The following is a 95,024-nucleotide window of genomic DNA, read 5'->3' on the forward strand; positions in this document are numbered from 1 at the left end:
GTTCTTAGCCAGTAGACCCATGATTGCGAATACGGTCTGTGATTTACCTGAACCAGACTCACCTACGATACCTAAGGTTTCGCCTTGGTTCAGAGAGAAGTTCAAATCGTTTACTGCGGTTACAATACCGTCTTGAGTAGTAAATTCGACGCGCAGATCTTTGACATCTAATAAGCTCATCGTTGCTTCCTTAATCTATCTGTAGTTATCTGTCTTTAGGATCCAGCGCATCGCGCAGACCGTCACCAACGTAGTTGAAACAGAATAGAGTCACAATCATGAACGCGGCTGGGAACGCCAGCTGCCAGATTGCCACTTCCATTGTCTGTGCACCTTCTTGTAGAAGAGCGCCCCAACTTGTCATTGGTTCCTGAACACCAAGACCAAGGAACGATAGGAATGATTCAGTCAGAATCATACTCGGGATAAGCAGCGTTGAGTAAACCGCTACGATACCCAATACGTTCGGTATGATATGGCGAGTAATGATCTTCCAGTTACTTACACCACAAACGTGCGCCGCTTCGATGAACTCTTTACTACGTAGGCTTAGTGTCTGGCCACGTACAATACGCGCCATATCCAGCCATGCTATTGCACCAATCGCAACGAAGATAAGAACAATGTTACGGCCGAAGAAGGTGACTAGTACGATAACTAGGAACATAAACGGTACCGCGTATAGGATCTCAAGAATACGCATCATGATACGGTCAACTCTGCCGCCAATGAAGCCAGATGCTGCGCCGTAAAGCGTACCAATCAGTACTGCTACGAATGCGCCCATCACACCAACCATTAGCGAGATACGACCACCGATTAGTGTACGGACGTACAAGTCACGACCTAAGCTGTCAGTACCAAACCAGTGGTCTGCGTTTGGCGCAACGTGCATTGCGTACCAATCTGTATCATCAAATGCATATGGTGCGATCATTGGCAGAACAATTACCGCCAACGTCATTAGAGCTAGGATAAATAAACTCACCATCGCCGCTTTGTTACGCATAAAGCGAATACGAGCATCCTGCCAAAGACTGCGACCTTCAATCTCTAAGTTCTCAGAGAATTTTTCAATCGCTTCTAGGTTTTCTTTTTTCGTTAACATAACCAAACTTCCCTGTTAGTAGCGAATTTTCGGGTCAATCATTGCTAGTAGGATATCGACAATCGCGTTGAATAAGATAAATAGGAAACCAATCAGAATGGTGACACCCATTACAAGCGAGTAGTCACGGTTAAATGCAGCGTTAACGAACAGCTTACCAATACCAGGTAAGCCAAAGATGGTTTCGATAACAACAGAACCGGTAATGATACCTACGAATGCAGGCCCCATGTAAGAAACGACAGGGAGTAGTGCTGGCTTAAGTGCGTGCTTAAGAATAATGTAACGATAGCTTAGACCCTTCGCTCGTGCGGTACGGATAAAGTTACTGTTTAAAGTCTCAATCATTGAGCCACGAGTAATACGTGCGAATGTCGCCACGTATAGAAGTGACATACCAATCACTGGAAGTACCAAGTACTTAAATCCGCCATCATGCCAACCACCAGCAGGGAAGAGGTTCCAGTGAAGGGAAAATAGGTAGATCAGTGCCGGAGCCAATACGAATGAAGGCATTACAACGCCTAACATTGCCGTTGACATAATGGTGTAATCGACCCAGGTATTCTGTTTTAAAGCGGCTATTGTACCAACCGTCACCCCCATAATCAGGGTGAAGATAAAGGCAATGAAACCGACTTTTGCAGATACCGGTAACGCAACAGAAATCAGTTCGTTAACTGAGTAGTCCAGGTACTTAAATGAAGGTCCAAAGTCGCCTTGGACAACGTTAAACAAGTAAGTCGTGTATTGCTCGAATACAGGCTTATCTAGGCCATATTTAGCTTCGATGTTAGCCATAACTTCTGGTGGTAATGGACGTTCTGTCGAGAATGGATTTCCCGGAGCAAAACGCATGAGAAAGAAAGATACGGTGATCAAAACCAACATTGTTGGGATCGCCTCAAATATCCTTTTTGCGATGAATTTAAGCATAAACTCACTCTTTCAGTCTGTGACAGTGTAAATGAAAACCAAATGTCCACATTTTGGACACAACATAGACGCTGCATGCGATCTCTCACATGCAGTGTCTAATTTTTTATAATTCTATCTGATTAAGGTTTACTCAGTGATGTATAGGTCTTTTGAGTAGATCTTTTCTTCTGCGTTGTTAGCTGGGAAGCCACCAACTTTAGGAGACAGTAGACGTGATTTCACGTACTGGTAGATAGGTGCAATAGGCATATCCTTCGCCATCGTTTTCTCAGCTTCCGCGTATAGTGCTTGGCGCTCTTCGTCTGATGTAGAAGCGAATGCTTTGTTCATAATCTCGTCGTATTCTTTACTGTCGTAGTGAATACCACCAGTGGTGTTGTTACTCATCATTAGTGTTAGGAATGATGAAGCTTCGTTGTAGTCACCACACCAACCCGCACGAGCAACTTCGAAGTCACCAGAATCTTTAGTTGATAGATAAGTTTTCCACTCTTGGTTTTCTAGAGTTACGTCTAGACCCAGTGTTTTCTTCCACATAGAACCTAGAGCAACCGCCACTTTCTTGTGGTTTTCGTTGGTATTGTATAGAAGGTTAAATTTCAGTGGGTTGTCTTTACCGTAACCTGCTGCTTCTAGAAGACGTGCTGCTTCCGCGTTACGTTCTTTCTGAGTCATCTTGCCGTAGGCTGGCATTTCTGGGTTAAAGCCCGCTGTGATTTCAGGCGTTAGGAAGTAAGCTGGTTTTTGGCCTTGGCCCATGATCGCATCACTTACGATGTCACGGTCGATCGCGTAAGAAATTGCTTTACGTACGCGTACATCATCAAATGGTGCTTTCTTAGTGTTGAAGAGGTAGTAGTAAGAACATAGATTACCAGTAACAGAAACTTCTTCTGGGTGCTCTTTTTGTAGACGCTTGAAGTGCGCTATTGGTAGGTCATTGGTGAAGTCGATTTCACCCGACAGGAAACGATTCATTTCCGCTACCTGGTCTTCGATAGGTAGAAACGTAACTTTGTTCAAAGTGGTGTGCTCGTCGTCCCAGTATTGCTCGTTACGTTTTAATGCCAAACGTTCGTTTACAACCCAGTTATCCACAACATAAGCGCCGTTGCCTACGAAGTTTTCTGGTTTGGTCCACTGTTCACCGAACTTTTCAACCGTTGCTTGGTGTACAGGTTTCACTGTCGTGTGACCCATCATCATAACGAAGTACGGTACGGCAGTATCCAGCTCAACAACCAACGTGTGGTCGTCAACTGCTTTCACACCTAGCTCGCTTTTATCTTTTTTACCAGCAACGATGTCTTTCGCATTCTTCATCTTGGTGTATTCCATGTACCAAGCGTATGGAGAAGCGGTTGCAGGATCGACTGCACGCTGGAAGCTGTAGACGAAATCGCCAGCAGTCACAGGATCGCCGTTAGACCATTTTGCGTCTTTGCGTAGGTGGAAAGTGAATGTTTTGTTGTCTGCAGTTTCCCAAGATTCAGCAACACCAGGGATGGTATTACCATCTGCATCTTGGTTTACAAGGCCTTCAAGTAGATCGCGAATCACGTGAGATTCAGGAACACCTTGTGATTTGTGTGGGTCGATTGTCGCTACTTCTGTACCGTTACCACGCACTAATTCTTGAACCGCAGCAAGCTTTGGCTCCGAAGAATCAGATTTCGCTTCAGAGGCTGGGGCTGGTGCAGGAGCAGGCTGAGCTGCTTGCTTCTCTTCTGGCTTATCACCACCACAACCAGTAAGAGCTAGAGAAAGACCAGCGCCAATGAATAAAGCGCGCGTGATTTTATTCTTATACATGCGTAAAACTCCAAATTTTTTTGTTAGCATCCATGACCTCTTTGTAGGTTCACTAAAACGGGCAGTGATTTAGATTTTTCATCGCAAAAAAACTATGCAACAAAAACCTAAAACCATACAAAGACTGCGGCATACACTAGCAATCATTGAAGTTATTTACCATAAAAATGTAGTAAAAAGACCGATAATCCTGCATCTGTCGCACACTTCCAGCAAAAAACGCTAATTAAAAACACTAGACCAGTAAAATAGGGAGTCAGACACCTCCTCAATAGATTAAAATTTCGATTACTCTACATTAAATCCATTTAATAGCATCATATACTAGCTTTAAGAACAACATTAACACTTATGATACACCAATCTTCGAAAACGTTTGCTTATATGTTGTTTGAGTGAACCAATATTGTGCAGATAAGTCGGAAATTTAGGCGAGATATTCGTGCTAGATGTGGTTGTTAATCACACAAGTAATTATGTAAAAAGGTATAAACAAAAAAAGCTAAGCATCTGTAATACTTAGCTTTTAATATTTATGTATGCAAGAAAACGTACTACACTACTTTTCCCAGCGTTTTACCGCTTTGTGATCAGTGTCTCTTGATTCTATCCAGCGATTTTCACTCGTTGTGCGTTCTTTTTTCCAAAATGGTGCGTTAGTTTTTAGATAATCCATAATGAATTCGCAAGCTTCAAATGCCGCACCACGATGGGCACTAGTAACACCAACAAAAACAATTTGATCACCGATGTCCAAATCACCGATACGATGGATAACACGCACACCAAGTAATGGCCAACGAGCTTCAGCTTGATTACAAATGTCGATAAGGCTCTTTTCTGTCATACCCGGATAATGTTCGAGATGCAGACCAACAACGTTATCGCCCAAGTTCATATCGCGCACTTTACCGATAAATGTCACTATGGCACCAGAAGACGTTCCTTCGGATAAACTTTGGTATTCTTGGTCGACAGAAAAGTCTTCAGCTTGTACAGAAACACGAGGATCCATCTTAGCCTCCAGTCACTGGCGGGAAAAATGCCACTTCGTCACCCGACTTCACTTCAGTATCTAGTGGCACAATAGACTGGTTAACAGCCGCAAGTAACTTTCCTGGCTCAAGAGCCAAGTCCCACTTACCTTCTTTTTCAGTGCCCTTTTCGACCAAATGAGCACGAACCGCTTCTACCGTTGCAAACTGACCTTCTAAATCAACACTGTCGATTCCCACCAACTCACGCGTCTGAGCGAAGAAAAGTACTTTGATCATGATTCCACCTTAAAGTGTCCAGATTTTCCGCCCGTCTTCTCAAGAAGACGAACCTGACCAATGACCATATCTTTTTGCACCGCTTTACACATGTCATAAATAGTCAACGCTGCGACAGAAGCCGCAGTTAACGCTTCCATCTCTACGCCTGTTTTACCTGCAAGTTTACAAACAGACTCGATACGAACCTTGCTCTCCGATTCAATCGCTTCTAACTGAACTTCAACTTTAGACAGTAAAAGAGGATGACAAAGCGGAATCAAATCCCAGGTTTTTTTCGCGGCTTGAATGCCTGCTATACGTGCGGTAGCAAACACATCGCCTTTATGATGTTGACCAGAAACAATCAATTCAAGTGTCTCAGGTGCCATATGAACAAACGCTTCTGCTCGAGCTTCACGAACCGTTTCTGTTTTTGCCGAAACATCGACCATGTTAGCTTCGCCAGATGCATTAATGTGTGTAAATTGGGTCATTGCTTTTCCTTCACTTATTAGAAAAGGTTATACAGATAGGTGCGGCATAAAGTTACAAGGGCGGTGACTCGCGTCCATCTGCTGCTTGATAATTTTCGTCCATCCAGTACGGCACGCACCTGTAGAACCCGGCATAGCAAAAATAACGGTGTGGTTAGCAAAACCAGCAATAGCACGTGACTGGATTGTCGATGTACCAATTTCTTCATAAGAAACCATTCGGAATAACTCGCCAAAGCCTTCCACTTCTTTATCAAAAAGCGGCTTAAGTGCTTCAGGAGTGCTGTCACGAGAAGTAAAACCTGTACCACCAGTAATCATGACCGCTTGTACGTTTTCGTCAGCAATCCATTGAGAAACAATCGCTCGAATCTTATACATATCATCAATTACGATTTGCTTGTCAACGACATGGTGGCCGGCTTCTTGCGCGTGTTCTACAAGGTAGCGACCTGATGTGTCATTTTCTTCAGTGCGAGTGTCGGATACCGTTAGAACGGCAATATTTGCAGGTTGAAATTTGCTTTCAGCGTGACCCATTAGTTCACCTATTCTCTAAAGTTAGCTTGGATTCGTTAAATCGATTCAGGAAATATCATCGAGAAAGCCCGCGAGCTTCCTCTATAAAATTTGTGTGATGTTAGCCGCCAATGGACGCGAGATGAGGCGTCATCCCTGTGTTGCCATCATGCAAGAAGTGACTGACAGACTTAGTCTGCAGTTGAGCTTGAATACGCTCAATTAACTCTTTCTCTTGATCATCACCTTGCAGAAGGTCACGTAAGTCAATGCCATGCTCACCAAACAAACACAGATGCAGCTTACCCATGGCAGACACACGAAGCCGGTTACAGCTCTCACAAAAGTCTTTCTCATAAGGCATAATTAGCCCAATTTCACCCTTGTAATCCGGGTGAACGAATACCTGAGCAGGGCCATCATTGTGAGAACGGACTTTCAGTAACCATCCATTAGCAATGAGCTGATTACGGATCGCGACACCAGACACGTGATGCTTATTAAACAAGTCATCCATTTCCCCCGTCTGCATCAGTTCAATAAAACGCAATTGAATTGGTCTATCTTTGATCCAGTTGAGAAAAGCAGGCAGCTCTTGATGGTTGAGATCTTTCATCAACACCACGTTCACTTTCACTTGTTCATAGCCGACTTCAAACGCACGCTCGATACCATTCATCACTTCGGTGAACTTATTTTCACCTGTGATTTGATGGAACATCCGAGGGTCCAGACTATCCACACTCACATTGATGTGCGTTAGACCGGCTTCTCGCCAGTCAGCAACCTGTTTGGCCATGCGATAGCCATTCGTCGTTGTCGCGACTTTCTCAATACCAGGTGTCGTTGCGACAGCATGGATGATGTCAGTAAAGTCTTTACGTAAACTTGGCTCACCACCAGTAATGCGGACTTTTGAAGTGCCACAGTCTGCAAATGCGGTGACTACCCGCTTAATTTCAGGTAGTGATAAAAAAGACGAGTTTTTTTTGCCCGAAGGTTTATAACCATCAGGCAGGCAATAGGTACATTTGAAATTACAAACGTCGGTAACAGACAGACGTAAGTAATAGAATTTACGATGAAATTTGTCTTCGAATTGTTGCGCCACGGAACACCTTTCCAAACACGGGAGGCGTGGTCATTTCCAACCAAGCCCTTGTGGCAGTATGCCACTGGCTCAGAACACCTATCCTTAATCGAACTTAGTGTTGTGAGCTCGGAGTTATGGCAACCAGAGAAAATAACACTCTGATAGCTTTGCTGTGTAAAATACTGAATATTTATAAGGGAATCCAGACTTGAGGACTAAAAAATATCTCAAGTCACACAATTTACCGCTAAGTGAGTACCGTTAGTGCACTCATTACGTTAAATTGTAGCCGTTTTTACGAATTTTATTAGAAGAATGTAACGTATGAGTATCTATACGGATAACAAAGTAGTCGCAGTTGGCGGTGGCCATGGTTTAGGTAGAATGCTAGCAGCTCTGAGCGATTTCCGGGGTAATGCAACGGGTATAGTTGCTACCACTGATAATGGCGGCTCCACTGGCCGGATTCGTCATTGTCAGGGTGGTATTGCTTGGGGTGATATGCGCAACTGCATCAATCAGCTGATCACTGAACCGTCAATCAGTTCAATGATGTTCGAATATCGCTTCAAGGGCAGTGGCGAACTTGACGGACATAATTTAGGAAATTTAATGCTCACCGCTCTGGACAACCTTTCGGTCCGTCCATTAGATGCCATCAATCTTATCCGCAATATGCTTAAAGTCGATGTGAATATTCTCCCGATGTCAGAACACCCATCCGATCTGTCAGCCCTATCTGTCGATGGCAAATGGGTCACAGGAGAAACGAATGTCGACCATATGGATACTGACCTTCGCCGTTTAGACCTTTCTCCTGAAGTCCCTGCAACAAAAGAAGCAGTGGCTGCATTGTCAGAGGCGAATGCTATTGTTCTGGGGCCGGGAAGCTTTCTGACCAGCATCATGCCACCACTTTTATTGCCAGAGTTAGGTAAAGCGATCGCTAACAATAAAAACGCCAAAGTCATTTTTGTGGCGAATTTGAGTCCCGAGTATGGCCCTGCGGGTCGTATGACCATGGAGCAAAAATTAGAGTGGTGTGAACGCGCATTACAAGGCAGAAAAATCGATGTCGTTCTTGCGGAAAAAGCAGAACAAGACGTACTCAATAGATGGAATGTTGTCACTGAGTCACTGGCTTCAACTAATCGTGACTGGCGTCATGACCGTAATAAGCTCAAGCAAGCCATCGAAGATCAACTTCTTAGCCAGAGTTAATCTTATCCAGAAACAGTAAAGCCCTTCACTTCAAGTGAGGGGTTTTACTGTTGCTCTTCGCTTTTTGTCGACTATAGGCTCCAGGAGCGGTAAACCTCTTGAGTATCGCGCAGAACACCAATCATTGTGGTGACTTCTTCTCCTTCTACCGCCAACTCTCCCGCTTTAGCTTTCTTATCAATAGATATTGCTAAGTCACATAAACGATCGGCACCAAAACTGGCTGCACTACTTTTTAACGCATGGCTGATTTCTTTCAAATACATTAGCTGCTCTGTGCCATCGTACTTAGACAAATTTTTAATGTAAGTGTCTATTTCACCTAAAAAAATATCAAGCAGCACTGGCACATTGTCGCTGCCAATCTCCATGGACAGATCTTCTATTTTCTTCTGGTTCAGTATATTCATGCTCATACCTTTTGCCGCTCATCCTTGCTGTTCCATGCTTGCAACTTACGGTAAATCGTCGATGGGCTGACATCAAGATACCCTGCCGCTCGAGGAATATTACCGTCACAGGCTTCAATCGCGCGTTCAATAGCCGTTTTTTCCATAATCCATAGAGGCACAATGTCCGATGCTGTCATCACTGGAGACTCAACTGTGGATCTTGATGTCTTACGCTCCAGAGGCAGATTCAATGGTGGCGGAAGCATATCCAAAGTAATTTCTTTACCGTGATTCAACACTACGATATTACGCAGAACGTTTTGTAACTGACGTACGTTGCCGGGCCATTCATAGTTATTGAATCGATCAATCACCTCTTGGGAAAAACGCACAAAGCCTTTCCCCTCTTCATGGGACATGTAGCCCAGCAGCGAGTAGGCAATTTCCACAACGTCTTCACCACGTTCCCGCAAAGGTGGAAGATGCAATGGAATAACGTATAAACGATAGTATAAGTCTTCACGAAAGCGCCCTTCCTGAACCTCTTTCCAAGGGTCTCGGTTGGTGGCACACACGAAGCGCACATCCACGCTTTTCATTTTTGATGAACCTACTTTCTGGAACGTCCCCGTTTGGATAAATCGCAATAACTTGGTCTGCAAGTCCAAATCCATCTCACACAATTCATCGAGGAAAAGCGTACCACCATCCGCCAATTCCGCAGCACCTTGACGATCGTTAGCCGCCCCCGTAAACGCACCTTTTACATGACCAAACAACTCACTTTCAATCAGATCTTTGGGGATTGCCGCACAGTTAATCGCGATAAAAGGTTTGTCACCTCGTTTGCTAGCAGCATGAATAGCTTCGGCACACACCTCTTTACCCGTACCACTTTCACCAGTAATGAAAATACTCGCCTTACTGCTCGCTGCTGAATCAATCGTGCGGTAAACCTGCTGCATGGTTTGGCTACTACCGATGAAACCCTGATAATTCTGGTTTCCGGGATTATCCGCTTCGTTTTTTAACTTGGTTGCTTTTCGTATCGCATTGTTCACCGTGACACGTAAGCGGTCGGCTTCGCACGGTTTAATTAAAAAATCTTGAGAGCCATGACGCATCGCTTCTACCGCAGTATCGATAGAGCCGTGTGCGGTCATAAAGATGATAGGAACGTCTGGATGACTTTGTTTCACTGCATGTAGAACGTCCATACCCGTCATGTCAGGCAGGCGAAGATCAAGCAGAATAAGATCGGGGATACGATGTTTAAGACTTTCGATCGCATCACGCCCAGTACCGACAATATTGATGTCAATACCTAGTGGCGTTAGGTAAGAGCGATACAACGCCGCAACGGACGCCGTATCCTCGACCATTAACAGATAACGAGCCTTTGGATCTTTAGTAGTTTGTTGTTGCATAACCTAGCTAGCTTTTTTGTAATCTTTTAAACAATAATCGCATTCCGCTTTGCATTATGCAAATAACAATACTTAAATCAGGGGCAATTTAGATCAATAAAAATGGAGATCAATAAGTTAAGAATTTGGCATAAATCATGCTCGATTAACTCTGACCCCTCGGGTCACCTAGCCAACTGACGTTGTTAGTGAACATTATGTTCGCAAATAAAGCCAATAGAAACGACTGCCTATTGGCTTCTTTTTTGCCTGACGTATCGGGTTTCGGGTTGGTCAATGAGTAGCGTTAAACTCAGCTATTAGCGATAAACTGAGCACGAAGTTTTTCAATCTCATCACGTTTTTCTGCCGCCAACTCAAACTCAAGATCTTGAGCATGCTGGTACATTGCAGCTTCCAGTCTGCTGATTTCTTTTTCCAACTGTTGTGGTGACATGACTTCATAAGACTGAGACGGCTCAGCGACTTTCGATAATGGAACCTGTTTGCTATTGCGCTGACGCTTGGACTTAGTGATATCACCTAGCTCCATGATGTCTTTGATATTACGTGTCAACGCCTGCGGTACAATCCCCATTTCTTCATTGTACGCTTGTTGCTTCTCACGACGACGGTTGGTTTCATCCATCGCTTTCTTCATCGATTTGGTGATGGAGTCGGCATACAAAATCGCCCTACCTTCGATGTTTCGAGCTGCACGACCAATGGTCTGGATCAGCGAGCGTTCCGAGCGTAAGAAGCCTTCTTTGTCAGCATCTAATATCGCCACCAACGACACTTCCGGCATATCCAAACCTTCTCGTAATAAGTTGATACCAACAAGCACGTCAAATTCGCCCAGACGAAGATCTCGAATAATCTCTACACGCTCTACCGTATCAATATCGGAGTGAAGATAACGTACGCGAACATCGTGTTCATGCAGGTATTCGGTCAAATCTTCTGCCATGCGTTTGGTCAACGTTGTGACGAGGACTCTTTCATCTTTCACCGCACGAATACGAATTTCGGAGAGCAAATCATCGACCTGCGTCGCGACAGGACGAACTTCCAGTACAGGATCAAGTAATCCCGTAGGGCGAACAACTTGATCAGCAATATCGCCATCGGACTTTTCGAGTTCATAGTTGCCCGGGGTCGCAGAAACAAAAATAGTCTGCGGCGCAAGCGACTCAAACTCTTCAAATTTAAGCGGGCGGTTATCCAGTGCTGAAGGTAAACGGAAACCGAATTCAACCAACGTTTCTTTACGAGAACGGTCACCTTTATACATTGCGCCAATTTGCGGGACGGTTACGTGTGACTCGTCAATAATCAATAAACCATCATGTGGTAGATAATCAAAAAGTGTCGGTGGCGGCTCTCCCTCAGCGCGACCACTGAGGTAACGAGAGTAGTTTTCGATTCCCGAGCAGAATCCAAGTTCGTTCATCATCTCGATATCGAACTGTGTGCGCTGACTAATACGTTGTTCTTCCAACAGCTTATTGTTGTCCAATAACTGCTTTTTACGTACTTCGAGTTCCACTTTAATATTCTCAATCGCTTCCAGGACGCGATCGCGAGGCGTAACGTAGTGCGTTTTAGGATAGATGGTGTAACGCGGTAAATCGCGCTGTTTAACCACTCCGGTAAGTGGGTCAAACACGCTGATGCAGTCGACTTCGTCATCAAACATTTCAACTCGCACCGCATCCTGATCGGATTCAGCAGGAAAGATATCAATCACTTCACCACGAACACGAAACTGGCCGCGCTCGAAGGCTACGTCGTTACGTGAATATTGCAGCTCAGCCAAGCGACGAAGCATGTCACGTTGGTCGATGACATCGCCACGACGTAAATGCAACATCATTTGCAGATAAGATTCAGGATCGCCCAAACCGTAAATGGCAGAGACTGACGCGACGATAATGGCATCTTTGCGCTCTAATAACGCTTTGGTCGCGGATAATCGCATCTGTTCAATGTGAGCGTTAACAGAAGCGTCTTTTTCGATAAACGTATCGGTGGTTGGCACATAAGCTTCTGGCTGGTAGTAATCGTAGTAAGAAACGAAATACTCAACCGCATTATTTGGGAAAAATGACCTCATCTCTCCATAAAGCTGCGCAGCGAGCGTTTTATTAGGTGCAAGCAAAATTGCAGGACGTTGCGCTTGAGCGATCACATTCGCTAAGGTGAATGTCTTACCAGAACCTGTCACACCTAACAGTGTCTGATGTGCTAAACCCGAGTCTAAGCCATCAAGTAATTGCTTAATTGCACCGGGTTGATCTCCTGATGGCTGATAACTAGAGACCAGCTCATAAACTTTGCTCATACCGTTCCTTAACTCTACTTCGGACCAACTGTATATATATACACTCTATATATACGCCTTAGTCAATCAAATCTACGTCTATCGGAGTATTATTTACCATTACTAAGAAATTTTTTCCTTTGTACAACTCGCTATAGCCTTACCTGAGATGCTCTGATATAGTACGTCGCCCTAGTCAATGATTATTCTCAAATATCATTTATCATATTTCCACAACTTTTCCCCAAAAAGCAGCACAAAGTAAGCTTATCCCCTAAAGTTTAATTTTTATCCACTCTGACTATTTCTACTCATTCACCAATAAACCTCTGTATTATCTGCCTAATTAGTGCATAATTCTGCTCACAAATGCAAAAAAACAAATCGTGTTGCATATCAAATAATTTTACTCAGATTTCATCAACACACTTATCCACAAATTTAGTGGATAAGTAATGCCACCCCTTTACTGGCAAGCTATACAAAAAAGTAAAGAGCCAACCCTGATATTTTTCCAAAAAAATGTATTTTATTCCTGTTGACAGCAGATTTGGCGGTCGGTAACATTTGCCCCGCTTTCAAGCAAAGCAATTCCCCCTTAGTTCAGTTGGTAGAACGGCGGACTGTTAATCCGTATGTCGCAGGTTCGAGTCCCGCAGGGGGAGCCAAATTCAAGGAAAAAGCTCAGTTGTTTAACTGAGCTTTTTTCGTTTTAAAGCTGCGACAAGTTTGTTCCAAACTTTTGTCTCAGAGCTGGCCGCCCGCGTTGAATCCCGACAAGGGGAGGCAATTTCCAGAAAGGTCCGTGTCATAAAACGCGGCTTTTTCGTTTCCAAGCTACGAATGATTTGTTCTAAGTGAATGTCTCAGAGCGAAGTGTCGGGCCATCAAGCCGCCCGCTTCACTTTCCGACAGAGTGTGTCAAAATCTGCATAACCAAAAAAAACTTCTCCCCGCTTTTGTCTTACAAATCATTCACCAAACCTCTCATTCAGATAAAAATTCATCTATCTGAATCACATAGACGGCTATTTTTCCACCGTGTATATAAAACCACATCGTTCACTGGTTGTTATTGGTGTCACAAAACACGATAATATTGGGATCGGATTTTAAGAACGTAAAAACTATGACCGAATATGTTTTGTTGTTAGTCGGCACTGTGCTGGTAAACAACTTTGTACTGGTAAAATTTTTGGGCCTCTGTCCGTTTATGGGCGTGTCCAAAAAACTGGAAACAGCGATTGGTATGGGCTTAGCAACGACTTTCGTGCTAACGCTCGCGTCTGTGTGTTCGTATTTAGTAGAAAGCTACATCCTTCGCCCATTAGGTATCGAATATCTAAGAACCATGAGTTTTATCTTGGTTATCGCTGTTGTGGTTCAGTTCACAGAGATGGTTGTGCACAAAACCAGCCCGACGCTGTATCGCCTGCTAGGCATCTTCTTACCGCTCATTACCACGAACTGTGCGGTGCTTGGTGTTGCACTACTTAATATCAATGAAAACCATAACTTCATCGAGTCTATCATTTATGGTTTTGGCGCAGCCGTCGGCTTTTCACTGGTATTGATTCTATTTGCCTCTATGCGTGAGAGAATTGCTGCCGCAGACGTCCCGCTTCCTTTCAAAGGAGCATCCATAGCGATGATCACTGCCGGCTTAATGTCGCTTGCCTTTATGGGCTTTACAGGTTTGGTGAAGTAAACGATGAGTACGATTCTAATTGCAATCATCGCACTCGCTGTGCTTGCTGCGATTTTCGGAGCCATCCTTGGTTTTGCATCTATTCGCTTCAAAGTTGAGGCGGACCCTATCGTCGATCAGATCGATGCGATCTTACCCCAAACCCAGTGTGGTCAATGTGGTTACCCAGGCTGTCGCCCTTATGCAGAAGCCATTGCTAATGGTGACCATATCAATAAATGTCCTCCGGGTGGTCAGGCAACAATAGAGAAGTTAGCCGATCTAATGGGCGTAGAGCCAGAAGAGTCTGCACACGATCTTGACAACAAAGTCCCTACGGTCGCGTTCATTCACGAAGACATGTGCATAGGCTGTACCAAGTGCATTCAAGCCTGTCCTGTCGATGCTATTGTTGGCGGAACGAAGGCGCTTCACACCGTAATCAAAGAAGAATGTACCGGTTGTGACTTGTGTGTTGCCCCATGTCCGACTGACTGTATTGAAATGATTCCTGTGGCAACCACCACAGACAGCTGGAAGTGGCAACTTAATACCATTCCAGTCGTGGATATTACGGATGCTGCCCAAGACGCAGCGAACGTGAAAGATTCAATTAATTAAGGTTTCGTATGTTGTCTTTGATTGAACAAATTCGTACTGGGTCGCTTTGGGATTTCCCAGGCGGTGTGCATCCGGCAGAAAATAAAAAACAATCCAATAAAGCAGAATTACTACGCGCAGCGATTCCGGCAGAGATCGTACTGCCATTAAAACAGCATATTGGTAAAGCGGGTAACCTCCTCGTTGCCGTTGGTGACAAGGTGTTGAAAGGTCAAGCTTTAACACATTCCGAGTCGGGTTTTACCGTACCTGTTCATGCGCCGACATCCGGCAAAATCTCCGCGATTGAACCCAGGACGGTCGCTCACCCATCAGGGCTAAGTGAACTGTGTGCTGTTATCACAACTGACGGCAAAGATACTTGGTGTAAAAAAACACCGGTTGCTGATTACACTCAAGAATCCACTGATGCGTTAATCGACGTTATACGCCTTGCTGGTATTTCAGGTATGGGTGGCGCAGGTTTCCCAACCGCGAAGAAGCTCCAATCCGGTGTTGCTCGAACAGAAATTCTGATTGTGAACGCCGCAGAGTGTGAGCCATACATTACCGCCGACGACAAACTCATGCAGGAACATGCCGATGAACTGATTCAGGGCATTGAGATTGTCGAACATATGCTAAAGCCAAAACTGACGATCATTGGTATTGAAGATAACAAACCAGCTGCCATTAAAGCACTGGAGAATGCCGCTTTAAACAAAGATATTGTTATCCGCGTAATCCCGACCAAATACCCGTCAGGCGGCGAGAAGCAACTGATCAAAATTCTGACCAATAAAGAAGTACCTACTGGCGCGATCCCTGCTGATATTGGCATTCTGGTTCAAAACGTGGGCTCTTTGTATTCAATCAAACGTGCCGTCATTGATGGCGAGCCAATGATTGAACGAGTTGTCACTCTGACAGGTAAAACCTTTAAGACGCCACGTAACGTATGGGCGCTGTTGGGCACACCAGTACAAGATTTGCTGGATGAATTCGGCTATAAAGCCGACAAAAAGCTCCAACGTTTGATCATGGGTGGCCCTATGATGGGCTTTACCCTCCCCCACTCTCACGTGCCAATTACTAAGACGGCAAACTGTATTCTTGCTCCAACTCGCTTTGAAATCTCAGCAAGTCAATACGAGATGGAATGTATTCGCTGTGGTCAATGTGCTGAAGCCTGCCCTGCGTCACTGCTTCCTCAGCAACTGCTTTGGCACTCCAAAGCAGAAGAATATGAAAAGCTTGAAGAGTTAAACCTGAAAGACTGTATTGAGTGTGGTGCTTGTGCATTTGTTTGCCCAAGTGAAATTCCACTGGTGCAATACTATCGCCAAGCAAAAGCAGAAATTCGTACCCGAGCGCAAGAAGCAGAGGCTGCTGATCGAGCAAAACAGCGCTTTGAAGAGAAAAAAGCGCGTATGGAACGCGAAAAAGCAGAGCGAGAAAACCGCTTTAAGAAAGCGGCCGATGAACGTCGCAAGGATATGAAATCTAAAGGTGGCGACGATGCGATAGCCGCTGCGATTGCTCGAGTGAAAGCGCAAAAAACTAACGCAGAAGAGAAAGCAGAACCTGCCGTGAAACCAGCGGTTGCTGCTGCAATAGCCAAAGCGAAAGCCAAACAAGCCGCTGCCGCAGAAGCCGGCGCTGCAGAGCCAGACAATACCGAGATGGCCAAACTACGTGAAGAACGTAAGCGTCAGGCTCGTGAACGTAAGGCAGAAAAAGAGCAGAGCGGCGATTCAAGCGATAAAGCTGATGACAAAAAATCAGCGGTTGCCGCTGCGATCGCTCGCGCGAAAGCGCGCAAAGCTGGACAAGAGGCGGAAGCAAAACCTGCTGAAGATAAAGCCTCGACAGAGCAAGCAGACGATCCGAAGAAAGCCGCTGTTGCTGCTGCCATTGCTCGTGCGAAAGCGCGCAAAGCTGGACAAGAGGCAGAAGCGAAACCTGCTGAAGATAAAGCCTCGACTGAGCAAGCGGAAGATCCTAAGAAAGCCGCTGTTGCGGCGGCGATTGCTCGTGCGAAAGCACGCAAAGCTCAGCAAGAATCAGCAGCAAAACCAGCTGAAGATGAAGCCTCGACTGAACAAGCAGACGATCCGAAGAAAGCCGCTGTCGCTGCCGCCATTGCTCGTGCAAAAGCGCGCAAAGCTCAGCAAGAATCAGCAGCAAAACCTGCTGAAGATAAAGCGCCGACTGAGCAAGCAGACGATCCGAAAAAAGCCGCTGTCGCTGCTGCCATTGCTCGTGCGAAAGCGCGTAAAGCTCAGCAAGAATCAGAAGCGAAACCTGCTGAAGATAAAGCGCCGACTGAGCAAGCAGACGATCCGAAGAAAGCCGCTGTTGCTGCCGCCATTGCTCGTGCGAAAGCGCGCAAAGCTCAACAAGAAGCAAATAAAAATAATACCGAGGAGAACGAGTAATGTCGTTTTTTATAGCCAGCTCACCGCATACCCACAGCCGTCGTAGCACGCCTGATTTGATGAAATGGGTGGCACTGTGTGCGCTCCCTGGTTTAGCGGCTCAAACTTACTTCTTTGGCTGGGGAACACTGATCCAGCTTATTTTTGCTATTGCTGTCGCGATATCTCTGGAAGCGTTGGTGATGATCGCCCGTAAGCGATCACCAGTTCGAGCACTTCGTGATAACAGTGCCATCGTTACCGCTTGGCTGCTGGCGGTTGCCATTCCACCTTGGTCCCCTTGGTGGCTTACCGTGATTGGCTTAGTCTTCGCGATTATAATCGCAAAGCATCTCTATGGTGGTCTTGGGCAAAACCTATTTAACCCAGCGATGGTAGCTTATGTTGTGCTGCTTATTTCTTTCCCGGTTCAAATGACTAGCTGGAGCCTGCCAACATCTCTTATTCCGGATCACGTGAATTTCGCAGATGTGTTATCACTGATATTCACTGGATTTGATAGTGATGGTCTATCGCTTCAGCAAGTACGTGCTGGCGTAGACGGCGTGACAATGGCAACGCCACTTGATGCATTTAAAACTGGTCTGCATACTGGCGCAACACCAAGTGAAATACTGTCTCAGCCTATATTTTCTGGCTTAGCGGGCGTTGGCTGGCAATGGGTTAATATTGCTTACTTTATTGGCGGACTGGTGATGATCAAAAAACGCATCATCCAGTGGCACATTCCGGCTGGCTTTTTAGCGAGTCTCACCTTGTTTAGTCTGGTGTTCACGCTGATCACTCCGGGAGAAACAGCATCCCCAATCTTCCACTTGCTATCAGGTGCGACCATGCTGGGGGCTTTCTTCATCGCAACGGATCCAGTCTCGGCTTCAACCACGGTAAAAGGTCGCCTAATTTTTGGCGCTCTAATTGGCGCCCTCGTCTTTATCATTCGCAGTTGGGGTGGTTTTCCTGATGGCGTTGCATTCGCCGTTCTGCTGGCCAATATGTGCGTGCCACTGATTGACTACTACACCAAACCTAGAACTTACGGTCACTGAGGTAAACATGTTAACCGCAATTAGAAAAAATGGTCTGACACTCGCTATCTTTGCTTGTGCCACAACTGGTCTAGTCGCATTGACTCAGTACTTAACCGAAGATCAAATTAAACAACAAGAACGCAAACAGTTGTTGTCCGTTCTTAATCAGGTAATACCTGAGACTATGCATGACAACGCGTTAACGCAGGCGTGTACCATGGTCAACTCACCAGAACTTGGGACATTACACGCCATGCCGGCTTATATTGCGACTAAAAATGGCGAACCGATCGCGATTGCGATTGAGTCTATCGCACCAGACGGTTACAACGGCGAGATAAAAGTCATCACTGGTATTGATAGCCAAGGGAAAATACTGGGTACACGCGTCCTTAGTCATCAAGAAACACCGGGGTTAGGTGATAAAGTCGACCTTCGTGTGACAGATTGGATCCTGAGTTTTGCAGGAAAAGAGGTCACGGAAGAAAATTGGAATTCTTGGCGAGTTCGTAAGGACGGCGGTGATTTTGATCAGTTTACTGGTGCGACGATTACCCCAAGAGCGGTGGTCAAAGTGGTGAGAAACACCGTAAACTATGTCAATAATACCCGTGATGAGATTCTTCGTCAGCCCCTAGACTGCACAGGAGGCAATCAATGAGTGACAACAAACTGCTGATGAAAAACGGCATGTGGAACAACAACCCGGCATTAGTTCAACTGCTAGGTCTTTGTCCTCTTTTAGCCGTGTCATCAACGATCACAAACGCACTTGGCCTCGGCATTGCTACCCTATTGGTGTTGGTTGGTTCAAATGTGACGGTTTCTCTTATCCGTAACTACGTGCCGAAAGAAGTCCGTATTCCAATCTTCGTTATGATCATTGCCTCACTGGTAACCTGTGTACAGCTCTTAATGAATGCTTATGCGTACGGTTTGTTTCTTTCACTCGGTATCTTCATCCCGCTTATCGTAACCAACTGTATTATTATCGGACGCGCAGAAGCTTATGCATCGAAAAACGATGTGCTTCCTTCAGCTTTAGACGGCTTATGGATGGGCTTAGGCATGACCAGCGTATTGGTTGTTTTAGGCGCAATGCGTGAGCTCATTGGTAACGGTACGTTATTTGACGGAGCCGATTTACTATTAGGCGACTGGGCGGCTTCGCTTCGAGTTGAAATATTTCACTTCGATAGCAGCTTCCTTCTGGCTCTGCTACCTCCAGGCGCTTTCATTGGTGTTGGCTTGCTGATCGCGTTGAAAAATATTATCGATAGTGCGATTCAGGCGCGACAGCCAAAAGAAGAAAAACCAACGATTGAGCGTGTCCGCGTCACTAATGCTTAGAACGCATAATAAAAAATAAGGCTCTACCACTTGTAGGGCCTTTTTATACCAATCACAGTAGATAAGTGAGCAGAAATAGCGTAGGAAAAATGCTTGAGAACAAGGCGGAAATTTTTGATAAGTAGTTAATCTACAATCAAAATTGACAACGCAGTTACCGAGTATTTTAACCAGCTAGAATGACCAGCTATCTACTACGATTGGTATTAATAACCGCAAAGACGGTATTGGAAGTCAGCAATGAACAAAGTCAAAAGAATTGAAATTTTAGAACGATTAAGGGAAAACAATCCAAACCCTCAGACCGAGCTAAACTGGAGCTCTCCCTTTGAACTGCTTATCGCTGTATTACTCTCAGCACAGGCGACGGATGTGAGCGTAAACAAAGCCACTGACAAACTGTTCCCTGTTGCAAATACGCCACAAAGCATGTTTGATTTGGGTGTCGATGGCCTAAAAGAGTACATCAAGACCATTGGCCTGTTTAATTCGAAAGCAGAAAATACCATCAAAACCTGTAAAATCTTACTGGAAAAGCACAATGGTGAGGTTCCGGAAGATCGTGCAGCGCTTGAGGCTCTACCAGGCGTTGGAAGAAAAACGGCAAATGTTGTTCTCAACACCGCTTTTGGTTGGCCCACCATTGCCGTCGATACCCATATTTTTCGTGTATCGAATCGCACTAAATTTGCGATGGGTAAAACGGTCGATGACGTAGAGCAAAAACTATTAAAAGTGGTGCCTAAAGAGTTTAAACTCGACGTACACCACTGGCTCATTCTTCATGGCCGTTACACGTGTCTGGCGAGAAAGCCACGCTGTGGTAGCTGCATTATTGAAGATTTGTGCGAGTATAAAGAGAAAGTATACCCAGATAGTTAACACTATTTGAAATGAAAGCTAGGAGTTAAAAATGTCAAACGGTCGAATTCTACACACCATGCTACGCGTAGGTGATCTAGACAAATCCATCAAGTTTTACACTGACGTTATGGGTATGAAGCTGCTTCGTACCAACGAAAACAAAGAGTACGAGTACACACTCGCATTCCTAGGCTACGGCGATGAGTCAGAAGGTGCGGTTATCGAACTGACTTACAACTGGGGTACAACAGAGTATGACCTAGGTAATGCTTATGGCCATATCGCAATCGGTGTGGATGACATCTACACAACCTGCGACGCTATCAAAGCAGTTGGTGGAAACGTAACGCGTGAACCAGGTCCAGTTAAAGGTGGTACGACTCACATCGCTTTCGTAAAAGATCCAGATGGCTACATGATCGAGCTAATCCAAAACAAACAGGCGACTGCTGGTCTAGAAGGTTAATACTTCAATAGTCGTTAGTTGTGTAGAGAAAAAGTTCAAAGGCGGGTCTAAGACCTGCCTTTTTATTTGTAAACAAAACACTTTACTTGATAATGGTTATCGTTTAGATTTAAGACCAACTTCGATATGGTGGATAACGATAATGATCAGTGAATGGGAAAAACACACACTTCTAGCCGATACTGCCCTTCAATTAGATGACCCTATACGTAGTATTCTTCATTACCAGCAAGCGCTTAGGTTAAGTGAAGAGATCAGTGACAGTGTGGAGATTAAAGCGGACGAACGTCTATTAATCTCTGTTATTTCCTGTCACAACCTAGCACAGTTTTGGCGATGGGCAGGTGACACCGAATATGAACTTAGATACCTTCAACTGGCGTCTGAAAAAGTCCTGACTCTCATTCCTCAATGCCCAAATAAAGACTGTGCCAGCTTTATTGAATCCATCGGTTGCTGCACAAAAGCACTGATTGATTTTATGAAACGTCACCCAAACCCAGTGATTGCCAAACAAGTTGAAAAAATCGACACTGCTACTAACTGTGAAATCATCGCCAAGTTTCGTTTAAACTAGAGATAACGGCTCAAATCAGGTCCGATGCTTTGATCTATCGAATTGCTCCCGCAAGCTGAAATGTTTAGAAACGCGAACACTACACTTGCGTTCGTCCTAACGAAATCACAACACGACGGTTTTTATCTTTACCTATTGGTGAATTATTGTCAGCAATTGGTCGACGCTTACCATAGCCTTGCACTTGGATACGATCTTCTGGTAGACCCAAGGATTTGAAGTAGCTTCGTAGCGACTCTGCACGTCTTTCCGACAAATTCTGGCTAGCACTTTTTCCGTCGGTCGAATCGGTGTAAGTAGCCACCAGCACTAAATCAATGTCTTGATTATGGCGGATATAATCAGCGATCTGCGACAATCTCTTCTTAGATGCTTTGGTCAGTTGATCGCCCAGACGTTGGTAATGCAAAATCGTAAACGCAATATCTTCAAAACTGTACTTCAATAAATTGGCAATACAATCGCTGAAGACATCGTATTTACTTTGAAACAACACTGATGACAGTGCGACTTCGATTCTTTGATCGCCACTTTGCCATTCCTGATAACTAAACGTCGGATAACGGCCTTTCTCTAACTCAGACAAAATACCCCACGCTGTTTGACCACCAACGTACCCGTCAAATTGCTTGAAGAATTTTAGGTTAGTAATACGATCTGCATGCTCACCCGGACGCCAAGGTGGGGGCATCGATATCAAGCTAACACTGCGAGTCTCCCCCATTGGACGGCGCATCTTTAACTCAAAATCTAAATTGATTTTTTTACTTGCATGCGACGAAAACACCGCATCACCGAAACTTGGGATAGGATGTACAAGTTGACATTCGAGTGGTGTGTTAACAATCATATCCCATTGAGACTGCTGCGGAGTCGCAACGTAGCGCTTGCTCAACTCGGCGTGACTGTTAGCGCTAAAAAATGAAAATATAACACCGCTGGTTATCAGCCATTTATTCATCTGCGATCTTTCTCTTAAATGGCAGTCTTTTGCCGCCAATCTGCATCAATTCAAAAACAATTACTTCTTAATGCAATAATCCCGCCAATAACTACCCTATTTTATGCATGCTAGCGACCAAAATAAGAGATAATACTAACGCGCGGAGACAAAAATAATATCAGTACTTCAATTGTTGTTACCTGCGTATTTCGCACCACTGTGACTGGTTGACTATCTAAAAAGCATAATTGCCTTTTTATCTGATATTGCGGTTTTTCTCATCGTAAGAATCTGTAATAATGCCGCCCTCGTCACACACAAATAAGCCAACATGACAATAGAAAATGAAGCTCTAACCCTGAAAAAACGTTTTCGAGGTTATTTTCCAGTGGTTGTTGACGTTGAGACTGCGGGTTTCAATGCTCAAACTGATGCACTTTTAGAAATATGCGCCGTTACCCTTCGTATGGATGAAGACGGTGTCCTGCATCCGGCCTCTACCATTCATTTTCATGTTGAGCCGTTTGAAGGTGCGAACTTGGAGAAAGAAGCGCTAGAATTCAATGGTATTCGTGACCCATTTAGTCCGCTGCGCGGTGCTGTGTCTGAACAAGAAGCGCTAAAAGAAATTTATAAGCTCATCCGCAAAGAGCAAAAAGCCGCAGACTGTTCACGAGCGATTATGGTCGCACATAATGCCGCTTTCGACCTAGGTTTTGTGAATGCAGCGAACGAACGTTGCAAATTAAAACGAGTTCCTTTCCATCCGTTTGCCACTTTTGACACTGCGACACTAAGTGGCCTTGCTTACGGCCAAACCGTTCTGGCGAAAGCATGTAAAACGGCGGGTATGGAATTCGACAACCGTGAAGCGCATTCAGCACTTTACGATACACAAAAAACTGCAGAGTTATTCTGTGGCATTGTCAACAAATGGAAGGCCCTTGGCGGTTGGCCGCTTGTTGACGACAACAATAAGTAAACACAATATATTGGAAAAAGTATGAATCCTGTTGTTATTTCTGTTTGCGTCATGCTCGTGTTAGCGTTGATGCGGGTAAACGTGGTGGTCGCCCTTACGTTCAGTGCCATTGTGGGTGGTCTTGTCGCTGGCATGAGCCTAGGCGATACCGTTACAGCTTTTGAAAGTGGCCTTGGTGGTGGTGCAACTATCGCTTTGAGCTATGCGATGCTCGGTACATTTGCCGTTGCGATCTCTAAATCAGGTATCACTGACCTGTTAGCTAAAGACGTTATTAAGCGTATTAACGGTAAAGAAAGCTCTGCCTCGACGACCGGTCTAAAATATGCGGTATTAGTGGCATTGATCTTAGTCACTATGTCTTCTCAGAACATTATTCCTGTCCATATCGCCTTTATTCCAATTTTGATTCCACCTCTTTTGGGCGTATTTGCGAAGCTTAAATTGGATCGCCGTCTGATTGCCTGTGTGCTGACTTTCGGTCTGATCACGCCATACATGATTCTACCTGTAGGTTTTGGTGGCATTTTCTTAAATAACATCCTACTAAAGAACTTACATGACAACGGTCTGGAAAACGTCGTTGCAAGCCAAGTTCCAACTGCGATGTTGCTTCCTGGTGCGGGTATGGTGTTTGGCTTGTTAATCGCGATTTTTGTGAGCTACCGTAAACCTCGTATCTATGAAGAAACCGAGTTAACCGTTGTCCATGAAACAAACCATGTGATCAACAAGCAGCATATCCTTGTCGCTGCAATCGGTATTGTTGCTGCGTTGAGTGTACAGCTATACACGGGTTCAATGATCATTGGTGCACTGGCTGGCTTCATGGTCTTTACCTTTGGTGGTGTGATTGCGTGGAAAGAAACCCACGACGTATTCACTAAAGGTGTTCACATGATGGCTATGATTGGCTTTATCATGATCGCTGCAGCAGGTTTTGCCGCAGTAATGAAGCAAACTGGCGGTGTAGAAACCTTGGTTCAATCGCTTTCGACAAGTATCGGCGACAACAAACCACTGGCTGCACTGCTAATGCTGGTTGTGGGTTTACTAGTGACTATGGGTATTGGCTCATCGTTCTCAACAATCCCAATTATCGCGACCATTTATGTGCCACTTTCATTGGCGTTTGGCTTCTCACCAATGGCAACGATTGCGCTAGTTGGTACCGCAGCTGCACTGGGTGACGCAGGTTCTCCAGCTTCTGATTCAACACTAGGTCCAACATCTGGCCTGAATGCCGATGGCCAACATGAACACATTTGGGAAACCGTAGTACCGACCTTTATCCACTACAATATCCCACTGATCATCTTCGGCTGGATTGCGGCAATGGTGCTTTAGTATCCGCTCTTTACTAGAAATCGTTGATACTATTGGTTACGAAAAAGCCGCTCAATGAGCGGCTTTTTCTTATTTAAACTCTACGTTACTGTGCTGGCATATTATCGATGATGCGTTCACGAATCAGCTTTAGCGTTGTTTCCGTCGAAAAATAGTCCACTTCAATCGGGAAATAGGCATCATTGATTTGCAGAACCAAGCTCGGATAAGAGTTCACTCCAAGGCTTCTTGCTAAACTCAGCTGGTCTTGGAACACGCCCTCTAAAAGGGTGCCATCTAAATCGTTCTTGAACTGCTGGACATTCAAGCCAATCTCTTTGGCTAACTGTAAATGCGTCGCTTCTTCATGAGGTGGCAATGCTCGCAGGTAATAAGCATGCTGAATCGCCTCCAGCATTTGTTCGTAACTGTCTTGGAAGCCTGCAGCAATCACTGCTCTACACGATTGGTAAGTGCTTCTTACTGGTGTACACAGTTTCCAAAAGTCGTAGTTGAACTTAGTTCCTAACTGACGCTCAATCTGCTGCCAAATCCCTTCGAGCTTTTGTTGCATCTCTGGTGGCATTGGTAAATTTGTATCTGGTGCAAGCCCACCCACCACATACTCAAATTGAATGACACCTGGCAGTTGCTGCTTCAGTTTATCGATGGTTGGTTTATATCCCCAACACCAACTGCACATAGGATCATGCACGTAGTAAAGCTTTATATCCACTTTAATAATTAAACCTTTAAAATCATTTAGTTAAATCAAACAAAAACATTAAGTGGCGATGAAGTGGCGACACATTTAAATCTAATTGCTTGGTTTAGACTTCGAAGTTAACGAGCTGTCTGGCAAGGGAGCAGACTCTGGCTTCTCATTCACTCCCGACGAAAACAGCAATTTCTTACCGTAACTTCAAAGTCATTTCAAAATCTCATAGTAATTATACAGTCTCATAAATTGAAAAACTTATTTATCTTGGTGATTCGCCTTCGAGCCAATCTATACAAGGCTTCGTAAGCTTCACAATTGATCGTCTCTTTCTTCTTTTGATCGTCTTCATTTATGACGAAAAACACACTCACCCCATGATTTTCAAACACTTACCACTCACTACCTGATCTTTCCAGATCATTAAAATTGCAATTTCCTGAAATTTTTTTCAACTTTTGAAATTTCTAAAACGGCTCTAGGAGCGATTCTTAGAGGTCTTGGAGATTCTCGAACCCCTCTATAGCTAAGGCTTCGCTTGATATCTACCGTGTTACGTAGGCGGCTGAATTTCGACATTTAAGAATTGCGAAAAAACCAGATCAAAAAGCGCGCAGGTGGGGAGGAGGAGTGCGGATTCCGTCACCTAGAGGTCGCCTTCCGTCACTGGATGGTCCTATTTTTGGTTTAGCCGCATCGAGCGAGTAATAGTTGTAGATGTTCGAGGTAAAAGAAAAGCGCCCAAGATAGGCGCTTACTTTGATAATTGTTATGGGTTGGAAGCTAATGCTTTGATAGCCCGTTGATAATAAGAATAGAGGTATGAATTATTCCTAGGTATATCAGTAAGTCGTTTGGTGAAATGTTCAAGTTTCTTTGCTCCTATAGATGTGTTGATTTATCTATAGGGCAACCTAAAGATGTCTCACACTGTGAGACAAGGTGTTAGGTGACTTGATAAGTCCCAGCTGAGCTACCGCTCGAGACGGGAACCTCAGCATTTTGTGTGATTTCGTCATACACAGCATTGGCGATCGCTTCTGCCATTTTCCCTGCCATGGCGAATTCACCTGTAAGAACGAACCCTTGTGCTTGTAGTTCACTTTCCAACTTTGCTTTCAGAGATGCTTTACTCATTGCCATGTTATTTACCTGCCTTAACTGTCGATGACAAATCAGAGTGAGGTTTGCCTGTGTAAGCACAAATGCAGTCACCTTGCACAACACCTTTACCGCCATTCATTGTGATAAGGTCTGCGACTTCTATGATTTTCTTGGCAGTGGTGGTTTTGTTGTTTGTGATTTCTTCTATTTTGTCTTCCAACACTTTGATGCGTTGGTTTAAACATTCGGTGATGTTGTCTTTGTCGGTCTTGCTTTCAAAGTTACCTTCTCCGTCGACCAATTGGTAAACACCTTGGCGTTGTTGGTAACGGCTTTCGCCTTGCTTAATCGCTGGCAACTTGAATCCCAATGGCAGCACACAACGAATAAAAGGCTTATCCGGTTGGCCGAACATAAAGCCGATTTCTACAATGCTTCCGATTGCCGGTGGCTCAAGTCTGCCGGCGTATTCACCCACCCCTGGTATTGGAAGTGGTACCGCCTGAAGTGGTGATTTGTCTTTGAACTCCACGCCCTTTTCATCAAGCAGCTGAACGTCCACCGCATAATGCGGGTAAAAGCGATCAGACATGTCGCCCTCTTCAGGCAGCTCAGGTAGCGCAACCACCTTCCCCCATCGTGGCAAATGCCAGCGTCCGGTCAGTTCTGGAAACAGTCGAAAGATGATCCGCTTAATTGCATTTACGTCCATGTCAGCTTCACCTCTGTTCCTTGGAAATCAACGCCCACCAAGCGCAGGCCATTTACAATCGCACCCGGTCTTAACTTAGGGCTCGCGGGTATTTTCACGGACTTGGCCGCAGTGTGTTGAGTCATTAGGCTATCAGGAATAGTCACCGGCTTATCAGCCCAGTAAGAGTCTTTCCAAGAGCCCACATAGATTTGGCCGTTACCCTGCTGTTGCCAAAACAGGTCTTCAATACCGAAGGCTTGAGACAGCTCGTCCATCACTCGATAGCCATTACCATCACTGTAAAAGCAAGGGATTGATGTTTTGCTGTAGGCCGCTTCTGGTACCACAAACTGCAGTCCAGTTTTGTTGGTCACATCGCTGAGTAATTGCATTAACGTTGGGTGGCGAAGCGTGATATCGAGCGGCTTAAACAACAATGCCGCCAACTCGCGACAAAACAGTTCTGACCACCCTTTTTCTGATGCTTGAACCCGTTCGATGTAACCAAGAAATACCCGCGAGATGCTGTCACCCCACCCGATGTCCACCGCAATGATGGTGTTTACCTTTGGAGAACCTTCAACGGAAATCGAGCAGCGACCAGGTGTATTAACATCAAAAAGAATGCGATGGTTCTTTGCTTTAACCTTTTGACTACCAAGATAGGCGCGACACACAAATTTGTGGTTTGGCTCCATTACCTCCCCCTATGACAATATTTCGTCTAGTGATTTGAGAAACTTCATGATGCCTGTAAGTTCGACACTGGTATCCGGCGGAACGTCTTCACTTTGACCCGTTTCAACCGGAGTAGTTACCCCTTGCACCTGCTGTTGAGTTGCTGGCTTATCCTCCTGTCGCTGTTCAACACGCTCAGAAACGGACAAGTGCTCAACCAACTCGAAAGCGACGTTCCATTGTCGGTTGCTCTCTTGTTCATCGGCTCGAATAGTGCCTTGGAACTTCACCTGGCGAATCTTGAGCGCAGCGGCAGTATTGTTGCTGATGCGATAAATCTGGCGGGCACTGTTGTCTTGTCCGCCTGCCAAGGTGAAAAGATTGCTTAGGGTTTCACTCTTATTGAATGGGATCACGCCACTAATGGACAACACTTTACCTTTGCTGCCCGTTTCAGCTTGGTCAGTCGACGAGGACTGGCCGGACATATCTTGTCCGGCGAGCTGTTGGCGAACGCTAATGCGCAGGTTCTTGAGTGAGATTTGAGTGCCGTTTAGAGTAAGCATGACTAATAAAATTCTTTCGTAGCTACAAAGGATAAATCCGATAAAACTACTGGCGGAAAATTTTCAGACTGATCGGATAAAATTGGACCATAGTAAACTTTGTTATACGCACCCGCTTTATCGATTCTTAACCCACCATATTGGTTGTGGGTGGTAGTGAATAAAGTCATCTGGCTCGTCACTTTGGTGTTATTGTCTGGATTTAACTGCGTCACCATGTTGTTGTTTCCCAACAACACCTTGCTACTTGGTGATAACGAGACATCCAAGTATCTTGGAAACTCTAAGTGTGTAAACACAGTATCCGTACAGGTCATTGATGTATAAACGTCTGTGCAAAGCACACCCACCTTTCCTTCTGCTAAGTTAATCGACACTAGATTAATGTAGCCCCCATCAAAAAACTGAGTTTCCGCGGAAACATCGTATTCTTTGACGTCTTTCGAATGTAGCTCCGATACTGAAGAAAACATCAAACGTTCTGTTATTTCAAAGTAACCACCTGTATGTTGCTCAAAAACGCCATTGGAGAGGTGTCGTTTCACTGTCTCGTTATGATGACCACCATGATATGAACCAAACCACTTGGCATCTTGGCGTTTGAACGCGAAGTCATTTGCCCCAGCGGCCTCGATGTAAGTAAAGCCAGTATTTCTGATATACGCTGCGGTATCATGAGTCGGCAGCGCTTTACTCATTTCATTTAAGTGCATGATGTTCGCACCATATAGATAGCAGTGTGTTGCCGGCTCTAAGTTTCTAACCCGTATTTTTGAGAGTTTGTTTTTCGACGTTTGTCCCTTGTAAACAAAAGCCGCATCTTTACCACTGTTATTGTGATTATATTTCAAGCTGAGCTCATCAACCTTGTTGAACGAGCCATCAGGTAACTCTTCTTCAATAACGACTTGTCCTGATGAACCAGGTGAACGAGCAAATAACAACGAGTATTCTCCACTAAGAAGATATTGAACATAGTCCCCATCGCGGAAAATATTCCATGGCTTTAATCCATTAAACCTCGTTGCTTCATTGTCTTGGTATATTGAGTAATCAACAGTATCAAGATTCGGCAATCCTAATACGTCACTGTTGAACTGGGTCGTTAGGTCAATAAGTTCCGCTACCGCTGCATCTGTTTTAAGTCTTCCGACAATTGCATGTGATATCTCGTATACGAACGTCGGTCTGTGATGTGAATTACCAAACTCATTACTCGCGTCAGGTGCAGCACTCGTTTTCTGATAAGTCATCATTACATACCCTGAAACATTTCGAGCCTTCTTGGTTATAACCTGATAAGAACCATCACCTTGATGTAACAGAATCTTTTTGCTTTGCTCTCCCAATGTCACTGATGGATGATTTATCATCACGTAATCTGACAGCTTTATCCATTTAACATCGTTATCAGCGATCGTTTTCTTAGCTAAAATATCGCCAACATCCCCACCTTTCGCTCGAATAAACTCTTTTTTGCTCCATTCGATATTTTTATTTTCCGGTCTCAAATCACTCACAGACCCATCTGCCAGAACCTGGGCAATTTTGCACACGAAATGCGGAATATCTTTGCCTGTTGAGGAGTCGATGTAATCGTCTTTCTCTTCGGACGTGATGACAAAGTCGAACAGTGTCACTTGCTCGCCTGTTGGTGTGCCTTCACGGTGTGCATCGATGTAGATGAACGATGGTTTATTCGGTACCTGAACGCTGCGGTCAAACTCCATGCTCACACGGTTGCCCGAGACATAACCGGCACCCGCTTTGATGTTGTAAGCGCTGCCCGATGGGGTGACCAAGAAACCGTCTTCGATAAACCAGTCTTTGCCGTTCTGGTCGATGATGGATTGCGCCACATCGCTGTCCATCTTCTTCATTCGGTCAGTGGCGTTGTATTGCCAGCTCGATGCATCCACCGTGATGTTGGTGATTTCTGCAATGTCTTTGTATTCAAGTACGACCGAACGCACCAAGGTATTACCCGCGACACCCGGTTCATCGGCTGTTTTAGGTGTAAGCGCGTGATGGTCAATCGTCACCAATACGCCATATTCAGAGCAGTAAGCACCCGTCCAGTTAAACTCAAACGGACCAACATCGCTGGTCAAAGTGGTGCTGTAAATCACTGTGTCTGGAGAAAGTCGGCCACGTTGTTCAACCTGCTCTTGGTGAACGATGTCATCCGTCGGTACCACATCATCTGGCTGTGGAAACTCTGGGCGGTTGGGTACATTGGCGAACATCATCTTGTCGATGATTAGTGGTTTTTCTTCAGCATTGAGCTGTGCCAATAGTGCTTTACCTGCGGCGGTTAAAATTGACTTGTCAGTGGTATTTGCCATTTTTAGTAATTCCTTAACCCTTCACTGTGGCTTGGTAATATTCGCAGTCGACATTCAGCACACTTGGAAGCATGCCAACATTGAGCCTGTTCTTAATGTGAGACGTTGCGTATTGCGCTTCGACGTTCTTGCTTCGCGCGGCCAACGGCATTTCGACATAACTGGTGTATTGATAGCGGCGGCAGGTTCTGCCGTATTGTCTGATTACTGTATCTAGCAGCTTGGGAACGTTGGTTAAGTCGCCGTCGCGGATTTTTAGGCTGATCACATCCCAATCCACATTGGCTAAACGCTCATCTTGCCCGATGTGCGGATAGCCCAACTTGGCGAACATATCTTCCCAGCCAGCTATCGTTCCCGCGTCACGCGCAAACCCGTAAGCATGAGCCACACGAATTCGAAATAACTCTTCAGGCTCCTGGCCTAAGCGTTCTATCTCACGTTGCCAGGCAAGAATGTTCACCAATGCCATTGGCGCGGTTAACGGATCGTGCTGCTGCAGTGGCATTTCGAATGCCGCTCTCACATGTTCCCAGTAATTGCGCATGGCTCGGGCGAACTTGGCCAGCTCGCCTCTGCCCATCCAGTAACGCAGGTTAATCTCAGGAATTTTCAATCGTCACCCCCAGAGAGTTAATTCGCGGTACCGTCAGATTGTTAATGATGTCGGCGTTATCAAATTCGAGTGATTCAATCTCAGAGAACTGCGCATGCAGCTCCTGCCCAAGCCTTGAAAAACTGAATCGAAGAACCGGATTGGTGACCGTTGGCGAGTAATCGGTGTTTTCACGGAAAGCCGCACCAATGAACTGCTCCACTTTTACGCTTAGGGCGTCTCGGTCTTCCATCGTTAATGAACGCAGAGGCCACACTCGGCAGACAATATCGTGGGTCGTTTCTGGCATGGCGAGCACTTGCAGATCATCACCATGTCCGTGCTGACCTTCGACACGGATGTATTCATTCAAATCAGCCAACATTTCTGCCGATGGTTCACCCGTGTCTAAAAGGATGAGCGCGTTTGCGGTACCTGGTCCACGCGGGGCGTTATGCTCAAAATAGACATTGTCGTCGTTGACTCCTGCTCGACTGGTGAGCAGTGAACGGTAAGCCGCATCAATGTGCCATCTTGCGACTGCGCTCCACTGATTACGAATACGTAGGCGGAGTTCGTCATTACTCTCTTTGTCTGCTCCGGCTTCATTCAACCATTCGGCAGGGTTGGTCACTGCGCCAATGCCCGGAATGGCTGTTGGCAAAATGTGGTAATACCCTTCACCTAGGTTGTAAGCCGCGCCCTCGTTCTCTGCCTCGACTTCTGCCATCACCATGGTGTCGTTCTCTGGCATCGTGGTATCAGCAAGCACCTTCACCCGGTAAATCGTGCCGTTAATCGGTTCGGTCTGTACCCACGTATCTTTGGGGATCACCAACGCAGGGCCTTTAGCCGCGGAACGTTGAAAGGCGATCATCCCTTTGGCTTTGGTTGCGCCTTTGCGGGTGAGTTTGCATTGCCACGCCAACAAGTCGAGCCATTGGTCCACGGCCGTTGCCACAAACATGTTTGGTAGAACATAGCCAACCAACAGCGTGTTAATCAGCCATAAGGTAACGTTAACCACTGTTGATTCAATGAGGCGCCAAAATGGAGAAAACGGCGAGTCGTTTGAGATGATGGAACCTTCTTTATCCATCTCCTCTTTGAGTACTTTCTTCCACCCTGCTTCATCGGTTGGGATACCCGATTGCTTCACCAGTTCGGAATAATCTGGTTTTGGAATATCAGTCATTAACGCTCTCCGTTATTCACTATCTCTAATTTCAACTCGCCAAAGTCCATGGTGTCGGCAAACACGTAAATCGTGCCCTCAGTCGGTTCATCCAAACGCACGGTACCCGGTACCAATCGAACATCTTCTTCAACAAGCAATTCCAGCTTGGTGCGGATATCGGCTTTCTTGGATGGGCTTCGCTCAGCGATTAAATCCACCGCTAAGTTGCTCTCGATGATGGCGTGTTTGATGTCTTGGGCGATCACCGCTCGGTCTTGAATCAAGATTGGGTTGCGGCCTGCATCGAGCACCACATCCCCGTTCTCAATCAAAATGTCCTGGTATTTGTAATTCGTCATTAGCCTGCCGCCATTTCTATTTCACTGGCCATGTCTTGCGGGCTGTTCATATAGGTTGGATAAATCGCCACACCGCCGTAGTTCGTCGAACTGGTTTGATAATTGGCAATGCTCTTGGCTGCGCCACCTGGCTGGACTTGAAGCCTTGCCTCTGCACCGTTTACGGAGGTCGATTTCACTTTGGTGTCATCATCGCCACCGAACCCTGGTATCCAGTCAGTGACACTTTTCACCATGTCCATGACTTGGTTGTACTTACCAATAATCCAGTTAAATACACTCATGAACGCGTTTCGCATGCTTTCAGCCAAACCCGCAACAGCTTGGAATGCCTCTGTGTTTTGCATCGCAAACAGGAAGTCATTCCAGCCTTGCTTTGCCATGGTGGTAAAAGTAAGGAATGCCGCTTTTAAATCGTCCCAGTAGTAAACCAATGCAGCGACTGCACCGATGAGAGCAACGATACCGATAACGACCCAAGTAATTGGATTGGCAAGTAAGGCAGCCGTGAGTTTGACTACTGACCACATCGCGGCCATTGCGCTCTTAGAGAATGACCACATGGCGAGCGTTGCGCCTTTGATTGCAGTCACACCAAGGCCGAAGGTGGCCCATGCGACTGTCACTGCTCCGGTAAGCACGGTGATCATTCCGCCTACAGCAACCAGACCGAGTAAAGCGACTGCCGCTAAACCAATGTACTTGGTAATGTTTGGAAAGAGTTTCGTCCAAAGCATGATTTCTTTTGCGCCGTTGGCAAACATTTCCACTACAGGGAGGATCACTGGTAACAAGGCTTGCCCAAATGCCGCGCGAACAGCAAACACACCTTGCTCTAGGCGTTCCCATTGGTCGGTCATTGCTCCGGCCATTTTCTCAGCCACATCGAGACCATTGACCTTACCGAGTTCATCAATCGAGTTCGCAAGTCCATCCGTGTTTTGCATCAGTAGTTGAATCATTGCCGTGGCTTCTTGAGTACCAAATGCTTTACTTAACTCTGCCGCTTCCGCTACCGAAATCGTGTCACCGTATCGACCTTTGATTTGATTCAAAATATCGACAATCGGTAACAACTGACCTTGTGCATCGGTAAACGACATATTCAGCGCATCTTGAGCCTTTGCCGCACCTGCAAGGAAAGCACGATATTTGGTACCCGCTTCACTACCACTCATCGTGGCTTGCAACGTACCAAGGATTGCCATCTGTTCAGTCATTCCCACACCAACAGAGGTAGCCGAAGCGCCCACAGAGGTAAACGCAGCCGACATCTGATCACCGGTGGTCTTAAACATCTGAACCGCTCGTGCAGTCTGCCCACCAAGCATGTTCACCCAGTCGGCTTTACCCATTTGGTTCGCGCTATTCTGGAAAATGCCGTACATGGTGCCAACGTAATTGGTAATGGTTGAGGTATCGGCTTTTGTCGCCGCCGCAAGCACACCAGAGGCGCGGGTAAACTCGGAAAGTTCATTACCTGCTAATCCTGAAATTGCCGACTGAATGTCATACGAAGCCGCCACGAATTCCGTTGCCGACTTGCCGTAATCCACCGCAAAATTAAGCGCCGTGTCACTCAGTTGCTGAAGCTGTTCATCAACCACGCCCAATGATTTTACTTCGCCCAGAACACGATCCATTTCAATCGCAGGCATCAATGCATTTTGCAGCGCAAAACCTGCACCCACCATTCCTGCGGTACCCGCCATCATGGTATGTGTACCCTTACGATAGGTATTGGTGACATCATTTAGTTGACGCTGAATGTTACCCAGAGGTTTTGATATCTGGTTTATCAGTCCAACTCTAAATGTGAGTGCTTCTGGTAGCATTGATGCGTCCTATTACCGATGGGTTAACCACTAAATGCCTTTGCCACACCGTTAGCCATGGTGCTTTGCATGTTCTGCCAGTACTTCGTTTCTAACCAAATTGCCCTTGCAAGGTTCTCTTCGCTGTCTGTCTCACCCGGCAACCACTTACGGCGCCAGGTGAGCATTTGTTCGAGCTCGTTGGAGTCCATAGCCCGAACAAGGGCATCTATTTTTTTACTTTGATTTGCAGCTTCGGCGTGTATTCCTTGAGAACTTCACCCACAACCTGAATCGCAGCTCCTGGATTCTCGTTCGTCAGTTCACGGAATACTTCTTTGCTTTCTTCTGTAACGGTGTTCATCAGAAAGTTATGCGCAGAGTTCACGATTTCCCCCTGTGCCAACGCGTTCATGTAGTCGTTGTAATCTGCTTCTGTCGGGACAAACGTGATATCTGCATCACCAACCGTTAGTGCAATTTGTTTGCTCATGCTACATCTCTCTCTTTATCTAACTTGGTTTCTAAACGGTCGAATCGTCCGTTTATAGAATCTTTCAAATCATCTACGGCTTCCCGTAGTTCGTGCTTAGTGGCGTACTTTTCGGCGACATCACCGCGCAGTCGCTCAGTGGCTAGCTCATTGGCATGGATACGACGGTCATGGTCTCGGGCGGTGCTTTGCCCTTTATCCGTTCTGCCGAAAACCACATTGATGATGGCGATAAGCAGCGCTATCGTTGCCACAATCGCCGATATCCATGATGAATCCATCGCTATTCCTTCTGTGGAATTTCTTTTAAGCGTTTGCCTTGTAATGCGTTGATGATGTCGTCCACGGTTTCTTGCATCACATCATTGCTAGTTAAGCCTTTTAGGGTTTCTAAGCCCCACACCACTGAGCGTGTGGCGAAACGTTCAAGGATGATTGACCAACTGATTTGAAAGAACAGACCTTTCAGTACTTCCAACAATGTCTTGCCAACGATTCCAGTTAAGAAATTCATGCTGCTTCTCCGATTAGGGATTGATATGCCTGTAGGTAATCTTCTGCTGTTGCTTTACCTGCGCTTGTGTTCCAGTACTTCTTCGCGTACCGAGCCAAACCTTCTAGGTCATCGGCTTCTGGCAAGGCTTCTGGGAACCGAATTAAATTGAGTCGTGCGGTTGCCACTGCGAACTCGGGTGAAATCACCATGTAACGAGGGTCTAAGTGCTCAACGGGGCAAAACATCGACAGTGCATCCAACAAGTGAGGGCGGCTGTTACCTAACCACTCGACAAGCCAGTTGAAGGTGGCTGGCTCCATTTGGGTAAAGCCCAATGCAGGACCACGTACTTGTTTTGAGTAAGTAAACTTTCCAGACTCATGGGCAATAATCATCAGGATCAGATTAATGGCCGCTTGAGTGTTCATTGTGCCTTTACCACCGGATGCCATATCTAAGTGGTCAAGGACTGGCTTCATGATTTTCTCAACAAAGAGCTTTGCTAAATTCATCGGGTCATTCGCTCCAATTCGCTTTGACACTGGGTGCAGTAGATGCAACCTGGTACTTTTTGGCGGCGTTTTTCTGGGATTGGGTCGCCACATTCGCCGCATTCATGTGCGCTTTCCCGTTCTTCAATTCGCTTAGCCCTTGCCAGTTGGTTGGCAAGCGCCACTTCTGTGAATTGGGTTTCAAGACCGCAGGCATGGTCGATAACATCTGCCATCATGCCTCCTTGTTATTGAACCAAATCTTCGGTTTCATCCGGACGCAGGTACGGCACACCGTTGATGCTGACAAAGTCTGGGCTTGTCACCTCGAACGGCAGCTTGTGAACTAATGCACTACCTCCATTCGAATCGGCATCAAGTAGGTCAGAGATTTTGATACGACATCCGAAGGCTTCAATTTTGAGCTCATCTTTATCAATCTTGCCGTAGAACAGCGCGTCAAAATCAGGCATTCCACGCCAAGAGCCGGCTTGTTTCGCTGCTTTGCTCAACAGGTTGAATTGCTGCGTGGTCAGCTCCATTTCACCACTAGCCTCAACATCTCCGTCGACGTAACCATCTGGCACACCAGAGGTTTTATTAACGGCGGAATTATCGGTAATGGATAACGAGACTTTTTGTGCTTTGAGCTTGTAGTCACCCAAAGAGAAATGCATGTTCTTGCCAGAAATTCTCATGGATTACGCCTCCAAATCTGCTGGGTTAGTAAGATCAAGCGCGATGTTGACCACGATGTGTTTCGGGCAGTTATGAGGACGAACCATCAAACCTATCGACACTTTGGTTTTGGTTACCCACTGAATGGTGACGTCACCATCTTCTGGCGGCATGATTTCGCCAGGGAAGGTAATGCCGCCAACTTCTGTCGTTTTCGACATATCACGCATATCTTTGCGGAAGTAAGTGCGGTTCAGCTCAATGCTTGCAGGCGTTGAGTTAAGAATGCGGTCGGCAATACGTCGAATCGCTTTGATACGCACACGGCGGTTAAGCTTGTGCACCGGGCGAACGTATTCGAGGTACTGATAATCGCCGCCTTTGGCTTCCAATGTGGTTGCGTCCGACCAGTACACCCCTTCTAAATCGGCGTACCATTGCGGCAGTGAGTAACGTGCGTCGGCTAGCGTAGCGATGGTGCTCATCTCTAATGCTTTGCCTGCGCTGTCCGTTGGCATGTCACCCAAACTCAATACTGAGCCTGTTGCGACACGCATTGGGCTGTCTGCTACCGTGACGTTTCGATCACATAGACGACCAGCAAGTACACCCACGTTATTGCCGTTAAGCTGAGGAACGGGTGTCACGAGGTTTGCAGAAACATCTTTCACCAGGTCAAGCATGGCGGTTTCGTACTCTGCCCACGTTTGGCCTGTATCAGGGGTTGAATCAATGCCCGCACAAGCGGCGAGGAAGAACACCCAACGACCAAGTTTGCTAGTCAGCTCGGTTGCTTTCGACTGCATGTCATCAAACTGAGTTTTGACCGTGACTGGGTCACAAATGGCAATGCCTTCGAATGAGTCAGTCCGGTTCGCCAGATCAACAGCATCTTGCCACGTATCATCTACACCTAAGCCGACAATCGCACCCGTCCAGTTTTGCTTACCGTTAAGCTGGGCGGCTTTCACGTTAAGACCAAGCGCATCATCTGCGACAACTTCGTCAAGGTTGGTCATGTTATTAATGCGGGTCACTTTGCTTTGCAGTTCTGCCTTGTCAGTGCGCCCGATGAAAAGCACGTGACGTTCTATCTCAGGGATACCGCCTTGTGCCAAATTGAGATTGTTAACCTCTACCTTTCCGGTTGCCATTGGTTATTTCCTCTGTTTTGCCTGCTCAAATATCTTGATGAGCTGGCGGTTCACTTCACGTTCTTTACTACCGAGAATCTGACGCTCTGCTAATGGAATATCCCAACTGGTGATATTTGGCTGATTAGAGAGTTCTCGAATGAGCTGTCCTGCTTGTCCATGGGTGATGGTTGTCATCAACTCACGTAAGCTGGCTTTCTTTCGTCCTTTGCCGCTTTTTCTCGGTACCGTGTAACCCAGTTCTCTTAGCTTTCTCGCTTGCCCTTTGGTACAAGGTGCTGAGTAATCCGGTTTACCCCATCGCTTTTGCATTTGGCGCTTGGTCATTTTTTGCTTTTGACCAAGGTGGTGCCTTGCTGCGATTTTTGCGGTTAACTTGTTACTCCAAGTCAAATCAAGCTGGTTGGCGTTTCTCACATAAGGCGTTAAGCCCTTTGCCATCCGCTTTAAAACCTTGCCTTTCTTCTTTCCTTTCTTTGGTTGCAGAGCGCGTCCGTTAACGTCTTTTTGGGACCGAATGCGCTTTCTGGTATTGGTCGTTTCCCAACGTCCAAGGGTTTTCAGTATCCAGACTCGCTTTTTAGGTGGCAGAGCCAGCATGGCCAGCTTTTCCTGCATGTTGAGCACATCGCGCTCATTGACCTTAATTTGCGGCTTCATTCACCAACTCCGCTTCTTCTGCGGTGTAGATTTCAACGGCCTGCACTCGGTAGGTTTCCCCTCGCCAAGTGATCATTCCCGCGGGGTCAGGGATCAGCTCAATCGGCTCCATCATTTCCAATTCAATGGCAACGTCGGCTACCTCACTGCTGATCACATCAACCGAAAGGTCTGGGTCGCCTAACTCATCTTCATTACGCGTGGTGTCGTAATCGCTCAGCCAACAGGCAACCAAAGCAAGTAAACAGCGAGGGTCGAGAAGTCGGTGCGGAAACTCTTCAATACTGATCACTGCGTTGTACTTCCAATGACAAGCGATATAACCGCCGTTCCCTCGGTCTTCACCGTTTGGCACGATGGAGCCATTTTCCTGCCAGGCATCGATTTTGTTATCGAGCACATTGGAATTCAGGTGACTGACGATGTAATCCGTCAGGTGTTCCAGCTTGGTTTTGTTGTAAGTGGTTTCGCTCATATCGAGTCAATCCCATTCGCACTGCGGCCAAGGAGCGCACGCACATCTTTGTTACTCTGGGCGAGAAAACGTGCCTCTTGTTCCGGTTCATCCGTTGCCACGCTTTCACCTTCTTTTCGGCGGTCTTGGGTCGCAAACTCTTTCAGCAGCTCGGCGTGAGCCCGACCATAAACCGCACGTTTGTAGAGCATGATTTTCGGGTTGCTCAGCACTGGCTTTTCACCATCTACGATCAAGCTTTCTAATCGTTCTTGAATATTCAGCGCGGCGATGGTCACCGCGTAGTTCAAAGAGTCGTTATCAAACGTATGGGGAACACGGCGTAAACTGCGGAATTCAGCCGTGGATAAATCCGGCCATCCTTCACCTGGTATGGCGATATCGACTGCGCTGTTAACATTTCCGCCAAAGCTCATAACGGTTCCTTGCTTATTTAAATTAGGGCGCCTCTAGCCACTGGGTCGACGGTATCGAGTTAGCCGGTTGGCTTCTCTTACCTCACCAGCCGAGGCGCGGTGGCGTAGGAGTCTTTACAGATTCTTGCCTTCGTTAATGGCGCGAATACGGGCTTCAATCTTTTTGATTTGGGTACCCACCCCCACTTTGCTGTTCTTATCGTGCGCGTGTTGAAGCAGAGCCAAGGCTTTTTCTAACGTTTCTACGTTGCCAACCGCAGTGGCTTGCGGCTGGCCTTCTTCATTTCGAATCAGGTATAAACCCGCGAACTTGTACCACTTGGCGTGAACCTTCTCGTGCAAGCGCCACTCTTTCTCTACCTTCTCGAATACCTGGGAGAAATAAGGTTCGATGGAATGACCACGTTCGGATTCAATCTCCGCCCATGCCAACACTTCGTCAGCACAGAACGTCGGCCAGTCACGGCGGAAGTTTTCTGGCGTTGGTAAGTCCAGCTCAATGGCTTTCATGCACCAATCAATCGCCGTATCCAGTTCTTTAACGTCGAATAGCCAAACCACCATGTTGGTAAAGATTGGGTTTTCGAACGCTTCGCCACTTTCTAAGTAGGCTTGAACATACGGCTTGTACTTCGGTACCAGTACTTCACGTTTGTGCTTAATTCGATCAGCGATGGCGTTGAATGAGCGCAAATACTTGCGGTCTTCTTCAAACTCAATCAGTTTGATGTGCAGGCTGTCGGTATCTGCACCGGAAACGGCTTCCGGTGCAGACTGGTTAGCTTGCTGTTCAATGAGCTTTCGGCGCTGTTTTGCTAATGGGCTAACCATGCATTACTCCTTAAGCTACAGGCTCAACAACGGTGACCGCTTCAATCGCAGCGAACTTGTTCAGGTTGCCGATTGCATAGCCTTCCATACGGATGTGGTTTTGCTTGAAGCGAAGCTCGTCTTCGTCATTCTTCTGCTTGCGCCACTGCGTCCCTTCCTGAGTAAGAATTTGCAGGTTTTTAGTGTTGGTTACCCAAACCATATCGGCAGGGAAGAACGGCGGCGTATAGGCCTTTTTACCCGCAATGGTTTTGGCTAACTGCTGCGCGGCTTTGTGTTCCGTTGGTGTGTTTGCTGATTCCAGTAAGCGATGCTGCTCTGCTGCGACCAGGTTGGAACCGACGAGAACCACTAGATCAGGGTCTTGACGGTGCTCTGGTGCAATCGTGGTATTGATCAGGTCTTGAACCAACGAATCTAGGTTTTTGTATGAATCCGCGGCTGCGCCTGTTGGGTCGAGTTGGGCTGAAGCAAGAACTTGGCTCGCTTTCTTCTCTTTCGCGATGGTTAACCAACCTTTGTTAACATCCTGACCAAGCGGATTAGCAACTGGGTCAGTGTTGGCTGCGATAGACGTACCATTAAAGCCAACGCGCAACATGTCCAGTGCGAAACGGCGAGAGATGGCGTTTTTCATCATGGTCAACCATTGGCCTTTTGAGCCTGAGTTTGCCCACTGAGTCATGGTTTCCCACAAGATATGTGCGCCAGAATCCGTCTTTGTCAGCTCGTAAGTATTACCACTTTGACCGACTTCAACGCTAAAGCGACCACTGTCTTTACGACCTGTAGACAGGCCATCATCACCCACATCAACAACCTGGCCTTTAATTTGCTGAACTGGCAGCAATGAGACCATGCCAAGGAAAGCATCAGACTCCATGATCGCCTGACGAAGTTTGGTTTCCATTGGAGGCGTCAGGTTAAATGACTGAGTACCCTGCGGAGCATTTGCCGCTGCTAACGTTGCTGCACAAAACTCTTGTAGGTAGGTGGTAGATAGTGCATTCAGCATTAAAAAATCTCCTCAGATGAGAACTTCTCACTGGTACCCGATGGGTTCGGCTCTTGGCCTGGTACTTCCTGTGAAAGTTCAGCGAATTTCGTTTCGAGACCGTTCACTTTCTCAGTTAACGGTTTTAGCTTTTCGTCCAGAGTGGCAGAGAACTGCTCAACGGTTGCGCCTTTTTCTTCTGGCTCTGGTGTTTCTGGTTCGTCTTGCAAGTTGAACTCTTCTTTCAGTTCTTGCTTGAACTCACCTTTGAATGCAGAAAACTGCTCTTTCAGTGCTGCTTTAAGTTGCTCTTCAGTCACTTCGGTATCCTCGTCTATTGATGGAGTTTCTGGCACTTCATCGCCAGAAGAGAAAAATTCATTAAATGCCGCGAAAAAGCGGTCTTTGCGCGTGAAGCACTCGGAAAAATCGACTTCTTCCAATGCACTGCACTCTAATTCGGTGGTTTCGCCAGATGTACGAGAGAATTGAAGGAGCGAGGTACCTGTGGAGGCTGGGGAGTCAGTCGCAGCTAGGCCCATTAAATAGCAACGCCCTTCGCCCTTGTAATCGGGATTTGGCTCGATGGATGTGAACAGCTTTTGCTTTTTGCGGTTGGCTTCCAGCATGAATTCATTTGGCTCAAGCTTCGCGAACAGACGTAATTTGCCATCTTCTTCTTCAGCTTTAAGCTCAACAACATTGCCCCAGTTTTCACCGTAGCCATAGAATCGACGGTGCTCTGGCCAGATTAGTGCGGTGTACTCTTTCGGGTCATAGCTTGCCGCCATTTGCTCAATCCAATCACGGGTAATCTTACGCCCGTCTACGGTTGGCCCCTCAGTAGCAATGATTTTCCAGTCACTAATCTTTGGCATTTTGGTACTCAAACTTGTCATTCACATATCGGTGTGAGCAAACAATACGCCTTTGAATAACGGCTTTCAGCCACTTCAATTCCTACCAATTCGGATTTAACCAAAATCCGAATTTTCAGGAACTTATCTAGGTCATCTGCAAGTTTTCGGCGCGTATGATGCAGCTATGGCATATTCAGATGAAATAAGAGAAGCCGCGAAAAAGCTCTATTTACGCGGTGTTCCTCCGAAAGAAATTGCAGCGCAACTGAACCTCAATAGTGAGCGCATCCTTTATACCTGGGCGGAGAAATTCGGCTGGGCTTTGTTGTTGGATGAATTGTCTGTAGAGCAGATGATTAACCGCCGTTTAGCGGTGCTGATAGATAAGGATGAGAAAACCGATCAGCAGCTCAAGGAGATGGACAAGCTTATCGATCACCACGTTAAGCTGTTAAAAGCTCACGCTGATGCAAAAACCAAAGCAGAGCGACACCTTTCGCAAGGCAGCTCACCAAAGAGCAATGGTGGCTCATCAAAACAAAGCAGCAGTAACGGCGAGCGTAAAAGAAGCCGCAAGAAGAACAGCATTGAGCACCTAACAGAAGATGACTTTAAAGGCTGGCATGAATCCCTGTTCGAGTACCAGCACACGATGCGCAACAACATCAAACAGCGTATTCGTAATATTCTCAAGTCTCGCCAGATTGGTGCTACTTACTATTTCAGTGGTGAAGCCTTAGAAGATGCGATTCTGACTGGTGATAACCAAATTTTTCTTTCTGCATCACGCGCACAGGCTGAAGTTTTCCGCAGCTACATCATTGCGATTGGTAAAGAGTTCTTAAACATCGAGTTAACCGGCAATCCTATTATTCTTTCCAACGGTGCCGAACTGCGCTTTTTGTCCACAAACAGCAAAACCGCACAGAGTTACCACGGCCACGTTTATGTCGATGAATACTTCTGGATCCCTAAGTTCGATGAGCTGAACAAACTTGCTTCGGCGATGGCAACGCATAAGAAGTGGCGCAAAACTTACTTTTCTACGCCATCTTCTAAAATGCACCAGGCTTACCCATTCTGGACTGGAGACCAGTGGCGCAAAGGCAAAGACTCTCGCGCCAACGTTGAATTCCCGACTTTTGCTGAATTCCGAGACGGTGGCCGACTCTGCCCAGACAAACAGTGGCGTTATGTTGTCACTATTGAAGATGCCGCTAATGGTGGCTGTGACCTATTCGACATTGACGAACTGCGCGAAGAATACAGCGATGATGATTTCAAAAATCTGTTTATGTGTGTGTTTGTCGATGGTTCGTTGTCTGTATTCAAATTCTCTGACCTTGAAAAAGGCATGGTGGATGCCGCTCACTGGCAAGACTTCAAACCAAATAACAAACGCCCTTTTGCCACTCGGGAAGTTTGGTTAGGTTACGACCCAAGCCGCACCCGAGACAATGCCTGTTTGGTGGTTGTCGCTCCGCCTGTCGTAGCTGGCGAACGTTTCCGTGTATTAGAAAAGCACTATTGGAAAGGTCTGAACTTCCAATATCACGTAGCGGAAATAGACAAAGTCTTTCAGCGCTACAAAGTGACTTACATCGGAGTCGACACCACGGGTATTGGCGGCGGTGTTTGGGACTTAATTTCTAAGAAATACCCACGTGAAGCTCACGCCATCCACTACAGCAACGAAAACAAAAACCGCTTGGTAATGAAGATGATTGACGTCGTAGAAGCCAAACGCCTGCAGTTTGATGCCGAACACAAAGACATTGCCATGGCGTTTATGGCGATTAAGCGCGTCCCAACGGCCAGCGGTAACGCCATGACCTTTAAAGCAGAACGCAGCGAAACGACCGGACACGCCGATGCATTCTGGGCAATCTCTCACGCTATCATTAACGAGCCGTTAGATCACTCAACACCAACTAAATCAACCTGGGCCACTGCAGCATGACCGAGCAAATGAACACTTTAGTCAAACAAGAAGAACACGCGCCAGAGTCGGTCTATCATATCGACTCCTCACCAGAGTCCATCGACTCAAACAGTTGGATGACCACCTATTCAGATTTGTTCTACAACGATGCCGACAACTATTGGGAGCCACCGATTTCACGCAGCGGCTTAGCAGATATTGCTCGTGCCAACGCCTATCATGGCTCATTGTTGATTGCTCGGGCAAACTACGTAGCCGGACGCTTCCTAAATGGAGGCGCGACCCGCCGCCGACACATCCAAGCCTTTTGCCGTGATTACTTCACCTTTGGCGATGCTGCATTTCTTAAAATCCGCGATGGTTTCAAACGTGTGGTTCGTTTGCATCCATTACCTGGCATGTACCTTCGCCGACGCAAAAACGGCAATTTCGTCATTCTGGAACGCGACAACCAGCAACGCGAATATCGCAAGGAAGATGTTATTTTCTTGCCTCAGTATGACCCGCAGCAACAAATCTACGGTTTGGCGGATTACTTAGGTAGCATTCAGAGCAGCTTGCTGAATAAAGACGCGACTTTGTTCCGCCGTCGCTACTACAAGAACGGCGCGCACATGGGCTTTATCTTCTACGCTACCGACCCAAACCTTAGTGAAGAAGATGAAGAAATGTTGAAGCAGAAGATCGCCAGTTCTAAAGGCGTGGGTAACTTCCGCAGTATGTTTGTGAATATTCCGAACGGCAAAGAGAAAGGGATTCAGCTGATTCCGGTTGGTGATATCGCCACCAAAGATGAGTTTGAGCGCATCAAAAATATTACCGCGCAGGACATTCTTGTCGGCCACCGCTTCCCAGTAGGTAAAGCAGGGATTATTCCGCAGGGCACGACCAGTTTAGGCGACCCAACGAAGATAGGCAGTGAATACGCTAAGGATGAGATCATTCCTGTGTGTGAGCTGATTATGGATGAGGTGAACTCAGACCCAGAGGTGCCTAAACACTTGCGCCTTAATTTCAATTTAATACATGGAGATACTGCCTAACCACCGCCCCAAAACTGTATAAAAACACAGCCTTTTGACGTATGATTATTAAGTCAGTCAATAAGCTAGGTGTTTTATATGAGAGTGTTGTGCCCGGAGTGTGGAAGCAAAAGCCGTATCCAAAAATCCAACCGCTTAACCAACAGTCATTCAGATTTGTATTGCAGCTGCAGTGACCCAGAATGTGGACATACATTTGTGATGAATTTGTCTTATAGCCATACGTTGAGCCCATCGGCAAAAACGACAAGCCAACTGGCATTCAACTTGTGTAAGGCGTTGCCGCCAGAGGCACGGCAACAGCTCAAACACCAACTATCTATGTTGTAAATTACTTCGACATAAAAGCAGTACTCTCCGTTTCACAAGCCATCTCGATAATACTCAAGATGGCTTTTTGTTTTTCAGAGTCCAACTGCCCTTTCGCATCCGCCAGTATTAAACCTGCTATGTATGCACCTGCCGCTCGAGTTCGCTCTGTCGCCTCACTATTTGCTACACCATCAATGACGATCTCTAAAGCAGACAACATGATATCGTTTTGATTTTTATCCGACATATCAACACCCTTACTAATCACCATTGAAATATACTGTATATCCATACAGGTTTCTACAGTGGTTTTTTTGACATTCCTTTGTCTTCAAAAATTTTCTTTCGTTTCTGTGAAGTAGGAATAACCTAGCCACTTCTCTACTTGAACCACCTATAACTGGGCTCCATACTCAAGACGACCGTAGCTTATTGAAGCTTATAAAAGACGACGTACGTAGTAACAAAAGCGCGTATTATTTGACGAAACAGCCAAAATGATGGAGACTTAGCACATGTAAAGTGTTTTATGAAAGCTCTTTACTATCGAAACAACCACTTACCAAAAGTGGAGCTGAGCAAGGACTGCAGGCTACTGTTTCAAATCTAATTTCCCCTTTTTTATTTACTCCCAAATTTATACAACTACTGTTGTACGGAGAAGTGTAGACATGAGCACAAGTGTAGCTGCGAGAGCAAATGCCGCCATGATGAGCGGTAAAAAACTTTCATCTTACGACTTGCCAAAAGAAGTAAAGCGCCAGATAGCTCAACGACGTTATTCTCAAAAAGAGATTAATGAGCGTTTCAAAGCCTACCGAGCATCAAAAGTGGTCTAAGTGCAATGTGGAAGCACAATACTTTTGGCGACATTATAGAAGAAGAGGGCGATTTTGTAGGTTATGTTGCCTACGCCCTCTATAAAGAACAAAAAGTAAAATGGATTCACGCATATAAGGATAAAACGGGTGAATTCCCAACACCTACCCAAATAGAAGTCTATTTCAACACATTCCACTCTTCCCAAGACTGCATAAATAAATTCAGAGCTGATGCAGAGCGTATGCTGAACGAATATATTGACTTTTCATTCTCTGAAGAACTAGAAGCTTATCAGGAAGTGGTCAAAGAAGAAGAAATTGTTCAAGCAGTACACAAACCTTTCAAAGTTGCAGTCTGGGAAAACTTAACAGCTGCGTTAATTGCTTCAGCAATCATAGCTGTTGGTTCCGTAATGTACTGGCAAAACTTCGAGCGCGAAGCGATGGAAAGCAAGATAAAAATTTTGGAGAATACTCAGCAAGAGCTACTAACGGAGATTTCTTCTAGACCTCTAGACAAATCGCTTTCAGACTAGCATCACATCAACGGCCAATCATCTTCCATCTCCGGGAAGAACGAAAGGTCGGGCTGTTGGTACTCTTTAGTTTTCTCTTCGGGTTGGGCTAATGCCTGGTCCCAACCTTCAAAATTCATCCAACTATTGTTTTCTGCAGGTGTGCGGGTAACTTCGACCAGCTGCGCCGGACGTTTATTGCCGTGTTCGTCTACCTCCGCAGGGCGGATTTGAATACTGGTTTCATCGTCGATGCGAATTGAGCTGCCTTTTAGCAGTGCGGCCAGTGCCGTTTCATCAATATTTGGTGGTGAAGTCGCCCTATCCTTCATTGGTTCAAGTATTCGGGATAGCTGATCGCTGACCTGTGACTCGCGAAGCTCCGTACAGTTATTGACAGAACTCCGAGAGGAGCCAGAGGCTCCAATAGCGGTCGCTGCGCTCCCTTGGGTGATCGCTTCAACTTCCGCTTCTACCTTTGATTTCTTCTGAATCGTCCAGACCTTAGTGCGCGTTTTCACGACTGCTTCTGGTGTTTGAAAACCTTCCACCTTGCGCACGTCTTCACCGTGAGGTGATGCGAATGGAAGTACCTGATATGAGTTGGTGATCAGCAAATCTTCGCGTTTAACGAATGGTCCACCCTGCCCCATGATGTAACCTTGCCAGTTGCCATGGTCTGCGGCTTTCATCGTGTCTACGATGCAAGCCTCATCAGATTGGATTCGTGCCTGGTAGTTTTTACCGATCACTTCTACCAACTCTTTGTTGGTTAGCAGACGATCAGGTTTTACCGGACCAACGACATGGCGGTGCAGCATGTGGTACATATCCAACAGGTCAGCACGTTCTTGCATGAACACGTATTCCATAAAGGCTTTTTTGTTTTGGCTAGCAAAACGGCGCAGCTCACGGTAAGTCGTTACCGGAGCACCACCGAAGAATTGAAACTGACGAATCGCCCAGCGGCTTTTCCAAGCGCTGACGTTCTTCGCCATGTCTTTTACGGATTTGCCTGTTTCGTCGGACACTTCATCGTCCATAGCAAAGCCATCGATGTTCTTAGAAATGTATTTAGCGATGTAGCCCGTTGCTGTGCCTTTCTCTGGGTCGATGTAACCAAAGTCACAACGTGGACGGTAATCCATAGGACCAACATAAGCGCACTTACGAAATGGCTTTTGCTTTTCCTTTTCGTATTGCGGGTGCAGTTCTGCGCGGTCTTCTTGGGTAGCGTATGAAATAAAGATGTCACGCACTTGCGCCACTTCTTCTGGTTTTACCCAGATCAGCAAATGCCAGTGTGGTGTGCCATCGTGATGAGGCTCCGCAACACGTACACCAAACCAACGGATTTCTTCACGGCCTAACTTGGCGCGGATACGCTGCCAAGCATTGTTTAAATACGCTTGCGCCTCTCGTGGGCTTGCACCGTTCCAATGGTCGATGAAACCGCCTTTCTTGTAGGAATTGTGGTATTTCGACGGTGTGGTCAGAGTCAGGAACAAGCCTTGTAAACCCAATTCATTACCGATGTCTTCACAACCACGACAACGCACCATCAGCTCATGGCGACGAATTGCAGGGTTAGACACACTTTTCAAAACCATTTCGGACAGGTCGGCTTTCTCTTCGGTTTCTTCGTCGAAAAGTTCACACTGCTTGATGTATTCCCAGTTGCGCTTTTGTTGCTCTTGGTGCTCACGAACGCAATCCCAAGACGCATAGGCAGAGGCTTTTGAAGACACTTGCCCCATTGCAATGGCGAGGTGCTCACGCATAATTTTGCGAGCTTTAACCAAACGACCAAGCCACCACTTTTCGCTAATCATGCGAGAAATGTCTTGCAGAGCGGAAAGCTCATTTTGCTTCTTGTACTTACAAGGCGGTTTGATGCCAAACTGAGCAGTGAAAGCCGCTAACTGATGGTAGCCTTCAACGACAGGACAGAACGTATCGTCCTTTTCCAGTTCAGCTTCGGTAATACTTGCCAACTTAGAAGAGATAATTTGGAAACGGGCATTCATGATTTTGCCAATCTTGAACGCCATCTCTTTGAGTTCGTCAAGTTCCAACTCCGCCAAGATACGGCTTTTCACTGGCTTGCGTTTTTTCTCCGCATTGTCGAAATCAAAGCGAAGTTGAGGTTTTGCCATATCTGGATGTACAGGCGTAAAGTCGCTTTGGTCAGTGTGATCTAATTCTTCACTGAGCAAAGAAACCTTTTGGGTTGTTGGTAGATTTTTGTATTTGCGTAAAACCATAACGGCGCGATCAGCAGCTGGCCCCATTCGTTCACGCAAAAAGATGTTTGCTTCTCTGCGACCTTTCTTTTCGAAAACTGAAATGTAGCGAGTCACAAAGTACTTAGTTAGGTAATCTGGCAGGTCTTTGATTTTGCCTTTTGTCCACTCAAAATCATCTGGGTTTGCTTCGAACAGTTTACGTTCGAGCACGCTCATATCGTCAGGTTCTTGTGACTCATCAAAACGTCTTGCACCAAAGCAAGCATCCGCTAGTGTTTTTGGCGCTTGCGGAAAAACGTGCAAGCTTCCCCAACTTTGACAAGCCAGAGAAGCAGCACGTTTGTAGTCATGGTCAAAACCGAATTTATCCAAGTCCAGCAGATCAATTTCAGTTGGTTCGCTTAGGTACTTCGACACTGTTATTTTTATCCACCAAAACCTAAGGCCAAACGCCAAAGCTCTGGCACTTCAGTTGGTTTCTTAATACCTACAAGCTCTATTGGCTTAGCTTTAGACTTAGCGCGAAGCTTGCGAACTTGCTCAGCTCGCTTTTGGCTTTTCTGAACCTTCGCTACCGCTTCATCCAGAGTGCAACTGGCTTTCAAATGCTTGTAGATAGTAGTGTGCGTGGTACCAATAGCTTTAGCGATATTGTCGATACCTTTGATGCCCTTCCACTCGTGAGTAGCAACGCCACAATTGTTCTCACGTCCATCAACAAAATGAACCGCTTCACGAATTGTCTTGCCGTTACGTAAGCGAGATTTCAAAGTACCCAGTGGAACGCCAAACGCTTTCGCGATCGCGGATTGACCTTTGTGACCGTCTAGTTCGTAGATGTAATCTTGTCTCATGCTGCCACCTCATGACCGATTGAAACGATATGACTTAAACCTTGAGGGATATCGAAGCGGTTGCCGTTATCCCAAATAAACCAAGCGTATTCACAAGAATCAGACCCACCGCCGACAAAACGAGGGCGCGGAACGATGATTGGGCACTTTGGCGGAAAGCCGATTTCGAACCAGAACGGCAGACGCTTTTTAGAACCTAAATAGTTAACACGCTGCAAGTAAGCCATGGTACCGTCCGGTGCCAACTCACTTAAGCTTTTGCGAATGAACTCTTCCGTCAAAGAGAAAGGAGGGTTAGTAATGATCACGTCCTGCTTACCAAACTCAGTCGCTAGGTAATCAATACCCTTTTCAATTTCAGCGAATGACTTTTGGCTTTCTGGTAAATCTACCTTGTCGAAGATCGCGCCAGTGCCGTAGCAAGGTTCTAAGAACTTGTCAGTTTGGCGAACCTTCAACTTAGACAGAAGTGCGTCCACTACTTCTGGCGGCGTTGGGTACAACTCACGAGGTTGTACTTTCCCGTTAGTGGAACTCATGCCCCCACCTCCACTTTTGCTTCGGCTTCTTCACGAGCTTCAATGATCAGTTCGGTTATCTCGCTTTCGATTGCTAATAGTTGGGCAAAAGCATCTTCTTCACCCAGTCGAACTCGCTTCTGAAACAACCTATTTGCACCCGGTTCGTACTGACATCCTTTCACATAAGCAATTGTCTCGAACCAATTTACGTTGGCTACAAAGCCGGTGTGAATTTCAATTACATCCTGACTACTTATCGCCAGCGCATTAATAGCGTTCACGATGTCTAACACATCAGAATTGGTGTTCACGCCACTCAATAACTTTTGCTTTTGAGCCAATGCTTCTGCGGGTAAATCCGCTTGCCCAATCGTGCCGACATTACGGTTAATCACTTGGTCTATTAGGTTTCGTGCTTCGGTTAATTTTTGATTTGTATTCATCTTCTGTGCTCCTACGCTAAGACGAAAAAAAGCCCCCCAATACTGCGGGGGCAAGGCTGGCTAGGTGATTAATGGGTACTGCTGAACTGGTAGTGTTTAAGGCGACGAACGTCACCGACATTGCGATCAAATAACGTTGCGACTTCTTTAATCTGTTGCATGCCGTTGCGGATTTTGTGTAGTTCCAAATCGTTAAAGCTGTCGAAGTCGCGAACGTGCTCCGAGGCTTTCAGATCACCGGCTATCAATACCAAGCCGCGAAAGCGTGGTGGCATACCGTTCCACAACTGCTTCAACTTGCCGCGTGTAGCGGAACCATTGAACAAGGCTTTACAGGCGGCAATGCTCTCGCTGGCGTTAGGAATTTGCTTTTGTTGTTCTTGTTGAATAGCTAACTGACTCATTGATTCTCCTTAGGCTAAGCCCGGAAGTGGCGCACCGTTGGCTAGGAAATCTGTGCCCATTTGCATGAGTGGCTGTAAGCCCGTGGTGCGGTTTTCTAAATCGTTGACGAACAAAACCAAGTTGCCGATGGCCGCTTGAACCTTGGCAATGGTTTTGCGTTTTTGACTGCGAGGTAAACGGTCTGCGCTGCACATGTGCATTGCATCGCTAGACAGCTCACCCGAGTAGTGGCTATTGAGCAGCGTGCGCTCTAAAAGGTTCTTCTCTTCCCCGCCTTGAGGTAACTGAACCGTCACCACACCTAAGTCAGCGAAGAGTGTGTTCACAATGGTGTAATCGCCGGATTCTTTACTCAGCAATGCCAAATCCACTGGGTCTAGCTTGTGCGGCTGTTCTGGGTTGAGCTTGTTACGCAGCATTCTCCCAGTCAGGCCAATGCGTGGAGCCAGCTTTTCCATATTGTGATTGATGGCGAAATCGCAGCATGCAGCGTTAAAAGATTGCTGTTTGCGTTCGCGGAATCCGCACATGGCGATGTTTGCGTCCATGATCAACACTCTTAGATGAAAGGCGGTACGAGAATGACAACCAACGCAAACGCGTTTAGCCACATTGGGCAGTGCGTTTTGCTTGGAATAAGAGAGGAAAAGCCCATGACTTAACCCAGCGCAGCAATGGCTTCACGAGCCGCCATTTCATGCATGGCAACCATGTTAATCAGCGGCTTATCGCGGCGTTTGTCTTTTGGCTTGATGATCACGCGGCCTTCTGTCACGTATTGTTTGATGGTGCCAATCGGCAAACCAGTAAGGCGGGAGTATTCTTCGTAAGTCACATATGGACTTAGTGGAGGTATCTTGTACGTTAACATGGTGATATCCTTGCTTTTATGTCTATCTTCTTCGGTTGTCTCTTGCTTTGGTCGGCGTGACAATCAACTTTCGAGTACAATATTGATCAACTTATATGGATAGTCAACAGAAAATATCAATTTTTGAATACCTAAAGGGTGAGGACTTTACTCAAACCTTGAAGGATTCTCTAGGGTTATCGACATTTGCAGAGTTAGCAGACGTAACTAATGTAAGTCGACAAACGATTAGCACATGGAATGCACACAATAGGAACTCTCACGAGTTAGTTGTTCGTATTCATTTGAGGACAGGAATCCCTGTTCACGAACTAATTCTTCCAAAAGATTACCCTCTGACAGAACTACACCACTCTTTTTGGGGCAATCAAAAAGCACCTGAAGCAGGGGTGACTTCATCTAGTCCAGAGTTACAGAACCCTCAGTTAGCCATCGTCGCAATTAAGAGCTTCTGCCTCACGAACGGCCAGCTTGTGCCAACTGGAGAGATTCCATACGCACAACGCATGTTTAACTCTTGGGATTTAGAAGCCGGCAACACCATTGAGATCGAAACGAACGAAGGCCGCTTTCTGGTAGATAAAAAACAGAACGATGCAGTGAGTGGCGAGTATTTGATTGATATGAATGGGCGTCTGTCCATCAACCACATTCAACGATTACCAAACAAATTAGCAGTCGTGTTTGGCAACTCGACGGTTGAAGTATCAGAACAAGATATAAAAGTAATTGGCCGCGTGGCGGTGACATTAAGAAAAGAATAATTATTAAGTTGGCTAGGAGTTAGAAATGGCTTTTTCATGGCAATGCCCTTATTGCAACCACAATGCGACTATAAATGATCAGCAATATTCGGTTGGAATACATGATTTTCATTCAAACAACAAACACAAAGCGTTACTGCGACTATTCACTAGATCAATCATTTGCCCAAACCCTGACTGCAGAGAATATAGTATTACCGCAGAGCTAGGATTAGCACACCCGTACCAAACAAAGAGTATTCAAAAGTCTCTTAATTCGTGGACATTAAAGCCGCAATCTACTGCCAAACCACTTCCAAATTACATCCCTCAAGCTATTATTTCAGATTACGAAGAAGCCTGTTTGATTAAAGATCTCAGCCCTAAGTCATCAGCAACATTAGCACGTAGGTGCCTACAGGGAATATTGAGGGATTATTGGGGTGTTAAGCCTGCTCGCCTAGTCGATGAAATCAAGAGTATTAAAGACAAAGTTGACCCTATCACATGGCAAGCCATTGACGGTGTTCGTGGTATAGGGAATATCGGCGCTCACATGGAAAAAGACATCAACGTGATAGTTGATGTTGAACCAGAAGAAGCTCAATTGTTGATTGGTTTGTTAGAACATTTGATTAAAGAGTGGTACATCAACAGGCACGAACGTGAAAAGCAAATGCAAGCGCTCATTGGCGTGGCCACTCAAAAGCAGGAAGACAAGAAAAAAGTCGCTGAGTAGATGCGCTATTGGCTGTCACCTCTCAAGTTATAGATTGGGCAAATAGCTTTCTAAAAGCATTTAAAAAGATTTCAGAAAAACATAACCAAAGTGCTGTGTCTCTTATGGAAGGAGAGTGAAAGTAGTTTGCCGCATAGCGGTGACATTAAGAAAAAAATAATTATTAATTGGCTAGGAATAAAAATTATGAAGCAACTAATACCAATGGCTTTAGGCTTAGCTCTAGTAACTTCACAAGCTCAAGCTGCTAGTGCTTATGAACTATCAGATATGAACGACTGCGAACTAGCAGGTCGTATGCTCCAAGACACGACCCCGTATCTTGAAAAGGCCATGTCGCTGGCATCCTCAAAAGACTACAAAGAAGTGGCCGAGTGGCGCGCCAAAGTGTTCAACCCTGCGATGACGAAAATTGAAACACATTATGGTGTTTATGACGCAGCAACTCGCTACCAAGACAAGCCGATATCTCGCGAAGTAAGCTCTGAGTTTGTCATCCGTACTAAGCTATTCGTTCAAGAAGTGTATAACAGTGTTCGCAACAACGGCGATAAAGCCGGTATGACCGAGCAATGGAAAATGATGCGAGTGCCAGTTGAAAAGTTTTCTAGCGAATGTGAAGGGCAAAGCTTCACAGCTTCTGGTGCAAAATAGATCTCAGGGTAACTTTAACTTAAAGCAAATCATCTGAGGTTTAAAAGCTAACAAAATGGCTTTGTTATAGTATTAAGTGTATTGAGCAACAAGCCAACGAAAATATAAAGGTAAGTAATGACAGCTGAAGTAGCAGTGTACAACAAATCAGCGGTTGCACTCGCAGCAGATTCTGCCTCCACCATTTCAGGTGGCAGAATGCACAAAATTTACAACAACGCAGAAAAGTTATTCGCTCTTACTAAATTTCATCCTGTTGGAATTATGGTATTTGGCGCTGGCGACTTCATCGATACTCCCTGGGAATTGATAATAAAAACGTATCGTAAAAACTTGGGCGAAAAGTCATTTCCGACACTTGGTGATTACGTTCAAGATTTCATTTCCTACATTCCTTGCTTTATTGAGAAATTACCATGGAGTCATACTAGATATTTAAAAGAGACGATCATGGGATATTACGAGTACGTTGAATCTAAGATTGAGGCTGGCTCCTCTTTTGAAGAAGACGCAGACTCTTTGATTTCTGTTTTTTTGGATGAAGCTAAAGACCTAACCGATGAAAAATCTGTCTACTTAGAGTTTTTTTCGTCCGCAGATGTCACACCTACACAAAAACTCCTGCGTCCCATTATCGATGAGTTAATGACTCTAATCGGCTTCAATGAGTTACCACGTGGTCAAAAAAGCAAATTCCGGTCAAGCTTCCTTAAGTTCGCCACTTACGCTCTACTTAAGGAGCATAATTTTGACAGCGCTACATCTGGGCTAGTATTTGCCGGGTATGGTGAAGACCAATACTTACCTGAAATCTATACGTTTGAAATAAAAGGAATGCATTTAGGTAAACTTCGCTCTGTTCTAATTGAAGATAAGTGTGCAGAGCAAGGTGAAGCTGGAATTGTTCCATTCGCTCAGCAGTCTGAAGTCGAATCTTTCATGCAAGGGGTTACGGATCATCACGTTAACCACTTTTTTCACTTGGCGACTCAACACATTACTAGAGAAGCTCTAATTAAATTCATTGAAATCCTGGATGAGCTAGACGATATCGATGATAAAACAAGAGAAAAAGCGACCGATAAAATGTTTGCTTCGCTAGTTAAGAATCAAAATACCCTTAAAAAGGAGCTACTTGACGACATCCGAGAGAACCACGTAGATAAAATTGTTTCCATGATAGAGCACCTACCAAAAAACGAATTGTCATACATGGCAGAGTCTCTGGTTAATCTAACTGCATTTAAACGTAAGGTTTCTTATGAAACAGATACGGTTGGAGGTCCAATTGATGTTGCGGTTATATCAAAAGGCGATGGCTTTGTTTGGATTAAGCGAAAACACTATTATCCAAGTGAACTAAACCAAGAGCACCACCTTCAACATAAATACGGAGAATAAAAAAAGCACCTATTTAGGTGCTTTTTTTATAGTAATTTCTTCTTATGACTGACGCTGAGCTTCGAAATTCTTTCTAATTTGCTCAGGTGTTAGACCGCTAAAACTTCCAAGCATAGACTTTACTTCTGCTTTGTCTTTATCACTATGCCGTGTACGCATCCGCTCTCGCGCTGCTGCAATCCTTTTCTCGAGACTTTTCATATCATGCCACCCTTAATGTTGTTCAAAGCAGTATAGACTATATCGTATCGCTCAACCACCACTCACAATCCGATGAAATGTTAACCACCTCACAAGGCTTTCCCTTATCTACATCACTGCTTAAGTGTAGGTAAGATTCCCATTTTTGTTCAGTGACGAGTTTTTTATAAACTTTCAATGGTTTGTCTTCATACTTTTCAATAACAGACATGGGAATATACCTTTTGGTATCTTTGTAACGGTTAATAGCCCGCAACAAGGCCTTTTCCGGAGCAAGCCACACCAAACCTAGTGAAACTTTGTATTTCATTGATTCTAAGAATTTTTTTAGCTCCAAAATAGTTTCATATTCTGAACCTATTTTCGGAATAATCATGTTATATCCGAACCCTAAGCACGCTGCAAGCGGCCCACCTTCACTATTAAACACAACATTGTTTGACTCTTCATGAGTCCAACCTGCTCCGTTAGGGAAAGCTATTTCTGGAAACTTTCTTTTCGCAAAATCTGAATCGATAATATGTGCTCCCATATTATCCGACATTTTCTGAGCGACACCCGATTTACCTGATGCTGGCAATCCTAATATTATGATGGCTTGACGGTCACTTCTTTTGTCTACTCGAGGCACACAACCACCCAGACCAATACGAATATCATCATCATTCTCAGGAATCTTTTGTGTAACGAGCTCTCTGGCAATTTGAGCTCTTAACGCATGTCTAGCTTTATCGCTTTCATACCACGCATTAAAATCATATCCAGCTGCAATTCGATCAATTAGGCAAATTTCACGAGCTAAAACCTGAGTTTCCCAGCAGCCATTTTTAAAGCCAACCTTTTTCAGGAGCTTTTCCATTACCAAGATTTCATCGAAAGCGTCCGAGTCATACTCAGCATTATCTACAGTATCAATCCTACCCTGTTCGAGAACGACCGAGGCTGATGACTCCTGAGATTCTTTTTTTTGAAAGACTTGCCAAAACTTATTCAACATTTCTAGACCAAAGTAAGAGTTTCACATCAGTATCTTATCAGTATTATGGAGTATACTAACACTAAACACCATCTCTTATATTTGGCCAATAACGACTGTTAGAAATCTTGAAGACAGTAACAAAAAGCCTTGGCTCTGTGAGTGTTATCCACTGGACTGAACGGGTAAACGCGTTTGCAACCGCTTCGCTACCAAAGGTGAAACGACTAACGTTTTACGTCATACTTTCGCGATTCACTTCATGACGAATAGCAGCAATGTTCTTAATTCACTTTGTGTTAAATTGGTCCATGTTAAAGCAATACTTCAAGCCTAGACAAAAAAATCCAGCATAGTTTTAAATAGAAATTAGTTATCTAATACTTCATATGTTCTTAGACATTTTTAGTATGTCGGCATATTCGTACCCAGAGTGAGTCACTTTGAAAATCTGACCTTTAGTACCTACTGGTTCAACAAACCCATTATCTTTTATGCAATTTAACGCTGCATCCCACCTAGCAACCTCCCGTGCAGAGCCATCTATTAAAAGTTGCTTGCCATTAGTCTGCATCGTACTACCACTCAGATATTCCACTCTCAAAATTGTGCCATTACTATCATTAGATGCTTCTATTAATAACTCTTGGGCGTCTTCACTCAATTCAACTCTCACTGGTTCGGGATACCCACCAAACAGATCAACAAATACTGGATCTTCTTTTTGAAAGCCTACGAATGGATCTTGTCTATTAGCTCTAAAAACTAAAGCATCATTGATAATTGAGGTGAAAGCATCAAGAGTTTCATAAGGTGAAACCAATCCTTTATCAAAGCACTCTTGTTTAAATACCATTAATTTTTGGTACTGCTCTGGATCTACTGAGCCCATCTGAACAGGTTGTTCTGAAAAGCAAATCATTGCTGGTTTACCTTTGTTTATATGCTCTCTAATTTCTTCGAGTGTGCCACTTTCATGATTACCAGTTGGTGTACCAATTCTGGTCCAAAACATACCTATCAAAAAATCGGCATCTTGTAAGATTTGTTTATTCAGAATTCCTTGAGCTCTATCCCCCATCGCTGGGTACGAGTGGGACTCCCAACCTATAGCTTGTAAAATAATCCCGGTTTTCTCAGAGTGTAAATCGTTCCATTTATTGATTACCTCTCGAGCAATTTTTCGTTCCGTTGCAACATCGCTCGGCGATGCCAAAAACACTTTATATACATGCGCAGTGAACATTATTTATCCTTCTAGAAAACTAACACTTAAACCATATATACTTAAGATTCAATTAACTATATGTCACTCACAATTACTAAGATAACCAGGTTCTACATTTGGCACGTTCGACCGTAAGTAACTAGTCTCACATGAAGAGCACTTTAGCTCTCGTATCTTTGATGGTACGCGATGTAGAGGATGAGCTTTATGTTTAGTGTTCCAACAATTAATACAATATGGTTGCCCTATAGGTTCTCCACTATCATTTTTTAGATACATACCATCCTTATATCGAGTAATTTCTTCCTTAAATCGGAAGCTTTCCTCCAACTCTCTGATACGCTCATCCTTTTGTATGATCAGCTCTTGGATATCCACTAGATCCATTTTCGCATCAGCTAATAAGCTCAGTAGCTCTGCTAAGCGAAGCTTTGTTTCAGCTTTTTCTAAAGTTAAATCACTATCCTTTACGATCTTCGCTAAATCAATTGCGGTTTTAATACTACCCAAAGCTGCTCCAAAAGCTGCGACATCTGGCATGACATTGCTCCTCACTCATGAAAGTCCGACTTTTCATCAACCATATCGTTATCACATTCACCATAGTGCAATCTTTTGTATAGACATACAAATTCAATTGGTTACATAGCTCAAAGTTTTGGATATAAAGCAATATCCATTTCCAACGGTATCGTTGTCATTCTTGTTCGTTCACTATCAACTTAAACATTGCAAAATCTCTGACATGAAAATACTGTATATAAAGACAGTTAATTTAATACCATCATGACGATACGAAACCTTAAAGACGGCAGTAAAAAACCTTGGCTTTGTGAGTGCTACCCGCAAGGCCGCGCTGGTAAACGCGTCCGTAAACGCTTCGCGACCAAAGGAGAAGCGACCGCTTTTGAACTTCATCTAATGAAAGAGGTGGATGACAAGCCGTGGCTGGGTTCTAAACCTGATCACCGTCGATTATCTGATTTAGTCGAACTATGGTTTAAGCTGCATGGTAAGAATCTCAAGTCTGGCGAACATACACGCCTACGCCTAGAAAGCATGGTTTTAGACTTGGGCAACCCTATCGCTTCACATCTTAATTCCAAGCAACTCGCGACTTACCGTTCTAGCCGTTCTAACAAAGGTCGTGGCCAACAACACAAAGAACTTTCCATTGCTTCGAATAATGTGGACTTTGGGTTACTCAAAGCGTTGTTCAATAAGTTGATTAAGCTTGGAGAGTGGAAACTGCCTAATCCGGTTGATGGTATTGAGGCAATCAAAAAGCCGGAATCTGAACTGGCGTTCCTGACCGAACAGGAAATTCGACACTTATTTGAAGTTGCTGAACAAAGCCCTATTGGTGATGAGCTAACGAAGATATATAAGGTTTGCCTGGCGACTGGTGCGCGTATCAGGGAAGCGATTTATCTGAAGGGTTCTAACCTGACGAAATACCGCATTACCTACAACAATACCAAAGGCAAACGAAATAGAACGGTACCGATTTCTGAAGAGTTGTATAACCAAATCTATAGGCCAACCAATGATCGCCTTTTCACTTGCGGTTACGGCGTGGCGTACAAATGGCTGACTAAAGCCCTTCCCCACTTGCCAGAAGGTCAAGCGACTCACGTCTTACGTCATACGTTCGCGAGCCACTTCATGTCTAATGGCGGCAACATTCTTGTATTGAAGGAAATCCTCGGACATCAGCATATCGATCACACAATGATTTACGCGCACTTTTCACCAAACCATTTGAGTGATGCAGTGAGGTTTAATCCGCTTACGGCTCTCAGTATCTAGCCGAAAAAATGGCGACAAAGTGGCGGCAGAGGTCAGTTTTTGTCGGTATTTATAGGTTATCACCAGATTTATGTGATTGAATAAGTCTTTATATAACAAGGAATAGCAAGGGTTGGAGGGGTTTCTAAGGATTATGAGACATAATAAAGCTTTATGTTCATTACACTACCCTAAAAAATAAAAAAGGAGCCAGTGCGGCTCCCTCGTATTCTATCGCTAAATGTGAGTATTTACGAATTACTCAGCTTCACCTTCAGCGCGTGCTGCAGCTTCTTTAATTAGCGGCTGAAGTTCACCTTTCTGGTACATTTCCAGAATGATGTCACAACCACCAATTAGCTCACCCTCAATCCATAGTTGTGGGAAAGTTGGCCATTGTGCGTATTTTGGTAGCTCAGCGCGGATGTCTGGGTTTTGTAGAATGTCTACGTAAGCGAACTTCTCACCACATGCCATAAGAGCTTGTGACGCTTGAGAAGAGAAACCACAGCTTGGCAGTTTAGGTGATCCTTTCATGTACAGCAGGATAGAGTTTTCAGAAATCTGCTGTTTGATTTTGTCGATAGTTTCCATCGCTTCCTCATTCATAGGTATTAACTTTGTTTATCTGTCACATTCTACTCAATAACAGCAGAATAAAAACCATATAATTATTATGGTTTAAACTAAGCTTGTTTAATGAGCTAAGATTCATCGCGTCGTCACAGCTAACATCTTAAAATATTTTCATATCGGGGTTTTAATAAAGTAAAAACTTGCTAAAATACCTAGCAAGTCAGTCGTACCGACTCAGAACGAATAAAAAACACTGGAAGCAATCGAAAGGTTACCCTTTCATATCAATGGAGAATCGAGTAATGGCATTTGAACTACCAGCTCTTCCTTACGCGAAAGACGCACTAGAACCACACATCTCAGCAGAGACTCTAGATTACCACCACGGTAAGCACCACAACACTTACGTAGTTAAGCTAAACGGTCTTATCCCTGGTACTGAGTTCGAAGGCAAAACACTAGAAGAGATCATCAAGACTTCTACTGGTGGCGTATTCAACAACGCTGCTCAAATCTGGAACCACACGTTCTACTGGCACTGTCTAGCTCCAAACGCGGGCGGCGAGCCAACTGGCGCAGTTGCTGATGCAATCAACGCAGCATTCGGTTCTTTCGAAGAATTCAAAGCGAAGTTCACTGATGCAGCAATCAACAACTTCGGTTCTTCATGGACTTGGCTAGTTAAGAAGGCTGACGGTTCTCTAGACATCGTTAACACTTCTAACGCAGGTACTCCTCTAACAGAAGAAGGTGTAACTCCACTTCTAACTGTTGACCTATGGGAACACGCTTACTACATCGATTACCGCAACGTACGTCCTGATTACATGAACGGCTTCTGGGCTCTTGTAAACTGGGATTTCGTAGCAGAGAACCTAGCGAAGTAATTGACTTCCCCCTAGTTCAATTTAGTCTTATGCAAAAGCTCGCTAATACAGCGGGCTTTTTTATTGCCGCTCCCAAAGTCATACTCACTTAATATCTTCTATTTTCTAAAGTTCTTCCGTGATACGCCGCTATAAAAGCATCTGACGAGGAACACCATGCAAATTCATACTTTAGACAAAGCAGCAATTATCAACGAACTACAGTTCGGTAACGGTATTAGTCATGCCGTTCATGAAGGTCGCCGTTCTGATTTTGCTCTAATTTTGTCTATGTTCTCTAACGATGTTCGTGACGTCGTTCCTGTTGAAGAAGTTAAAGAAGTAAAGACAAGTGATGAGATCCTACGTCAGCAATTTTTTCTATCTCAACCACAAATTTTGCGATCAGACAGCAGCAGTTATGAACTCGCGGCAGAACAAGCTAAACAGTTTCACGATTCTGGATTGCCGTCCGCGAAGCTTAGCCATTACCTAAAACCAGATGCTTTAACCTATCTACCGGAAGACACTTTTAACCTTCCCGAAGAGGTCTACCATAATCTATCAGGGCATGAACGACGTCGTTTAGGAAAAAGAAATCAGGCACTTATTTCTGATGCAGGGTTGTATCATCAGCTTGTCGCCGCTCAGCGCCAATACCAGATCCAAGCCCAGGCTTAGTGTTCAACTTTTCACCTGGTGATTACAGTTGTAACACATACGAAATGTGACGACTTACTAATTCCCATACAATAGTCTTCCCTCAAAAGCGTTAGTTTGAAGCCTTTCACACTGAGCCGTTTGAATTTAATCCATGCTGTTAGCACAAACCACTGGTTTATACGGAGCAGTGAAGGTGTTTTATGGATATCAAAGAATCAATTATACTCGTCACATCAGCAGGTTCAGTCATTGGCAGAACATGCTCTAGCCACTTTGCCCACCTCGGTGCCACATTGATTCTATGTGATCAAAACGCTGACACGCTTAAGGCAAGTTACGAGGAAATTAGCGCGTTTACCAATAAGGTTTTCGCTATGCATGTATGCAGTGATGACACGACTTCTATCAATTTATTGTTTGACCAAATTGAGTCTGAACTTGGTGCTACACCAGATGTGGTAGTCAATTGCTGGACCAGCTCCCCAATGCCAAGCTTAATGGCACCAGAACCAATGAGTACATACATCGATCATTTGTCTTCTGCTGCTCGTTTTCTTTATACCTATGGACAGGTTGCCGCAGATCGTTTCCGCAACAGGAACAAGAAAGGGGTGATTGTTAACGTAATTTCGCATGATAACCATGAAGATCTGACCGGCGTAGAAAGCTTGGCAGCGTTGGTATCCGGATTCACTCATAGCTGGGCAAAAGAGCTGACTCCATTCAATATCCGAGTCGGTGGTGTAATCCCATCGATCACTCATACCAAAGAAGATTTAGACGAAATACATTGGGCGGAAATACAAGACGAGCTCGTGCGCAATACCGAGTACATTGTCGCGAATGATTATTTCAGCGGAAGAGTCGTATCTACCGAAGTCTAAAAAGTGAACTCTGTTTGATTCGTTCTCAATATGGGAATACACATCAATACTGAACAAAGATGATAAAAAAAGCCCCAGTCAAATGACTGGGGCTTTTAACTTTTCCCGATTAAGGTTTCGTGCTAGCGAAAACCTTGTTCAAAACAACGCTTACTTACGCGTCAGCTTTTTCTTTTTTAGCTTTAGCCGCAGGTTTAGCTGCTTCTTGGTCTGCTTTCTTCTTGATTACAGTAGTACCTTCGAAAGTTTCACCTTCAACGAAAGCTTTACCGTAGTAAGAAGCAGTCAGAACTTCTTTCAACTCACTGATTAGTGGGTAACGTGGGTTCGCACCTGTACATTGGTCATCGAACGCTTCAACCGCTAGCTCATCCAGTTTCGCGAAGAAGTCTGCTTCAGCAACACCAGCTGCTTGGATAGACATTGGGATGTCTAGGTTAGCTTTTAGCTCATCCATCCATGCTAGTAGACGTTCAATCTTCTGAGCAGTACGGTCACCAGCTTGGCTTAGGCCTAGGTGGTCAGCAACTTCAGCGTAACGACGACGTGCTTGTGGACGGTCGTATTGAGAGAACGCAGTTTGTTTAGTTGGGTTATCGTTCGCGTTGTAACGTACAACGTTAGAGATAAGCAGTGCGTTCGCCAAGCCGTGTGGAACGTGGAACTCAGCACCCAGTTTGTGCGCCATTGAGTGACAAACACCTAGGAATGCGTTCGCAAACGCTACACCAGCGATAGTTGCTGCGTTGTGTACTTTCTCACGAGCGATTGGGTCGTTTGCACCGTTCGCGTAGCTTGATGGTAGGTACTCTTTAAGCATCTTAAGCGCTTGTAGAGCCTGACCGTCAGAGTATTCGTTCGCAAGAACAGATACGTAAGCTTCTAGAGCGTGAGTTACTGCATCGTAACCACCGAATGCTGTTAGAGACTTAGGCATGTTCATAACTAGGTTAGCATCAACGATAGCCATGTTAGGCGTTAGCTCGTAGTCAGCTAGTGGGTATTTAGCACCAGTCTTGTCGTCAGTTACAACTGCGAATGGTGTAACTTCTGAACCCGTACCTGAAGTAGTAGTGATACATACAAGCTCAGCTTTTTGACCCATTTTAGGGAACTTGTAGATACGTTTACGGATATCCATAAAGCGCATTGCTAGTTCTTCAAAGTGAGTTTCTGGGTGCTCGTACATTACCCACATGATTTTCGCAGCATCCATTGGTGAACCACCACCTAGCGCTAGAATCACATCTGGTTGGTAGCTAGCCATTTGCGCCGCACCTTTCTCAACAACAGACAGTGTTGGGTCAGCTTCAACGTCGAAGAACGTTTGAACTTCCATGCCTTGTGCTTTTAGTAGTTTCACTACGTCGTCTGCATAACCGTTGTTGAATAGGAAACGGTCAGTTACAAGGAATGCGCGCTTCTTACCTTCTAGGTCGCCAAGAGCGATTGGAAGGCTACCACGACGGAAGTAGATTGACTTAGGTAGTTTATGCCACAACATGTTTTCAGCTCGCTTCGCAACAGTTTTCTTGTTGATTAGGTGTTTAGGACCTACGTTCTCAGAGATAGAGTTACCACCCCATGAACCACAACCTAGCGTTAGAGAAGGAGCAACGTTGAAGTTGTACAAGTCACCGATACCACCGTGAGTAGTCGGGATGTTGATTAGGATACGAGCCGTCTTCATCTTGTCACCGAAGTAACGGATACGGTCTGCGTTAACGTCTTGGTTAGTGTATAGACCAGAAGTGTGGCCGATACCGCCGATTTCAACCATAGTTACCGCTTGAGCAACCGCGTCTTCGAAGTTGTCAGCACGGAATAGACCTAGCGTTGGAGACAGTTTCTCGTGAGCGAATGCGTCGTCGTAAGAGACTTTACCCAGACCTTCACCAACAAGTACTTTAGTGTCTGCAGGAACTTTAACGCCTGCCATTTCAGCGATTGCAGCCGCTGGTTGACCAACGATTTTCGCGTTTAGTGCACCATCGATAAGAAGAACTTTGCGAACTTTTTCAGCTTCCGCTTTGTTTAGTACGTACGCTTTGTGAGTCGCGAAACGCTCTTTCACTTCGTCGTAAACTTCGTCAACTACGATAGCTGCCTGCTCAGAAGCACACACCACGCCGTTATCGAATGTTTTAGACATAAGGATAGAAGCCACTGCACGTTTGATGTCAGCTGTTTCGTCGATTACTACAGGAACGTTACCTGCACCTACACCGATTGCTGGCTTACCAGAAGAGTAAGCTGCTTTAACCATACCTGGACCACCAGTTGCAAGGATAAGTGCGATGTCATCGTGCTTCATCAAAGCGTTTGAAAGCTCAACAGAAGGCTGGTCGATCCAACCGATGATGTCTTTTGGTGCGCCTGCTGCTACCGCTGCATCTAGAACAAGTTTAGCTGCGTCGTTAGTTGAGTTTTTCGCACGTGGGTGTGGTGAGAAGATGATACCGTTACGAGTCTTCAGAGAGATAAGAGATTTGAAGATCGCTGTAGAAGTTGGGTTAGTTGTTGGTACGATACCGCAGATGATACCTACTGGTTCAGCGATAGTCATAGTACCTAGGTTGTCATCCTCTTCTAGGATGCCACAGGTTTGTTCGTCTTTGTATTTATTGTAGATAAATTCAGATGCAAAGTGGTTCTTGATTACTTTATCTTCAACAATACCCATACCAGATTCTTCAACCGCTTGCTGCGCTAGAGGAATACGAGCTTGGTTAGCTGCAAGAGAAGCAGCACGGAAGATTTTATCTACTTGCTCTTGAGAGTAAGTAGCGAACTCTTCTTGCGCTTTCTTAACGCGGGCAACCATTGCATCTAGTTCAGCCATATTAGTTACAGGCATAGGGATTCTCCTAAAATTAACAAATATTAAAAACTTTTTAGTAAGGCTATTGTTTATCTCTTTTCCTGCTTGTCAGCCACCTAACAAACAAACGACTTAGTAAATTGCTTTCATGGCTGAGTATAATGTTTCACAGTATGAAAAAAATTGACTTGGATCAGTTCTCACCCTCGAAATACCACCAAAGTGGTGCACACACCCAACGAGACAACATAAACAACTGATAAATAACCACTTTTAAATAAATTTTCATGGAACAAAAAAGCAGCAAACAGACAAAAAATTTAAATAAACAACACCAACCTGTAAAAAAGTTTCATTTTTAGACAAACAAATTACATGTAAGCCCAATTCCATGTGCTACTAATAGTATATCTAATAACTTCATAGCCCTGCAATCGCGCTTTATTATTGTCAAATGTGTGCGAATGTTAACGTTTATGTAAAACACAACTGTTAAACAATAGCACCCCACGCAACATTTGATTTGCAGATTAGATACAGTTTTTTAAAAAATTAGTTTTTCTCACAAATGGTATGGTAAATACGTTAGTTTTTTTCATTTCTACTCGATGGTGTTTTCAATTACATTTAGCGCCCAATGTCATATCGCCTGAGTTGAACATCTTTCATTTCAAACGATTTGACTACCCTACTCTCTCCTTTTTTCACTTATGTGAATTTTTATGAGAATGCACTATGCACACTTTCGAACTCGCTATTTTCTTACAGTTTTTTTTAGGTCTGGTTGCTGCCGTTAACCCTGTTGGCATCATGCCGGTATTCGTATCTCTTACCGGTCATATGACACCTGAAGAAAAGAGTAAAACAGCCACAACCGCAAACATCGCCGTTGCAATAATCCTTTGTACCTCGCTCCTCGCAGGCCAACTTCTACTGGACATGTTCAGCATCTCTCTGGATTCATTTAGAGTTGCAGGCGGTTTACTGCTGTTGAGCATCGCATTCTCGATGATGAGCGGTAAATTGGGTGAGGATAAACAAAATAAACAAGAGAAGTCGGAATACGTGAGTCGTGAACAGATCGGGGTTGTTCCTCTGGCTATGCCTCTAATGGCGGGACCCGGCGCGATCAGCTCAACCATCGTTTATGGAGCTCGCTACCCAACTATGCTAGATACTGTAGGCATTAGTATTACGATTGGTGTGTTTTGTTTCTGCTCGTGGTTACTGTTTCGCTCAGCTCCGTTGATTGTTCGATTCTTAGGGCAGACAGGCATCAACGTGATCACCCGTATTATGGGGTTGATCCTTGGTGCACTTGGTATTGAGTTCATCGCTAATGGACTACGTAATCTATTTCCCGGATTAGCCTGACTTTCCATAAGCTTGTATGATAGAGCGATTCAACCATGGATCGCTTTATCATGAAGACTCACTCTCTGAAAAATACGCTTTACGTTACTATTTTTGGTACGCATACCAAAGCTGGCCGTACTTTTGATATCGCATTAATTATCGCGATCTTAAGCTCTCTAGCCGTACTAGTCCTCGACTCAATTCCTGCCGTGCAGGCGGTATGGGCAAAGGAGCTAAAGTTCCTGGAGTACACTTTTACTGGCCTCTTTACCATTGAGTACCTTCTTCGCTTGTATTGCTCACCTAAACCTAGCGCTTATGCAAAAAGCTTCTACGGTGTGGTCGATTTACTGGCGATTCTGCCAACCTACTTAGTGCTGTTCTTTCCGTCAGCATCATTTATGGGCGTAATAAGAGCGCTTCGTGTGTTGCGTATATTCCGAATCTTAAAGTTAGTTCGTTATCTGCAAGACTCTAATGTTCTTCTTCGCTCGTTGCTCATGGCTCGCAGGAAAATATTCATATTTTTCAGTGCGGTTGCTATTCTCGTAACCATATTTGGGTCACTGATTTTTATCGTTGAAGGGCCTGATAACGGGTTTACTAGTATTCCGAAAAGTATTTACTGGGCCATTGTGACCATTACCACGGTTGGATATGGCGACTTGATCCCACAGACTAACTTAGGTAAAGCACTTGCTTCTATCACGATGTTGCTGGGCTATTCGATACTAGCGGTACCGACAGGGATTTTTACCGCAGAGCTGCATCAAGAAATGCAATCACACAAGCAATTAGTCAAGTGTCCTAACTGTTCTAAAGCGGGCCATGATCCAGATGCAATCTACTGCAAGCACTGTGGAAGTGAATTAGCTGACCCAGACAATCGGGTTGTATCGGTAGAAAAAAATAAACGCTCATAATGAGCGTTTATTGGCGGTGAGTTGGGTTGCAATACGTAATCTTAATAAAAGCGCACCGCATTAACAGCCATCGGTGAATACTTCAACTCGGTATTCTGCACCAACTTCCATTGCGGCAGTATATTTCACGTAGCAATTGCTATCTTCAATCGCCTTATTGAAATCGCTGATCGTTTCTTCATTCAACCATTCTGAACGGGTGACAATCCAAGTATCCGGATTCGCCACGCTACCATTATTGTGCGCAGCCCACACCCACTCTTTGCTCATATCGTGATATCCAGTATCGATCTGCAAGAAGCTTTCCATGCCGCCTCTGACGACAGAAGGATAGCCATATTGCACATAGCCATACCCTTCCACTAAGTAACGGGCTAAGTTTTCCTGACCTTCTACGGCAGTCTTACCAAACGCCAATTGAGCCGCGCTATTGACCGCGCCTGCAAGGCCTTGAACCACAGAACTTTTAGCATCACTTTGCAAATTGAGAAACCTTGGGGCGGCTACTACAGCCAATAAACCAAGAATCACGATCACAACCACTAATTCAATCAGGGTAAAACCCTTCGCTTTTCTCGACATTTTGAACTCCAGTCGTAAATTCGCTACGAAACTAATTGCCCAAGGTCAGGAGGCTGTCAGCAAAAAACAAAAAAGCGCCCATAAAGGCGCTTTTGATACTGGTTGTCTCAATTCTAAGCTATTTTTTTTCATCCAGAATGATACGCAGTGTACGGCGTAGTGGCTCTGCTGCACCCCAAAGCAGTTGGTCACCAACCGTAAATGCGTTCAGGAAGTCATCACCCATCGCCATCTTGCGCAGACGGCCAACTGGTACAGACATTGTGCCAGTAACTTTCGCTGGTGATAGCTCTTGAGCCGTGATGTCACGCTCGTTAGGAATCACTTTCACCCAGTCGTTATGAGTTGCGATGATTTCTTCGATCTCATCCATTGGGACATTTTGCTTCAGCTTGATAGTCAACGCTTGTGAGTGACAACGCATCGCACCGATACGCACACATGTACCGTCGATCGGTACTGGTGCATCTTGGAAACCTAGAATCTTGTTCGCTTCAACGGCCGCTTTCCACTCTTCTTTGCTCTGACCGTTATCGCGTTTTACATCGATCCACGGGATAAGTGAACCCGCTAGAGGCACACCAAACTTATCAGTTGGGAAAGAAGCGCTACGCATCGTATCGGCAACTTTCTTATCAATATCAAGGATTGAGCTTGCAGGGTTAGCAAGTTCTGAGCTTACAGAATCGTTGATCACACCCATTTGCGAGATCAGTTCACGCATGTTCTGTGCACCAGCGCCAGAAGCCGCTTGGTATGTCATCGCGCTTGTCCACTCAACCAAACCTTTCTCGAACAGACCACCAAGGCCCATTAGCATCAAGCTTACTGTACAGTTACCACCAACAAACGTGTTAGTACCACCGTGGATGCCTTGCTGGATTTGCTTAAGGTTAACAGGATCCAGTGTGATGATGGAATCTTCTGCCATACGCAGCGTAGATGCCGCATCAATCCAGTAGCCTTTCCAACCAGCTTGACGAAGTGCTGGGTAAACTTTTTCAGTGTAGCCACCACCTTGACACGTAATTACCGCATCAAGCTGTTTTAAACTTTCAATATCAAACGCGTCTTGTAGTAAGCCTGCGTCTCTTCCTAAGTTAGGAGCAGGAATACCAATTTGAGAAGTACTATAGAATACTGGTTCGATTAGATCGAAGTCTTTTTCTTCAACCATGCGCTGCATTAGGACTGAACCTACCATACCGCGCCAACCAACTAAACCAACTCTCATCGCCTTAACTCTCCATGTATTAAAAACCTCCCCCCATAGTTCAATTTTCGCAGAGAAATCTCAACCCCTATTTTGTAAATAAGCTCAATTTTTAATGTTTTCTTCCGAAAAATCGTACTAGAAGTGATTTTTACGCGTTTGCAGTTCGGGAATTCAGAATTTGCAAGTAGGAAAAGTTGTTTTATGACCAGATTGGTCTTACCACTCATTCACCCATAACATTTGAGGCACACTTTTTTCACACCACATAACATTTAACGCCAATTTAATTAAATAAAACAAGATAACAACTTCACATGCAAACGTTTAACCCGCACAGGATCAACATAAAACACCAAAAATTCGAAATATAAAACTTGTTACTGTATGTTATGTCGCAATTACAACAAGGAGCGCCTTCTTCTATTGCTCCACGATATACAGAGGCACGTATGAAGCAAGTTACAACACGCCTTCCTAACCTGATACAGGTATTTATCTCGTTAGGTTTATTCCTACTTTTGGCATTTTCGTTCACTGCTAAACTCGATCTTCCAATCCAACTGGCGCTGTACATTGGTTGGTTCATTATTATGCTATTGGGCATAAAGCTGGGTCATCAGTATAAAGACCTTGAAAAAGCAGCATTAAACGGCATTTCTAATGGCCTAGGTGCGGTTTTAATCCTCCTTGCCGTAGGTGCGCTTGTTGGCACCTGGATATCCGGTGGTATCGTTCCAACCATCATTTACTACGGTCTAAAAGCTATTCATCCGTCAATCTTTTTGCTTGCTACGATGATCATCTGTTCATTAACCGCATTAGCGACGGGGACATCTTGGGGTGCGGCAGGTACCGCAGGTATTGCGATGATGGGGATTGGTCAGGGTTTGGGAGTTCCAGCTCCGATTACGGCCGGTGCTGTTCTCTCTGGCTGTTACTTCGGAGATAAAATGTCACCACTGTCTGATTCCGTGATCCTTGCGTCTTCTATGTCTAACGTCGAAGTGATGGAGCATATCAAAGGTATGTTACCTATTGCGCTGATCAGCTACATCATCACTGGCATTATGTTCACGGCATTTGGCTTTCACTATGCAGGTCAAGTCGATATGAGTCAGGTAGACTCTGTGATCAAAGCCATGGAGCAACAGTTTTACATCACACCTTATTCGTTTGTGCCAGTGGTCATCGTGCTTGGCTTACTGGCGATGCGCATGCCTTCTTTCCCAGTTATTAGTTTTGGCTCTTTACTGGGTATCATCTGGGCAGTCATGATTCAGGACGTGGACTTTCTGACGGCGTTCAACACAGCGTGGGCGCCATTTGCTATTTCGTCTGGTGTTGATTTCATCGACTCAATCCTTAATCGAGGTGGTATGTCTTCAATGCTAGGCTCAGTCGCGGTTATCGTATTTGGTCTCGGCTTTGGTGGTTTGCTGGATAAAGTTGGTGTGCTAGAGACCATTGCGAAGCTATTTGAAAAACGTGTCCAAAGTCCAGGTTCACTTGCAACTAGCACCATTGGTACCGCGTTTATGGGTAACGTATTTGGTTCAGCAATGTACGTGTCTCTCATCCTGACGCCGAAAATCTGTGCCAAGAACTACGACCGTCTTGGTTACAAACGCAAAAACTTATCTCGTAACGCAGAGTTCGGCGGCACCTTAACCTCTGGTATGGTACCTTGGAGCGACAACGGCATTTACATGGCGAGTATCCTAGGCGTCGCTACCCTGTCTTACGCACCATTCATGTGGCTTAGCTTTGTTTGTATTATCGTAACCATCATCTGCTCTTACATGGGATGGTTCGTTGATAAGTGTGAACCAGTGGCAGAGCCTTCCGTACAAGAAGAAACGGAACTACAACAACAAACTGCCTAATATCGTTTACTGATATCAAATAAAAAAGAGCGCCATTGCGCTCTTTTTTTAAGCTGAATTCAGGTGATTCAGTCAAATGCGCTTTCTTTTACTTTAGGCTTGACTGATGCACGCTTACCAAGCAAATAGCCTAGTCCAAGCGGTGCAAAGAAGATAGCAATAATGAAGAGAATGAAATAGACAATGGTGCTTCTCACGAGCTCAATCAATTTTGTGATTGCTAGATCGACAACCTGTTGAGAGACGCGATCCATGTCTTGTGCAAATTTTTCTCTCTCATGAGTAATAATCAACGCGATTTCTTGACGCTCTCTCGCCACCATATCTTCCAGCGCCTGACGCTCTTCACCTAACTGCGATAAACGCGCTTCGGTTTTCAAATCGATATCATCAACCAGAGGCTGAAGTTCTACCGCCATTTGCTCAGCTAAATAACGCATATATTCTGGGTTGTTATCGATAAAATCTCTCATCGAATCGGCCGTCACTTGCAGACTATTTAGCGCCGAGTTGACTTTTTCAATGCTTGCTGAGCTATTTAATGCCAGTAGCTGCGCCTTCCACGTCATGATCTTTGGTGTTTGTTTAGACGCTAAACTTAATCTATCTGACACATCTCCCAGAGCTTCTGGCATTGTACCCAACGTCGTTACCGCTTCTTCCTCACTAATTTGAGAAAATTCCAACCACGCTCGATAGGCTGGCGTTCTGATCATACTCAGGTCAGAAAAGGGATGTTGCTTGACGAAATTAGCCACAAACGGTTTTGTATTGTCATACACTTCTTTTTTCAATACGGATTGAGCGAGCTTGTCGACTTCATACGCCAAATGTTCAGAGACTTTTTTGGCTTCATCCGTGGCAAACAGATCACTGCCTGCACCAGTAGCAAAAAACTCGTCGACTTGATGAGCGAATACCCAAGTATCAATCAAACCTGCCATTGGAGTGACCTGATAAGCCGAGGCCTGTAAGCCTTCTTCCGCGTTTATTTTCCATAACAGGATGTAAGATTGGTTAATTTGGTCATTGGGATCATACTTCGCTTCTAAAGAGTCAGCAGCTTGCTCTACCTGAGCAAAAAATTGCAACGCATATTCTCGCGTCAATATACGCATATTGAGCTCTTGCTTGGTAAGAGGAACGGTTTGGCTATCGATTTTCACTTCTAAAAGTGAGCATCCAGAAAGCATCATAGCCACACACATAACCATCATTGAAAATACTCGATGAGCAGACATGGTATTACCTTTAGTAAATTGGTGTAGAACAGGAATTAAGGCGAACTGAAAGAACAGTTCAAGTGCGCCTTTGAATACCTCAACCTCTAACGTTTTAAGTCAGAGTAATATCAATCCGTTAGCGTTTTTTGTATCTTTTCACTTTTGAGAATATGCTTTGAAAAAAGTATGGTTTGCTCCAATATATCATTCAACTTATCGAGCTTACTTTCCGGTACGTTTTGGTTCTCTTTCATCAATAGCTCAATATCACCCGATATGGAATGTAAAGGCATTGCTCCCAGACTTCCTGAAACCCCTTTCAGACTATGTGCGACTCTTTGGGCTTGTTCTTTATCAGAGTGGAACAATTGGCATAACTTAGTGCCGTCGTTGGAATGCTCCTGAATAAACACTTCTAGCAACATACGAACGGCTTCTTCGTCACCAGACAATGATTCGAGCATGTTATTGATGTCGATGTAGGGTTCATCAGCCAACACTGGCATTTTTTCTGAAGATGAATTCGTAAGTATTACTTCTACTTCATTTTTCTTCGATGATCCTGGTTCGATGTTAATTTCAGGCTGATCTGTCTGAAGAGGAGCGATATTGGTTTCGGTGAGCTCTACTGCGTTCGAGTTAATAGGCTCTCTTTTACCGAAAGCAGCCCAGGTTACTACCCATAAAAATAATCCACTTACTCCGCCAAACAACACAATTAGCTGCGTAATTGATCCCTCCAAAGTCATATCCGTCATCGCTAGTTGATTTGCCAAATCAGGTTTGAGTAGCTGCCTCGCCCAAAAGCGCCCTTGCGCGTTCGCGGCAAGTGCGCTGGAGGTCTGCGCGAGTCTACGTTGAAACGCCGTACGCTCTTCGGCAATTAATGAGTCAGATGCAATAAAGAGGGAGTCAAGCTCTCGGTAAGTGTCGGCATTGGTCGTCGAATCACTAAAAATTGACTCTAATACCAGTGCCCCCAAGCGATAATACATTGATTCAACTTTTTCCGAGTTGTTGCCTCTGGCGCGACTGTTTCGCAACTGCTCTGCTAATGATACCAATTCATGATCACTGCCAATAAAGGCATGAGCATTTTCTAGAAACCGGTCCGTGGCATAGAATAACTGGGTGAAATCCGGTGGAAATATACCGCCCGAAGACTCGTTTTCAAGTTGAAGGCGAACGGCATAAACAAGCTGAAGTTTTAGAGAAGTTGGGTCGACGTGCTGCACGCGATAGGTTAGTTCGAAATTAAAGAAATTACGAACTTCCTCTATTTTGCTTCCCAACTCATTAACGGTTGAAAGCATTTGGATGGTTTGCTTCGATTGCTGCCAAAATCCAACCGCTAATACACACCACAAAACAAATAAAAACCAAACATAACGTCTGATCCCTGCTTTTAATTGCTGCAACTCGTCACTCTCCTCATATTTCCATTAATAACAAGGATATATCATTATTTCACAATAAACAGAGCTCCACGTCTCGACACGGCTTCATTAACGCAATAGAAAGCGATTTCAACTTAATCCTGGGTTAAACCCATTTTTGGTATCAGTCACATATAAAAAGAGCGCCTACCACGGCGCTCTTAATCTATTGATGCTAGTCATTTTTTAGAAAAGCTTGTCACGAGAGATCTTTTCATTTTCGATACTCTATTGAAAGTAAAGATCTGATCAGTGACATAGCGTGTTGCTTTTCAGTCTTAGTCTGATGCGGTTCCCAACTCCCCTTGGATCATAAGGCGAGCTGCATGACTCCCCGCGACACCGTCCACTTTTTCTTCTCGCGGAGATATGTGGACAAAACCACCTTGCCCTTTTTCGTCAATGTTAACCAACACCAGATTCAGATTGGATTCCATGCTCTGCGTGTTAACCACGTTGGTCACATCCAGTTCAACCCATTCATCAGTTTGCGACTCGGTCAGAGTCAGGATATTGGATGCAGGCGCACCTATCATATCTGGTAATTTATTCCAGGTCATACTGTGTTCAGACCAGTCCTGTCCACCATTAAAGGCAAAAGCTTGCAGACGGATAGGTTTCACCACTTTATCATCCCTATCTACGATCTTGCGTAAGTAGAACTTAAGCTTAGCTGAAGTGGCATTAATCCCCGCCAGCCCAGTGGTGTCAAAGTTCAGTACTGCTCTATATTCAAGGCTTGAGTTTTCAGCATGATTCTCTGCCCCCATATAGCTAGCACCACCAAAGTTATTATCAACTTGTTTACCACCCCGAATGTGACCATCACCTTTTACAATCAACTCTAGCTCTCCTTCAGCTAAAGTTTTTACGGCTGCAGCTCTGGCTATCGCTACCGTTTCAGCTCTGGCTTCGGCTTCTGCCTGAGCCTTGGCCCGGGCTTCTGCCTCGATTCTGGCTGTCTCGGCCACTTTGGCTTCAGCCTTTACAATTTCCTCTTGAAAAACCAGATTGCTGGCTTCAGCCCCCTGGTAAAACGGGAAGCTGACACTATGTCCCTGCTGCCCCGGCTCTCCATGGGTAATGACCTGTTGGGTTACTTTGCCTCTGGCACTAGACTCTAGCGCCAGATTTATGTGGGCATAAGAGTGATCCGGAGTCGAAATGGTTATGACAGGCTCTTTACCACTTTCATCCACCAGAACCAGCCCCGGATGATCGATGCTGACACTCAGATCAGGGCTAATTTGGATACTGCCTGCTTCATAGAACACAATTCCGGTTACCTTAAGAGCAGTGTGGTGCACAGCTTGGATACTCTCATTATTCTGAAGAACCTTCACTGGTAAGCGCTGCTGATAGACTGCTGTTTGCTCAGCCGTTTTCCCCGGAGCAATGACGTATTGGTATTTTCCGTTGTCAGGTTGTACACCGTGAGCAATACGTAATGTAAACACGTCTTTAGATACTTCATCTTTGGAGGCATTCTCCTTGATACGGGCCCAGTTTCCAGTTTGAGTCTGATTGGAAAGGTAATGTGACCCCTTCTCCAGGAAAATATACCCGACGCCATCATGGTGTACCCAGTTAGCGCTGCTGGCGTCATGGCTCCCTTGCTCGACGACCACACCATCAACAGTCACCTTGCCGTTAAGTAGAGTCTGGTTCAAGGTTGTATTTACATTTGCGCTGGAGCTGGATGAGATCCCAGCACCCAATGCAATAATTTCATCATCAAAACTGAACCATGACTTTTTCGCCTGAGTAGTAAAGTCTGGATGATCTTTGACTTTGGTATTCACATCCAGATCCATCACGGAAACACCATAGCGGCCGTCAGATACTCCTCCGACAAAGTCCTTAGTATTTTTGGTTCGCGAAGTTCCCCAACTGGCCGCCGGTCCTTCATATTCAGGTGCCGTCACGCCGGGTAACATCGTCCAGTTCCAAACTGGAAAAATGTTGTGGTACTCGTCACCACGTTGCTCGAGGAATGTGCTTCCGTAGCCAAGCCAGTAGCCTAGTTGGTTCTCGCCATTACCACTTTCGTTAGGCACTGTGCGTGTAGAGTTCATTCGGATACCGAAGAAATAATCATCCGCCATTTTGGTCGAATAATCACTGCGCCAGAAATGCTTAAAACCGTTCAGACCTGAAGGGACCCCCTGTCTTGCACCTGCCACATGGGCCTTAAACGCCATGGATTCATCAGCGCGTTGCGGCGTCAGTGCCGCCACCATATCCATCTGACCGAAGTTGCTATCCTGCTGTTGATTGATAACATCTTCCAGTGGTGATATCGGCGCTTTAGGGCGGCTGATACTCCGACCCCATGCGTTGTAATCCAGGTACTGACCACGCTTCATCCAGCGCCAACCGTCGAGCAGGAAATTTGCCAGCATATCTGTTTTTTCTTCGCTGAATCGCCATTGAGTGTCACGTAGAATATAGGCCATTCTCAGCGTAGCGTTGAACCAGACTTCTCCGTAAGAACTGTAGAGTTGTGCGCCATGAGCATGGAAAGAGTAGTCAGCTTGAAGTCCTTCGCTATCATTGGCGATGAAGATGGCATCTTCCATGTTTTGCACTGCAGCGGCGACCAGTGCTTTATTCTGGAGAAGCAGACCGCGATAAATGACGCCCAGATTGATATCACTGCGATTCCCTCCTTTAACTTTTTTACCGTCACTAGGACGGACACCCGGAGTCGTCGGCATGATCATTGCCGTTTCGAAACGCAAATGCATTGGCAGCTCGTCTCCCAGCATCAGGGCAACTTCACCCAGAAACTGCGGTTTGCCAATATCTTCCCACCACCAGTGAGCGCCGGGCTTGACCTTAAACCAGTAGCCCATCGCCTGTACAGCGGCATCGGCAAAATGTTGATCACCCGTCTGAACGAAAGCGGCAGCAATCATCCGCATATTGTTCAGGTGGGTTCTGGGTGTCCAGCCATTTTGATTCTGAGACGCGTAGTCCACGCCCTCCCAGCTACCATCCGCCTTCATGCTGCTGACATATTCCTGTGCCAGAGCAGGTATGGTCTTGTTCTCGCCATTTGCCATACGTGCCTGACGGGCCACAAAACCGTCCAGCATATTGATACGCACCAGCTCGAAATCACTCTGACCAACTACATTGTCTATAGATTTCGTCCTAGTTTGTTTATGGCTCCCATCCTCTTCTTGTTGCGGGTGGACACACCCAGTCGTCACCAATATTGCAGCAGCTATCACTGATAATTTGAACTTCAAAGCAAACCTCTTTCAATGTATGAGTTAAACAAAATAGAAACGCCATTTCTTTTATTTCAATTCGTTATTTCAAACATGAGAATAGTGCCTTTGTATGCACCTGAATACTTTAGGGTAGAGTGATCGTGACTTAGATCTTTATCGCTATGTTGTTTTATTACCCTTCTCGCAAAAACATTAATTATCAGCGAGTTAAATAATTTTTGTCATTGAGGATATTATATAGAGGCGGCAGTTCATTTCAGGCAAGAAAGGGAAAAGGTAGTCGAGAATGCTGGTTTTACTCATCACATTCAGAGGTCATGGGAAGCAAAGCAATACTAAAGGTTCTTGGAAACTTTTACGCCGTTGGTCTAATCATTTATTAGCTCTTTCAACTACTCGTTAACCAATGGCTACAGGCACACCAACTTTGCGGTATTCTCCTTAGATTCAGGGATGTTCTCGACGACGTTTTGAAATACACGTGTATATGGGGCAGGGCCAAGTGCGTATTTATTGCACTTAGCCCAAGATATGGAAGGTTACTTGTTGCGAGTTAACTGCTCACGCAGATTAGGTGGCGTGCCTTTGATCGTTAGCGTATCGGTCTCTGGATCATAAAAAATACGCTCTCCTAGAAGTAAGCTATCAAAGCTGATGTTTAAACCACCGCCCGCTCCAACATACTTGGTCAGTTTGCGGACCGTGGCGCGATCACCAGGGAATGACTCTTCAAGCTCATAGCCTTGCTCTTTAGTGAAGTCCATAAAGCTGGTGCCATCCTGGCTTGGTGGTAACTCACCAGAAAGCTCAGAGACTTGCACTTCTTCACCTGATTTAATCTGCTCGTTGCAGTAATCATAAACTTGCTTTTTGTACTCGTTCACTTCCTGCTTTTCTAACTTTGAATCAGCACAAAAATCATCAACGGCTTGCATTAGTACCAAGTTTTGTTGCTTCGTATCTAATCCAATATCTGCCTGAAGGAAGTCAAGGAAAAAGTCCGCTACTTTGCGCCCTACTCGGCCTTTGATGTACGACAGATAGCGGTTGGACTCTTTGTCCGTTTCGTAGCTCGATAAATCAATACGCGCCGCGATATCCATTTTAGTAATGTCTAAATAGTCGGTAGCACTAATGTCCAGACCTTCGGTTACTTTCAGACTTTGATTCGTTGGCAAAATACCAATGAACAAATAATTCGTCGCAAGGCTTTGATATTCGGCGAAAACTAAAATGCCTTCATCCGCGAATGGGTACTTAATCAACTCTTGTTTCAGTCGATTTGCACTAATTTGTGAGAAATCATAAAAATCTCGCTCGCCCTTGCGCATTTCTTGAAGCCAAAACTGAACTTCGCTGTCTGACTGGAAAGAACCAAAACCTTTACCAGCTTTAGAATGGAACACTCGATGAAGTTCCGCGACAAGGTTTTCAGTCGACGAATCATTTTCTAGTGATGCGGGGCGAAAGTTAACAACCAGTTCGTCCTGATCGTTTTTGCATAATTGATGCAGAATAACGTTTGAAAGATGAAGGCTCATAGTGATTTTATCTTGCTACAAGGTTTTAGTTGATGGGCATTGTAGGTTATCATAAGCCGCTTTTACTATCATTATTAGAGTCTTTATGCCGATTACATCTAAATATACTGACGAACAAGTAGAGAACATTCTTGCGGAAGTCGCTTTAGTTCTTGAAAAACATGCAGCTTCACCAGAGTTAACACTAATGATTGCCGGAAATATCGCAACCAATGTCTTAAATCAACGAGTTGCCGCTTCACAACGTAAAGCAATTGCTGAAAAATTTGCTCAGGCACTGATGTCTTCGTTAGAAACACCAAAAACACATTAATAACGGATAATTAGAACATACATGGTAGACAGCGGAAACTCATACGGCGAACGTGTATCCCGACTAGTAGGTTGGGGGCATTGGTTTGCATTCTTCAACATTGTAGCTTCAATGTTGATAGGCACACGCTATATTACTCAATCGCCTTGGCCTGAGACCTTGCTCGGTCAGTTTTACCTGGCAGTTTCTTGGGTTGGCCATTTTGGCTTTCTTGTTTTCGCTCTTTACTTGCTGGTTCTATTCCCGTTGACGTTTGTCCTGCCATCTCGGAAGCTATTCCGCTTGGTGGCAGTGATATTTGCCACTGTCGGTCAGACCATCTTATTGATCGATACTCAAGCCTATCAATCGATCAACTTACACCTGACACCAGTGGTTTGGGAGCTTTTATTTAGCGATGATAAAAGCGTTCTGAGTTCGGATCTGCAACACCTGTTTGTTGTGATGCCATTCATTTTCCTGATTCAACTCGCACTTTCAGAATGGGTGTGGCGAAAACAGCGCAAACTCTCGCATAAACACGTTGGCCGCCCACTGGCTATCCTGTTCTTCTTAAGTTTTACCACCAGCCATTTGGTTTACATTTGGGCGGATGCTTATTTCTATAACCCAATAACCAGTCAACGTGCTAACTTCCCGTTGTCCTACCCAATGACAGCGAAAAGCTTTATGGAAAAACACGGCTTATTGGATCGTGAAGAGTACCTTAAACGCTTGGCCGAAAACCAAGGCAATGTAGAACTGGTTAACTACCCGCTTGAAAAGCTAGAGTTCAATCGTCGCGTAAACAAACTTAACGTTCTGATGATCAGCGTGAATAATTTAAGAGCGGATGCATTAAATGAACAAGAGATGCCTAACCTCTACGAGTTTGCGCAGGAAAATCAGAATTTCCGTAACCACTACAGTTCAAGCAATGACACCTATGGTGCATTCGGTTTGTTCTATGGTTTGCCAACCAGTTACGCTTCAAGCATTCAGGCGCAAGGATCTTCACCCGTCATGCTTGACGTCCTCAAAGAGCAGGGTTATAGCTTTGGTTTATTCAGTGGTAATGGCTTTGAAGATGACCTTTATCCAGAGATCATTTTCAGAAACCTAAACTTGGCTGAACAACTAGACGGACAACAAACGCATACTGACAAACAGTCCATCGCCGATTGGAATAAATGGCTAGTAGAAAACGCTCAGCAGCCTTGGTTTAGCTACATCGAGGTAACCGCCGTTGATAACTTTGAATCGATTCCTTCAAATACTGATGAAGAAATGTCAGCAAGCGAACGATTTAAAAAGGCGTATGAGTTTGCGGTTAAATCAGCAGATAAAACCGTTGCCAGCGTAATTAATGAGTTAAAAGAAACTCAATTACTCACAAATACTGTGGTTATTATCACTTCAAATCACGGCAGTGAGTTCAATGAAACTAATACGAATAGCTGGGGTGCAAACAGCAACTACAGCCGTTATCAGTTGCAAGTACCAATGGTGATTCATTGGCCAGGCAGACTAGCGGGTGATTTCACTCACAGCACCAGTCACCTAGATCTGTCAGTGACGTTACTGCAAGACATGCTTGGGGTTTCATCGAACCCCTATGATTACAGTAGTGGTCGTAACTTATTTGATGAAAGTCGCCGACGTTGGATATTAGCTGGGGACTTAAGAGAACTAGCGTTAATAACCAATACGCAAACTACCGTGATCGATAAGTTTGGTAACTACAAACTATACGATAAAGATTACAAACGACTGCGCGACGATAGCCCTAAAATGCCAGTGCTAATGCAGGGCTTAACAGAGCTACAGCGCTTTTATACCAAAAGCAATTAATACCGTTTTTGCGCGTTTCATTCAAAAAAGCCCTCGAAGGAGGGCTTTTTGTTTACTAAAACAACAAACAACACAGAATTGAGCAGTAAACATGCAAACGGATAGATTTAGGGTTTACAAGTTTTTCAAAGCCTTATATTATTCTCGCCAACAACGGAGAGATGGCTGAGTGGTTGAAAGCACCGGTCTTGAAAACCGGCATACGTTAATAGCGTATCTAGGGTTCAAATCCCTATCTCTCCGCCACTTTTAGAAAGCCTGTTGAGAAATCAACGGGCTTTCGTCGTTTTAGCCTATGTGAAAACTTTACGGGATTTCTAAATCCCTAGTTGAACATAGCTCCAAAACTAGACGTCGCAACCTCCACCCTATTTAAGAAAGACGCCGCTAAGAAAGTGGCGGCCTCTTTCGTTTCTAGACGGATATCCCCAAAAAAGTAGCTGGTGTTCAGTGAGCACAATGGTCTCGTCTAGCGAACTTCTCTGGATCTACGTCCTTTTATAACAAGTTAATACAATTGATTACAATTATCATAAAGGTTACACTTGATGGGAGTTTACTCCTCATTCCTTGTATCAATATTTTAGCCAGAGAGTTCATACCTAGTAATCCATGCGAATTTTTTCCTCCACTATTTATCTCTGGATTCCTTTGATTCTATTATCAGTTTTGGGGTCTTGTTACTCACTTACCGCTTGGTCTAGTTTTTCGCTAAAGATCGCTCATGTATACCAGTATCTGTTTGAATTTGATCCTATGAGTATGGAGCAACAAATCATTTCTTCGATTCGTATGCCAAGAGTGCTGGCCGGTCTTCTGGTTGGCGCGAACCTTGCCGTTGCAGGATTAATGATGCAAGGGCTGACCAGAAACCCGCTTGCATCCCCCTCAATCTTGGGGATCAATGCCGGTGCAGCCTGCTTAATGGCACTGGCAAGTATCGGCGTACCCTTTTTAGAAAATATCCCAAGTGTATTAACAGCCTCGATTGGCGGGGTCCTCAGCGGTGCCGTTGTATTAACACTGGGTGGTTTCTTTTCTGCAAAACCTCACCCTCTCAAGCTCGTACTCGCAGGGATTGCCATCAATGCGCTTCTTGTCGGTGTGACCAGAGCGGCGGTGATATTGGCCGATGATCAAGCTTATTCCATCATCAGCTGGCTGGCAGGCTCTCTTTCTTCTGTCGAATGGCAACAATGGAACACATTATGGCCAACCAGCGTAATAGGATTGGTCGTTTCTCTTTTTGTGGCAAGACACCTTAACCTCCTTGCGCTTGGGTCAGACGTTGCCATCAGTCTGGGAATAAATATTAGGCTTACGAGAGCACTGACTTACCTCGCCGTCGTTTTACTTACGGCTTCCAGTGTCGCCGTCGCGGGACCAATTGGCTTCGTTGGTATGCTTGTTCCTCATATTGCCAAAAGATTTGTCGGTAACAACTTTATTACCCTCATCCCAGCGAGTGCTTTGCTTGGTGCTGCATTGATTGTTTGGGCTGATGCTTTGTCGCGATCGATTGCTTTTCCTGCCGAAACTCCGGTTGGTGTGATTACGGCACTTATTGGAACGCCTTGCTTTGTGTTTTTAGCCATGCGAAGTAAATCTTCATGAACAATATAAAACTCACTCTGCTCTCTTCTTCACTTTTGATTATCGCGATTCTAAGTCTGCTCGTTGGTGCATCTGACATTTCGATAAAACAGGTCTCATACACCCTACTCAGCGGTGGGGAGTTTGACTTCATTATCAATCAATACCGTTTACCACGTATCTTTCTTGCTATCGGCGTTGGTGCTGGCCTCGGGCTATCAGGTATGTTGGTTCAAGGCGTAATCCGAAACCCGCTAGCATCGCCAGATTTGATGGGAATAAGTGCGGGCGCAGGATTAGCCGCAACCACGTTATTAGTGATGTTTCCACAGGCGCCTACTCACTACTTACCTCTGGCCGCTCTTATCGGTGGTTTTGTTGCCGCCGGAATGATTCTGCTCGTCGGCTACAGAATACAACCAACCGCGGCAAGACTTGCGTTGATAGGTATCGCTATCAGTGCCTTTCTTTCCAGCTTTATTGATTTTTTAATGGTGGTACATCCGATAGAGATCAACACAGCCATGGTTTGGTTGACAGGTAGCTTATGGGGAAGAAACTGGGAGCAAGTCCCCTTTATATGGATAACTCTTGTTATCATGGTTCCGTTTGCCTATTGGTTAGCTTGGCGTCTTGATGTAATGGGGTTAGGAGAAGATAGCGCGACCTCACTCGGTATAAGACCAAAACGCATTAAGCTACTCTCACTGATTAGTGCCGTTATTCTTGCCAGCGTCAGCGTGTCTGTATGTGGCACGATCAGCTTTGTCGGGCTACTAGCTCCACACTTAGCAAGAATGCTTTTTGGCCATAATCATAAACTGCTTGTTCCCGGTGCTGCCTTGCTTGGTGCCTTCATGGTGCTGGTATCAGATACGTTAGCGAGGGGCATACACCCTCCTTTAGAACTTCCAGCTGGTGTTTTAACTTCTTTGATTGGCGCACCTTACTTCATTTTCTTATTGCAACGTTACAAGGGGTGGTGATGATCGCTGCAAATAATTTAAAAGTTTCTTATGGCGACAAGGTCATTATTGAAGCGCTCAATCTTACGCTTCCAAAGGGAAAAATTACCGCTCTTATTGGGCCAAATGGATGTGGTAAGTCAACGTTATTGAAAACACTAGCGCGAATCAATATTCCTACCAGCGGTGAGGTTCTTCTGAATGATAAAGCATTAAAATCATACCGAGACAAACATCTTGCCCAAGAAATGTCATTATTACCTCAAGTGTTAGAAACACCAGAGGGTATAACGGTGCGACGCCTTGCTGAATACGGCCGCTCACCATACCTTTCTCACTGGGGTCAGTTGGGCGAGCATGACAAGAAGATCGTCGCTAGTGCGCTGCGAGAAACTGGCGTAGAGGACTTCGCTGAACAAACCGTTGAATCCTTATCCGGAGGCCAAAGACAAAGGGCCTGGATAGCGATGATTCTGGCGCAAGATACCAATATTGTAATGCTGGATGAGCCCACCACCTACCTAGACCTGTCTCACCAGATTGAGCTGATGAAAATCATGAGAGAGATGAACAACAAAGGAAAAACGGTGATCGTCGTATTACACGATTTAAATCAGGCATGTCGCTACTGTGATCACTTAGTCGTACTCAAAAAAGGTCAGCTCATAGCGCAAGGTACGCCTAATGATATTTTCACCGAAACCCTGCTTAAGGATGTATTTTCGCTCGACGCAAGAGTTATTCAAGACCCTGTCGCTAACACCCCTATGTGTATTGCCCACTGAGAACGAGCGTTGTTTGAACTGTCTCTTAATCTAACCACTCACCATCACAAGGTTAAGAGGCAGCTTGTTGCGAAACGTTAGCTATACACTTCCAAACTCGCCTGAATCAAATTCATATGAATCGGGACAAGGTCTTGGTGATTGCTTCGGTACCCACCACCAACTACGGCTGCTACCGGAATGCCGCGTTCTTTCATTAACTGCATCAAGAAACGGTCACGCTCAAGTATGCCTTGCGTAGACACATCAAAATAACCAAGTTCATCGTCGGTGTGGATATCAACCCCAGCATCATAAATCACCATATCAGGGCGATGCAGATTCAGCGCCATTTCAACCACTTCTTTAAATGTCATTAAGAAGGTTTCATCATCGGTTCCCCTCACCAGAGGCACATCCAAATCAGATTCCGGTTTTCTAGCGGGGAAATTTTTATCACAGTGGAAAGAGAGCGTGACGATATCGGCTTCTTCCTGACACAAGGTGGCCGTACCATCACCGTGGTGTACATCACTATCAATGATTAAGATTTTATCTACATCGTCGTGATCCAGCATATGCTTTGCCGCAATCACAAGGTCGTTAAACAGGCAGAAACCACTGCCGAAGTCTCTGTGAGCATGGTGATATCCACCACTCAAATGCAAAGCCACGCCGTGTTTCAGCGCTTGTTCAGCCGTCAAAACCGTACCAGCAGCAGAAGTCAGCGTTCTGGTTATCAATGCTTCACTCCAAGGAAAGCCTATACGACGCATTTTGGCCGCAGGCATCGTGCCACTGACCAATAAATCCACGTACTCCGCCTCGTGAACTCGCTTAATATCTGCTACAGAAAGTGCGATTGGCTCGAAAAACTGCACGCGCTCTTGCCAGTTTTCGCTCACTAGCTTTTCTTGTACTGCCTCATAGAGGTATTGATACTTCATGATTGGGTAGCGATGCCCTGCTGGCAAATCAAGTTGTGAGTATATTGGGTGATAAATAAGTGGCAGCATCGGAGGTTCTTTTCATCAATGGTGGCAAAATAGTACCAAGTTCAACCATTGAATAAAATGCAATTTCACTGCTAAAGTTTTAAAAGCGAATACGATAACTCGACAACAAATATGGATAAGGGAATCAGATGAATTCTACCGTTTTTATTACCGGTGCAAATCGCGGTATTGGATTGAGTTTAACTAAGCTATACATCGACAATGGCTGGCAAGTACACGCGACAACTCGCAACTTAGCGAACAGCGACGAATTAGTAAGTTTAAGCGACCAACATTTCTCTTTAACACTTCATGAGCTTGATGTCACCGACTACCAACGAGTCGCCAAACTGGCCCAGACTCTGCCCCCAATCGACTTATTAATTAATAATGCCGGTTACTTTGGCCCTAAAGGTTGGGGATTTGGCAATACCGACGTAGAAGAATGGCGTAATGTCCTTGAGATCAACACGATAGCACCGCTAAAACTAGTAGAAGCCTTCTATCCATTATTACAACAGGGCCAAATGAAAAAGATCGCCTGCCTTTCTTCTAAAGTCGGCAGTATGACCGAGAATACGTCTGGTGGCGGTTATATTTATCGTTCGTCTAAAGCTGCGCTTAACTCGGTGGTGAAAAGTTTAAGCAACGATTTAACAGACCAAGGGTTCACGGTTCTTGCCCTTCATCCAGGCTGGGTTCGCACAGAGATGGGCGGGCAAAATGCTTTGATTGACGCTGAATTCTCAGCCGCCGGACTTGCTAACGTGATTGATGAAAGCACACAAGACAGTTCCGGACATTTTATTAATTATGATGGCACTGAAATACCTTGGTAGACGTATTCCGACTCAAGATGATACAAAAGGCGCAATAGAGAAGAATGCGGCTTGTTTGAATAGTAAAGTTTAAGGCGAAAGCAGCAAGTTTCAGTGCCGCTTTGTTTTTAAGTTGACTTACGTTTTGGTGTACCAGACTTAGAAGCGCTGCCTTTCGAATAACTGCGTTTCTTGCGCTTAAAAGCAGGGCGCTCGACTTTAGGTAAGTGTCGTAAAGACTCAGGAATTGGCCCTGACTTAACCTCTCCCATCAGGCTATCTATTCTCTGCTCCAACGCTTGCATAAACGGCTGATAGGCTTGATTTTTCTCTGCCATTCCCTGCAATTGGAACTCCCAGTGCGCCGTCATATCCGGATAAGTCGCATCTTGGGGAAGCGCATGAACCAAACCTCGGCCAGCAGGTGAGCTTAAAATCGATTTACCTTGACGAGTCAAAAGCTGGCGCTTGAAGAGTGTATCGAGAATTCCAGCTCGAGTAGCTTCGGTTCCTAGACCATCCGTATCACGTAGGATCTTTTTCAATTCTTTATCTGCAACATAGCGGGCAATTCCCGTCATGGCCTGCAACAGTGTCGCTTCGGTAAAGTGTTTTGGCGGCTCTGTCTTGCGGTCTTTTATTTCCCCTTCCCGACAGGTTAGCACCGTGCCTTCCGCTAAAGGCGGTACAGCATCAATGCCATCGTCTTCTTTGTCTGTTTTACCCATCAAAGCCTTCCAACCCGGAGAGACAAGCTGACGACCTTTCGCAATAAAAGTGCCCCCAGCAATATCAAATACCAGTTTAGCTTCGGCGTATATGGCCGCAGGGTAAAACTGCATTAGATATTGTCGTGCAATTAGCTGGTACACCTTCATCTCATTGCCGGATAACGCGTTCACGTTAGCTTGCTTAGGCGTCGGAATGATCGCGTGGTGCGCATCCACTTTTTTGTCATTCCATGCTTTCGATTTGATCGTTAAATCCGCGCCCTGAACCGCGCTTTGTAGCTCTTTGGCATTGTTATCAATTGCCGAAGTCACTGAACCCGCTTGTGCGTAGTGCTCCATCGGCAGGTAACGACAATCCGAACGCGGGTAAGTGATCAGCTTATGCTTTTCATACAACGCCTGGCAGGTATCCAGGACTTGCTGAGCACTCATGCCAAAACGCTTTGCCGCATCAATCTGCAATGCAGACAAAGAATAAGGTAACGGCGCTGACTGCTTGGTTTGTTTTTGCTCAGACTCTTTTACCGTGGCAGGTTGGGTCTTGATACGAGCAGCGACATTCTCCACCAGTTTTCGGTTCAGAACGCGCCCTTCCTCATCTTGCCAAGGTTTACAAGCCTCACTTGGTTTCCATCTCGCACGAATATCAAATGCGCCGTTTTGATCTTGATAGGGAATTAACGCATGCAAGGTGAAATAGTCTTTGGATACGAAGTTTTCGATTTCTTCATCTCGGCGAACCACCAAGCCAAGCACTGGCGTTTGTACTCTTCCTACTGACAACACACCTTGGTATCCAGCTTTTTGCCCCAGTAATGTGTAGGCGCGTGACATGTTCATACCATAGAGCCAATCCGCTCGAGATCGAGCCAGTGCAGATACCGAAAGCGGGATAAAGTCACGATTACTGCGTATTGAGTTCAGTGCCCGCTTTACTGCAGGTAAGTTCAAATCGGAAATCAATAGACGTTGTGTCGCTTGTTTCTTGGTTTTAGACAGCTTGCAGTAATCGAGTACTTCATCAACCAAGAGCTGACCTTCACGGTCCGGGTCTCCAGCATGAATCACTTCCGTCGCCTCTTTCAGCAATTTACGAATCACCGTCAATTGCTTACTGGCACTCTTTCTTGGCCTTAACTGCCACTGTTCAGGAACAATAGGCAGATCCGCCATATTCCACTTTTTGTAGCGTTCGTCATAAGCATCAGGCTCTACCTGCTCTAATAAATGACCGATACACCAAGTCACCACATCTCCATTACCACAGCGAATAAAGCCTTGGTCTTTCTTTTGAGGGTTCGGAAGTGCGGCAGCGATCGCGCGGCCTAAACTTGGTTTTTCAGCAATAAACAGACGAGACATAAGCTTTGGAAAGTAATAATAATTAGGGCCACATTATCGAATGTAGCCCTAATAAATCAAGAAAAACTGTATAGATAGACAGTAAAATTGTGGTTAGCGTTTATTGAAATACAACAAACTTCGACAAATCACGCTCCGGCACTTTCATTGGTGTGACATCTGCCGTACCTAAGTAAAGGAAACCGACGATTTGATCTTCACCTTCAAGTCCAAACGCTTTGTGCACTTCAGGATGGAACATCCATGGTCCTGAACGCCAGAAACCTTGGAAACCCTGTGCAACTGCGGCCATTTGCATCGCTTGAACAGCACAACCCGCCGAAAGGTACTGCTCTAGTGCAGGCACTTTTTCATGTGGCGTCACTTTTGCAATAACCGTAATTACCATAGGTGCGCGGAATGGTGCATTTTTCAGCTTCTGAACCACCGCTTCTTCACTGTTGTCCGCTAGCGCTGCTTTAACCAAAATATCAGACAGTTTATTCAGGCCTGTACCTTGCGAAATCACAAAGCGCCAAGGCGTTAAACCCGCATGGTCAGGCGCGCGCAGGCCAGCACGTATGATATTTTCCAGCACTTTACCTTCTGGTGCGGGCGCGGATAACTTGCCGACAGAACGGCGGTTAAGCAAGAGATCGAGAGCTTCCATGAACTGGTCCTTATTGAATCTAACTTGTATTTTGTCTGCTGGTCACTTTAGCACAATCTACACAGCTGAATAACAATCAGTTTTTTGGGGATTTTGCCTTTTTCGCAAAATACTATATTCCATTTCGAATGGAGATAAAAAAGCTGCGCACAATGCGCAGCTTTTCAGAACGTGTATGCGTAAATGCGTTTTTAGAGCTTCACTGCGAGCTTCACACCCTGACGGATTGCTCGTACGGCATCCAGCTCACCAGCGTGGTCAGCGCCACCGATAATATGTAGCTTATCACCTAGCTGAGACCATTTATCTTCAAACGGGCGGACCGATTCCTGACCAGCACAGATAACCACTTTATCCGCATTCAGCACTTGTGATTTGCCATCAACCTGAATGTGTAATCCACGATCATCGATTTTTTCGTAAGAAACACCACCCAGAAGGTGAACACCACGTTTTTCCAGAGTACGTTTATGGATCCAGCCTGTTGTTTTACCCGGACCTTTACCGACTTGCCCTTGGCGACGTTGTAATACCCAAACCTCTTTGTCACTTACTGAGTCAGGGAAAGGATACAAACCACCTGGTTGTGAAATCTCTTTATCAATACCCCACTCATGTAGCCAGTCATCCAACGTATGATCAACAGGCTCAGTAATCATGGTGGCAATATCAACACCGATACCACCAGCACCGACAATTGCGACTTTTCTACCAACAGGTGTCTTTTCACGGATCAACGTTTGGTAATCCACAACTTTTTCCGGATTATCAATGCCTTCAATCTTCACTTTACGTGGCTCTACGCCAGATGCCATCACGACTTCATCATACTCGGTGAGTAAATCAAAGTTCGCTTCAGTAGAAAGATGCAGATTGACACCGGTCTCATCAAGACGGTTAGCAAAATAGCGAATCGTTTCACGAAATTCTTCTTTACCCGGGATCTGCATAGCCAGGCGGAACTGCCCACCAATACGGTCATTCTTCTCGAACAAATCAACTTTATGGCCACGCTCTGCCAATGTTGTTGCACACGCAAGGCCAGCAGGACCAGCCCCTACGACGGCAATGTTCTTTTTCTTCAGCGCAGGCGCAACAACGATTTCGGTTTCATAACACGCTAATGGGTTAACCAAGCAGGTTGCACGCTTACCCTTAAATACGTTGTCCAGACAGGCTTGGTTGCAGCCGATACAGGTATTGATGAACTGCGCTTTCTCCTGCTCTGCTTTCGCCACAAAATAAGGATCAGCCAAGAACGGGCGAGCCATTGAAACCATATCAGCATGCCCAGAAGAGAGAATACGCTCTGCTTCATCCGGCGTATTAATGCGGTTACAGGTAATGATTGGCACCGATACATGCGGCTTCACTTTCTCGGTTACCCAAGTAAACGCACCACGAGGTACTTGTGTCGCGATTGTTGGAACGCGAGCTTCGTGCCAGCCAATGCCGGTATTGATGATGGTTACGCCTGACTCTTCAAGTGCTTTAGCCAGTTCAATCACATCCTCAAACGTGCTGCCCTGCTCAACGAGATCCAACATGGAAAGACGGAAAATAATGATGAACTTATCACCCACAGCTTTTCGTACCGCTTTCACGATCTCCAGTGGGAAACGCATACGTTTTTTGTAACTACCGCCCCACTCGTCGTAACGCATGTTGGTGCGTTTACACAGGAACTGGTTAATCAAATAACCTTCCGAACCCATCAGTTCTACACCGTCATAGCCAGCGATCTGAGCCAGTTCCGCACTTTTGGCAAAATCTTCAATCGTGCTCTTGATTTGACGCTCGCTCATTTCACTTGGAGCAAACTTAGAAATCGGCGCTTTGATACCCGATGCACTTTGCGCCAGCGGATGCATGGCATAGCGGCCTGCGTGCAGAATTTGCAGCGCAATTTTGCTTCCGTGTTTGTGAACAGCTTCGGTGACGACTTTATGCGCTTCTGCATGCTTAGGTTTACTGAATTCCGCGCTCAGAGGGTGCAATCGGCCACGAAGGTTTGGAGAGAAACCTCCTGTTACGATCAGTCCAACGCCACCTTTCGCGCGTTCTTCATAAAACGCGGCCAGCTTTTGCAAGCCTTCCTTGTCTTCTTCTAAGCCAGTATGCATTGATCCCATCAGAACTCGGTTACGTAATTGAGTGAAACCGAGATCCAGTGGTTTTAATAGGTTTGGGTACAGTGCAGACATTACTAAACATCCATTTTTATTATCTTGTGGGATGACATTACGTTCTGTGAACCAAAAAATCAAACAGGTGTTTACATTTTTGTAACACCGATCAATCTAGCTTTAAAATATGCCAATTGTGGGTGGAGCGTGATAAGCTAAAAACACGTTATCTTTTGAGATCTTAGAGATAAGAACCCATAATTTGTAAAATTACGAATTGGTTATCTCGTGATGGAGACATGATGAAAAAACTCTTCAAATTTATTGGTCTGATATTTAAAGGCTTATGGAAAGGCATCACATTTGTCAGACTTGCTCTGGCTAACCTGCTTTTCCTCCTGATGATCGCCGTTTTTTACTTTGCGTTTACCTACACTGGAGAAGGTCGACCTGTTGTAGAGAAAGAGTCTGCGCTTGTCATGAATTTATCCGGCCCAATCGTCGAACAACGACGCTATACGAACCCGATGGACTCCTTCACAGGCTCACTGATTGGTAAAGAGTTACCAAAAGAAAACGTATTGTTCGATATCGTCGATACCATCCGCTATGCCAAAGATGACCCTAAAATTACTGGTTTAGTTTTATCTCTGCGCGAGATGCCAGAAACAAACTTAACTAAGTTACGCTATATCGCCAAAGCGCTAAACGAATTCAAAGCGTCTGGTAAACCGATTTACGCTGTCAGCGATTTCTACAATCAAAGTCAATATTACCTCGCTAGCTACGCCGATAAAGTGTACCTAGGGCCAGACGGTGGAGTCCTGATTAAAGGCTACAGCGCCTACTCGATGTACTATAAATCGCTGTTAGAAAAATTAGATGTGTCCACGCATGTGTTCCGTGTTGGCACTTATAAGTCGGCAATAGAACCATTCACGCGAGACGGTATGTCCGATGCAGCGCAAGAATCTGCGACACGTTGGATCACTCAACTTTGGAGTGCATTTGTCGATGATGTCGCAACCAACCGTAAAATTGATGCCAAAGTTCTGAACCCAACCATGGACGAGCTGTTAACGGAAATGCGTTCTGTTAATGGCGATATTGCGAAGCTATCGCTTAAACTAGGCTTGGTCGACCAACTAGCAACTCGCCAAGACATTCGTACCCTGTTTGCAAAAGAGTTTGGTAGCGACGGTAAAGACAGCTACAACGCGATCAGCTATTACGACTATCAGGCGACAATGCACCCTGACTACACTACATCAGAGGATGATATAGCCGTGGTTGTTGCGAGCGGCGCAATAATGGATGGCCAACAACCAAGAGGTACTGTCGGCGGTGATACGGTGGCAAGCCTTCTTCGTCAAGCACGCAACGATAAGAACGTTAAAGCGGTTGTTCTTCGCGTAAACAGCCCGGGTGGCAGTGCCTTTGCGTCGGAAGTGATTCGCAACGAAGTCTCCGCATTGAAACAAGCAGGTAAACCCGTTGTGGTGTCAATGTCGAGCTTAGCGGCCTCCGGTGGTTACTGGATTTCTATGAGTGCAGATAAAATTGTCGCTCAACCAACCACACTGACGGGATCCATCGGTATCTTCAGCGTGATTACCACCTTCGAAAAAGGTTTCAGTAAACTTGGTATCCATACTGACGGCGTTGGTACGTCACCTTTCTCAGGTGACGGACTGTCAACCGGTCTGTCAGAGGGCACATCTCAAGCTATCCAAATGTCAATTGAACACGGCTACCAGCGCTTTATTTCTTTGGTCGGTGATAATCGTGGGATACCAGTTGAAGAAGTAGATAACGTGGCTCAAGGTCGCGTGTGGACAGGTCAGGATGCCATGTCATATGGTTTGGTAGACCAAATGGGTGACTTTGATGATGCTGTCGATCTCGCGGCGAAACTGGCAAATGTCACGGACTACAACCTCTACTGGGTTGAAGAGCCACTTTCACCAGCGGAGATTTTCCTCGACGAATTCATGAATAACGTCAAAGTATCCCTTGGTATTGATGTAACAAGCATGCTGCCGCAGAGCTTGCAACCTGTCGCTCAACAGCTAAAACAGGATGCGAGCATTCTACAGAGCTTTAATGATCCAAGAGGTCAATACGCTTTCTGTTTGAACTGCCAAGTTCAATAGCTTTGCTTAACGAGTCAAAAAGGGGCATATCTTAGTGATATGCCCCTTTTTATTACCCATCAATTCGTTATAATCCGCGCACTGCTCCCCCACATGAAAGTAAATAGAACGATGACTAGAAAACACATCTATATCGCTTATACCGGTGGCACCATCGGTATGCAAAAGTCCGATCACGGTTATGTGCCTATCGCTGGCTTTATGGAGAAACAATTAGCCGCGATGCCAGAGTTTCATCGTCCAGAAATGCCGGAGTACACCATCCACGAGTACGATCCATTGATCGATTCGTCAGACATGACCCCTGCCGACTGGCAGCAAATTGCTGATGACATTCGTGCTAACTACGACAAGTACGATGGTTTTGTCATTCTGCATGGTACAGACACAATGGCTTATACCGCATCTGCGCTGTCTTTCATGCTGGAAAACCTTGGCAAGCCAGTCATTGTGACAGGTTCTCAAATCCCATTGGCAGAGCTGCGCTCAGATGGTCAGGCAAACCTGTTGAACGCACTGCATATCGCGGCTAATTTCCCGATCAATGAAGTTACGCTGTTCTTCAACAATCAGTTGATGCGTGGCAACCGCAGTACGAAATCACATGCTGACGGTTTCAATGCCTTCACTTCACCAAACCTTGCTCCCTTGTTGGAAGCGGGAATCAATATTCAGATTAGCAATAGCGTGACAGTGGGTGCTCAGCCTGAAGGCGAATTTAAAGTGCACAACATTACACCTCAGCCAATTGGTGTTATCACCATGTACCCAGGTATTTCTCATGAAGTGATTCGCAACACGTTACTTCAGCCTGTAAATGCGATGATTCTGCTCACGTTTGGCGTGGGTAACGCACCACAAAACCCAGAATTGCTTGGTCATTTAAAAGAAGCATCGGAACGTGGCGTTATCGTGGTGAATTTAACGCAATGTTTAGCTGGTAAAGTTAACATGGGTGGTTACGCTACAGGCTGTGCGTTGGCTGATGCTGGAGTGATCAGTGGATTTGACATGACGCCTGAAGCGGCACTAGCCAAACTGCATTATCTTCTAAGCCAGAACCTGTCTTACGAAGAAGTAAAAGACAAAATGCAGCAAGTACTACGTGGTGAAATGAGCCTTTAAAAGCTCAATACTCAACACTTAAAACCTAAAAAGCCCAATGATTGAAGTGACCCCATAAAGTTGGACATTTCTATTAAGCGGCTTGTAAGGCCTGATTTCGATATTCAATCGGAGTCAGGCCTTTTAGTTTTGCCTTGATCCGTTTGGTGTTGTAATACTCGATGTATTCTTCAATTTTCTCTATAAGATCATTCGCGTCTTTGAAGGACTGATTATGGTACATCTCTGTCTTCAGCAGTGCGAAGAAGTTCTCAGCAACGGCATTG

Annotated in this window: 98 protein-coding genes, 2 tRNA genes and 1 riboswitch (1 of these 101 running past the window's edge); of the genes, 38 read left to right on the plus strand and 62 right to left on the minus strand. The window is 45.3% G+C overall.

What is annotated here, in order from left to right; all coding sequences use genetic code 11:
- The 9 genes from L3V31_RS11900 to moaA form a co-directional block, all read right to left on the minus strand.
- Positions 1–180, minus strand: the start of a protein-coding gene (locus L3V31_RS11900; protein ID WP_237316258.1) for an ABC transporter ATP-binding protein. 792 nt of this gene lie to the left of the window's left edge; only the first 180 of its 972 coding nucleotides appear in the window; it begins with the start codon at positions 178–180; its stop codon lies off the left edge, out of view.
- Between the two features lie 25 nt (positions 181–205).
- A complete protein-coding gene (oppC, locus tag L3V31_RS11905; RefSeq protein ID WP_237316259.1) occupies positions 206–1,108 on the minus strand; it encodes an oligopeptide ABC transporter permease OppC in 903 nt (300 codons plus the stop codon).
- Positions 1,109–1,123: 15 nt separating this feature from the next.
- Entirely contained in the window at positions 1,124–2,044 is a 921-nt protein-coding gene (gene oppB / locus L3V31_RS11910; protein ID WP_237316260.1) for an oligopeptide ABC transporter permease OppB, read from the minus strand.
- A 129-nt stretch (positions 2,045–2,173) separates the two neighbouring features.
- The gene (locus L3V31_RS11915; RefSeq protein WP_237316261.1) at positions 2,174–3,859 is read right to left on the minus strand and encodes an ABC transporter substrate-binding protein; all 1,686 of its coding nucleotides are present in this window, start codon (positions 3,857–3,859) and stop codon (positions 2,174–2,176) included.
- A gap of 559 nt (positions 3,860–4,418) precedes the next feature.
- Positions 4,419–4,874 (minus strand): molybdopterin synthase catalytic subunit MoaE, encoded by a 456-nt coding sequence (gene moaE, locus L3V31_RS11920; RefSeq protein ID WP_237316262.1) that lies wholly within the window; start codon positions 4,872–4,874, stop codon positions 4,419–4,421.
- Between the two features lies 1 nt (position 4,875).
- Positions 4,876–5,133 carry a molybdopterin synthase sulfur carrier subunit gene (gene moaD / locus L3V31_RS11925; protein ID WP_237316263.1) on the minus strand — a complete coding sequence of 86 codons (258 nt, stop codon included), beginning with the start codon at positions 5,131–5,133 and terminating at the stop codon, positions 4,876–4,878.
- Complete coding sequence (moaC, locus tag L3V31_RS11930) at positions 5,130–5,609, minus strand: cyclic pyranopterin monophosphate synthase MoaC (RefSeq protein ID WP_065299954.1); 480 nt, start codon at positions 5,607–5,609, stop codon at positions 5,130–5,132. The genes moaD and moaC overlap by 4 nt, the downstream gene beginning before the upstream one ends.
- 27 nt (positions 5,610–5,636) lie before the next feature.
- Positions 5,637–6,149: a molybdenum cofactor biosynthesis protein B gene (moaB, locus tag L3V31_RS11935; protein WP_237316264.1), complete on the minus strand. Its 513-nt coding sequence runs from the start codon at positions 6,147–6,149 to the stop codon at positions 5,637–5,639.
- Positions 6,150–6,249: 100 nt separating this feature from the next.
- Positions 6,250–7,239 carry a GTP 3',8-cyclase MoaA gene (gene moaA / locus L3V31_RS11940; RefSeq protein WP_237316265.1) on the minus strand — a complete coding sequence of 330 codons (990 nt, stop codon included), beginning with the start codon at positions 7,237–7,239 and terminating at the stop codon, positions 6,250–6,252.
- Positions 7,228–7,365: riboswitch (molybdenum cofactor riboswitch) on the minus strand. (Overlaps the previous gene by 12 nt.)
- Before the next feature lie 180 nt (positions 7,366–7,545).
- Between moaA and L3V31_RS11945 the strand changes: the two genes are divergently transcribed.
- On the plus strand, positions 7,546–8,442 hold the full coding sequence (locus tag L3V31_RS11945) for a YvcK family protein (RefSeq protein ID WP_237316266.1): 897 nt from the start codon (positions 7,546–7,548) through the stop codon (positions 8,440–8,442).
- A gap of 71 nt (positions 8,443–8,513) precedes the next feature.
- Here the strand turns inward: L3V31_RS11945 and luxU are convergent, their stop codons facing one another.
- From luxU to uvrB, 3 genes are all read right to left on the minus strand, one after another.
- The gene (gene luxU, locus L3V31_RS11950; protein WP_237316267.1) at positions 8,514–8,858 is read right to left on the minus strand and encodes a quorum-sensing phosphorelay protein LuxU; all 345 of its coding nucleotides are present in this window, start codon (positions 8,856–8,858) and stop codon (positions 8,514–8,516) included.
- Positions 8,855–10,216 (minus strand): quorum-sensing sigma-54 dependent transcriptional regulator LuxO, encoded by a 1,362-nt coding sequence (gene luxO / locus L3V31_RS11955; protein ID WP_237316339.1) that lies wholly within the window; start codon positions 10,214–10,216, stop codon positions 8,855–8,857. Before luxO ends, luxU begins: the two co-directional genes overlap by 4 nt.
- Before the next feature lie 337 nt (positions 10,217–10,553).
- Positions 10,554–12,584 carry an excinuclease ABC subunit UvrB gene (gene uvrB, locus L3V31_RS11960; RefSeq protein ID WP_237316268.1) on the minus strand — a complete coding sequence of 677 codons (2,031 nt, stop codon included), beginning with the start codon at positions 12,582–12,584 and terminating at the stop codon, positions 10,554–10,556.
- Positions 12,585–13,155: 571 nt separating this feature from the next.
- Here uvrB and L3V31_RS11965 point away from each other — a divergent pair.
- The 10 genes from L3V31_RS11965 (at position 13,156) to L3V31_RS12010 (ending at position 21,573) form a co-directional block, all read left to right on the plus strand.
- A tRNA-Asn gene (locus L3V31_RS11965) sits at positions 13,156–13,231 on the plus strand.
- 461 nt (positions 13,232–13,692) lie between these two features.
- On the plus strand, positions 13,693–14,271 hold the full coding sequence (rsxA, locus tag L3V31_RS11970) for an electron transport complex subunit RsxA (protein WP_224916329.1): 579 nt from the start codon (positions 13,693–13,695) through the stop codon (positions 14,269–14,271).
- 3 nt (positions 14,272–14,274) lie between these two features.
- Entirely contained in the window at positions 14,275–14,871 is a 597-nt protein-coding gene (gene rsxB / locus L3V31_RS11975) for an electron transport complex subunit RsxB (RefSeq protein ID WP_237316269.1), read from the plus strand.
- Positions 14,872–14,879: 8 nt separating this feature from the next.
- Complete coding sequence (gene rsxC, locus L3V31_RS11980) at positions 14,880–17,288, plus strand: electron transport complex subunit RsxC (protein ID WP_237316270.1); 2,409 nt, start codon at positions 14,880–14,882, stop codon at positions 17,286–17,288.
- Positions 17,288–18,334 carry an electron transport complex subunit RsxD gene (gene rsxD, locus L3V31_RS11985; RefSeq protein ID WP_237316271.1) on the plus strand — a complete coding sequence of 349 codons (1,047 nt, stop codon included), beginning with the start codon at positions 17,288–17,290 and terminating at the stop codon, positions 18,332–18,334. Before rsxC ends, rsxD begins: the two co-directional genes overlap by 1 nt.
- A 7-nt stretch (positions 18,335–18,341) precedes the next feature.
- Positions 18,342–18,977, plus strand: coding sequence for an electron transport complex subunit RsxG (rsxG, locus tag L3V31_RS11990; RefSeq protein ID WP_237316272.1), 636 nt, complete (start codon positions 18,342–18,344; stop codon positions 18,975–18,977).
- Positions 18,974–19,666 carry an electron transport complex subunit E gene (locus L3V31_RS11995; protein ID WP_237316273.1) on the plus strand — a complete coding sequence of 231 codons (693 nt, stop codon included), beginning with the start codon at positions 18,974–18,976 and terminating at the stop codon, positions 19,664–19,666. The genes rsxG and L3V31_RS11995 overlap by 4 nt, the downstream gene beginning before the upstream one ends.
- Before the next feature lie 240 nt (positions 19,667–19,906).
- Positions 19,907–20,548, plus strand: coding sequence for an endonuclease III (nth, locus tag L3V31_RS12000; RefSeq protein WP_237316274.1), 642 nt, complete (start codon positions 19,907–19,909; stop codon positions 20,546–20,548).
- Positions 20,549–20,579: 31 nt separating this feature from the next.
- Complete coding sequence (gene gloA / locus L3V31_RS12005) at positions 20,580–20,996, plus strand: lactoylglutathione lyase (RefSeq protein WP_237316275.1); 417 nt, start codon at positions 20,580–20,582, stop codon at positions 20,994–20,996.
- A gap of 142 nt (positions 20,997–21,138) precedes the next feature.
- The gene (locus L3V31_RS12010) at positions 21,139–21,573 is read left to right on the plus strand and encodes a DUF2753 domain-containing protein (protein WP_237316276.1); all 435 of its coding nucleotides are present in this window, start codon (positions 21,139–21,141) and stop codon (positions 21,571–21,573) included.
- 79 nt (positions 21,574–21,652) lie between these two features.
- On the opposite strand, the gene L3V31_RS12015 is transcribed toward L3V31_RS12010, so the two are convergent.
- On the minus strand, positions 21,653–22,534 hold the full coding sequence (locus L3V31_RS12015; RefSeq protein ID WP_237316277.1) for an OmpA family protein: 882 nt from the start codon (positions 22,532–22,534) through the stop codon (positions 21,653–21,655).
- 313 nt (positions 22,535–22,847) lie between these two features.
- On the opposite strand from L3V31_RS12015, the gene rnt reads away from it, so the two are divergent.
- Together rnt and L3V31_RS12025 are read left to right on the plus strand one after the other, a co-directional pair.
- A complete protein-coding gene (gene rnt / locus L3V31_RS12020; RefSeq protein ID WP_237316278.1) occupies positions 22,848–23,498 on the plus strand; it encodes a ribonuclease T in 651 nt (216 codons plus the stop codon).
- Between the two features lie 21 nt (positions 23,499–23,519).
- The gene (locus L3V31_RS12025) at positions 23,520–24,845 is read left to right on the plus strand and encodes a Na+/H+ antiporter family protein (protein ID WP_237316279.1); all 1,326 of its coding nucleotides are present in this window, start codon (positions 23,520–23,522) and stop codon (positions 24,843–24,845) included.
- An 85-nt stretch (positions 24,846–24,930) separates the two neighbouring features.
- Here the strand turns inward: L3V31_RS12025 and L3V31_RS12030 are convergent, their stop codons facing one another.
- The 24 genes from L3V31_RS12030 to L3V31_RS12145 all read right to left on the minus strand — a co-directional run bounded on the left by L3V31_RS12030 (position 24,931) and on the right by L3V31_RS12145 (position 42,440).
- Positions 24,931–25,560: a DsbA family protein gene (locus tag L3V31_RS12030; protein ID WP_237316280.1), complete on the minus strand. Its 630-nt coding sequence runs from the start codon at positions 25,558–25,560 to the stop codon at positions 24,931–24,933.
- A gap of 927 nt (positions 25,561–26,487) precedes the next feature.
- Positions 26,488–26,685 carry a hypothetical protein gene (locus L3V31_RS12035; RefSeq protein ID WP_237316281.1) on the minus strand — a complete coding sequence of 66 codons (198 nt, stop codon included), beginning with the start codon at positions 26,683–26,685 and terminating at the stop codon, positions 26,488–26,490.
- 1 nt (position 26,686) lies between these two features.
- The gene (locus L3V31_RS12040; protein WP_237316282.1) at positions 26,687–27,358 is read right to left on the minus strand and encodes a hypothetical protein; all 672 of its coding nucleotides are present in this window, start codon (positions 27,356–27,358) and stop codon (positions 26,687–26,689) included.
- Complete coding sequence (locus L3V31_RS12045; protein ID WP_237316283.1) at positions 27,349–28,038, minus strand: hypothetical protein; 690 nt, start codon at positions 28,036–28,038, stop codon at positions 27,349–27,351. The genes L3V31_RS12040 and L3V31_RS12045 overlap by 10 nt, the downstream gene beginning before the upstream one ends.
- Before the next feature lie 9 nt (positions 28,039–28,047).
- Complete coding sequence (locus tag L3V31_RS12050) at positions 28,048–28,584, minus strand: adenine glycosylase (RefSeq protein ID WP_237316284.1); 537 nt, start codon at positions 28,582–28,584, stop codon at positions 28,048–28,050.
- Positions 28,585–28,586: 2 nt separating this feature from the next.
- The gene (locus L3V31_RS12055) at positions 28,587–30,929 is read right to left on the minus strand and encodes a phage tail protein (protein WP_237316285.1); all 2,343 of its coding nucleotides are present in this window, start codon (positions 30,927–30,929) and stop codon (positions 28,587–28,589) included.
- 13 nt (positions 30,930–30,942) lie between these two features.
- A complete protein-coding gene (locus L3V31_RS12060; RefSeq protein WP_237316286.1) occupies positions 30,943–31,545 on the minus strand; it encodes a phage tail protein in 603 nt (200 codons plus the stop codon).
- Positions 31,532–32,719, minus strand: coding sequence for a baseplate J/gp47 family protein (locus L3V31_RS12065; protein ID WP_237316287.1), 1,188 nt, complete (start codon positions 32,717–32,719; stop codon positions 31,532–31,534). Before L3V31_RS12065 ends, L3V31_RS12060 begins: the two co-directional genes overlap by 14 nt.
- Positions 32,719–33,060 (minus strand): DUF2590 family protein, encoded by a 342-nt coding sequence (locus L3V31_RS12070; RefSeq protein ID WP_237316288.1) that lies wholly within the window; start codon positions 33,058–33,060, stop codon positions 32,719–32,721. Before L3V31_RS12070 ends, L3V31_RS12065 begins: the two co-directional genes overlap by 1 nt.
- Positions 33,060–34,895 (minus strand): phage tail tape measure protein, encoded by a 1,836-nt coding sequence (locus L3V31_RS12075; RefSeq protein WP_237316289.1) that lies wholly within the window; start codon positions 34,893–34,895, stop codon positions 33,060–33,062. The genes L3V31_RS12070 and L3V31_RS12075 overlap by 1 nt, the downstream gene beginning before the upstream one ends.
- Before the next feature lie 23 nt (positions 34,896–34,918).
- Positions 34,919–35,086 carry a hypothetical protein gene (locus tag L3V31_RS12080; protein WP_180780356.1) on the minus strand — a complete coding sequence of 56 codons (168 nt, stop codon included), beginning with the start codon at positions 35,084–35,086 and terminating at the stop codon, positions 34,919–34,921.
- Between the two features lie 17 nt (positions 35,087–35,103).
- Entirely contained in the window at positions 35,104–35,367 is a 264-nt protein-coding gene (locus tag L3V31_RS12085) for a putative phage tail assembly chaperone (protein WP_031429742.1), read from the minus strand.
- Positions 35,364–35,648, minus strand: coding sequence for a hypothetical protein (locus tag L3V31_RS12090; protein WP_045607483.1), 285 nt, complete (start codon positions 35,646–35,648; stop codon positions 35,364–35,366). The genes L3V31_RS12085 and L3V31_RS12090 overlap by 4 nt, the downstream gene beginning before the upstream one ends.
- Positions 35,649–35,650: 2 nt before the next feature.
- The gene (locus L3V31_RS12095) at positions 35,651–35,881 is read right to left on the minus strand and encodes a hypothetical protein (RefSeq protein ID WP_031429740.1); all 231 of its coding nucleotides are present in this window, start codon (positions 35,879–35,881) and stop codon (positions 35,651–35,653) included.
- Positions 35,878–36,375, minus strand: coding sequence for a hypothetical protein (locus tag L3V31_RS12100; RefSeq protein WP_065302674.1), 498 nt, complete (start codon positions 36,373–36,375; stop codon positions 35,878–35,880). The genes L3V31_RS12095 and L3V31_RS12100 overlap by 4 nt, the downstream gene beginning before the upstream one ends.
- Entirely contained in the window at positions 36,372–36,590 is a 219-nt protein-coding gene (locus L3V31_RS12105) for a TraR/DksA C4-type zinc finger protein (protein WP_069515543.1), read from the minus strand. The genes L3V31_RS12100 and L3V31_RS12105 overlap by 4 nt, the downstream gene beginning before the upstream one ends.
- A 12-nt stretch (positions 36,591–36,602) precedes the next feature.
- On the minus strand, positions 36,603–37,052 hold the full coding sequence (locus L3V31_RS12110; protein ID WP_025605246.1) for a phage protein: 450 nt from the start codon (positions 37,050–37,052) through the stop codon (positions 36,603–36,605).
- 3 nt (positions 37,053–37,055) lie between these two features.
- Entirely contained in the window at positions 37,056–38,186 is a 1,131-nt protein-coding gene (locus tag L3V31_RS12115) for a DUF2586 domain-containing protein (RefSeq protein WP_237316290.1), read from the minus strand.
- A 3-nt stretch (positions 38,187–38,189) separates the two neighbouring features.
- The gene (locus L3V31_RS12120; RefSeq protein ID WP_203518146.1) at positions 38,190–38,846 is read right to left on the minus strand and encodes a virion morphogenesis protein; all 657 of its coding nucleotides are present in this window, start codon (positions 38,844–38,846) and stop codon (positions 38,190–38,192) included.
- Positions 38,830–39,321 carry a phage tail protein gene (locus L3V31_RS12125; RefSeq protein WP_065870468.1) on the minus strand — a complete coding sequence of 164 codons (492 nt, stop codon included), beginning with the start codon at positions 39,319–39,321 and terminating at the stop codon, positions 38,830–38,832. The genes L3V31_RS12120 and L3V31_RS12125 overlap by 17 nt, the downstream gene beginning before the upstream one ends.
- Positions 39,318–39,737 (minus strand): head completion/stabilization protein, encoded by a 420-nt coding sequence (locus L3V31_RS12130; RefSeq protein WP_139060858.1) that lies wholly within the window; start codon positions 39,735–39,737, stop codon positions 39,318–39,320. The genes L3V31_RS12125 and L3V31_RS12130 overlap by 4 nt, the downstream gene beginning before the upstream one ends.
- Positions 39,738–39,851: 114 nt before the next feature.
- On the minus strand, positions 39,852–40,568 hold the full coding sequence (gene gpM / locus L3V31_RS12135) for a phage terminase small subunit (RefSeq protein WP_031429732.1): 717 nt from the start codon (positions 40,566–40,568) through the stop codon (positions 39,852–39,854).
- Positions 40,569–40,578: 10 nt separating this feature from the next.
- Positions 40,579–41,583, minus strand: a complete 1,005-nt coding sequence (locus L3V31_RS12140; protein ID WP_140058927.1) for a phage major capsid protein, P2 family — start codon at positions 41,581–41,583, stop codon at positions 40,579–40,581.
- The gene (locus L3V31_RS12145) at positions 41,583–42,440 is read right to left on the minus strand and encodes a GPO family capsid scaffolding protein (protein ID WP_237316291.1); all 858 of its coding nucleotides are present in this window, start codon (positions 42,438–42,440) and stop codon (positions 41,583–41,585) included. The genes L3V31_RS12140 and L3V31_RS12145 overlap by 1 nt, the downstream gene beginning before the upstream one ends.
- A 166-nt stretch (positions 42,441–42,606) precedes the next feature.
- Between L3V31_RS12145 and L3V31_RS12150 the strand changes: the two genes are divergently transcribed.
- The 3 genes from L3V31_RS12150 to L3V31_RS12160 all read left to right on the plus strand — a co-directional run bounded on the left by L3V31_RS12150 (position 42,607) and on the right by L3V31_RS12160 (position 45,737).
- Complete coding sequence (locus tag L3V31_RS12150) at positions 42,607–44,382, plus strand: terminase family protein (protein WP_237316292.1); 1,776 nt, start codon at positions 42,607–42,609, stop codon at positions 44,380–44,382.
- The gene (locus tag L3V31_RS12155) at positions 44,379–45,407 is read left to right on the plus strand and encodes a phage portal protein (protein ID WP_237316293.1); all 1,029 of its coding nucleotides are present in this window, start codon (positions 44,379–44,381) and stop codon (positions 45,405–45,407) included. Before L3V31_RS12150 ends, L3V31_RS12155 begins: the two co-directional genes overlap by 4 nt.
- Positions 45,408–45,485: 78 nt before the next feature.
- Positions 45,486–45,737, plus strand: coding sequence for an ogr/Delta-like zinc finger family protein (locus tag L3V31_RS12160; protein ID WP_079765352.1), 252 nt, complete (start codon positions 45,486–45,488; stop codon positions 45,735–45,737).
- Between the two features lies 1 nt (position 45,738).
- On the opposite strand, the gene L3V31_RS12165 is transcribed toward L3V31_RS12160, so the two are convergent.
- Positions 45,739–46,011 carry a hypothetical protein gene (locus L3V31_RS12165; protein ID WP_140345076.1) on the minus strand — a complete coding sequence of 91 codons (273 nt, stop codon included), beginning with the start codon at positions 46,009–46,011 and terminating at the stop codon, positions 45,739–45,741.
- 379 nt (positions 46,012–46,390) lie between these two features.
- Here L3V31_RS12165 and L3V31_RS12170 point away from each other — a divergent pair, with 379 nt between their 5' ends.
- Positions 46,391–46,558 carry a hypothetical protein gene (locus L3V31_RS12170; protein ID WP_180902841.1) on the plus strand — a complete coding sequence of 56 codons (168 nt, stop codon included), beginning with the start codon at positions 46,391–46,393 and terminating at the stop codon, positions 46,556–46,558.
- A 5-nt stretch (positions 46,559–46,563) separates the two neighbouring features.
- Positions 46,564–47,076: a hypothetical protein gene (locus L3V31_RS12175; protein ID WP_140345078.1), complete on the plus strand. Its 513-nt coding sequence runs from the start codon at positions 46,564–46,566 to the stop codon at positions 47,074–47,076.
- A gap of 2 nt (positions 47,077–47,078) precedes the next feature.
- Here L3V31_RS12175 and L3V31_RS12180 read toward each other — a convergent pair whose 3' ends face one another.
- From L3V31_RS12180 to L3V31_RS12210, 7 genes are all read right to left on the minus strand, one after another.
- The gene (locus L3V31_RS12180; RefSeq protein WP_237316340.1) at positions 47,079–49,604 is read right to left on the minus strand and encodes a replication endonuclease; all 2,526 of its coding nucleotides are present in this window, start codon (positions 49,602–49,604) and stop codon (positions 47,079–47,081) included.
- Positions 49,605–49,726: 122 nt separating this feature from the next.
- A complete protein-coding gene (locus L3V31_RS12185) occupies positions 49,727–50,155 on the minus strand; it encodes a hypothetical protein (protein WP_140093069.1) in 429 nt (142 codons plus the stop codon).
- Positions 50,152–50,694 carry a class I SAM-dependent methyltransferase gene (locus L3V31_RS12190; RefSeq protein WP_237316294.1) on the minus strand — a complete coding sequence of 181 codons (543 nt, stop codon included), beginning with the start codon at positions 50,692–50,694 and terminating at the stop codon, positions 50,152–50,154. The genes L3V31_RS12185 and L3V31_RS12190 overlap by 4 nt, the downstream gene beginning before the upstream one ends.
- On the minus strand, positions 50,691–51,119 hold the full coding sequence (locus tag L3V31_RS12195; protein ID WP_237316295.1) for a hypothetical protein: 429 nt from the start codon (positions 51,117–51,119) through the stop codon (positions 50,691–50,693). Before L3V31_RS12195 ends, L3V31_RS12190 begins: the two co-directional genes overlap by 4 nt.
- A gap of 68 nt (positions 51,120–51,187) precedes the next feature.
- Positions 51,188–51,523: a hypothetical protein gene (locus tag L3V31_RS12200; RefSeq protein WP_054576246.1), complete on the minus strand. Its 336-nt coding sequence runs from the start codon at positions 51,521–51,523 to the stop codon at positions 51,188–51,190.
- Between the two features lie 9 nt (positions 51,524–51,532).
- A complete protein-coding gene (locus L3V31_RS12205) occupies positions 51,533–52,072 on the minus strand; it encodes a phage regulatory CII family protein (RefSeq protein WP_237316296.1) in 540 nt (179 codons plus the stop codon).
- A 110-nt stretch (positions 52,073–52,182) separates the two neighbouring features.
- Positions 52,183–52,395, minus strand: a complete 213-nt coding sequence (locus L3V31_RS12210; protein WP_025605289.1) for a hypothetical protein — start codon at positions 52,393–52,395, stop codon at positions 52,183–52,185.
- Positions 52,396–52,490: 95 nt separating this feature from the next.
- On the opposite strand from L3V31_RS12210, the gene L3V31_RS12215 reads away from it, so the two are divergent.
- The 4 genes from L3V31_RS12215 to L3V31_RS12230 all read left to right on the plus strand — a co-directional run bounded on the left by L3V31_RS12215 (position 52,491) and on the right by L3V31_RS12230 (position 55,932).
- Entirely contained in the window at positions 52,491–53,159 is a 669-nt protein-coding gene (locus L3V31_RS12215) for a helix-turn-helix domain-containing protein (RefSeq protein WP_237316297.1), read from the plus strand.
- A gap of 25 nt (positions 53,160–53,184) precedes the next feature.
- A complete protein-coding gene (locus L3V31_RS12220) occupies positions 53,185–53,877 on the plus strand; it encodes a DUF4145 domain-containing protein (RefSeq protein WP_237316298.1) in 693 nt (230 codons plus the stop codon).
- A 186-nt stretch (positions 53,878–54,063) separates the two neighbouring features.
- On the plus strand, positions 54,064–54,531 hold the full coding sequence (locus L3V31_RS12225; protein ID WP_237316299.1) for a hypothetical protein: 468 nt from the start codon (positions 54,064–54,066) through the stop codon (positions 54,529–54,531).
- Positions 54,532–54,648: 117 nt separating this feature from the next.
- Positions 54,649–55,932 (plus strand): hypothetical protein, encoded by a 1,284-nt coding sequence (locus L3V31_RS12230; protein ID WP_237316300.1) that lies wholly within the window; start codon positions 54,649–54,651, stop codon positions 55,930–55,932.
- A gap of 42 nt (positions 55,933–55,974) precedes the next feature.
- Here L3V31_RS12230 and L3V31_RS12235 read toward each other — a convergent pair whose 3' ends face one another.
- The 4 genes from L3V31_RS12235 to L3V31_RS12250 all read right to left on the minus strand — a co-directional run bounded on the left by L3V31_RS12235 (position 55,975) and on the right by L3V31_RS12250 (position 58,877).
- A complete protein-coding gene (locus tag L3V31_RS12235) occupies positions 55,975–56,133 on the minus strand; it encodes a hypothetical protein (RefSeq protein ID WP_237316301.1) in 159 nt (52 codons plus the stop codon).
- Between the two features lie 37 nt (positions 56,134–56,170).
- Positions 56,171–57,130: a zeta toxin family protein gene (locus tag L3V31_RS12240; protein WP_237316302.1), complete on the minus strand. Its 960-nt coding sequence runs from the start codon at positions 57,128–57,130 to the stop codon at positions 56,171–56,173.
- A 364-nt stretch (positions 57,131–57,494) separates the two neighbouring features.
- The gene (locus L3V31_RS12245) at positions 57,495–58,355 is read right to left on the minus strand and encodes a DUF4062 domain-containing protein (RefSeq protein ID WP_237316303.1); all 861 of its coding nucleotides are present in this window, start codon (positions 58,353–58,355) and stop codon (positions 57,495–57,497) included.
- Positions 58,356–58,418: 63 nt separating this feature from the next.
- A complete protein-coding gene (locus tag L3V31_RS12250) occupies positions 58,419–58,877 on the minus strand; it encodes a hypothetical protein (protein ID WP_237316304.1) in 459 nt (152 codons plus the stop codon).
- 246 nt (positions 58,878–59,123) lie between these two features.
- Here L3V31_RS12250 and L3V31_RS12255 point away from each other — a divergent pair, with 246 nt between their 5' ends.
- Complete coding sequence (locus L3V31_RS12255; protein WP_237316305.1) at positions 59,124–60,146, plus strand: tyrosine-type recombinase/integrase; 1,023 nt, start codon at positions 59,124–59,126, stop codon at positions 60,144–60,146.
- A 237-nt stretch (positions 60,147–60,383) separates the two neighbouring features.
- Here the strand turns inward: L3V31_RS12255 and L3V31_RS12260 are convergent, their stop codons facing one another.
- Positions 60,384–60,719: a Grx4 family monothiol glutaredoxin gene (locus L3V31_RS12260; protein WP_237316306.1), complete on the minus strand. Its 336-nt coding sequence runs from the start codon at positions 60,717–60,719 to the stop codon at positions 60,384–60,386.
- 284 nt (positions 60,720–61,003) lie between these two features.
- Here L3V31_RS12260 and sodB point away from each other — a divergent pair, with 284 nt between their 5' ends.
- The 3 genes from sodB to L3V31_RS12275 all read left to right on the plus strand — a co-directional run bounded on the left by sodB (position 61,004) and on the right by L3V31_RS12275 (position 63,114).
- Positions 61,004–61,588 carry a superoxide dismutase [Fe] gene (sodB, locus tag L3V31_RS12265; RefSeq protein WP_237316307.1) on the plus strand — a complete coding sequence of 195 codons (585 nt, stop codon included), beginning with the start codon at positions 61,004–61,006 and terminating at the stop codon, positions 61,586–61,588.
- A gap of 156 nt (positions 61,589–61,744) precedes the next feature.
- The gene (locus L3V31_RS12270; protein WP_237316308.1) at positions 61,745–62,248 is read left to right on the plus strand and encodes a VC2046/SO_2500 family protein; all 504 of its coding nucleotides are present in this window, start codon (positions 61,745–61,747) and stop codon (positions 62,246–62,248) included.
- A 182-nt stretch (positions 62,249–62,430) separates the two neighbouring features.
- Positions 62,431–63,114, plus strand: coding sequence for an SDR family oxidoreductase (locus tag L3V31_RS12275; RefSeq protein ID WP_237316309.1), 684 nt, complete (start codon positions 62,431–62,433; stop codon positions 63,112–63,114).
- Positions 63,115–63,268: 154 nt separating this feature from the next.
- Here L3V31_RS12275 and adhE read toward each other — a convergent pair whose 3' ends face one another.
- Complete coding sequence (gene adhE / locus L3V31_RS12280; protein WP_237316310.1) at positions 63,269–65,971, minus strand: bifunctional acetaldehyde-CoA/alcohol dehydrogenase; 2,703 nt, start codon at positions 65,969–65,971, stop codon at positions 63,269–63,271.
- Between the two features lie 699 nt (positions 65,972–66,670).
- Here adhE and L3V31_RS12285 point away from each other — a divergent pair.
- Together L3V31_RS12285 and L3V31_RS12290 are read left to right on the plus strand one after the other, a co-directional pair.
- The gene (locus tag L3V31_RS12285) at positions 66,671–67,309 is read left to right on the plus strand and encodes a YchE family NAAT transporter (protein ID WP_237316311.1); all 639 of its coding nucleotides are present in this window, start codon (positions 66,671–66,673) and stop codon (positions 67,307–67,309) included.
- Positions 67,310–67,344: 35 nt separating this feature from the next.
- Entirely contained in the window at positions 67,345–68,214 is an 870-nt protein-coding gene (locus L3V31_RS12290) for an ion transporter (protein WP_237316312.1), read from the plus strand.
- Positions 68,215–68,274: 60 nt separating this feature from the next.
- On the opposite strand, the gene L3V31_RS12295 is transcribed toward L3V31_RS12290, so the two are convergent.
- Positions 68,275–68,796, minus strand: a complete 522-nt coding sequence (locus tag L3V31_RS12295) for a type II secretion system protein (protein WP_237316313.1) — start codon at positions 68,794–68,796, stop codon at positions 68,275–68,277.
- A 118-nt stretch (positions 68,797–68,914) separates the two neighbouring features.
- Entirely contained in the window at positions 68,915–70,030 is a 1,116-nt protein-coding gene (asd, locus tag L3V31_RS12300) for an aspartate-semialdehyde dehydrogenase (protein ID WP_237316314.1), read from the minus strand.
- Between the two features lie 431 nt (positions 70,031–70,461).
- On the opposite strand from asd, the gene nhaC reads away from it, so the two are divergent.
- Entirely contained in the window at positions 70,462–71,895 is a 1,434-nt protein-coding gene (gene nhaC / locus L3V31_RS12305; RefSeq protein ID WP_237316315.1) for a Na+/H+ antiporter NhaC, read from the plus strand.
- A gap of 68 nt (positions 71,896–71,963) precedes the next feature.
- Here nhaC and L3V31_RS12310 read toward each other — a convergent pair whose 3' ends face one another.
- The 4 genes from L3V31_RS12310 to yejK all read right to left on the minus strand — a co-directional run bounded on the left by L3V31_RS12310 (position 71,964) and on the right by yejK (position 79,334).
- Positions 71,964–73,136 (minus strand): chemotaxis protein, encoded by a 1,173-nt coding sequence (locus tag L3V31_RS12310; RefSeq protein ID WP_237316316.1) that lies wholly within the window; start codon positions 73,134–73,136, stop codon positions 71,964–71,966.
- Positions 73,137–73,246: 110 nt separating this feature from the next.
- Positions 73,247–74,536 (minus strand): Hpt domain-containing protein, encoded by a 1,290-nt coding sequence (locus L3V31_RS12315; protein WP_237316317.1) that lies wholly within the window; start codon positions 74,534–74,536, stop codon positions 73,247–73,249.
- Between the two features lie 296 nt (positions 74,537–74,832).
- Positions 74,833–77,808, minus strand: a complete 2,976-nt coding sequence (locus L3V31_RS12320; protein WP_237316318.1) for a polysaccharide lyase family 8 super-sandwich domain-containing protein — start codon at positions 77,806–77,808, stop codon at positions 74,833–74,835.
- A 524-nt stretch (positions 77,809–78,332) separates the two neighbouring features.
- Positions 78,333–79,334 carry a nucleoid-associated protein YejK gene (yejK, locus tag L3V31_RS12325; RefSeq protein WP_237316319.1) on the minus strand — a complete coding sequence of 334 codons (1,002 nt, stop codon included), beginning with the start codon at positions 79,332–79,334 and terminating at the stop codon, positions 78,333–78,335.
- A gap of 85 nt (positions 79,335–79,419) precedes the next feature.
- Here yejK and L3V31_RS12330 point away from each other — a divergent pair, with 85 nt between their 5' ends.
- From L3V31_RS12330 to fecE, 6 genes are all read left to right on the plus strand, one after another.
- Positions 79,420–79,647, plus strand: a complete 228-nt coding sequence (locus L3V31_RS12330) for a YejL family protein (protein WP_014232562.1) — start codon at positions 79,420–79,422, stop codon at positions 79,645–79,647.
- Positions 79,648–79,668: 21 nt separating this feature from the next.
- Positions 79,669–81,477 carry a DUF3413 domain-containing protein gene (locus tag L3V31_RS12335; protein WP_237316320.1) on the plus strand — a complete coding sequence of 603 codons (1,809 nt, stop codon included), beginning with the start codon at positions 79,669–79,671 and terminating at the stop codon, positions 81,475–81,477.
- A gap of 155 nt (positions 81,478–81,632) precedes the next feature.
- Positions 81,633–81,723: transfer RNA gene (locus L3V31_RS12340), tRNA-Ser, on the plus strand.
- Positions 81,724–82,089: 366 nt separating this feature from the next.
- Positions 82,090–83,091, plus strand: coding sequence for an iron chelate uptake ABC transporter family permease subunit (locus tag L3V31_RS12345; protein WP_237316321.1), 1,002 nt, complete (start codon positions 82,090–82,092; stop codon positions 83,089–83,091).
- Positions 83,088–84,056, plus strand: a complete 969-nt coding sequence (locus L3V31_RS12350) for an iron chelate uptake ABC transporter family permease subunit (protein ID WP_237316322.1) — start codon at positions 83,088–83,090, stop codon at positions 84,054–84,056. The genes L3V31_RS12345 and L3V31_RS12350 overlap by 4 nt, the downstream gene beginning before the upstream one ends.
- Positions 84,056–84,820 carry a Fe(3+) dicitrate ABC transporter ATP-binding protein FecE gene (gene fecE, locus L3V31_RS12355; protein WP_237316323.1) on the plus strand — a complete coding sequence of 255 codons (765 nt, stop codon included), beginning with the start codon at positions 84,056–84,058 and terminating at the stop codon, positions 84,818–84,820. The genes L3V31_RS12350 and fecE overlap by 1 nt, the downstream gene beginning before the upstream one ends.
- A 77-nt stretch (positions 84,821–84,897) precedes the next feature.
- On the opposite strand, the gene L3V31_RS12360 is transcribed toward fecE, so the two are convergent.
- Complete coding sequence (locus tag L3V31_RS12360; RefSeq protein ID WP_237316324.1) at positions 84,898–85,815, minus strand: histone deacetylase; 918 nt, start codon at positions 85,813–85,815, stop codon at positions 84,898–84,900.
- 128 nt (positions 85,816–85,943) lie between these two features.
- Between L3V31_RS12360 and L3V31_RS12365 the strand changes: the two genes are divergently transcribed.
- Positions 85,944–86,633: an SDR family oxidoreductase gene (locus tag L3V31_RS12365; protein ID WP_237316325.1), complete on the plus strand. Its 690-nt coding sequence runs from the start codon at positions 85,944–85,946 to the stop codon at positions 86,631–86,633.
- Between the two features lie 107 nt (positions 86,634–86,740).
- Here the strand turns inward: L3V31_RS12365 and L3V31_RS12370 are convergent, their stop codons facing one another.
- The 3 genes from L3V31_RS12370 to L3V31_RS12380 form a co-directional block, all read right to left on the minus strand.
- Complete coding sequence (locus L3V31_RS12370) at positions 86,741–88,705, minus strand: DNA topoisomerase III (RefSeq protein WP_237316326.1); 1,965 nt, start codon at positions 88,703–88,705, stop codon at positions 86,741–86,743.
- A gap of 100 nt (positions 88,706–88,805) precedes the next feature.
- Positions 88,806–89,354, minus strand: coding sequence for an NAD(P)H nitroreductase (locus L3V31_RS12375; RefSeq protein ID WP_237316327.1), 549 nt, complete (start codon positions 89,352–89,354; stop codon positions 88,806–88,808).
- Between the two features lie 191 nt (positions 89,355–89,545).
- On the minus strand, positions 89,546–91,558 hold the full coding sequence (locus tag L3V31_RS12380) for an NADPH-dependent 2,4-dienoyl-CoA reductase (protein WP_237316328.1): 2,013 nt from the start codon (positions 91,556–91,558) through the stop codon (positions 89,546–89,548).
- 224 nt (positions 91,559–91,782) lie between these two features.
- Between L3V31_RS12380 and sppA the strand changes: the two genes are divergently transcribed.
- Both sppA and ansA read left to right on the plus strand, forming a co-directional pair.
- On the plus strand, positions 91,783–93,633 hold the full coding sequence (sppA, locus tag L3V31_RS12385) for a signal peptide peptidase SppA (protein WP_237316329.1): 1,851 nt from the start codon (positions 91,783–91,785) through the stop codon (positions 93,631–93,633).
- Between the two features lie 111 nt (positions 93,634–93,744).
- Entirely contained in the window at positions 93,745–94,758 is a 1,014-nt protein-coding gene (gene ansA / locus L3V31_RS12390) for an asparaginase (protein ID WP_237316330.1), read from the plus strand.
- A 73-nt stretch (positions 94,759–94,831) separates the two neighbouring features.
- Here the strand turns inward: ansA and L3V31_RS12395 are convergent.
- A partial coding sequence (locus tag L3V31_RS12395) for an IS3 family transposase (protein ID WP_237316331.1) occupies positions 94,832–95,024 on the minus strand: 193 nt, incomplete at its 5' end.

This window comes from Vibrio sp. J1-1 (assembly GCF_021728395.1).
GTDB lineage: Bacteria > Pseudomonadota > Gammaproteobacteria > Enterobacterales > Vibrionaceae > Vibrio.

Bases quoted from the DNA above. Each gene is read 5' to 3' on its own strand.
- L3V31_RS12175 (WP_140345078.1), top strand. From the start codon at position 46,564: ATGTGGAAGCACAATACTTTTGGCGACATTATAGAAGAAGAGGGCGAT.
- moaC (WP_065299954.1), bottom strand. From the start codon at position 5,609: ATGACCCAATTTACACACATTAATGCATCTGGCGAAGCTAACATGGTC.
- L3V31_RS12210 (WP_025605289.1), bottom strand. From the start codon at position 52,395: ATGTTAACGTACAAGATACCTCCACTAAGTCCATATGTGACTTACGAA.
- L3V31_RS12185 (WP_140093069.1), bottom strand. From the start codon at position 50,155: ATGAGACAAGATTACATCTACGAACTAGACGGTCACAAAGGTCAATCC.
- L3V31_RS12120 (WP_203518146.1), bottom strand. From the start codon at position 38,846: ATGAAGCCGCAAATTAAGGTCAATGAGCGCGATGTGCTCAACATGCAG.
- L3V31_RS12070 (WP_237316288.1), bottom strand. From the start codon at position 33,060: ATGACGAATTACAAATACCAGGACATTTTGATTGAGAACGGGGATGTG.
- rsxA (WP_224916329.1), top strand. From the start codon at position 13,693: ATGACCGAATATGTTTTGTTGTTAGTCGGCACTGTGCTGGTAAACAAC.
- L3V31_RS12155 (WP_237316293.1), top strand. From the start codon at position 44,379: ATGACCGAGCAAATGAACACTTTAGTCAAACAAGAAGAACACGCGCCA.
- L3V31_RS12205 (WP_237316296.1), bottom strand. From the start codon at position 52,072: ATGGACGCAAACATCGCCATGTGCGGATTCCGCGAACGCAAACAGCAA.
- rsxD (WP_237316271.1), top strand. From the start codon at position 17,288: ATGTCGTTTTTTATAGCCAGCTCACCGCATACCCACAGCCGTCGTAGC.
- L3V31_RS12015 (WP_237316277.1), bottom strand. From the start codon at position 22,534: ATGAATAAATGGCTGATAACCAGCGGTGTTATATTTTCATTTTTTAGC.
- rsxC (WP_237316270.1), top strand. From the start codon at position 14,880: ATGTTGTCTTTGATTGAACAAATTCGTACTGGGTCGCTTTGGGATTTC.
- L3V31_RS12375 (WP_237316327.1), bottom strand. From the start codon at position 89,354: ATGGAAGCTCTCGATCTCTTGCTTAACCGCCGTTCTGTCGGCAAGTTA.
- L3V31_RS12215 (WP_237316297.1), top strand. From the start codon at position 52,491: ATGGATAGTCAACAGAAAATATCAATTTTTGAATACCTAAAGGGTGAG.
- uvrB (WP_237316268.1), bottom strand. From the start codon at position 12,584: ATGAGCAAAGTTTATGAGCTGGTCTCTAGTTATCAGCCATCAGGAGAT.
- ansA (WP_237316330.1), top strand. From the start codon at position 93,745: ATGACTAGAAAACACATCTATATCGCTTATACCGGTGGCACCATCGGT.
- L3V31_RS12365 (WP_237316325.1), top strand. From the start codon at position 85,944: ATGAATTCTACCGTTTTTATTACCGGTGCAAATCGCGGTATTGGATTG.
- L3V31_RS12345 (WP_237316321.1), top strand. From the start codon at position 82,090: ATGCGAATTTTTTCCTCCACTATTTATCTCTGGATTCCTTTGATTCTA.
- rnt (WP_237316278.1), top strand. From the start codon at position 22,848: ATGACAATAGAAAATGAAGCTCTAACCCTGAAAAAACGTTTTCGAGGT.
- L3V31_RS12085 (WP_031429742.1), bottom strand. From the start codon at position 35,367: ATGAGCAAACAAATTGCACTAACGGTTGGTGATGCAGATATCACGTTT.
- L3V31_RS11915 (WP_237316261.1), bottom strand. From the start codon at position 3,859: ATGTATAAGAATAAAATCACGCGCGCTTTATTCATTGGCGCTGGTCTT.
- L3V31_RS12090 (WP_045607483.1), bottom strand. From the start codon at position 35,648: ATGGATTCATCATGGATATCGGCGATTGTGGCAACGATAGCGCTGCTT.
- L3V31_RS12290 (WP_237316312.1), top strand. From the start codon at position 67,345: ATGGATCGCTTTATCATGAAGACTCACTCTCTGAAAAATACGCTTTAC.
- L3V31_RS12330 (WP_014232562.1), top strand. From the start codon at position 79,420: ATGCCGATTACATCTAAATATACTGACGAACAAGTAGAGAACATTCTT.
- rsxB (WP_237316269.1), top strand. From the start codon at position 14,275: ATGAGTACGATTCTAATTGCAATCATCGCACTCGCTGTGCTTGCTGCG.
- L3V31_RS12195 (WP_237316295.1), bottom strand. From the start codon at position 51,119: ATGAATACAAATCAAAAATTAACCGAAGCACGAAACCTAATAGACCAA.
- luxU (WP_237316267.1), bottom strand. From the start codon at position 8,858: ATGAGCATGAATATACTGAACCAGAAGAAAATAGAAGATCTGTCCATG.
- L3V31_RS12105 (WP_069515543.1), bottom strand. From the start codon at position 36,590: ATGGCAGATGTTATCGACCATGCCTGCGGTCTTGAAACCCAATTCACA.
- L3V31_RS12160 (WP_079765352.1), top strand. From the start codon at position 45,486: ATGAGAGTGTTGTGCCCGGAGTGTGGAAGCAAAAGCCGTATCCAAAAA.
- oppC (WP_237316259.1), bottom strand. From the start codon at position 1,108: ATGTTAACGAAAAAAGAAAACCTAGAAGCGATTGAAAAATTCTCTGAG.
- L3V31_RS12140 (WP_140058927.1), bottom strand. From the start codon at position 41,583: ATGCTGAATGCACTATCTACCACCTACCTACAAGAGTTTTGTGCAGCA.
- L3V31_RS11945 (WP_237316266.1), top strand. From the start codon at position 7,546: ATGAGTATCTATACGGATAACAAAGTAGTCGCAGTTGGCGGTGGCCAT.
- moaD (WP_237316263.1), bottom strand. From the start codon at position 5,133: ATGATCAAAGTACTTTTCTTCGCTCAGACGCGTGAGTTGGTGGGAATC.
- L3V31_RS12285 (WP_237316311.1), top strand. From the start codon at position 66,671: ATGCACACTTTCGAACTCGCTATTTTCTTACAGTTTTTTTTAGGTCTG.
- L3V31_RS12220 (WP_237316298.1), top strand. From the start codon at position 53,185: ATGGCTTTTTCATGGCAATGCCCTTATTGCAACCACAATGCGACTATA.
- L3V31_RS12360 (WP_237316324.1), bottom strand. From the start codon at position 85,815: ATGCTGCCACTTATTTATCACCCAATATACTCACAACTTGATTTGCCA.
- gloA (WP_237316275.1), top strand. From the start codon at position 20,580: ATGTCAAACGGTCGAATTCTACACACCATGCTACGCGTAGGTGATCTA.
- gpM (WP_031429732.1), bottom strand. From the start codon at position 40,568: ATGGTTAGCCCATTAGCAAAACAGCGCCGAAAGCTCATTGAACAGCAA.
- asd (WP_237316314.1), bottom strand. From the start codon at position 70,030: ATGAGAGTTGGTTTAGTTGGTTGGCGCGGTATGGTAGGTTCAGTCCTA.
- L3V31_RS12295 (WP_237316313.1), bottom strand. From the start codon at position 68,796: ATGTCGAGAAAAGCGAAGGGTTTTACCCTGATTGAATTAGTGGTTGTG.
- L3V31_RS12170 (WP_180902841.1), top strand. From the start codon at position 46,391: ATGAGCACAAGTGTAGCTGCGAGAGCAAATGCCGCCATGATGAGCGGT.
- L3V31_RS12115 (WP_237316290.1), bottom strand. From the start codon at position 38,186: ATGGCAACCGGAAAGGTAGAGGTTAACAATCTCAATTTGGCACAAGGC.
- L3V31_RS12145 (WP_237316291.1), bottom strand. From the start codon at position 42,440: ATGCCAAAGATTAGTGACTGGAAAATCATTGCTACTGAGGGGCCAACC.
- L3V31_RS12260 (WP_237316306.1), bottom strand. From the start codon at position 60,719: ATGGAAACTATCGACAAAATCAAACAGCAGATTTCTGAAAACTCTATC.
- L3V31_RS12270 (WP_237316308.1), top strand. From the start codon at position 61,745: ATGCAAATTCATACTTTAGACAAAGCAGCAATTATCAACGAACTACAG.
- L3V31_RS12045 (WP_237316283.1), bottom strand. From the start codon at position 28,038: ATGGAGCCAAACCACAAATTTGTGTGTCGCGCCTATCTTGGTAGTCAA.
- L3V31_RS12245 (WP_237316303.1), bottom strand. From the start codon at position 58,355: ATGTTCACTGCGCATGTATATAAAGTGTTTTTGGCATCGCCGAGCGAT.
- L3V31_RS12080 (WP_180780356.1), bottom strand. From the start codon at position 35,086: ATGGACTCCAACGAGCTCGAACAAATGCTCACCTGGCGCCGTAAGTGG.
- adhE (WP_237316310.1), bottom strand. From the start codon at position 65,971: ATGCCTGTAACTAATATGGCTGAACTAGATGCAATGGTTGCCCGCGTT.
- L3V31_RS12250 (WP_237316304.1), bottom strand. From the start codon at position 58,877: ATGCCAGATGTCGCAGCTTTTGGAGCAGCTTTGGGTAGTATTAAAACC.
- L3V31_RS11995 (WP_237316273.1), top strand. From the start codon at position 18,974: ATGAGTGACAACAAACTGCTGATGAAAAACGGCATGTGGAACAACAAC.
- L3V31_RS12240 (WP_237316302.1), bottom strand. From the start codon at position 57,130: ATGTTGAATAAGTTTTGGCAAGTCTTTCAAAAAAAAGAATCTCAGGAG.
- L3V31_RS12075 (WP_237316289.1), bottom strand. From the start codon at position 34,895: ATGCTACCAGAAGCACTCACATTTAGAGTTGGACTGATAAACCAGATA.
- L3V31_RS12255 (WP_237316305.1), top strand. From the start codon at position 59,124: ATGACGATACGAAACCTTAAAGACGGCAGTAAAAAACCTTGGCTTTGT.
- luxO (WP_237316339.1), bottom strand. From the start codon at position 10,216: ATGGTCGAGGATACGGCGTCCGTTGCGGCGTTGTATCGCTCTTACCTA.
- L3V31_RS12110 (WP_025605246.1), bottom strand. From the start codon at position 37,052: ATGAGAATTTCTGGCAAGAACATGCATTTCTCTTTGGGTGACTACAAG.
- L3V31_RS12035 (WP_237316281.1), bottom strand. From the start codon at position 26,685: ATGGCAATGAGTAAAGCATCTCTGAAAGCAAAGTTGGAAAGTGAACTA.
- L3V31_RS12165 (WP_140345076.1), bottom strand. From the start codon at position 46,011: ATGGATATACAGTATATTTCAATGGTGATTAGTAAGGGTGTTGATATG.
- yejK (WP_237316319.1), bottom strand. From the start codon at position 79,334: ATGAGCCTTCATCTTTCAAACGTTATTCTGCATCAATTATGCAAAAAC.
- moaB (WP_237316264.1), bottom strand. From the start codon at position 6,149: ATGGGTCACGCTGAAAGCAAATTTCAACCTGCAAATATTGCCGTTCTA.
- moaE (WP_237316262.1), bottom strand. From the start codon at position 4,874: ATGGATCCTCGTGTTTCTGTACAAGCTGAAGACTTTTCTGTCGACCAA.
- rsxG (WP_237316272.1), top strand. From the start codon at position 18,342: ATGTTAACCGCAATTAGAAAAAATGGTCTGACACTCGCTATCTTTGCT.
- L3V31_RS12335 (WP_237316320.1), top strand. From the start codon at position 79,669: ATGGTAGACAGCGGAAACTCATACGGCGAACGTGTATCCCGACTAGTA.
- L3V31_RS12275 (WP_237316309.1), top strand. From the start codon at position 62,431: ATGGATATCAAAGAATCAATTATACTCGTCACATCAGCAGGTTCAGTC.
- L3V31_RS12100 (WP_065302674.1), bottom strand. From the start codon at position 36,375: ATGAATTTAGCAAAGCTCTTTGTTGAGAAAATCATGAAGCCAGTCCTT.
- nhaC (WP_237316315.1), top strand. From the start codon at position 70,462: ATGAAGCAAGTTACAACACGCCTTCCTAACCTGATACAGGTATTTATC.
- L3V31_RS12200 (WP_054576246.1), bottom strand. From the start codon at position 51,523: ATGAGTCAGTTAGCTATTCAACAAGAACAACAAAAGCAAATTCCTAAC.
- L3V31_RS12055 (WP_237316285.1), bottom strand. From the start codon at position 30,929: ATGGCAAATACCACTGACAAGTCAATTTTAACCGCCGCAGGTAAAGCA.
- L3V31_RS12235 (WP_237316301.1), bottom strand. From the start codon at position 56,133: ATGAAAAGTCTCGAGAAAAGGATTGCAGCAGCGCGAGAGCGGATGCGT.
- L3V31_RS12225 (WP_237316299.1), top strand. From the start codon at position 54,064: ATGAAGCAACTAATACCAATGGCTTTAGGCTTAGCTCTAGTAACTTCA.
- L3V31_RS12150 (WP_237316292.1), top strand. From the start codon at position 42,607: ATGGCATATTCAGATGAAATAAGAGAAGCCGCGAAAAAGCTCTATTTA.
- L3V31_RS12130 (WP_139060858.1), bottom strand. From the start codon at position 39,737: ATGAGCTTTGGCGGAAATGTTAACAGCGCAGTCGATATCGCCATACCA.
- L3V31_RS12050 (WP_237316284.1), bottom strand. From the start codon at position 28,584: ATGCTTACTCTAAACGGCACTCAAATCTCACTCAAGAACCTGCGCATT.
- L3V31_RS12230 (WP_237316300.1), top strand. From the start codon at position 54,649: ATGACAGCTGAAGTAGCAGTGTACAACAAATCAGCGGTTGCACTCGCA.
- sppA (WP_237316329.1), top strand. From the start codon at position 91,783: ATGAAAAAACTCTTCAAATTTATTGGTCTGATATTTAAAGGCTTATGG.
- L3V31_RS12125 (WP_065870468.1), bottom strand. From the start codon at position 39,321: ATGAGCGAAACCACTTACAACAAAACCAAGCTGGAACACCTGACGGAT.
- oppB (WP_237316260.1), bottom strand. From the start codon at position 2,044: ATGCTTAAATTCATCGCAAAAAGGATATTTGAGGCGATCCCAACAATG.
- sodB (WP_237316307.1), top strand. From the start codon at position 61,004: ATGGCATTTGAACTACCAGCTCTTCCTTACGCGAAAGACGCACTAGAA.
- L3V31_RS12310 (WP_237316316.1), bottom strand. From the start codon at position 73,136: ATGTCTGCTCATCGAGTATTTTCAATGATGGTTATGTGTGTGGCTATG.
- L3V31_RS12040 (WP_237316282.1), bottom strand. From the start codon at position 27,358: ATGGACGTAAATGCAATTAAGCGGATCATCTTTCGACTGTTTCCAGAA.
- L3V31_RS12010 (WP_237316276.1), top strand. From the start codon at position 21,139: ATGATCAGTGAATGGGAAAAACACACACTTCTAGCCGATACTGCCCTT.
- L3V31_RS12370 (WP_237316326.1), bottom strand. From the start codon at position 88,705: ATGTCTCGTCTGTTTATTGCTGAAAAACCAAGTTTAGGCCGCGCGATC.
- L3V31_RS12065 (WP_237316287.1), bottom strand. From the start codon at position 32,719: ATGACTGATATTCCAAAACCAGATTATTCCGAACTGGTGAAGCAATCG.
- L3V31_RS12190 (WP_237316294.1), bottom strand. From the start codon at position 50,694: ATGAGTTCCACTAACGGGAAAGTACAACCTCGTGAGTTGTACCCAACG.
- L3V31_RS12025 (WP_237316279.1), top strand. From the start codon at position 23,520: ATGAATCCTGTTGTTATTTCTGTTTGCGTCATGCTCGTGTTAGCGTTG.
- L3V31_RS12350 (WP_237316322.1), top strand. From the start codon at position 83,088: ATGAACAATATAAAACTCACTCTGCTCTCTTCTTCACTTTTGATTATC.
- L3V31_RS12380 (WP_237316328.1), bottom strand. From the start codon at position 91,558: ATGTCTGCACTGTACCCAAACCTATTAAAACCACTGGATCTCGGTTTC.
- nth (WP_237316274.1), top strand. From the start codon at position 19,907: ATGAACAAAGTCAAAAGAATTGAAATTTTAGAACGATTAAGGGAAAAC.
- fecE (WP_237316323.1), top strand. From the start codon at position 84,056: ATGATCGCTGCAAATAATTTAAAAGTTTCTTATGGCGACAAGGTCATT.
- L3V31_RS12095 (WP_031429740.1), bottom strand. From the start codon at position 35,881: ATGAATTTCTTAACTGGAATCGTTGGCAAGACATTGTTGGAAGTACTG.